The 110,791-nt window shown below is 60.8% G+C and carries 111 protein-coding genes, 1 tRNA gene and 2 pseudogenes (1 of these 114 cut by a window edge); 28 read left to right on the top strand and 86 right to left on the bottom strand.

Annotated elements, in window-relative coordinates; all coding sequences use genetic code 11:
* Positions 1-383, top strand: partial view of a prephenate-dependent tRNA uridine(34) hydroxylase TrhP gene (gene trhP / locus AC3WQN_RS00570; protein ID WP_103399311.1) — the end only. It extends 943 nt beyond the left edge of the window; the window shows 383 of its 1,326 coding nt (coding positions 944-1,326); its start codon lies beyond the left edge, outside the window; it ends in the stop codon at positions 381-383.
* Between the two features lie 87 nt (positions 384-470).
* Here the strand turns inward: trhP and AC3WQN_RS00565 are convergent, their stop codons facing one another.
* Complete coding sequence (locus tag AC3WQN_RS00565) at positions 471-1,787, bottom strand: Na+/H+ antiporter family protein (RefSeq protein WP_172736476.1); 1,317 nt, start codon at positions 1,785-1,787, stop codon at positions 471-473.
* A 257-nt stretch (positions 1,788-2,044) separates the two neighbouring features.
* Between AC3WQN_RS00565 and AC3WQN_RS00560 the strand changes: the two are divergent.
* Together AC3WQN_RS00560 and AC3WQN_RS00555 are read left to right on the top strand one after the other, a co-directional pair.
* A pseudogene (locus AC3WQN_RS00560) lies at positions 2,045-3,334 on the top strand (PDC sensor domain-containing protein); the annotation flags it as partial.
* Positions 3,335-3,436: 102 nt separating this feature from the next.
* Positions 3,437-4,192 (top strand): methyl-accepting chemotaxis protein, encoded by a 756-nt coding sequence (locus tag AC3WQN_RS00555; RefSeq protein ID WP_371918478.1) that lies wholly within the window; start codon positions 3,437-3,439, stop codon positions 4,190-4,192.
* Positions 4,193-4,543: 351 nt separating this feature from the next.
* On the opposite strand, the gene AC3WQN_RS00550 is transcribed toward AC3WQN_RS00555, so the two are convergent.
* From AC3WQN_RS00550 to AC3WQN_RS00535, 4 genes are read right to left on the bottom strand one after another with little or no spacing between them, the layout of a single operon-like run.
* Positions 4,544-5,857, bottom strand: coding sequence for a sensor histidine kinase (locus tag AC3WQN_RS00550; protein ID WP_103399313.1), 1,314 nt, complete (start codon positions 5,855-5,857; stop codon positions 4,544-4,546).
* Complete coding sequence (locus AC3WQN_RS00545) at positions 5,854-6,522, bottom strand: response regulator transcription factor (RefSeq protein WP_103399314.1); 669 nt, start codon at positions 6,520-6,522, stop codon at positions 5,854-5,856. Before AC3WQN_RS00545 ends, AC3WQN_RS00550 begins: the two co-directional genes overlap by 4 nt.
* 3 nt (positions 6,523-6,525) lie before the next feature.
* Positions 6,526-6,837, bottom strand: a complete 312-nt coding sequence (locus tag AC3WQN_RS00540) for a PepSY domain-containing protein (protein WP_095078869.1) — start codon at positions 6,835-6,837, stop codon at positions 6,526-6,528.
* A complete protein-coding gene (locus AC3WQN_RS00535; protein WP_103399315.1) occupies positions 6,837-7,145 on the bottom strand; it encodes a PepSY domain-containing protein in 309 nt (102 codons plus the stop codon). Before AC3WQN_RS00535 ends, AC3WQN_RS00540 begins: the two co-directional genes overlap by 1 nt.
* A 138-nt stretch (positions 7,146-7,283) precedes the next feature.
* Between AC3WQN_RS00535 and AC3WQN_RS00530 the strand changes: the two genes are divergently transcribed.
* The 3 genes from AC3WQN_RS00530 (at position 7,284) to codA (ending at position 10,331) form a co-directional block, all read left to right on the top strand.
* Positions 7,284-8,363 carry a hypothetical protein gene (locus AC3WQN_RS00530; RefSeq protein ID WP_103399316.1) on the top strand — a complete coding sequence of 360 codons (1,080 nt, stop codon included), beginning with the start codon at positions 7,284-7,286 and terminating at the stop codon, positions 8,361-8,363.
* 94 nt (positions 8,364-8,457) lie between these two features.
* Positions 8,458-8,814, top strand: coding sequence for a 6-carboxytetrahydropterin synthase QueD (queD, locus tag AC3WQN_RS00525; protein ID WP_081744008.1), 357 nt, complete (start codon positions 8,458-8,460; stop codon positions 8,812-8,814).
* Positions 8,815-9,083: 269 nt separating this feature from the next.
* Entirely contained in the window at positions 9,084-10,331 is a 1,248-nt protein-coding gene (codA, locus tag AC3WQN_RS00520; protein ID WP_103399317.1) for a cytosine deaminase, read from the top strand.
* Positions 10,332-10,351: 20 nt separating this feature from the next.
* Here the strand turns inward: codA and AC3WQN_RS00515 are convergent, their stop codons facing one another.
* From AC3WQN_RS00515 to AC3WQN_RS00495, 5 genes are all read right to left on the bottom strand, one after another.
* A complete protein-coding gene (locus AC3WQN_RS00515) occupies positions 10,352-11,350 on the bottom strand; it encodes a diaminopimelate epimerase (protein ID WP_103399318.1) in 999 nt (332 codons plus the stop codon).
* Complete coding sequence (locus tag AC3WQN_RS00510; RefSeq protein WP_256587226.1) at positions 11,334-11,546, bottom strand: hypothetical protein; 213 nt, start codon at positions 11,544-11,546, stop codon at positions 11,334-11,336. Before AC3WQN_RS00510 ends, AC3WQN_RS00515 begins: the two co-directional genes overlap by 17 nt.
* Positions 11,547-11,703: 157 nt before the next feature.
* A complete protein-coding gene (locus tag AC3WQN_RS00505; protein ID WP_103399319.1) occupies positions 11,704-14,160 on the bottom strand; it encodes a TonB-dependent siderophore receptor in 2,457 nt (818 codons plus the stop codon).
* A gap of 97 nt (positions 14,161-14,257) precedes the next feature.
* Positions 14,258-15,241, bottom strand: a complete 984-nt coding sequence (locus tag AC3WQN_RS00500; protein ID WP_103399320.1) for a FecR family protein — start codon at positions 15,239-15,241, stop codon at positions 14,258-14,260.
* 40 nt (positions 15,242-15,281) lie between these two features.
* Positions 15,282-15,782, bottom strand: a complete 501-nt coding sequence (locus tag AC3WQN_RS00495) for a sigma-70 family RNA polymerase sigma factor (protein ID WP_103399321.1) — start codon at positions 15,780-15,782, stop codon at positions 15,282-15,284.
* Positions 15,783-16,008: 226 nt separating this feature from the next.
* On the opposite strand from AC3WQN_RS00495, the gene AC3WQN_RS00490 reads away from it, so the two are divergent.
* The 4 genes from AC3WQN_RS00490 to AC3WQN_RS00475 all read left to right on the top strand — a co-directional run bounded on the left by AC3WQN_RS00490 (position 16,009) and on the right by AC3WQN_RS00475 (position 19,662).
* The gene (locus AC3WQN_RS00490) at positions 16,009-16,398 is read left to right on the top strand and encodes a VOC family protein (protein ID WP_103399322.1); all 390 of its coding nucleotides are present in this window, start codon (positions 16,009-16,011) and stop codon (positions 16,396-16,398) included.
* 27 nt (positions 16,399-16,425) lie between these two features.
* Complete coding sequence (locus AC3WQN_RS00485; RefSeq protein ID WP_103399323.1) at positions 16,426-16,812, top strand: GFA family protein; 387 nt, start codon at positions 16,426-16,428, stop codon at positions 16,810-16,812.
* 124 nt (positions 16,813-16,936) lie between these two features.
* Positions 16,937-18,073 (top strand): HlyD family secretion protein, encoded by a 1,137-nt coding sequence (locus tag AC3WQN_RS00480; RefSeq protein WP_103399324.1) that lies wholly within the window; start codon positions 16,937-16,939, stop codon positions 18,071-18,073.
* Positions 18,070-19,662, top strand: a complete 1,593-nt coding sequence (locus tag AC3WQN_RS00475; RefSeq protein ID WP_103399325.1) for a DHA2 family efflux MFS transporter permease subunit — start codon at positions 18,070-18,072, stop codon at positions 19,660-19,662. Before AC3WQN_RS00480 ends, AC3WQN_RS00475 begins: the two co-directional genes overlap by 4 nt.
* Here the strand turns inward: AC3WQN_RS00475 and AC3WQN_RS00470 are convergent, their stop codons facing one another.
* The 5 genes from AC3WQN_RS00470 to AC3WQN_RS00450 all read right to left on the bottom strand — a co-directional run bounded on the left by AC3WQN_RS00470 (position 19,663) and on the right by AC3WQN_RS00450 (position 24,424).
* Entirely contained in the window at positions 19,663-20,103 is a 441-nt protein-coding gene (locus tag AC3WQN_RS00470; protein WP_103399326.1) for a carboxymuconolactone decarboxylase family protein, read from the bottom strand.
* Positions 20,104-20,272: 169 nt separating this feature from the next.
* On the bottom strand, positions 20,273-21,715 hold the full coding sequence (locus AC3WQN_RS00465) for a mechanosensitive ion channel domain-containing protein (protein ID WP_103399327.1): 1,443 nt from the start codon (positions 21,713-21,715) through the stop codon (positions 20,273-20,275).
* 381 nt (positions 21,716-22,096) lie between these two features.
* Positions 22,097-22,723, bottom strand: coding sequence for an isochorismate family cysteine hydrolase YcaC (gene ycaC / locus AC3WQN_RS00460; protein WP_103399328.1), 627 nt, complete (start codon positions 22,721-22,723; stop codon positions 22,097-22,099).
* 57 nt (positions 22,724-22,780) lie between these two features.
* Positions 22,781-23,464 (bottom strand): isochorismatase family protein, encoded by a 684-nt coding sequence (locus AC3WQN_RS00455; protein ID WP_103399329.1) that lies wholly within the window; start codon positions 23,462-23,464, stop codon positions 22,781-22,783.
* 93 nt (positions 23,465-23,557) lie between these two features.
* Positions 23,558-24,424, bottom strand: coding sequence for a pirin family protein (locus AC3WQN_RS00450; protein WP_103399330.1), 867 nt, complete (start codon positions 24,422-24,424; stop codon positions 23,558-23,560).
* Between the two features lie 106 nt (positions 24,425-24,530).
* Here AC3WQN_RS00450 and AC3WQN_RS00445 point away from each other — a divergent pair, with 106 nt between their 5' ends.
* Positions 24,531-25,439: a LysR family transcriptional regulator gene (locus AC3WQN_RS00445; protein WP_103399331.1), complete on the top strand. Its 909-nt coding sequence runs from the start codon at positions 24,531-24,533 to the stop codon at positions 25,437-25,439.
* Positions 25,440-25,477: 38 nt separating this feature from the next.
* On the opposite strand, the gene AC3WQN_RS00440 is transcribed toward AC3WQN_RS00445, so the two are convergent.
* From AC3WQN_RS00440 to AC3WQN_RS00405, 8 genes are all read right to left on the bottom strand, one after another.
* Positions 25,478-28,663, bottom strand: coding sequence for a transporter substrate-binding domain-containing protein (locus AC3WQN_RS00440; protein ID WP_256587227.1), 3,186 nt, complete (start codon positions 28,661-28,663; stop codon positions 25,478-25,480).
* Positions 28,664-28,720: 57 nt separating this feature from the next.
* Positions 28,721-29,368 carry a response regulator transcription factor gene (locus tag AC3WQN_RS00435; RefSeq protein ID WP_103399333.1) on the bottom strand — a complete coding sequence of 216 codons (648 nt, stop codon included), beginning with the start codon at positions 29,366-29,368 and terminating at the stop codon, positions 28,721-28,723.
* Between the two features lie 146 nt (positions 29,369-29,514).
* On the bottom strand, positions 29,515-29,949 hold the full coding sequence (locus AC3WQN_RS00430) for an ANTAR domain-containing protein (protein ID WP_103399334.1): 435 nt from the start codon (positions 29,947-29,949) through the stop codon (positions 29,515-29,517).
* Between the two features lie 126 nt (positions 29,950-30,075).
* Positions 30,076-31,278: an EAL domain-containing response regulator gene (locus AC3WQN_RS00425; protein ID WP_103399335.1), complete on the bottom strand. Its 1,203-nt coding sequence runs from the start codon at positions 31,276-31,278 to the stop codon at positions 30,076-30,078.
* Positions 31,279-31,385: 107 nt separating this feature from the next.
* Entirely contained in the window at positions 31,386-32,102 is a 717-nt protein-coding gene (locus tag AC3WQN_RS00420; protein WP_103399336.1) for an MgtC/SapB family protein, read from the bottom strand.
* A 445-nt stretch (positions 32,103-32,547) separates the two neighbouring features.
* Positions 32,548-33,273 (bottom strand): amidotransferase, encoded by a 726-nt coding sequence (locus AC3WQN_RS00415; RefSeq protein WP_103399337.1) that lies wholly within the window; start codon positions 33,271-33,273, stop codon positions 32,548-32,550.
* Positions 33,274-33,368: 95 nt separating this feature from the next.
* Positions 33,369-35,513, bottom strand: a complete 2,145-nt coding sequence (locus AC3WQN_RS00410) for a 3-hydroxyacyl-CoA dehydrogenase NAD-binding domain-containing protein (RefSeq protein WP_103399338.1) — start codon at positions 35,511-35,513, stop codon at positions 33,369-33,371.
* A gap of 26 nt (positions 35,514-35,539) precedes the next feature.
* The gene (locus AC3WQN_RS00405; protein WP_095143716.1) at positions 35,540-36,745 is read right to left on the bottom strand and encodes an acetyl-CoA C-acetyltransferase; all 1,206 of its coding nucleotides are present in this window, start codon (positions 36,743-36,745) and stop codon (positions 35,540-35,542) included.
* Between the two features lie 608 nt (positions 36,746-37,353).
* Here AC3WQN_RS00405 and AC3WQN_RS00400 point away from each other — a divergent pair.
* The gene (locus AC3WQN_RS00400; protein WP_103399339.1) at positions 37,354-38,160 is read left to right on the top strand and encodes a c-type cytochrome; all 807 of its coding nucleotides are present in this window, start codon (positions 37,354-37,356) and stop codon (positions 38,158-38,160) included.
* A 63-nt stretch (positions 38,161-38,223) separates the two neighbouring features.
* On the opposite strand, the gene AC3WQN_RS00395 is transcribed toward AC3WQN_RS00400, so the two are convergent.
* From AC3WQN_RS00395 to AC3WQN_RS00345, 11 genes are all read right to left on the bottom strand, one after another.
* Complete coding sequence (locus tag AC3WQN_RS00395) at positions 38,224-38,565, bottom strand: ribonuclease E inhibitor RraB (RefSeq protein ID WP_095078845.1); 342 nt, start codon at positions 38,563-38,565, stop codon at positions 38,224-38,226.
* Positions 38,566-38,767: 202 nt separating this feature from the next.
* Entirely contained in the window at positions 38,768-39,004 is a 237-nt protein-coding gene (locus AC3WQN_RS00390; protein ID WP_103399340.1) for a hypothetical protein, read from the bottom strand.
* A 185-nt stretch (positions 39,005-39,189) separates the two neighbouring features.
* On the bottom strand, positions 39,190-39,795 hold the full coding sequence (locus AC3WQN_RS00385; RefSeq protein WP_103399341.1) for an START domain-containing protein: 606 nt from the start codon (positions 39,793-39,795) through the stop codon (positions 39,190-39,192).
* Between the two features lie 41 nt (positions 39,796-39,836).
* Positions 39,837-40,091: a YkgJ family cysteine cluster protein gene (locus tag AC3WQN_RS00380; RefSeq protein WP_095078843.1), complete on the bottom strand. Its 255-nt coding sequence runs from the start codon at positions 40,089-40,091 to the stop codon at positions 39,837-39,839.
* A gap of 157 nt (positions 40,092-40,248) precedes the next feature.
* Positions 40,249-40,722, bottom strand: coding sequence for a translation initiation factor 2 (locus AC3WQN_RS00375; protein ID WP_103399342.1), 474 nt, complete (start codon positions 40,720-40,722; stop codon positions 40,249-40,251).
* A gap of 89 nt (positions 40,723-40,811) precedes the next feature.
* Positions 40,812-42,251: an aminotransferase-like domain-containing protein gene (locus AC3WQN_RS00370; RefSeq protein WP_095078841.1), complete on the bottom strand. Its 1,440-nt coding sequence runs from the start codon at positions 42,249-42,251 to the stop codon at positions 40,812-40,814.
* Positions 42,252-42,452: 201 nt separating this feature from the next.
* Positions 42,453-43,256: an OmpA family protein gene (locus AC3WQN_RS00365; protein WP_103399343.1), complete on the bottom strand. Its 804-nt coding sequence runs from the start codon at positions 43,254-43,256 to the stop codon at positions 42,453-42,455.
* Positions 43,253-43,609 carry a DUF4398 domain-containing protein gene (locus AC3WQN_RS00360; RefSeq protein ID WP_103399344.1) on the bottom strand — a complete coding sequence of 119 codons (357 nt, stop codon included), beginning with the start codon at positions 43,607-43,609 and terminating at the stop codon, positions 43,253-43,255. The genes AC3WQN_RS00365 and AC3WQN_RS00360 overlap by 4 nt, the downstream gene beginning before the upstream one ends.
* 9 nt (positions 43,610-43,618) lie before the next feature.
* The gene (locus tag AC3WQN_RS00355; protein WP_103399345.1) at positions 43,619-44,443 is read right to left on the bottom strand and encodes a substrate-binding periplasmic protein; all 825 of its coding nucleotides are present in this window, start codon (positions 44,441-44,443) and stop codon (positions 43,619-43,621) included.
* 82 nt (positions 44,444-44,525) lie between these two features.
* The gene (locus AC3WQN_RS00350) at positions 44,526-45,455 is read right to left on the bottom strand and encodes an electron transfer flavoprotein subunit alpha/FixB family protein (protein ID WP_103399346.1); all 930 of its coding nucleotides are present in this window, start codon (positions 45,453-45,455) and stop codon (positions 44,526-44,528) included.
* A 2-nt stretch (positions 45,456-45,457) separates the two neighbouring features.
* A complete protein-coding gene (locus AC3WQN_RS00345) occupies positions 45,458-46,207 on the bottom strand; it encodes an electron transfer flavoprotein subunit beta/FixA family protein (RefSeq protein ID WP_095078836.1) in 750 nt (249 codons plus the stop codon).
* 545 nt (positions 46,208-46,752) lie between these two features.
* Between AC3WQN_RS00345 and AC3WQN_RS00340 the strand changes: the two genes are divergently transcribed.
* A complete protein-coding gene (locus tag AC3WQN_RS00340) occupies positions 46,753-48,417 on the top strand; it encodes an electron transfer flavoprotein-ubiquinone oxidoreductase (protein ID WP_103399347.1) in 1,665 nt (554 codons plus the stop codon).
* Between the two features lie 118 nt (positions 48,418-48,535).
* Here AC3WQN_RS00340 and AC3WQN_RS00335 read toward each other — a convergent pair whose 3' ends face one another.
* On the bottom strand, positions 48,536-49,018 hold the full coding sequence (locus AC3WQN_RS00335; protein ID WP_095078834.1) for a GNAT family N-acetyltransferase: 483 nt from the start codon (positions 49,016-49,018) through the stop codon (positions 48,536-48,538).
* 225 nt (positions 49,019-49,243) lie between these two features.
* Between AC3WQN_RS00335 and AC3WQN_RS00330 the strand changes: the two genes are divergently transcribed.
* Together AC3WQN_RS00330 and AC3WQN_RS00325 are read left to right on the top strand one after the other, a co-directional pair.
* A complete protein-coding gene (locus AC3WQN_RS00330; protein ID WP_103399348.1) occupies positions 49,244-49,909 on the top strand; it encodes an HD domain-containing protein in 666 nt (221 codons plus the stop codon).
* 112 nt (positions 49,910-50,021) lie between these two features.
* Positions 50,022-51,242 carry an MFS transporter gene (locus AC3WQN_RS00325; protein ID WP_103399349.1) on the top strand — a complete coding sequence of 407 codons (1,221 nt, stop codon included), beginning with the start codon at positions 50,022-50,024 and terminating at the stop codon, positions 51,240-51,242.
* Between the two features lie 6 nt (positions 51,243-51,248).
* On the opposite strand, the gene AC3WQN_RS00320 is transcribed toward AC3WQN_RS00325, so the two are convergent.
* The 4 genes from AC3WQN_RS00320 to AC3WQN_RS00305 form a co-directional block, all read right to left on the bottom strand.
* Complete coding sequence (locus tag AC3WQN_RS00320; protein ID WP_103399350.1) at positions 51,249-51,809, bottom strand: DUF1285 domain-containing protein; 561 nt, start codon at positions 51,807-51,809, stop codon at positions 51,249-51,251.
* 17 nt (positions 51,810-51,826) lie between these two features.
* The gene (locus AC3WQN_RS00315; protein WP_103399351.1) at positions 51,827-52,432 is read right to left on the bottom strand and encodes a DUF4823 domain-containing protein; all 606 of its coding nucleotides are present in this window, start codon (positions 52,430-52,432) and stop codon (positions 51,827-51,829) included.
* Between the two features lie 252 nt (positions 52,433-52,684).
* The gene (locus AC3WQN_RS00310; protein WP_103399352.1) at positions 52,685-53,653 is read right to left on the bottom strand and encodes a GTP 3',8-cyclase MoaA; all 969 of its coding nucleotides are present in this window, start codon (positions 53,651-53,653) and stop codon (positions 52,685-52,687) included.
* A 139-nt stretch (positions 53,654-53,792) separates the two neighbouring features.
* Complete coding sequence (locus AC3WQN_RS00305; RefSeq protein WP_095078828.1) at positions 53,793-54,431, bottom strand: TetR/AcrR family transcriptional regulator; 639 nt, start codon at positions 54,429-54,431, stop codon at positions 53,793-53,795.
* An 80-nt stretch (positions 54,432-54,511) separates the two neighbouring features.
* On the opposite strand from AC3WQN_RS00305, the gene AC3WQN_RS00300 reads away from it, so the two are divergent.
* Positions 54,512-55,645 carry an aminotransferase class V-fold PLP-dependent enzyme gene (locus AC3WQN_RS00300; RefSeq protein WP_103399353.1) on the top strand — a complete coding sequence of 378 codons (1,134 nt, stop codon included), beginning with the start codon at positions 54,512-54,514 and terminating at the stop codon, positions 55,643-55,645.
* A gap of 236 nt (positions 55,646-55,881) precedes the next feature.
* Here AC3WQN_RS00300 and AC3WQN_RS00295 read toward each other — a convergent pair whose 3' ends face one another.
* The 12 genes from AC3WQN_RS00295 to AC3WQN_RS00240 all read right to left on the bottom strand — a co-directional run bounded on the left by AC3WQN_RS00295 (position 55,882) and on the right by AC3WQN_RS00240 (position 65,720).
* Complete coding sequence (locus AC3WQN_RS00295; protein ID WP_103399354.1) at positions 55,882-56,673, bottom strand: TatD family hydrolase; 792 nt, start codon at positions 56,671-56,673, stop codon at positions 55,882-55,884.
* A gap of 86 nt (positions 56,674-56,759) precedes the next feature.
* Complete coding sequence (locus tag AC3WQN_RS00290; protein WP_103399355.1) at positions 56,760-57,746, bottom strand: DNA polymerase III subunit delta'; 987 nt, start codon at positions 57,744-57,746, stop codon at positions 56,760-56,762.
* Positions 57,739-58,371 carry a dTMP kinase gene (gene tmk / locus AC3WQN_RS00285; RefSeq protein WP_103399356.1) on the bottom strand — a complete coding sequence of 211 codons (633 nt, stop codon included), beginning with the start codon at positions 58,369-58,371 and terminating at the stop codon, positions 57,739-57,741. The genes AC3WQN_RS00290 and tmk overlap by 8 nt, the downstream gene beginning before the upstream one ends.
* Before the next feature lie 19 nt (positions 58,372-58,390).
* Complete coding sequence (gene mltG / locus AC3WQN_RS00280) at positions 58,391-59,557, bottom strand: endolytic transglycosylase MltG (RefSeq protein WP_103399357.1); 1,167 nt, start codon at positions 59,555-59,557, stop codon at positions 58,391-58,393.
* A gap of 3 nt (positions 59,558-59,560) precedes the next feature.
* The gene (pabC, locus tag AC3WQN_RS00275) at positions 59,561-60,376 is read right to left on the bottom strand and encodes an aminodeoxychorismate lyase (protein WP_103399358.1); all 816 of its coding nucleotides are present in this window, start codon (positions 60,374-60,376) and stop codon (positions 59,561-59,563) included.
* A complete protein-coding gene (gene fabF / locus AC3WQN_RS00270; protein ID WP_103399359.1) occupies positions 60,376-61,620 on the bottom strand; it encodes a beta-ketoacyl-ACP synthase II in 1,245 nt (414 codons plus the stop codon). The genes pabC and fabF overlap by 1 nt, the downstream gene beginning before the upstream one ends.
* A 109-nt stretch (positions 61,621-61,729) precedes the next feature.
* The gene (gene acpP, locus AC3WQN_RS00265; protein ID WP_003175607.1) at positions 61,730-61,966 is read right to left on the bottom strand and encodes an acyl carrier protein; all 237 of its coding nucleotides are present in this window, start codon (positions 61,964-61,966) and stop codon (positions 61,730-61,732) included.
* Positions 61,967-62,158: 192 nt separating this feature from the next.
* Entirely contained in the window at positions 62,159-62,902 is a 744-nt protein-coding gene (gene fabG / locus AC3WQN_RS00260; RefSeq protein WP_103399360.1) for a 3-oxoacyl-ACP reductase FabG, read from the bottom strand.
* Between the two features lie 16 nt (positions 62,903-62,918).
* Positions 62,919-63,857: an ACP S-malonyltransferase gene (fabD, locus tag AC3WQN_RS00255; RefSeq protein ID WP_103399361.1), complete on the bottom strand. Its 939-nt coding sequence runs from the start codon at positions 63,855-63,857 to the stop codon at positions 62,919-62,921.
* A 125-nt stretch (positions 63,858-63,982) separates the two neighbouring features.
* Positions 63,983-64,993, bottom strand: a complete 1,011-nt coding sequence (plsX, locus tag AC3WQN_RS00250) for a phosphate acyltransferase PlsX (RefSeq protein ID WP_103399362.1) — start codon at positions 64,991-64,993, stop codon at positions 63,983-63,985.
* 3 nt (positions 64,994-64,996) lie between these two features.
* Positions 64,997-65,179 carry a 50S ribosomal protein L32 gene (gene rpmF, locus AC3WQN_RS00245; RefSeq protein WP_003179396.1) on the bottom strand — a complete coding sequence of 61 codons (183 nt, stop codon included), beginning with the start codon at positions 65,177-65,179 and terminating at the stop codon, positions 64,997-64,999.
* A gap of 13 nt (positions 65,180-65,192) precedes the next feature.
* A complete protein-coding gene (locus tag AC3WQN_RS00240) occupies positions 65,193-65,720 on the bottom strand; it encodes a YceD family protein (RefSeq protein WP_008152342.1) in 528 nt (175 codons plus the stop codon).
* Between the two features lie 105 nt (positions 65,721-65,825).
* Here AC3WQN_RS00240 and AC3WQN_RS00235 point away from each other — a divergent pair, with 105 nt between their 5' ends.
* Positions 65,826-66,404 (top strand): Maf family protein, encoded by a 579-nt coding sequence (locus tag AC3WQN_RS00235; RefSeq protein ID WP_103399363.1) that lies wholly within the window; start codon positions 65,826-65,828, stop codon positions 66,402-66,404.
* 55 nt (positions 66,405-66,459) lie between these two features.
* On the opposite strand, the gene AC3WQN_RS00230 is transcribed toward AC3WQN_RS00235, so the two are convergent.
* Genes AC3WQN_RS00230 through rluC form a run of 3 tightly spaced genes read right to left on the bottom strand, consistent with a single transcriptional unit; the run spans position 66,460 to position 69,079 of the window.
* Positions 66,460-67,449, bottom strand: coding sequence for a S49 family peptidase (locus AC3WQN_RS00230; protein ID WP_103399364.1), 990 nt, complete (start codon positions 67,447-67,449; stop codon positions 66,460-66,462).
* 21 nt (positions 67,450-67,470) lie between these two features.
* Positions 67,471-68,133, bottom strand: a complete 663-nt coding sequence (locus tag AC3WQN_RS00225) for an HAD-IIIA family hydrolase (RefSeq protein WP_103399365.1) — start codon at positions 68,131-68,133, stop codon at positions 67,471-67,473.
* Positions 68,123-69,079 (bottom strand): 23S rRNA pseudouridine(955/2504/2580) synthase RluC, encoded by a 957-nt coding sequence (rluC, locus tag AC3WQN_RS00220; protein ID WP_095143742.1) that lies wholly within the window; start codon positions 69,077-69,079, stop codon positions 68,123-68,125. Before rluC ends, AC3WQN_RS00225 begins: the two co-directional genes overlap by 11 nt.
* A gap of 739 nt (positions 69,080-69,818) precedes the next feature.
* Here rluC and rne point away from each other — a divergent pair.
* Positions 69,819-72,959, top strand: a complete 3,141-nt coding sequence (rne, locus tag AC3WQN_RS00215) for a ribonuclease E (RefSeq protein ID WP_103399366.1) — start codon at positions 69,819-69,821, stop codon at positions 72,957-72,959.
* Between the two features lie 89 nt (positions 72,960-73,048).
* Here rne and AC3WQN_RS00210 read toward each other — a convergent pair whose 3' ends face one another.
* The 10 genes and pseudogenes from AC3WQN_RS00210 to AC3WQN_RS00165 all read right to left on the bottom strand — a co-directional run bounded on the left by AC3WQN_RS00210 (position 73,049) and on the right by AC3WQN_RS00165 (position 80,926).
* Positions 73,049-73,630, bottom strand: coding sequence for a nucleotidyltransferase family protein (locus tag AC3WQN_RS00210; RefSeq protein ID WP_103399367.1), 582 nt, complete (start codon positions 73,628-73,630; stop codon positions 73,049-73,051).
* A gap of 20 nt (positions 73,631-73,650) precedes the next feature.
* A pseudogene (locus tag AC3WQN_RS00205) lies at positions 73,651-73,761 on the bottom strand ((2Fe-2S)-binding protein); the annotation flags it as partial.
* A 310-nt stretch (positions 73,762-74,071) separates the two neighbouring features.
* Positions 74,072-75,091: a UDP-N-acetylmuramate dehydrogenase gene (gene murB / locus AC3WQN_RS00200; protein ID WP_103399368.1), complete on the bottom strand. Its 1,020-nt coding sequence runs from the start codon at positions 75,089-75,091 to the stop codon at positions 74,072-74,074.
* Positions 75,088-75,552 carry a low molecular weight protein-tyrosine-phosphatase gene (locus AC3WQN_RS00195; protein ID WP_103399369.1) on the bottom strand — a complete coding sequence of 155 codons (465 nt, stop codon included), beginning with the start codon at positions 75,550-75,552 and terminating at the stop codon, positions 75,088-75,090. The genes murB and AC3WQN_RS00195 overlap by 4 nt, the downstream gene beginning before the upstream one ends.
* The gene (kdsB, locus tag AC3WQN_RS00190) at positions 75,552-76,316 is read right to left on the bottom strand and encodes a 3-deoxy-manno-octulosonate cytidylyltransferase (RefSeq protein ID WP_103399370.1); all 765 of its coding nucleotides are present in this window, start codon (positions 76,314-76,316) and stop codon (positions 75,552-75,554) included. Before kdsB ends, AC3WQN_RS00195 begins: the two co-directional genes overlap by 1 nt.
* Positions 76,313-76,498, bottom strand: coding sequence for a Trm112 family protein (locus AC3WQN_RS00185; RefSeq protein WP_095078806.1), 186 nt, complete (start codon positions 76,496-76,498; stop codon positions 76,313-76,315). Before AC3WQN_RS00185 ends, kdsB begins: the two co-directional genes overlap by 4 nt.
* A gap of 23 nt (positions 76,499-76,521) precedes the next feature.
* Positions 76,522-77,532, bottom strand: a complete 1,011-nt coding sequence (lpxK, locus tag AC3WQN_RS00180; RefSeq protein ID WP_103399371.1) for a tetraacyldisaccharide 4'-kinase — start codon at positions 77,530-77,532, stop codon at positions 76,522-76,524.
* On the bottom strand, positions 77,532-77,960 hold the full coding sequence (locus tag AC3WQN_RS00175) for an ExbD/TolR family protein (RefSeq protein WP_095078804.1): 429 nt from the start codon (positions 77,958-77,960) through the stop codon (positions 77,532-77,534). Before AC3WQN_RS00175 ends, lpxK begins: the two co-directional genes overlap by 1 nt.
* On the bottom strand, positions 77,957-78,592 hold the full coding sequence (locus AC3WQN_RS00170) for a MotA/TolQ/ExbB proton channel family protein (protein ID WP_172736474.1): 636 nt from the start codon (positions 78,590-78,592) through the stop codon (positions 77,957-77,959). Before AC3WQN_RS00170 ends, AC3WQN_RS00175 begins: the two co-directional genes overlap by 4 nt.
* Before the next feature lie 93 nt (positions 78,593-78,685).
* Positions 78,686-80,926, bottom strand: coding sequence for a DNA internalization-related competence protein ComEC/Rec2 (locus tag AC3WQN_RS00165; protein ID WP_103399372.1), 2,241 nt, complete (start codon positions 80,924-80,926; stop codon positions 78,686-78,688).
* A gap of 135 nt (positions 80,927-81,061) precedes the next feature.
* Between AC3WQN_RS00165 and AC3WQN_RS00160 the strand changes: the two genes are divergently transcribed.
* On the top strand, positions 81,062-81,577 hold the full coding sequence (locus AC3WQN_RS00160) for a DUF2062 domain-containing protein (RefSeq protein ID WP_103399373.1): 516 nt from the start codon (positions 81,062-81,064) through the stop codon (positions 81,575-81,577).
* Positions 81,578-81,632: 55 nt separating this feature from the next.
* Here AC3WQN_RS00160 and AC3WQN_RS00155 read toward each other — a convergent pair whose 3' ends face one another.
* The 4 genes from AC3WQN_RS00155 to AC3WQN_RS00140 all read right to left on the bottom strand — a co-directional run bounded on the left by AC3WQN_RS00155 (position 81,633) and on the right by AC3WQN_RS00140 (position 84,801).
* The gene (locus AC3WQN_RS00155) at positions 81,633-82,412 is read right to left on the bottom strand and encodes an ABC transporter permease (RefSeq protein ID WP_095143751.1); all 780 of its coding nucleotides are present in this window, start codon (positions 82,410-82,412) and stop codon (positions 81,633-81,635) included.
* Complete coding sequence (locus AC3WQN_RS00150) at positions 82,409-83,341, bottom strand: ABC transporter ATP-binding protein (RefSeq protein ID WP_103399374.1); 933 nt, start codon at positions 83,339-83,341, stop codon at positions 82,409-82,411. The genes AC3WQN_RS00155 and AC3WQN_RS00150 overlap by 4 nt, the downstream gene beginning before the upstream one ends.
* 133 nt (positions 83,342-83,474) lie before the next feature.
* The gene (locus AC3WQN_RS00145) at positions 83,475-84,098 is read right to left on the bottom strand and encodes a glutathione S-transferase family protein (protein ID WP_103399375.1); all 624 of its coding nucleotides are present in this window, start codon (positions 84,096-84,098) and stop codon (positions 83,475-83,477) included.
* A gap of 43 nt (positions 84,099-84,141) precedes the next feature.
* On the bottom strand, positions 84,142-84,801 hold the full coding sequence (locus AC3WQN_RS00140) for a transglutaminase-like domain-containing protein (RefSeq protein WP_095143754.1): 660 nt from the start codon (positions 84,799-84,801) through the stop codon (positions 84,142-84,144).
* A gap of 445 nt (positions 84,802-85,246) precedes the next feature.
* Here AC3WQN_RS00140 and AC3WQN_RS00135 point away from each other — a divergent pair, with 445 nt between their 5' ends.
* Positions 85,247-87,694 carry an acyl-CoA dehydrogenase gene (locus tag AC3WQN_RS00135; protein ID WP_103399376.1) on the top strand — a complete coding sequence of 816 codons (2,448 nt, stop codon included), beginning with the start codon at positions 85,247-85,249 and terminating at the stop codon, positions 87,692-87,694.
* A 95-nt stretch (positions 87,695-87,789) separates the two neighbouring features.
* Positions 87,790-88,188, top strand: a complete 399-nt coding sequence (locus AC3WQN_RS00130; protein WP_103399377.1) for a PA2817 family protein — start codon at positions 87,790-87,792, stop codon at positions 88,186-88,188.
* 73 nt (positions 88,189-88,261) lie between these two features.
* Here the strand turns inward: AC3WQN_RS00130 and AC3WQN_RS00125 are convergent, their stop codons facing one another.
* Positions 88,262-89,260: a LysR family transcriptional regulator gene (locus AC3WQN_RS00125; RefSeq protein WP_103399378.1), complete on the bottom strand. Its 999-nt coding sequence runs from the start codon at positions 89,258-89,260 to the stop codon at positions 88,262-88,264.
* A 91-nt stretch (positions 89,261-89,351) separates the two neighbouring features.
* Between AC3WQN_RS00125 and AC3WQN_RS00120 the strand changes: the two genes are divergently transcribed.
* From AC3WQN_RS00120 to AC3WQN_RS00110, 3 genes are all read left to right on the top strand, one after another.
* Positions 89,352-89,978 (top strand): alanyl-tRNA editing protein, encoded by a 627-nt coding sequence (locus AC3WQN_RS00120; RefSeq protein WP_103399379.1) that lies wholly within the window; start codon positions 89,352-89,354, stop codon positions 89,976-89,978.
* Between the two features lie 101 nt (positions 89,979-90,079).
* A complete protein-coding gene (locus AC3WQN_RS00115; protein WP_103399380.1) occupies positions 90,080-90,850 on the top strand; it encodes a 2OG-Fe(II) oxygenase in 771 nt (256 codons plus the stop codon).
* A 1-nt stretch (position 90,851) separates the two neighbouring features.
* Entirely contained in the window at positions 90,852-91,490 is a 639-nt protein-coding gene (locus AC3WQN_RS00110) for a LysE family translocator (RefSeq protein ID WP_103399381.1), read from the top strand.
* A 55-nt stretch (positions 91,491-91,545) separates the two neighbouring features.
* On the opposite strand, the gene AC3WQN_RS00105 is transcribed toward AC3WQN_RS00110, so the two are convergent.
* Genes AC3WQN_RS00105 through AC3WQN_RS00090 form a run of 4 tightly spaced genes read right to left on the bottom strand, consistent with a single transcriptional unit; the run spans position 91,546 to position 94,610 of the window.
* Entirely contained in the window at positions 91,546-92,310 is a 765-nt protein-coding gene (locus AC3WQN_RS00105) for an ABC transporter ATP-binding protein (protein ID WP_103399382.1), read from the bottom strand.
* Between the two features lie 27 nt (positions 92,311-92,337).
* Positions 92,338-93,048: an ABC transporter permease gene (locus tag AC3WQN_RS00100; protein ID WP_103399383.1), complete on the bottom strand. Its 711-nt coding sequence runs from the start codon at positions 93,046-93,048 to the stop codon at positions 92,338-92,340.
* Positions 93,045-93,773, bottom strand: coding sequence for an ABC transporter permease (locus AC3WQN_RS00095; protein WP_095078789.1), 729 nt, complete (start codon positions 93,771-93,773; stop codon positions 93,045-93,047). The genes AC3WQN_RS00100 and AC3WQN_RS00095 overlap by 4 nt, the downstream gene beginning before the upstream one ends.
* Positions 93,774-93,827: 54 nt before the next feature.
* Complete coding sequence (locus tag AC3WQN_RS00090) at positions 93,828-94,610, bottom strand: transporter substrate-binding domain-containing protein (protein WP_103399384.1); 783 nt, start codon at positions 94,608-94,610, stop codon at positions 93,828-93,830.
* Between the two features lie 1,166 nt (positions 94,611-95,776).
* Between AC3WQN_RS00090 and AC3WQN_RS00085 the strand changes: the two genes are divergently transcribed.
* The 3 genes from AC3WQN_RS00085 to AC3WQN_RS00075 all read left to right on the top strand — a co-directional run bounded on the left by AC3WQN_RS00085 (position 95,777) and on the right by AC3WQN_RS00075 (position 98,115).
* On the top strand, positions 95,777-97,000 hold the full coding sequence (locus AC3WQN_RS00085; RefSeq protein ID WP_103399388.1) for a type II and III secretion system protein family protein: 1,224 nt from the start codon (positions 95,777-95,779) through the stop codon (positions 96,998-97,000).
* A gap of 122 nt (positions 97,001-97,122) precedes the next feature.
* Positions 97,123-97,830 (top strand): tetratricopeptide repeat protein, encoded by a 708-nt coding sequence (locus AC3WQN_RS00080; protein WP_103399389.1) that lies wholly within the window; start codon positions 97,123-97,125, stop codon positions 97,828-97,830.
* Between the two features lie 18 nt (positions 97,831-97,848).
* Positions 97,849-98,115, top strand: a complete 267-nt coding sequence (locus AC3WQN_RS00075; RefSeq protein ID WP_103399390.1) for a DUF3613 domain-containing protein — start codon at positions 97,849-97,851, stop codon at positions 98,113-98,115.
* Positions 98,116-98,833: 718 nt separating this feature from the next.
* On the opposite strand, the gene AC3WQN_RS00070 is transcribed toward AC3WQN_RS00075, so the two are convergent.
* The 12 genes from AC3WQN_RS00070 to AC3WQN_RS00015 form a co-directional block, all read right to left on the bottom strand.
* Positions 98,834-99,796 (bottom strand): type II secretion system F family protein, encoded by a 963-nt coding sequence (locus AC3WQN_RS00070; RefSeq protein ID WP_103399391.1) that lies wholly within the window; start codon positions 99,794-99,796, stop codon positions 98,834-98,836.
* Between the two features lie 29 nt (positions 99,797-99,825).
* Positions 99,826-100,812: a type II secretion system F family protein gene (locus tag AC3WQN_RS00065; RefSeq protein ID WP_103399392.1), complete on the bottom strand. Its 987-nt coding sequence runs from the start codon at positions 100,810-100,812 to the stop codon at positions 99,826-99,828.
* On the bottom strand, positions 100,809-102,251 hold the full coding sequence (locus AC3WQN_RS00060; RefSeq protein WP_103399393.1) for a TadA family conjugal transfer-associated ATPase: 1,443 nt from the start codon (positions 102,249-102,251) through the stop codon (positions 100,809-100,811). Before AC3WQN_RS00060 ends, AC3WQN_RS00065 begins: the two co-directional genes overlap by 4 nt.
* 3 nt (positions 102,252-102,254) lie before the next feature.
* The gene (locus tag AC3WQN_RS00055) at positions 102,255-103,475 is read right to left on the bottom strand and encodes an AAA family ATPase (RefSeq protein WP_103399394.1); all 1,221 of its coding nucleotides are present in this window, start codon (positions 103,473-103,475) and stop codon (positions 102,255-102,257) included.
* On the bottom strand, positions 103,469-103,963 hold the full coding sequence (locus tag AC3WQN_RS00050; RefSeq protein ID WP_103399395.1) for a TadE/TadG family type IV pilus assembly protein: 495 nt from the start codon (positions 103,961-103,963) through the stop codon (positions 103,469-103,471). Before AC3WQN_RS00050 ends, AC3WQN_RS00055 begins: the two co-directional genes overlap by 7 nt.
* Positions 103,963-104,442: a TadE/TadG family type IV pilus assembly protein gene (locus tag AC3WQN_RS00045; protein WP_103399396.1), complete on the bottom strand. Its 480-nt coding sequence runs from the start codon at positions 104,440-104,442 to the stop codon at positions 103,963-103,965. Before AC3WQN_RS00045 ends, AC3WQN_RS00050 begins: the two co-directional genes overlap by 1 nt.
* 8 nt (positions 104,443-104,450) lie before the next feature.
* Positions 104,451-105,791, bottom strand: a complete 1,341-nt coding sequence (locus tag AC3WQN_RS00040; RefSeq protein ID WP_103399397.1) for a TadE/TadG family type IV pilus assembly protein — start codon at positions 105,789-105,791, stop codon at positions 104,451-104,453.
* Between the two features lie 72 nt (positions 105,792-105,863).
* Positions 105,864-106,670, bottom strand: a complete 807-nt coding sequence (gene cpaB / locus AC3WQN_RS00035) for a Flp pilus assembly protein CpaB (protein WP_103399398.1) — start codon at positions 106,668-106,670, stop codon at positions 105,864-105,866.
* A gap of 15 nt (positions 106,671-106,685) precedes the next feature.
* Positions 106,686-108,005, bottom strand: a complete 1,320-nt coding sequence (locus AC3WQN_RS00030; RefSeq protein WP_103399399.1) for a DUF8689 domain-containing protein — start codon at positions 108,003-108,005, stop codon at positions 106,686-106,688.
* A 2-nt stretch (positions 108,006-108,007) separates the two neighbouring features.
* Positions 108,008-108,538 carry an A24 family peptidase gene (locus tag AC3WQN_RS00025; RefSeq protein ID WP_103399400.1) on the bottom strand — a complete coding sequence of 177 codons (531 nt, stop codon included), beginning with the start codon at positions 108,536-108,538 and terminating at the stop codon, positions 108,008-108,010.
* Between the two features lie 302 nt (positions 108,539-108,840).
* Complete coding sequence (locus tag AC3WQN_RS00020; RefSeq protein ID WP_095143778.1) at positions 108,841-109,035, bottom strand: Flp family type IVb pilin; 195 nt, start codon at positions 109,033-109,035, stop codon at positions 108,841-108,843.
* Between the two features lie 123 nt (positions 109,036-109,158).
* Positions 109,159-109,353 carry a Flp family type IVb pilin gene (locus AC3WQN_RS00015; protein WP_095143779.1) on the bottom strand — a complete coding sequence of 65 codons (195 nt, stop codon included), beginning with the start codon at positions 109,351-109,353 and terminating at the stop codon, positions 109,159-109,161.
* Positions 109,354-109,773: 420 nt separating this feature from the next.
* Here AC3WQN_RS00015 and AC3WQN_RS00010 point away from each other — a divergent pair, with 420 nt between their 5' ends.
* Positions 109,774-110,637 (top strand): AraC family transcriptional regulator, encoded by an 864-nt coding sequence (locus tag AC3WQN_RS00010; protein ID WP_103399401.1) that lies wholly within the window; start codon positions 109,774-109,776, stop codon positions 110,635-110,637.
* Between the two features lie 77 nt (positions 110,638-110,714).
* Here AC3WQN_RS00010 and AC3WQN_RS00005 read toward each other — a convergent pair.
* Positions 110,715-110,790: transfer RNA gene (locus tag AC3WQN_RS00005), tRNA-Gly, on the bottom strand.
* Position 110,791: the final 1 nt, after the last annotated feature.

Genomic DNA, 110,791 nt, shown 5'->3' with positions numbered 1-110,791 from the left:
ACCGCAACCTGATGACTGACCTGGAGTCGCTGGCCCAGCGTGGTTACACCGAAGGTTTCCTGCGCCGTCACGTGCACGACGAATACCAGAACTACCAGAGCGGCAGCTCCGTCTCGGAACGCCAGCAGTTCGTCGGCGAACTGACCGGCAAGCGCCACGAGCGCCTGGCCGAGGTCAAGGTGAAGAACCGCTTCGCCCTGGGCGATCACATGGAACTGATGACCCCCAAGGGCAACTTCCACTTCGACCTGCAGCAACTGCAGAACACCAAGGGTGAAGCCATTGATGTGGCGCCCGGCGACGGGCACACCGTCTACCTGCCGATTCCGGATGCAGTGGACTTGCAGTTCGGGTTATTGATGCGCGATGTGCGCGAGGGGTAAACCGGGGGTAGTTTCGTGAGCGTCGCCACCGCGCTTGATCGTCCCCACACGGGAACGATCAAGGCTAGCAAGGTCTGCGCTGTGCGCTTACAAGACCATCGCCGCCACCCAACCAAACGCCAGCAATGGCAGGTTGTAGTGGAGGAACGTCGGGACCACGGTGTCCCAGATATGGTGATGCTGGCCGTCGATGTTCAGGCCGGAGGTCGGGCCCAGGGTCGAATCGGAGGCCGGTGAGCCCGCATCACCCAACGCCCCCGCGGTACCGACGATGCAGACGATGGCCAACGGGCTGAACCCCAGTTGCACGCACAGCGGCACGAAGATCGCGGCGAGAATCGGCACCGTGGAAAACGATGAGCCGATACCCATGGTCACCAGCAGGCCGACCAGCAGCATCAACAACGCGCCAACCCCCTTGCTGTGGCCGATCCAGGCGGCCGAGGTTTGCACCAGGGTCTGCACTTCACCCGTGGCCTTCATGACCTCGGCGAACCCCGAGGCGGCGATCATGATGAAGCCGATCATCGCCATCATTTTCATGCCTTCGGTAAACAGGTCGTCCGTCTCGCGCCAGCGCACCACGCCCGACACCGAGAAGATCAGAAACCCGGCCAGCGCGCCGATAATCATCGAATCCAGCAGCAGCTGAATGATGAACGCCGCGGCGATGGCGAGCCCGGCAACCATCAGGGTCAACGGGTTGTATTGCACCGTGACCTGTTCGACCCGCTCGATTTTCTCCAGGTCATACACGCGCTTCTTGCGGTAACTGACAAACGCCATCAACAAGCCAAAGACCATGCCCAGGGCCGGAATGCCCATGGCGTGGGTGACGTTGATGCCGCTGATGTCGACACCGCTCTTGGCCACGTTGGCCAGCAGAATCTCGTTCAGGAAGATGTTGCCGAACCCTACTGGCAGAAACATGTACGGCGTGATCAGGCCAAAGGTCATGACACAGGCAATCAACCGGCGATCCAGTTGCAGCTTGGTCAGCACGTACAGCAACGGCGGTACCAGCAACGGGATGAAGGCGATATGGATCGGCAGGATGTTCTGCGAGGCGATCGCCACCACCCAGAGCAGGCCGATCAGCAGCCACTTGACCTGACCGCCGCCGTTGGCGTCCTGTCGGTCGACCAGCGCCAGGGCCTTGTCGGCCAGGGCGTGGGCCAGTCCCGACTTGGCAATCGCCACCGCGAACGCACCGAGCAAGGCGTAGGACAATGCCACGGTGGCACCGCCACCCAGACCGCCATTGAAGGCCTTGAGCGTCCCCTCCATCCCCAGGCCGCCGGTCAGACCACCCACCAGCGCCCCCACGATCAGCGCGATCACCACATGCACGCGGGACAGGCTGAGTACCAGCATGATGCCGACCGCGGCAATTACAGCATTAATCATCGTTACCTCAGAGCACAGTCGCAGGTAAAACCTGCGCAAACGGAATGAGTCCGGCCAGCCGGCTGCAGGCGCCGACGTCGGATTGAAGGAGGTTTTATTAGAGGGCGCGCACTGTGAAGCAAGCAGCGGCAAGCTGCAAGTGTTGAGCGGCAAGCTTTTTCGTCATCGGTCGCCTCACGCCGGTCGTTCAAGAAAGCTGCTTTGATGCCGTTACAGTGCAAAGTCGCAGATATTTATCGAATAAGGATGCGTCCATGTCGCTCAGACAACTTTCCATTCAATGGAAAATCACGCTGCTCGCCGGGCTGTGCCTGGCCGGCATCGTGACCCTGCTGGTGGGTCTTTCGCTGTACCGCATGGAGCACAGCTCGCAACTGGTCAAGGCGTCGAGCATGACCATGCTCACCGAAGCCGCCCAGGCACGCATCGAGGCCCAGGGTGAAGTCCAGGCGTTGGGGATTCGTCAGCAGTTCATGGACGCCTATCAATATGGTCACGGGTTCTCGCGTCAGGTGCTGTTCCTGCGCGAACAGGCCGAGAAGCGCTTCCTGGATGCCTTCGACCTGCGTGAGGACCTGACCCGGCAGGTCAAGTCGGCGTTGCAGGCCAATCCACAGTTGCTCGGCCTGTCGCTGGTGTTCGAAGCCAACGCCCTGGACGGCAAGGACGAGCTGTTCATCGGCCAGGATGAGCTGGGCAGCAACGACAAGGGGCGCTTTGCCCTGTACTGGTCGCAACCGACCGCCGGCAAGCTGAACTCGATGTCGCTGCCCGAAAGCGACATGGCCGACACCCGTACCGGCCCTAGCGGCGAGCCGGCCAATGCCTGGTTCACCTGCCCTCGCGCCACCCTCAAGCCCTGTGTGATCGAGCCGTACTTTTATGTGATCGATGGTCAGAACGTGCTGATGACCAGCATCGTCTTCCCGCTGATGGTGAACGGCAAGGTCATCGCCTCGCTGTCGGTCGACATCAACCTCAACAGCCTGCAGGCGATCAGCCAGCAAGCCAGCCATAAGCTCTACGATGGCCAGACCAGCGTCAGTATCTTGAGCCCGGTGGGCCTGCTCGCCGGCTACAGCCCCGACGCCAGCAAGCTCAGCCAGCGCCTGGACACGGTGGATAAGACCAGCGGTACTGAATTGCTGCGCATGCTCGGCGGCAGCCGCGAGACCCACAGCCTGCACAGCAACGGCCAACTCAAGGTGCTGTCGCCGTTCGAGCCGATTCCAGGCGGTAAAGCCTGGGGCGTATTGCTCGACGTGCCGGAGAAAGTGCTGGTAGGCCCGGCGGAAGCCCTCAAGCTCGAACTCGATGAGCGCACTACCACCGGCACCTTGATTGAACTGAGCCTGGGCCTGCTGGCGGCGGTCATCGGCCTGTTGCTGGTGTGGCTGATGGCGCGCAGCGTCACCCGGCCGATTCTCGGCGTGGCGCACATGCTCGAAGACATCGCCAGCGGCGAAGGCGACCTGACCCGCCGCCTGGCCTACGACAAGCACGACGAACTCGGCCAGTTGGCCGGCTGGTTCAACCGCTTCCTCGACAAACTGCAGCCGATCATCGCCGAGGTCAAACGCTCGGTGCAGGACGCGCGCAGCACCGCCGATCAATCATCGGCCATCGCCACCCAGACCAGTGCCGGCATGGAGCAGCAGTACCGTCAGGTCGACCAGGTGGCCACCGCCTCCCACGAGATGAGTGCGACCGCACAGGACGTTGCCCGCAGCGCCGCCCAGGCCGCACAAGCTGCACGGGAAGCCGATCTGGCCACCCGCCAGGGCCTGACCGTGATCGACCGCACCACCCACAGCATCGACAGCCTGGCGGCCGACATGAGCACCGCCATGACGCAGGTCGAAGGCCTGGCCGCCAACAGCGAGAAGATCGGCTCGGTACTGGAAGTGATTCGCGCCATCGCCGAACAGACCAACCTGCTGGCACTCAACGCCGCCATCGAAGCAGCCCGCGCCGGGGAAGCCGGTCGTGGTTTTGCCGTAGTGGCCGATGAAGTGCGCAACCTGGCCCGCCGTACCCAGGAGTCGGTGGAAGAAACCCGCCAGGTGATCGAGCAGCTGCAAAGCGGCACCCAGGAGGTGGTCGGCTCCATGAGCAACAGCCATCGCCAGGCACAAGGCAGTGTCGAGCAAGTCGGCCAGGCGGTCACCGCCCTGCGGCAGATCGGCGATGCGGTGACGGTGATCAGCGACATGAACCTGCAGATCGCCAGCGCTGCCGAAGAGCAGAGCGCCGTGGCCGAGGAAATCAACAACAACGTGGCGACCATCCGTGACGTGACGGAGTCGCTGTCGGGCCAGGCCAATGAATCGGCGCGGGTCAGCCAGTCGCTCAACACCCTGGCCAATCAGCAACAGAGCCTGATGGATCAGTTCCGCGTTTGAATGTTACTTGTGTGACGAGGGAGCTTGCCCCCGCTGGGCCGGGCTGGCGCTCCAGCACGCAGTGGCCCCTGACAGGGGCGATTGCGGTCCTTCAGAAAGGCATGGGTGACCTTCGGGGGGCTGCTGCGCAACCCAGCGCGAGCAAGCTCGCTCGCCACGGTTCGATGCCTGACTTTGTGGCGAGGGCGCTTGCTCCCGCTGGGCCGGGCTGGCGCTCCAGCACGCAGTGGCCCCTGACAGGGGCGATTGCAGTCTTTCAGAAAGGCATGGCTGACCTTTACGGGGCTGCTGCGCAACCCAGCGCGAGCAAGCTCGCTCGCCACGGAGACCGTTGCGCCCTTACTACCATGATCACTGCCCGGGCAACTCGATCGTCACCTTCAACCCGCCCCACTCGCTTTCCTCCAGCCGCAATTGCCCACCCCAGGCGTCGACGATATCGCGCACGATGCCCAACCCCAGGCCATGCCCATGGGTCTGCTCATCGAGGCGAGTACCGCGGCTGAACACTTGGTCGCGTTGTGCTTCGGGAATCCCCGGACCGTCGTCTTCCACGGCCAGCACAAAACCTTCGTCCGCTTGCACCACGCTCAAGCGCACCTCGGCGTCGGCCCATTTACAGGCGTTGTCCAGCAGGTTGCCGAGCAGTTCCAGCAAGTCTTCCCGGTCCCACGGCAGTTGCAGGCCCGGGGCAGCGGTGTAGCTCAGATGCAGGTGTTCGCCATGGATCATGTTCAGGGTGGCCAACAGCCCCGGCAGTTCCGCAGCGCAATCGAACTGTGCGCCGGGCAAGGCATCCCCGGCCAGCCGCGCACGGTTGAGTTCCCGGTGCAGGCGCTGCTGCACCTGCTCCAATTGCGTTTGCAGAATCCTGCGCAGGTCGGGGTGGGCGTCGAGTTTTTCGCTCGACGCCAGGCTCAATAGCACCGCCAGCGGGGTCTTCAACGCATGGCCGAGGTTGCCCAAGGCATTGCGCGAGCGCTTGAGGCTGTCTTCGGTATGCGCCAGCAAATGGTTGATCTGCGCCACCAAAGGCTCCAACTCCCGGGGTACGTGCGCGTCCAGTTGCGAACGCTGGCCTTGTTGCAGCTGGGCGATTTGCTCGCGGGCACTTTCCAGCGGACGCAAGGCTCGCCGCACCGTGACGCGCTGCAACAGCAGAATCACCAGCAAACCCGCCAACCCAAGCCCCAGACCAACCTGGCGCATGCGTTGGAAGCTCGCGCGCACTGGGGTGTAGTCCAGGGCCACACTAATGGAAATCGATTGCCCCAGGCGCCGGTAGTCCGAACGCAGTACCAGCAGTTGCTGACCATCGGGGCCCAGCTGCAGGTTATCGTGCAGCCCCGGTTTATCGAGCAGCGGTAATTCCTGATCCCACAGCGAGCGTGAACGCCAATGGGTATCGCCGAAGTCGATGCGGAAATACTGCCCGGAAAAGGGCCGCAGATAAGCCGGCGACAACCGTCGCTCATCCAGCTGAAACCCCTGCGGGCCACGGACCATGGCTACCAGCAGGTTTTCACTGTCATTGCGCAGGCCCGCTTCCAGATAACGTTGCATGCTCTCTTCAAACAACCACAGGCTGGTGTGCGCCAGCACCAGGCCGACGACCAGCATCACGCTGATCAACCCCAGGCTCAAACGCCGCTGGATCGATTTCACCGGGCTTGCCCGCCGAACAGGTAACCCTGGCCACGCCGGGTTTCAATCACGCTGCGCCCCAGCTTGCGCCGCAGGTGATTGACGTGAACTTCCAGGACGTTGGAGTCGCGCTCGGTTTCACCGTCGTAGAGGTGTTCGGCGAGGTGACTCTTGGACAGGATCTGCTCGGGGTGCAGCATGAAGTAGCGCAGCAGGCGGAACTCGGCGGCGGTCAGCTGAATGTCGGCACCGTCACGCATCACGCACTGGCGGCCCTCATCGAGCTGCAACCCGGCGGCGTTGAGCGTCGGCTGGTTGGCCTGGCCGTGGGAGCGGCGCAGCAGTGCCTGAATCCGCAAGTGCAGTTCTTCCGGGTGAAAGGGTTTGGTCAGGTAGTCATCGGCCCCGGCCTTGAGGCCTTCGATGCGTTCGGCCCAGGAGTCGCGCGCGGTCAGCACCAGCACCGGCGTGGCCAGGCCCGTGGCGCGCCAGCGGCTGAGCACTTCAAGCCCCGGCAGTCCCGGCAGGCCCAGATCGAGGATGATCAGATCATAGGGTTCGGTGCTGCCCTGATGCACCGCATCGCGGCCATCGGCCAACCAGTCCACGGCATAACCCTGGCGATTGAGGCCGGCCAGCAACTCGTCGGCCAGCGGCACGTGGTCTTCCACCAGAAGCAAACGCATTGATCAATCTTCCTTGTCTTCGAGTAAACGGCCGGTAGTGGCATCAAGGTCCAGCTCACGCACCACGCCTTCGGGGGTGAGCAGTTCAACTTCATAGATGTAGAGGCCGCGTTTCTCCTCAAGCTCCGCTTCCAGCAGCTTGGCGCCGGGATAGCGGTCCAGCGCCTGCTGCAACAGCTGCTCCAGCGGCAGGATCACGCCTTGCTGACGCAGGCTCAAGGCTTCGTCCTGATCCAGGTCACGGGCCACGCCCACGGAGCAAAAAAACACCAGCGCCAGGGCCGTCAGGCCATAAGCGCGCAGATTAACCTTCATTACGTATCCTGATGATCCTTGAGTACTTGCCCACTGACGGCGTCCAATTCCAGGTCCCATTCGATGCCTTGCCGGTCGCGCAACTCGATCTGGTAGATGTATTTGCCATAGGCCTCTTCCAGCTCGGTTTCCTGCACGCTTGACCCCGGATGCAAGGCCAGGGCCGTGGCGTTGAGTGTTTCGAAAGATTGAATGGTACCAGCGTCGCGCAGTCTCAGGGCTTCATCAGGCCCCAGGTCGCGGGCGTGTGCAAGGTTGGCGGTCAGGCTGACGAGGGCGGCGGCGAACGCGGCGGTCAGGGTTTTCATGGAGGGTCTCCGAGTCAGTATGGGCATCAGCCTAACCCTGTGAACTTAATTGAACCTGAATCGCCATCGTCGATGGTCGTAACGCGTGGTCCCGTCACACAGGCATATAATCCCCCACTCACCAGTACAGAGGCCGGCATGACCGCTATCCACATCAAATTCCCGGCACTGACCCTCAAGGCAGGCCCACGGGCCTTCGCCCGGATTCGCCTGGACGGTTTGAAGGCGCACGATGTCGGCACCCTGCCCGGTGCCGCCGGAGGGCCCAAGGCCCTGGGCATTCAAGGCCTGGACCTGGCGTTGTTCGGCGAATGGCTGCCGGCCGCGCCCCGCGAGCGCTCGTTGATCGGCGCGTCCGTAGGCTCCTGGCGCTTCGCCAGTGCCTGCCTGCCGGACGCCGCCGAAGGCATCAGGCGCCTGGGCGAGCTGTACAACGCCCAGCGTTTCGCCAAGGGCGTGAGCATGGCGCAGATCAGCCAGAGCTCCCAGCGCATGCTCGATGACCTGCTCGACGGGCGCGATGCCTTGCTGCTGGACAACCCCTTCTATCGGCTGAACATCATGGTGGTGAAAAGTCATGGCCTGCTGGCCGATGACCATCGCGGCCGGCTCGGGCTGGGCCTGTCCTCGGTGATCGCCGACAACCTGCGCGGCCGCTCGCGCCTGTCTCGACACTTCGAACGACTGATCGTCCATGACCCACGCCTGGCTCCACCGCTCAACGCGCTCGACGACTTCCCCTCGCGCTTTGTGCCGCTGAACGCCGGCAACCTGCGCCAGGCACTGCTCGCCTCGGGCTCGATCCCGATGGTCATGGAAGGTGTGCGCGACCTGCCAGGCGCCGGTGCCGGCACCTTCCGTGACGGCGGCTTGCTCGATTACCACCTCGACCTGCCCTACAGCGGCACCGACATCGTGCTCTACCCGCACTTCACCGACCGGGTTATTCCCGGCTGGTTCGATAAAACGCTGCCCTGGCGTCGGGCCTGCCCTGCGCGCTTGCAGGATGTCCTGTTGCTGGCACCGTCCAGGCAATACCTGTCGCGCCTGCCCTACGGCAAGCTGCCCGACAGGAACGATTTCAAGCGCTTCATGGGCGATCCGGCCGGCCGCCAGCACTACTGGAAGACCGCCATGGACGAGAGCCAGCGCCTGGGCGACGAATTCCTCGAACTGTGCGCCAGTGGACGCCTGGGCGACCGTCTGTTGACCCTTTAGTCAGTGTTTTCCCGCAAGCATTATTTCAAGCTGTTAAACTCGCGGCCTGCCCCATCGCCGCGGGCGATAGCCACCTGACAGAGCTCAAACCACCGTGGAAATTTTCAAAGAGTTTACGTTCGAATCCGCCCACCGCCTGCCCCATGTGCCGGAAGGCCACAAATGCGGGCGCCTGCACGGTCACTCGTTCAAGGTGGCGATTCACCTGAGTGGCGACCTCGACCCGCACACCGGCTGGATCCGTGATTTCTCCGAGATCAAGGCGATCTTCAAGCCGCTCTACGAGCGTCTGGACCACAACTACCTGAACGACATTCCCGGCCTGGAAAACCCGACCAGCGAAGTCCTGGCCAAATTCATCTGGAATGAATTGAAGCCCCTGCTGCCGGAACTCAGCGCGATCCGCATCCACGAGACCTGCACCAGTGGTTGCATCTACCACGGCGAGTAAGCCGGTACGATCAAGAAAACCACCGGGCCCGGTGGTTTTTTTATGCCCGAGACCTGGACAGCAACAGCGCGCCAGCGCATCGAAACCATCACCCCCGGCGATCCATGAACGACCCGGTGGTTGTGTCGAAATGGTTGTCATATTGTTCGTCGAGGGTCGCGCAACTGGCAGGAATGGCTACTGTCGAGCTAACGTATGAGTTCTTGACCTGCGTACCGGACGCCCGTAACGCCGACGCAGCACGACACGATCAATAAAGGGATTGCCTGATGCACATCATCAACGCCCGCCTGCGCAACCGTGAAGGCTTGCATGAACTGCACCTGGAAAACGGCCTGATCACCAGCATTGCCCGCCAGACCGAGGCGCCGACCCTCGGCCCTGACGACCTCGATGCAGGCGCAAACCTGGTGGTGCCCCCCTTTGTCGAGCCGCACATCCACCTCGATGCCACGCTGACGGCCGGAGAGCCGCGCTGGAACATGAGCGGCACGCTATTCGAGGGCATCGAGCGCTGGGGTGAGCGCAAAGCGACCATCACTCTGGAGGACACCAAGAGCCGGGCGAAAAAAACCATCAACGCCCTCGCCGCCCACGGCATCCAGCATGTGCGCACCCACGTCGACGTTACCGATCCGCAACTGACCGCGCTCAAGGCGATGCTGGAAGTGCGCGAGGAAAGCCGGCACCTGATCGACCTGCAAATCGTCGCCTTCCCGCAGGAAGGCATCGAGTCCTTTCGCAAGGGTCGTGAGCTGATGGAGGAAGCGATTGGCCTGGGCGCCGATGTGGTCGGCGGGATTCCCCACTTCGAGTACACCCGCGACCAGGGTGTCAGCTCGGTGAAGTTCCTGATGGACCTGGCTGAGCGCACCGGCTGCCTGGTGGACGTGCATTGCGACGAAACCGACGACCCCCATTCGCGGTTTCTGGAAGTGCTCGCCGAAGAAGCTCGCAGCCGCGACATGGGCTCACGGGTCACCGCCAGCCACACCACGGCCATGGGCTCCTACGACAACGCCTACTGCGCCAAGCTGTTTCGCCTGCTCGGGCACTCGGGGATCAGTTTTGTCTCCTGCCCGACCGAAAGCATTCACTTGCAAGGGCGTTTCGACACCTTCCCGAAACGCCGGGGCGTGACCCGGGTCAACGAATTGCTGGAGGCCGGCATGAACGTGTGCTTCGGTCAGGACTCCATCGTCGACCCCTGGTACCCATTGGGCAACGGCAACATCCTGCGGGTGCTCGAAGCCGGCCTGCACATCTGCCATATGCTCGGCTACCGTAACCTGCAAAGCGCCCTGGACCTGGTGACCGACAACAGCGCCAAGGCCATGGCCCTGGGTGAACGCTACGGGCTGGAGCCGGGACGCCCGGCGAACCTGCTGATCCTGTCGGCCGACAGCGATTACGAGGTGATTCGCAGCCAGGGCTTGCCCCTGTACTCCGTTCGCGCAGGCAAGGTGCTGATGAAGCGGCAGATGCCGGTGGTTGACCTGTTCGGAGCGGCCCTATAGCGGCAGTGACCTGGCAGGCCTCAAGCGCACGCCATCGATCGCGCGGTCCCGAACAATCGGACCCGCTGCAACTCACCGCCTTGTTCTTCGAGCAACACCGGGGCCGTGCCGCCCGGCATGACCACCGCCACCGCGCCTGCCGTTACCCAACCCACGCTCCATGCCGCGCAAGCGACTGCGCTGGCGCTGGTGCCGGACGATGCGGTCGGCCCTTCGCCCCGTTCGAACACCCGCGCGGCAATCCGGTTGACCGATTCCAGTGTTGCCCATTGCAGGTTGACGCCCGCCCCACAGGGCTCGCCCGCACCAACGGGTTGAGCAAAGGCGATTCGGGTCAGCCCGGCCAACAGCACCGGTTCGACCATCTGCCGATGACTCGGCAACCCGCTGCCATCCGCCACCAGCGTGACGCAATGAGGATTGCCGATGCGCACGAAGCGGCTATGGGCCCATTGTGGATTCAGCCCGGCGAGCCCCGGCACATGGCTCAGTTCATGCTGATCGAGCATCCGGGTCTGCACCGCCCTGGCCCCCACCGCGTCCGCTCCGAACGCTGGCTTGCCCAGGTCCAGCCAGAAACCCTGCACACCCTCGACCTGTGCCGGCTCGACCGAGGTGGCGACAGGCGACGACGTATCGCGCTGGTCGTGATGAACCTTGAGCACGCAATCCCCGTGCGTCGGCATCAAGCCCTGCTCGGTCAACGCCTGGGCAAAAATCGTCAGGCCGTTACCACTGCGTTCCGCCAGTGTGCCGTCGGTATTGACGATCAGCAGGTCATACGGCGGCGCGGCCTGAAACGGGCCGACCAACAACCCGTCCGAACGGTGCGGCTTGCCCCCGGCCGGTTGGGTACCGGGGGCCCACTGGCAGCACGCCTCGATCGCGGCCACGGCCCAGAGCGCACGCTGCTGCGCCGCCTGGTGCGGGTCCGCAGGCAATTCGATCCCTCGCCGGCGCAGCTCAACCGGGCTGACAACCCCATAGATATTGCCGCGAGCATCAAAAAAACACGTCATCGATGGGCTCCTGTCCGGGGGCGTGCGGCGAGTGGATCGGCAACGCCACCGGGCGAATCGGCGCGGCGTCGGCACCACGAAACTTAAGCGATGCGCCGATAAATGCAAACAGGCACACCTTGTCGCGGGACAGGCCTTCCAGTTTGACCCGCTCGATAATCGACGCCCCTTGCATCGCCAGCAAGCAGGAGTACATCGGTAAGTGGCTGTCCTCGACTTGCGCAGGGAAACGAAGCAGCCCCGACAAAGCCATTGTGGTCTTTCAGAAAAAAACCGACGACGCTCCTTGGGGCTGCCATGCAGCCCAGCGGGGTGTACCCCCGTTTGACTGAACAGCTTGAACGCAGGGCCTGTCAGAAGCCGACGCTGGCCTGCACGAAGAACGTGCGCGGGGCGCCGACGTAGATCCCCGAGTTGTTGTCGCTGGAACGGGTGAAGTACTGCTTGTCGAAGATGTTCTTGACCCCGGCACCGAGCTTGAGGTTCGACAGTTGCGCGCCAAAGTCATAACCGGCACGCGCATTCCAGAGCACATAACCCGGGATGTCGCCGTACTGACCATCGGCCGTGCCTTCGGTGATGTAGTCGCCGTTGAAGCTGCCATCGGCATTGATCCCGGTGCCCGGTGAATGCTGCTTGGACTGGGCGAACGCATCGAGGTTGTAGGTCCAGCGGTTGATGTCGTAGCGCAGCCCGGCCGTGGCGACCTGGCGGGAGTAGAACGGCAGGTCTTGTCCCTTGAACCCTGGAATATCGCCTTCGTACACCGCGCGGGTGTAGGTGAAGCCGGCATTGGCGGTCAGGCCGTCGAGCCGTGGATCAAGCGCGGCCATGTTGTAGTGCACCGACGCTTCCACCCCACGGTGCGTGGTCGCGCCCATGTTGGTCCAGCCCACATCGTTGCTGATGTATTGCAGTTCATCGTCGAAGTCGATGTAGAACAACGTCACTTCACCGCCCCACGCGTCATCGTTGTAGCGGGTACCGATTTCGTAGGTCTTGGCTTTTTCCGGGTTCAGCCCGCTGGCGGTCTGGTCACCCGAGCCGCCCTGCCCCAGTTGGAAGTACTGCAAGGCGCCAAAGGAGGTTTCGTAGTTGGCGAATAGCTTCCAGGCATCGGACATGTGGTACATCACGCTCAGGGCCGGCAACGGCTCGTGGCTGTCGATGCTGCGGCGCTTTTCCTGGACCGGCTTGCCCGACGTATCGAGGACCGGGCGGTCATGCCACTCGGTGCTGATGTCCTCGAAGCGGATGCCCGGCGTGAGGGTCCAGTTACCGACATCGATCTTGTTGTCCACGTAGAACGCATTGGCTTCGGTGCCACCGGTGCGGTCCTGATACACGTGACCGTCCGAGCTCGGGATCTGCACCGGCTGGTTGTTCACCAGCGCCACGCGACTGGCCTGCTCGTGCATGCCTTCTTTCAGGTAGCGGTAACCCACGCTGACTTCCTGGGTCGTGGGGCCGGCGTCGAACACATGGGACACCCGCGGCTCGATGCCGAAGGTGTAGTAGGTGCGCGGATAGGAACTGAGGGTTTTCTGATCGCGTGCGGCAATGGTGCTGCCACGGAAGCTGTCGGAGTAGTAGGTCAGCACCTCGGCCTGGGTGCGCTCGTCGATCTCGCGGATCCACTTGAAGGACACATCCTTGCGCCGGCCACTGAATTTGTCATAGTCGCGCACCGACTGGAACGGGTCTTCATCGTACTGTTTCTGGGTCAGGCCGCCGGGCATGTCGGCCTCGGCATCGTAGTAGTGGAAGTTCAGCGAGAAGTCGTCGAAGTCGGTCGGCGCCCAGTGCGTCTTGAGGAGCACGTCATCGATGTCGTTGTCGTTGTTGCTCTCACGGTAGCCGTTGCCGTTGACCCCCGAATACAACAGCGCCATGCCGATGCCGTTGTCGGCGGTGCCGCCCAGAAACGCCGTGTCGATATGCTTCCAGCCACCGTACTGGGAGGTTTCCAGGGTCGTGCCGATTTCACCCGTGGCTTTTTCCGGGATCGCCCGGGTCACAAAGTTGATCACCCCGCCAACGTTCTGCGGTCCGTAACGCACGGAGCCGGCCCCTCGCACCACATCAATGCTGTCCAGGTTGCCGGAAGAAATCGGCGCCATGGACAGTTGCGGCTGGCCGTACGGCGCAAACGCAGCCGGTACGCCATCAATCAGTACGGTGGAACGTGGCGACAGGCGCGAGGTCAGGCCACGCACGCCAACGTTCAGGGAAATGTCGCTGCCGCCGGTGCCGTTGGCATCCTGCACCTGTACACCAGGCACGCGCTTGAGCACATCGCCGACGTTCATCGCGCCCTGCTCTACCATGGCCTCGCGACGGATCACCGTACGCGCACCCGGGTGGTTCTGCACCACTGCGGCGTCGGCATCGCCGAGCCAGTCACCCACCACCTTGATGTCGGTCACGCCCAACTCCAGCGGACCATCGGTTGCGCCTGTCGCGGATGACGCGGCAGGACTCAAGGTCACCGAACCTTCATCGATCCGGTAGTCCAGGCCGCTACCCTGCAACAGCTGACGCAGGGCTTGCTCCAGCGACAGGTTGCCGTCCACCGCGGGCGCCTGTTTACCGGCCACCAACTCCGGGTTGAAAAATACCTGCAGGGACGTCTGCTGCCCCAGTTGCGTCAGGGCCTCGCCCAACGGTTGCGCCTGAATGTGGATGTTGCCGCCGGCCTGCTCGGCGTACGCCGAAGGCATGGCGGCGTTGACGGCCATGGCAAAGGCCAGTGGCAGCCAACGGCAGGAAAACGTGGCGGATTTGTTGTTTTTAGCGCGGGTATTTTTCACGTCGAACGTTGTCCTGTTGATCGCAAAGAAGTGCGTCCGTTAATGAAAACCAGTTGCAGTTGGACAAGAAGACGAAGAACTCGAAAAAAACCTGAATCTATCGCGCAATTATTTCCTGGCTGCCGTCATCGAGCGTACGGATGGACACTGGCAGGATGCTCGGCAGGGTCTTGAGCAAGGCCTCTGTGTTGTCGGACTTGAACACGCTGGTCAGGCGCAGATTACCCACCGTCGCGTCGCTCACCCTCAGCGGCGTGTCCCGATAGCGCGACACTTCCTCGGCCACTTCGCTGAGACGGGCATCGTTGAACACCAGCTTGCCGCTGCGCCACGCCGTCAAGGACTGGGTATCGACCGCCCGGACCTGGGCGACCTGCCCTTTGGCATCAATCCGAGTCCCCAAACCGGCAGTGAGGTTGACGAATTCGTTGTCGGGCGCCTCGCGGCCCTGCACCCTGACCGTGCCCTGCTCCACTGCTACCCGGGTTTCAGTGTTGTCGCGGCGCACATCAAAGCGCGTGCCGGTGACCGTGACCTTGCCGGCACCCGCCTCGACCACAAAGGGTCGATGGCTGTCGTGTTCGACACTGAACAGAGCCTCACCCTGGATCAGTTCGATACCACGACGGTTGTTTTCATAATGCACCTGGACCCGACTGCGGCTGTTCAAATCGATCAGCGAGCCATCCGGCAAGCTCACCTGGCGGCGCTCGCCGGGGGCAGTGGAAAACTCCGCGGTGTAACGGCCCGGCTGATTCAGGCCACTGAACAGGCCAATGCCAACCGCCAGTGCCAGCACACTGGCGGCCACGGCATAACGCACCAGCGGGCGGTGCTTGGCCCGCGTGGACGGGGCCTCGCACAATGCTTGCAACCGTGCCTTGGGCAGCAGGTCAGCGGCGCTCCACAGGGTTTGCAGCAACTGGAATTCGTCGCGGTGCTGAGGGTGTTCATCCAGCCAGGCGTCAAAGCAATGCTGATCATCATCGCCAAGCGGCGCGTCTTGCAGGCGCGTAAACCACAGCGCCGCCTCGTCGCGAACCGTCGTTCGCCCGCACGCGCAATCACGAGTATCCATCATGGAAGGTCCTGTCTGGCTGTGGCTGGAACAAGGCGGCCGATCATTGGGCGGCACCGTCCAGGCGGTCACGTAAATGCCGCAGGGTGCGGATCATATACTTTTCCACCATGTTTTTAGACAGGCCCAGGCGTTCGGCGATTTCGGCCTGGGTCAGCCCTTCGAGCTTCTGCCAGACGAACACCTTGCGACAGTTGGCAGGCAGTTCTGTGAGCGCCCGCTCGATGGAGTCAGCCAGCTGGATCGCGTGCATGTATTGCTCCGGGTCATCTACCGACGACACACTGAGATCAACCGCCTCGGATTCCATGGCACCCCGCCGGTCCTCGCGCCGATAACCGTCCACCGCGATATTGCGAGCGGTCTGATGCAAATAGGCCCGCGGCTGCTGCACCGTCACCGAGTCGGATTCAAGCACCCGCACGAAGGTGTCGTGGGCCAGGTCCTCGGCTTGCTGGCGATTTCTCAACCGACGCGTCCAGGTTCCGACCAACTCTTCGTAATGCTCGAAAAATCCGCTTGTGCGGGGCAGCTTGGGGGTCATCGCGGCGTGCTGTGGTGGCGAGGGTGCGAATAGTAATGCTTCCTATTAATACCGGCAATGGAATCCCGTGACCGCTCATCCTGCTCATTCAGAACCAGGATCCTTGCCGGCTACACCGGTTACCAGGGAACGCCACGTCACCTGATGACCGGTTTCAAGCACATCTTTTGACGGTGACAACGTGCTAGATTCACGCTTCTATCGGCACGACAAGGAGTGTTCACTGATGAAGTTCGGCTACCTGATCATCTACGTCCCCGACGTTAACGCGTCACTCGATTTTTTCTCCGCAGCCTTCGGATTAGCCGTGCGCTTTGTCCATGAGTCGGGCACCTATGGCGAACTGGAAACCGGCGAGACCGCCCTGGCCTTCGCCGCCGATGAACTGGCCGCCATGAATTTCAGTACCGGCCACGTATCAGCCCACGCCAGCGCCAAACCACTGGGCATGGAAGTCGCCCTGGTCACCGACGACGTTCACGCGGCTCACGCCAGAGCGCTGGCCGCCGGCGCCCGCGAAATCGCCGAGCCTGCCAGCAAACCCTGGGGCCAGATCGTTTCCTACGTGCGCTGCCCGGATGGGACACTGGTGGAACTCTGTTCACCGATCGCCTGACGAACACCCCAGCCACGGAGACTGGCAATGAGCGAGACGACTTATAATGGCGGCTGCCTGTGCGGCAGGATTCGCTATGCGGCCCAGGGCCCGGCCGAAAATCCCCATACCTGTTCCTGCCGCCACTGCCAGCAGCACACGGGTGCACCGACGGCTGTGTGGGTTGAATTTCCCCGCGACAAGGTCACCTGGACCGGAACCGGCGGCCTGCCTGCCACCTTCAGGTCATCGGACTTTTCCAGCCGTGCGTTCTGTCCTCGGTGCGGGAGCTCGATCGGCGCCATCGATGACGCGCCCACCATCGCCCTGCTGCTTGGTGGTTTCGATCACGTTGAAGACCCGGCGCTCACACCGACGCATCACGCCTTCGCGGACGGCCAACCCGACTGGTGGAAAATCGTCGACCCGCAGTAACCATCAAGACACCGATCACCTGCCCAGCGGCAACTGACGAGCGGTCAGAAAAATCGGTTGCGAGAAAATATTACAGACATCATATTATTATCGTAATAATACCTGTACCCCATAGGTTATTGCCATGACCAACCTGTCTGCCGCAGACCCCGCCCTCGCCCCGCAAGCGATGCAGTCGAAACGCCCTCCGTTGCTCAAACGCGCATTGCTCATCACCGCCGCGTTCATCGCCGTGCTACTGATCGCGCTGTACGCCGTGCACTGGTGGACCAGCGGGCGGTACCTCGAGGAAACCGACGATGCCTACATCGGAGGCGACGTCACGGTGATCGGACCGAAGGTGGCCGGTTACATCGAACACGTGCTCGTCAGCGACAACCAACGGGTCAAGGCCGGTGATGTACTGATACGCCTCGATTCGCGGGACTATCGCGCCAGCCTGGCCAAAGCCGAGGGGGCTGTGGCGGCTGAAGAGGCATTGCTGGCCAACCTCGACGCAACCGAACAATTGCAGCACGCAATGATCGCCCAGGCGCGCGCCGGAATTGATGCCGCAGGCGCTGAAACCATTCGTTCGCGGGACGACAACGGACGCTACCAACGCCTGGCTGGCAGTGCTGCCGTGTCGCTGGAAAGCGTGCAACGCGCCGCGGCCACCTTCAAAACCGCCCAAGCCTTGAGCGCCCGGGCGCAGGCCGAATTGCTCGCGACCCAGCGGCAACTGGACGTCATCGCCACCCAGAAACAACAGGCCAGGGCTGCACTGGTACAGGCGCGTGCCGAACGTGATCTGGCGCAGTTGAACCTTGACTACACCGAACTGCGCGCACCGGTGGACGGTGTGATCGGCAATCGCCGGGCACGGGTCGGCGCCTACGCCCAGGCGGGCGCGCAACTGCTCTCGGTGGTACCGGCCAGCGGACTGTGGGTGGATGCCAACTTCAAGGAGGATCAACTGGCGCATATGGTGCCCGGCCAACGGGTCAGCATTCACGCCGACGTGCTCGCCGGACAGCAATTCCATGGCCGACTCGACAGCCTGGCTCCGGCCACCGGTTCGCAGTTCAGCGTGCTGCCGCCGGAAAACGCTACTGGCAACTTCACCAAGATCGTGCAGCGGGTGCCGGTACGCATCCTGCTGGACCCCGCTGACGGTGTGCTCGGTCAACTACGTCCTGGCTTGTCGGTAACCGCCTCGGTGGACACCAAAGCCGCGCCTACAGAACAGTCCGTTGCAGTGACAACGGCCAACGCACGATGAGCCGCGCCCTCACCGCACCGGCGTTACCCTTCAATGCCGCGGACATGAGCACCGCGACCAAGGTGTTTGCCTTTGCCACGATGTGCATCGGCATGTTTATCGCGTTGCTGGATATCCAGATTGTCTCGGCCTCGTTGCGCGATATCGGCGGTGGACTCTCGGCCGGCACCGACGAAACCGCTTGGGTACAGACCAGCTACCTGATCGCCGAGATCATCGTGATTCCGTTGTCCGGTTGGTTGTCACGCGTGTTTTCCACCCGCTGGCTGTTCTGCGCATCCGCCGTCGGTTTCACCCTGGCCAGCTTGCTCTGTGGTGCCGCCTGGAACATTCAGAGCATGATTGCCTTCCGCGCCCTGCAAGGTTTTCTCGGTGGCTCGATGATCCCGCTGGTGTTCACCACCGCATTCTTTTTCTTCACCGGCAAACAACGGGTAATCGCCGCCGCGACCATCGGCGCCGTCGCCTCGCTGGCACCCACGTTGGGGCCAGTGATTGGCGGCTGGATAACGGACGTGTCGTCCTGGCACTGGCTGTTCTACATCAACCTGGTGCCGGGCATCTTCGTCGCCGTGGCGGTGCCGATGCTGGTAAAAATCGACCAGCCGGACCTGACCCTGATCAAGGGCGCGGACTATCTGGGCATGATCTTCCTGGCGCTGTTTCTCGGTTGCCTGGAGTACACCCTGGAAGAAGGGCCGCGCTGGAACTGGTTCAGCGACCGGACCATTCTCACCACCGCGTGGATTTCCGGGCTGGCAGGACTGGCGTTCATCGGCCGCACCTTGCATGTGGCCAATCCGCTTGTCGATTTGCGTGCACTGAAAGATCGAAACTTTGCCCTGGGCTGCTTCTTTTCGTTCGTCACCGGCATCGGCCTGTTCGCCACCATTTACCTGACGCCGTTGTTTCTCGGCAGGGTCCGTGGCTACGGCGCGCTGGACATTGGTCTGGCGGTATTTTCCACCGGGGTGTTCCAGATCCTGGCCATTCCCTTGTATGCCTTTCTGGCCAACCGCATCGACCTGCGCTGGATCATGATGACCGGGCTTGGCCTGTTCGCCCTGTCGATGTGGGATTTCAGCCCGATCACCCACGACTGGGGGGCCAAGGAATTGATGTTGCCACAAGCACTGCGCGGGATTGCCCAGCAACTGGCAGTGCCACCCGCCGTCACGTTGACCCTGGGCGGGCTGGCCCCGGCGCGACTCAAGCACGCCTCGGGGTTGTTCAATCTGATGCGCAATCTGGGTGGCGCGATCGGCATTGCCGCATGTGCGACCATCCTCAACGACCGCACCAATCTGCATTTCACCCGGTTGGCAGAGCATTTGAACAGCAGCAATGAAGCCCTGAACCAGTGGCTGGCCCAGGTCGGCAACCACTTCGCGGCGCTGGGTCAAAGCGGCGATGCGGGTGTCACCGCCAGCCTGCGCCAACTGTGGCTGCTGACGTACCGTGAAGCCCAGACGCAGACTTACGGCGACGCCTTCCTGATGATCATGGTCTGCTTCACCGTGGCGACGCTGATGGTGCCCCTGATGCGCAAGGTGCAACCACCGGCGGCCCCTTCAGCAGACGCTCACTGATCAGGCCTGGGGCATTTTGCGAAAGCCCACGGCCAGGCGGTTCCAGGCATTGATGGTGGTGATCGCGACGGTCAGGTCGACCATTTCCCGTGCATCGAACTCGGCGCTCAGTTGTTCGTAGTCTTCATCCGGCGCATGGGTCTGGCTCAGCAGGGTCAAGGACTCGGTCCAGGCCAAAGCCGCGCGTTCACGGGGGGTGAAAAACGGCGTCTCACGCCAGGCGCTCACGCCGAACAGACGACGAGGTGTTTCACCACCCTTGATGGCATCCGCTGTGTGCATGTCGATGCAAAAGGCGCAGCCGTTGATTTGCGAAGCGCGCAACTTGACCAGTTCGATGATGGTCTTTTCCAGCGGCAACCTGGAGACCGCGGTTTCCAGGGCGATCATGGCTTTGAGGGCCTCCGGGGAAGCGGTGTAGAAGTCGATACGAGGTTGCATGGTCAGCTCCATAACAAGTGGGTGAGGCATACGTTAGCCCCGCTTGGGCCGACCACCAATGACCAATAGTTGCGAAGTTGAGGAAGCCAATTCGGCGCTTGCCGACGGCCCCGTTTTCCGGACTCCGGGAAACACAGGGCTTGTATGATCCCGTAGCGCCCGTCGCTCGCTAGCTACGGCGACGCAGCCACTGCAAGAAGCCCTTTTTCACCGCAACCGTCGGCACTTCCCGGGTCAGGGTCTGCGCCGTTTGCAGGCGGAAGTCGAGCAAGGCCTTCATCGCCTCATTGATGTCGTGGCGGGCGTCGAGGCAGGGTTTGAGGTATTCCTTCTCGATGCGGTACAGGGTGCAGTAGGTCTTGGCGTAGAAGTCCGCCGGCACCGAGTCGTCGGACAGAATCCCGGCTTCGCCGATCACCTCCCCCGGCCCCATGCGCCCGGCCTCGAACTGGTTGCCCGCCCGGCTCAGGGTCACCGAGACCACGCCCGACTCGATGATGAACAAATGATCGCTGACCTGGCCCGCGGGCAGGATCATCTCGCCCGCGCGGAAGGTGATCAGTTCCATGTTCTGGCTGAAGGTGTCCTTTTCGTCCTGGCGCAGGGTCGAGAAGATTGTCGAGCTTTCCAGCAACGCCCGGGGCCGCGACAGGCTCACCGGGGCATCACTCTCGGCCGTCGACAACAGGCTGACGCCCGACGCCTGCAAATGGCGGAATGCCAGGTCGAACAGCGCATTGCGCGCTTCACGCTTTTGCGCCATCGAACTGACGAAACCGCTGATCTCGTACTCCACGCCGCTGCTGCTGGCGCTTTTCAAGGCGACGCTCGGCGCCGGCTGGCCGAGCAATGACCGGCAACCCTGCATCGCCCGCTCCAATGCCTCGATCACGGTTTGCGGCCGCGCATGGGGGCTCAACTGCAAGCTGATGGCAATGCCGAAAATGTCACTGGGCCGACTGAAATTGATGATCTTGGCCTTGGCCGCCAGCGAGTTGGGAATCACCGCCATGCTGCCTTGGGCGGTTTGCAGGCGCGTGGCGCGCCAGTCGATGTCGATGACCCGGCCTTCGGTGCCGTCGATGGAAATCCAGTCATCGAGTTGATAGGGTTTGGTGGTGTTGAGCACGATGCCGGAAAAAACGTCGCTGAGGGTGCTTTGCAAGGCCAGGCCGACGATGATTGCCACCGCACCGGACGTCGCCAGCACGCCCTTGACCGGCAGATCGAGGACATAGGCTAGCGCGGCAATGATCGCGATCAGGAAAATCACCGCCCCCAGCAAGTCCTGCAACAGCCGGCCGGTGTGCCCTACCCGCTGCATCATCACCGCACCGATCAGCACGGTCAGGGTGCGCGCCGCGAACAGCCACCAGGCGATCTGCAAACCGGTCGCTGCCAGGTGCAGCGGCACGTTCTCCGGCCAGGGCGCCGCCTGCATCGGGTTCAGCCCCTCATTGAACAGCACTGCGCTGAACAACGAGAACATCAGCAGCCGCACCAACAGCTTCCATTGACTGCCGCTGCTGCTGATCACCCGCCACAGCAACAGGTCGAGCAGCATCAACGCCAAGGCGGTGTACAGGGGATGGTCGGTGAGCAGTGACTGCATCAAGCAACTCCAGCGAAGGCCGATGAACGGAAGATCGCACAGATTGGCCACAGTGTAGGAGCAATTGTTTTTGCGGGATAAACGCCGTCTACAAAACGCTGGAAAACCGATGTGGGAGATACCGTCTTGATCACATGGCTTGCTCTCGCCACCCAGAGAAACACGAGCGTCTCCCCCCGTGGCGAGCGAGCTTGCTCGCGCTGGGCTGCACAGCAGCCCCGGGCCAGTCACCGAGTTTTATCCGAAAGCCTGCAATAGTCATGTTGGGGGCGCTTCGCTCCCCAGCGCGAGCAAGCTCGCTCGCCACGGGGCAGCGGGGGTAGCCATTCCATTAGTTGATGGGTGGTGTACACAGAGACTGTGTACACCGCCGGACCCGGCTTACTTGCCGCCGGTCAAGGTGTTGTAGCTGGTGATCAGGTTGCGGTAGTCCGGAATGTGGTTGGAGAACAAGGTCCCCAAGCCTTCGATGTCGTTGCGCCAGTCGCGGTGCAGCTCACAGGCCAGGCCGAACCAGGTCATCAGCTGGGCGCCGGAGGACGACATGCGATCCCAGGCCGACTGACGAGTCAGTTCGTTGAAGGTCCCGGACGCATCCGTCACCACGAACACCTCAAACCCTTCGGCCAGGGCCGAGAGTGCCGGGAAGGCCACGCACACTTCAGTCACCACACCGGCAATGATCAGTTGCTTCTTGCCGGTGGCCTTGATGGCCTTGACGAAGTCTTCGTTGTCCCAGGCATTGATCTGGCCAGGGCGAGCGATGTACGGCGCCTCGGGGAACATTGCCTTGAGCTCGGGCACCAGTGGACCGTTGGGGCCGGTTTCAAAGCTGGTGGTCAGGATAGTCGGCAGCTTGAAGTACTTGGCCAGGTCGGCCAGCGCCAGCACGTTGTTCTTGAAACGATCCGGTTCGATGTCGCGTACCAGCGACAGCAGGCCCGCCTGATGATCAACCAACAGAACGGCAGCGTTATCCTTGTCCAGACGCTTGTAAGAAGTAGTCATTGCAGTAGTCCTCGCGTGTTATCGATGCCGAGTGAATGTCGGCGTGGGGGTACCCGGTTAGCGCTGGGAGTCCAGCACTTCGTGTTCGTTCGCCACTTGTTGAGCCTTGATGTAGCTCTCGATCAGCAATTGATAATGCGGCATGGCCTGGGCGTAGACAGCGGCCCACTGCTCGGCATCTGGACGGTTCCATGAGCCTTGCAGCTCAGATAGCGTAGCCATGATGTCGATCGGCACCACCCCGGCTTGTGCCAAACGGGCAATGGTCAGATCAGTGGCCAGTTTCGAGTGGTTACCGGAAGCGTCGACCACCGCAAACACCTTGTAGCCCTCATGCACCGCCGCAATCGACGGGAACGCCAGGCAAACGCTGGTCAAGGTGCCGGCGATCACCAGGGTTTTCTTGCCGGTGGCTTCGACCGCCGCGCGGAACTCAGGATTGTCCCAGGCGTTGATTTCACCTTTGCGCGCCACGTACCGGGCGTGCGGTGCCTCTTGATGAATTTCCGGAATCAGCGGCCCGTTCGGCCCCTGAGGTACCGAGGCGGTGGTGATCACCGGCATGTTCAACAAGGTCGCGGCCTTGGCCAGGGCAATGGCGTTGGCGCGCAGTTGCGGCACGTCCATGTCCTTGACGATCTGGAACAGGCCGCTCTGGTGGTCGATTAACAGCATCGCGCTGTCGTTGGGATCGATGGTCGGTTTCAGGCCGTTGAAGTTGGCCGCGTTGTGGGTGCTCATGTGCGTTTCCTCTTTCGTTTAGGCAACAGCCATCCCTGGCCCGGGAACCGACCTACGCATCCTGTGTAGAGCGGGTGGTTGAACGGGTACGGCTTAACCGTGCATCTGGCCGAAGCGACCGGACTGGAAGTCGGCGAACGCCTGGTGAATCTCCTGCTCGGTGTTCATCACGAATGGGCCGTGACCGACGATCGGCTCGTCGATCGGCTCACCGCTGAGCAACAGCACCACGGCATCGTTGCTGGCTTCCAGGCTCAACTGGTCGCCATTGCGTTCGAACAGCGCCAGTTGCCCTTCGCGCACCAACTCCAGGCCATTGACCTGAACCGTGCCACGCAGCACCACCAGGGCGGTGTTGCGACCTTCGTGCAGGTCCAGGTTGAGCACCTTGCCGGCATTCAGGCGGATGTCCCAGACATCGATCGGGGTGAAGGTGCGCGCCGGCCCCTTGTGACCGTCGAACTCACCGGCAATCAGACGCAGGCTGCCGGCCTTGTTCTTAAGGGCGATGCTCGGGATATCGCCATCGAGGATAGTCTGGTAGCCGGCCTCGGCCATTTTGTCCTTGGCGGGCAGGTTGACCCACAGCTGGACCATTTCCAGGGTGCCGCCCGTCTTGGCGAATGCCTCGGAGTGGTACTCCTCGTGCAGGATCCCGGACGCCGCGGTCATCCATTGCACATCGCCAGGGCCGATCTTGCCGCCGCTGCCGGTGGAATCGCGGTGCTCCAGTTCGCCCTTGTAGACGATCGTCACGGTTTCAAACCCGCGGTGCGGATGCTGACCCACGCCGCGTCGCGCGGTAGTCGGGGTGAATTCAGCGGGGCCGGCATGGTCGAGCAACAGGAACGGGCTGATGTGTTTGCCCAGGCTGTCGTAGGAAAACAGCGTGCGAACCGGAAAACCGTCGCCCACCCAGTGCGCCCTTGGGCTGGTGTAGATACCAATGATGTTTTTCATGGTGCCTCCGAATGTGGGGTGAGTCAGAACATGGACAAAGCTTAAATCCGACACCTTTGATCCGGTAGACTGCAAAAATCACCCTTAGCGTTCTATTTGGAGAACGATAGTGGAAGACCTGAACACCCTGTACTACTTCACCCAAGTGGTCGAACACGGCGGTTTCGCCGCAGCAGGACGGGCGCTGGACATGCCCAAGTCGAAACTCAGCCGACGCATCGCCCAGCTCGAGGAACGCCTCGGGGTGCGTTTGATCCACCGTACCAGCCGGCATTGTTCGCTCACTGAAATCGGTCAGGCCTACTACCAGCGCTGCCTGGCGATGCGTGTGGAAGCCGAAAGCGCCGCCGAACTGATCGAACGCAATCGCTCCGAACCCCAGGGACTGGTGCGCATCAGTTGCCCGACGGCGCTGCTCAACTCCTGGGTCGGGCCGATGCTGACGCGCTACATGCTCAAGTACCCGTTGGTGGAGCTGTTCATCGAGAGCACCAACCGCCGCGTGGACTTGATCCACGAAGGCTTCGACATTGCTCTGCGGGTGCGTTTCCCGCCGCTGGAAAACACCGACCTGGTGATGAAAGTACTGGGTAACAGCACCCAAAGCCTGGTGGGCGCCCCGGCCTTTGTCGAACGCTTGTCGACCCCCGCCTCACCCGCGGACTTGAGCGGATTGCCGAGCCTGCATTGGGGCGCCGCGCAACGGGAGTACCAATGGGAGCTGTTCGGCCCGGACGCCGCCAGCGCGGTGATCCGCCATCATCCACGGCTGGTGACCGACGACTTGATTGCCTTGCGCACCGCCGTGCTGGCGGGGTTGGGCGTCGCCCACCTGCCGGCCGTCGTGGTGCGTGACGATCTTGCTGCGGGGCGTCTGGTGGAGTTGGTGCCGGGATGGGCCCCCAAGTGCGGGATCGTCCACGCCATCTTCCCTTCGCGCCGCGGCCTGTTGCCGTCGGTGCGCGCGCTGATCGACTTTCTGGGTGAGGAGTTCAGCCAGAGCGATATTGCTTAGGGGCAGACTCAAGCTGCAAGCCGCAAGCCGCAAGAAGCTCAGCGCTTGAGATACCGATCCAGCCGCTGCATGGCGTCGTGCAACCCTTGCACGGCCTGGTTCAGGGAGTGGCTGTCGTGTTCGCCGCATGCGGTCTCCAGTTGTTCGCACCAGAGGATCAGGCGCTGTGCCTTGATCATTCGCGCCCCCCCCTTGATCCGATGGGCCAGGTCCCGCAAACCGATGCGATCGCTGTCGGCATGAAGCGCCTGCAGACGCACCCTGTCCTCGGCATTGCTGGCCGTCAGGTCGGCCAGCAGATTATCGATCAGGTGGCGATCATCCCCTGCCAGTTGTTCAAGGCCACCGAGGTCGAACTCGACGCCGGGATCCGCGGGTGTTTCGACCGGCACCGGTGCATTCGCCCTGATCGGTGCTCCTGTCAGTCCGGCATTCAGGTCCTTGAGGTTGATGGGTTTGAACAGGCAATCGTCCATCCCGGCTTCCCGGCAGCGGATCTTTTCTTCGTGCTGGGCGTTAGCGGTGAAACCGAGGATCAGGCAAGGTTTCAAACCGTGGAATCGCTCCTCCTCACGGATCGCCCTCGCCAGTTCATAGCCGCTGAGCACCGGCATGTTGCAATCGGTGATGACCACGTCGTACACATGCTCACGCCAGTAACCGAGCCCCTCCTCCCCGTCTCTTGCGTCCTGTACCCGATGCCCCAGATGGCTCAATTGCTGCGCCAGCAGCAGACGGTTGGCCGCGTAGTCATCCACCACCAACACCTGCAACGAACGCCCCGGCTCGAGCGCAGCAGCCGCTGCTGGCGGCACCTCGGCCAACGGTTGCAAGGCCGGTACATCAAGCTGGATTTCGACCCGGGTACCCGCGCCCAGCACACTGTTGAGCTGCAGCTGCCCCCCCATCATCTCGCACAGCGAGCGACTGATGACCAGGCCCAGTCCCGAACCGCTGCGACCATCCTGAGGGCTATTGGCCGCCTGGACAAAAGGACTGAACAAGCGCTGCTGATCAGCGGTGCTGATACCGATCCCGGTGTCCTCGATCAGCAACCTGACGGCCACATGCCCCTGAACCGTACCGGGCTCGACCTGCAACGTCAGGCGAATGTGTCCAGCGCGAGTGAACTTGATGGCGTTGCTCAGCAGATTGGAGAGGATCTGTTTGAAGCGCATCGGGTCGATCAGCACGTCGCGCTGGCTGCGAGCGTCCAGTTCAACCCACCACTGCAGGTTCTTTTCCCGCGCCAGGCCTTCGAACACCTTGCTCACCGACTCGACCAATCCCCCCAGGTTGGCCCGTTCCGGGGCCAGGGACAAATGCCCGGACTCGATCCGCGAGATGTCCAGAATATCGCCGATCAGCTCCAGCAGTTGTTGCGCCGCACTGGACGCGACTTCAATCGCGAAACGGTCGGTCACGCCCTGCTGCGCCCGGGTCATCGCCAATTCCAGCATGCCGATCAGCGCATTCATGGGGGTGCGAATTTCATGGCTCATGGTGGCCAGAAACGTGGTCTTGGCCCGGTTGGCATCGTCGGCGGCATCCTTGGCCTGTTGCACTTGTTGCAGCAGTTGCTGGCGATTGCGAATCAGATTGCGCTGGTAAGCGATCCAGGCCAGCGCCAGCAACAACAGCAGGCCTGCCGCGACGAATCCCTGAATGATGGTGCTGCGGTGGCGTGACCAGTAGCTGCCGTCGACAGGCACTTCGTTGCGCCAGCGACTGGCCAGTTCGTCCAGTTCCTGCGGGGAAATGCTCAACAGGGCTTTGTTCAGGATGGAGTAGAGTTCAAGCGCGCCACGCTGGGTGGCAAAGCCGATATGCGCGGGTTCAACGCCGACAGTGCTGGCCACCTGGAGCTTGCCCTGGTACTGCCGGGCGATGATGTAGCGCGCACTGATCAACGAGTTCAATGCCCCATCAGCCGCCCCGCTTGCGACCAGTGCCATCGCCTGAGCCGGGTTTTCGACGTCGATGAAGCGCACATTCGGGGCATGGGAGCGGATGAGCTCACGCATTGCATTACCGCGAATAATTGCCACGCGCCTGCCCGCCAGATCATCGAGTGTAATCGGGGACCGGCTGCCGATAGCACACACCAGCACGAACGGGTTGATCAGATAAGGTCTTGTGAAGCGCAACGCTGCCTGACGTTCAATGCTCGGGGTCAAAACGGTCATCAGGTCGATCTCGCCACGCTTTAGCTGATCGATCTGCTCATTCAGCGACTCACTGCGTATGGCTTCGAATTTCAATCCCGTCAGCAAGCTGATCCTGTCCAGGACCTGAGCACTGAGCCCGCTGAACTGTGTGTTTTCGTCCTCAAACGACAGCGGTACAAAGTGACTCATAAAGCCGACTTTGATCCGAGGATGCTGATCCAGCCAGCGCTGCTCGCGGGTGCTCAGTTGCACCCGCTGGGTGTTACTGAAACTGCTGCCGGAGCTCCAGCGGCGCAGGATAGTCGTGCGCTCCTGCTCTGGAATCGCCGCCAGCGCTGCATCGATGATGCCCCGCAAGCGGAGGTTGTCGGCACTGACCGCAAAGCCGAACGAGTTGACTTCCATCCGGGCGAACTGGGCCAACTGCACATTGCTCAGGTAGTTGTTATTGATCAGGTAGCTGGCACTGATGGAGTCGCCCAGATAAGCATCCGCGCCACCGAAGGCCACGGCTCCCATGGCGCTCAGGGTCGAACGGTACAGCTCCAGCCGGACATCGGGGTAAGCCGCCTGGACGGTCTCCGGCCGCAAGTAGTGATCCAGCATCGCCACCCGCAGGTTGCCCAGATCAGGTGACAAACGCGCACTGTCGCCCACCCGCGTGACCAGGATGGGCGCGTCTTCGGCATAGGCACGTGACATCAACAATTGCGAATCGGCGGCTTCGAATCCGTTGGCCGCCCCCAACAGATCAATCTCCCCCTGCTTTAACGCATCAATCACTGCCTCGCGAGAGTCATAACGCGCCACTTCCACCTTGATGTGCAGCAATTGGGCGATCAGCCCGGCAAAGTCAGCGGTGATACCCTCAAAGTACTGATCATTGATGGTGTTTTCGAACGGTGGGTAGTCCGGTGCCGAGGCGCCGAGGCGCAAGCGGCCTTTCTCCCTCAGCCAGCGCCAATCCGCTTCATCCAGGTTGACCCGGTAACTCTCGACACTCGATCGCCCCTGCAGCCGCAGGGGGTCCGGCGTGGCGCCAAGGCAGCTCAGCACCCAACACAGGCTGACTCCTGTCAACACGACCCGCCAGGCGCGCGTGCTCACGGGTATTCAGAGCAGATGGTTGCGTTGGGCGAAATCCCGTAGATGAACCAGGGACTGCACGTTGAGCTTTTCGATCAAGCGGGTTTTGTAGGTGCTGACAGTCTTGTGGCTCAGGTGCATGCGTTCGGCAATCTCCTTGTTGCTGGAGCCACGTGCCAGGTCCTGGAAAATGGTCAACTCACGGTCGGAGAGCCTGTCGATCATTTTCTGCTCATCCATCTGTAGCAGGCTCTGGTTCACCGAGCTGGTGTCCAGCCGGGGGAAATAGGTGTAGCCAGACATCAGCGCCTTGACGGCTTTACACAGTTCATCCAGGTCATTGGACTTTTCGACAAACCCCATGGCCCCGCCCCGCATGCAACGCTCGACATAAAACCTGGGCTCATGGGAGGTGAAGACCACGACGCGCGAGGGCAAGCGCTCGCGCTGCAGACGAGCAAGAAACTCCAGTCCGCTGAGCCCGGGCATCTGCAGGTCCAGCACCACCAGGTTGGGCGAATGCTCGCGAATCGCTTGCAGGGCATCGATCGCAGTGGATGACTGCCTGATGGTCTGGAACAGCGGCTTGTTATTCGCGTCCTTGAGTGCCCCAAGCACCATTTTCAGAGCCGCCCGAACTACCGGATGATCGTCTGCGATCAACAGTGAACTCATGGCAACTCCTGTAAAAGTATCGCCCACGGCAAAACCATGGGCCGAATAGACACGGCCGCGCAACGACTATTGCACGGGAGAAGAGGGACGACTACCTGTCAGATATGACAGTTCAGACGAACGGCACTACGTCACCAGGAGGTTTTTCAGGCGCGCAAACCACCCTGATGCCAGGGATGAGAGCGTTCGGAAAGGGGGATGGGTAGATCCACGCGGCTCATCAGGCTCTCTAGGGTTTCCTGATCTGGAACCCGGTCCTGGCTGATCCGCACGTTACCTGGCTGCGCGACAAACAACGCAGGTAGCCCGGCCTGCTGGGCATCGTAGATCAGCGCATGACGAATCTGCTGGTTGTCCTGGCAGAACGCCAGGGGATCCAGCCCGGTGCCTGTCGTCAGGGCGGCATTGATGATCACCAGGTCAAAGGGCTCACACCCGTACTCCACGACACTGAGCAGTTCGTCGAGTGACTGCACGGGAGCAATCCGGTAGTAACCGAGCTGATTCAGGCGGCGCTCGATTTTCATACGATGAAAATGCTGTTCATCGGCAATCAGGATACGTAAGGCTTTATTCGGCATAGTTGATCAACTCTGCAATAACAATGCGGCCAGTCTGCACTCAGCCATTTCAAGATCGTGTGAGACTAAGGGCAACAGCGCAGGGTTTATGTAGGACTATTCTGAAAGGAACAGTTCCATTTCCATTTAACTTTTTTTCTGCGGGACCGATGAGACCTGCAGCCAGCGCAGCAGGTCGGGGCCGCTCATGGGGCGGGAAAACAGATAGCCCTGCCCTTGGCGGCAGCTCAGTGCCAGCAGTTGCTGGCGCTGTGCTTCGGTTTCAATGCCTTCGATCACCACCGACATGCCCAACGCCTCACCCAGCGCCAGGGTGCTGCCAATCACGGCGCGGCAACGTGGCTCGTCGTCCAGTGTGCGGACGAACTCACCGTCCAACTTGATTTCGTTGAATGGCAACTGGCACAGGCGCTGTAACGATGAAAAGCCGGCACCGAAGTCATCGATGGACAAGCGGCTGCCCATCATGCGCAGGCGTACCAGGCTTTCAAGACTGGCGGCCGGCGCCTCCAGCAAGCCGCTCTCTGTCAGTTCGAATGTCAGGCAACTGCCGGGAGTACCGTGCAACGCAAGAATGCCCCTGATGGTAGAAACCAGTTCGGGGTTGGCCAACTGCATGGCGTGCAGGTTGAAGGCAATATTGAGCGTAGAGCCCTGCTCATGCATTGGCCGCAGCAAGGTCAGGGTCTGCTCCATTTGGGTAAACAGCAACTCATCCAACAGCCCGGAGCGCTCCAGCACGGGCATGAACACGGCCGGCGACAGGGTCCCGCGAAAGGGGTGAAGCCAGCGAGTCAGTACTTCCACGCCGCAGACTTCGCCGGTCAGCAGATTGAACTTGGGCTGGTAGAACGGTTGCAATTGCCCTTCCCGCAAGGCACTACGTACCTCGCTTTCACTGGCAGGCTCAGGCGCGGGCAGTGCAATCACATCGTCTCGAATCCCCGTGAGGTGTTTTTCCAGCAACAGTCCTAATGCTTGCGCTTGCAAGGGCTTACCGACATCTCCCAACAGCCTGAGCCCCGACAGCGAAACAATCTGGCGGACGGCACGACGCACATCAGCTGACAACGAACTGCTGATGATGATCGACCCGACCAGCCCCGAGCGTCCTGCGCGCTGAAAGAACTCCACGCCGTCGATACCCTCCATGCACAGGTCGCACAGCGCAATGTCGACCGCACCGACCGTTTGCAGCACGGCCAGCGCCTGAGCCCCGTCACTGGCCTGGAACACTTCCTCACACCCCAGTTGCTGGAGCGTCTTGACCGCCACAGCTCGTACAAAGGCATGATCCTCAAGCACCAGCACCCTGATCGGCAGTATCATTTTGGCGGCCCGCGTCGTAGAAAGATGACTCAATTATCTCGGCATGGCTGCCAAACTTATCTAGGAAACGTCCTAAAGCTAGTAGGAAATTTCCCAAGAAATATACATCAGTCCGTGGTACTCGGGCTCCAGAACGCTTGTTGCACCAACGGCGAGAGGCTCAACCGCGCCACCAGAGCATCCAGCTCATCGCCATCCACCGATGTCGTGGCAAGGGTGGCTTCGATTTCCACTTCATCGCTGCCAAAGGCATGTACGTCGACATCGCTGGCCGGATAATTGCTGCGCTCAAGCTCGGCCTCGAGCAAGGCAAATACCGCCTTTTGCCGGGAACGCTGGGCAATCACATAGACAATGTTGGTCACCTCGGCCGAAATGACGTCCAGCGGCTGGCGGTTGATGTTGTTGACGATTGGTCGCAGCAAGGTGTTTGCCGCCAACACAAACAAGGTGCCGAGCAAGGCTTCCAGCACCAGGTCGGCACCGGCGCAGGCGCCGACGGCGGCCGAAGCCCAGAGGGTGGCGGCGGTATTCAGGCCGCGAACGTTGCCTTCCTCGCGCATGATCACCCCCGCGCCAAGGAATCCGATACCGGACACCACGTAGGCGATCACCCTGACCGCCCCGTCGGCGCCACCGAGTCGGTTGGCCGTGTCGACGAAAATCGCCGCGCCCACGGCGACCAGCACATTGGTGCGCAGGCCGGCGGTACGCTGGCGGTACTGGCGTTCGAAACCGATCAGCCCGCCGAGAATGAACGCGGCACTGAGGCTGACGAGGGTGTCGACCATCGAGGTCATGTTGATGTTATTGATGGCTTGCATGGGGTATTCCCTTCTCGTTCCGCGTCATGCCCGGAAGCAGACGCTGAGCGCCCACGACGGTTCCATCCGTAGTCTGGGGAACGGTCATGAACAACTGGTGTGTCGACAGGTTTGACTGTCGATGAGAGGGGCATCGGCGACGGCCGGTACGGGCCGTGAGCGGGATGCCGCTGCTCGCTTGGGGGGGCGAGACAACGGCACAGAACATTGCGCGTTATCTTGCCTGGGAGTGGCCGGCTATCGAAACCGGCCGACAACTGTCACTGGAACACGTGGCCATTGTGGGCCTCCAAACAGGATGAAAACGCGCGCAGCTTACGTCGCAGGGACACCAAGAGCAAACGCGGATACAACACCCCGAGTATCAATATCGGTGGTGTTCAGCACGGGTTCAGATTCAGGCCGTAGAACTCCCTCGCGGGCAAGCCCGCGAGGAGTTGATACCTCAGGAAGCGGCGTCAGGCTTGTGTGCGACAAAGCGCATCATCCACTCCGCAACGGTCGTGCCGTGATGGTCATGGGCCAGACTGGCCACGCCCTGCTGGTAGATCTGCTCGCCAAGGTTCTGCTGGCGGATGTCCAGCAACGCCCGCGAGTAGTCATGAATGAACTCCGGATGCCCCTGGAAGCACAGCACCTGGTCGTTGATGTGGTACGCCGCGTACGGGCAGAAATCGCTGGAGGCGATCACCGTAGCGTTTTCCGGTAGCGCGGTGACCTGGTCCTGGTGGCTGATCAACAGCGTCAGCTCTTCCCTCACCGGGTTCATCCAGGGCGCCTTGGCCGCCAGTTTGTAGTTGTGGGTGCCAACGCCCCAGCCCTGGGTAGCCCGCTCACTCTTGCCGCCCAGCAACAGGGCCAGCAGTTGATGACCGAAGCACACGCCCAGCAGTTTGTCGCCGCGCTCATAGCGCGTCAGCAGGTAAGTCTTGAGGGTCTGGATCCAGGGATCGGTGCCAAACGAATCGGCCTTGCTGCCGGTGACCAGATAAGCGTCGAAACTCAGCTCGTCACTTGGGTATTGGCCCTGCATCACGTTGTAGACCGTGAACTCGGCAGCGATGGGTTGCTGCGAAAACAGACGCTGGAACATCTGCCCGTAACCCTGATATTGATCGACCAGTTCCGGACGCAGGATGTCGGTTTCCAGAATGCAGATGCGTAACGACATAGAAAGTACCTGACACGATAAAGGCAATAGCGCACACACCAGAGCCTGCCTTGAAACCCGGGGTCAAGGCAAGCCCGGCGCATGCCGCTAACCGGTCAGAACCGTTCGCCGCTGGCCGCTTTTTCCAGCAACAGGGCCGGCGGTGTGAAGCGCTCGCCATATTGTTGTGCCAGATACCGGGCGCGGGCGACGAAGTCTTGCACACCGTACTGGTTGATGAACTGCAGCGCGCCACCCGTCCAGGCGGCGAAGCCGATGCCGAAGATCGAGCCGATGTTCGCGTCGGCGGTCGACAGCAGCACGCCCTCCTCCACGCAGCGCACGGTTTCGATGGCCTGTACGAACAGCAGGCGATCACGCACGTCCTGTGGCGAAATCTGCCCGTCAGCCTGCTCGAAACGCGCTTTGAGTCCCGGCCACAAGTGCTTCTGGGCACCCGCCGGGTACTCGTAGAAACCGCCACCCGCCGCCTTGCCCGGACGCTTGTACTCGTTGAGCAGCAGATCGATCACGGCAAACGCCGGATGCTCCGTCAACGGTTTGCCTTCGGCTTGCAAGTCCTTGGCGGTCTGCTGCCGGATGTGGCTCATCAGGCTGAGGGAAACTTCGTCGGAAATCGCCAATGGACCAATGGGCATCCCTGCCTTGCGCGCTTCGGTTTCGATCATCGGTGCCGCGATGCCCTCGCCGAGCATGGCGATCCCTTCGTTGGTAAACGTGCCGAACACCCGCGAAGTGAAGAAACCCCGGCTGTCGTTGACCACAATCGGGGTTTTCTTGATTTGCAGGACGAAATCGAAACCACGGGCCAGGGTTTCGTCGCTGGTGTTGGCGCCCTTGATGATCTCCACCAGTGGCATTTTTTCCACCGGACTGAAGAAGTGCAGGCCGATGAATTTCGACTGGTCCGGGACCGCGGTCGCCAGGCCGCTGATGGGCAAGGTCGAGGTGTTCGAGGCGATCACCGCGTCCGTACCGACGACGCTTTGCGCGGCCGACGACACGCGGGCCTTGAGTTCACGGTCTTCGAATACCGCTTCGATGACCAGGTCGCAACCGGCCAGGTCGGTATCCTGCTCGGTGGCCTGGATCCGCGCCAGGGTGGCGTCTCGTTGCTCGGAGCTCAGTTGACCACGGGCAACTTTCTTGTCCAGCAACGCCGCCGAATGGGCCTTGCCCTTCTCGGCCGCCGCCAGGCTGATGTCCTTGAGCACCACGTCTATCCCGGCCACCGCGCTGACATAGGCAATCCCGGCGCCCATCATGCCGGCACCCAAAACCCCGAGTTTTTTCGTCACGTGCGGCGCAAACCCTGCGGGGCGCGAACCACCGGCGTTGATTTCGTTGAGCTGGAACCAGAAGGTGCCGATCATGTTTTTCGCCACCTGGCCGGTGGTCAGTTCGGTGAAATAACGGGCTTCAATCAACTGCGCGGTGTCGAAATCAACCTGGGCGCCCTCAACCGCCGCGCAGAGGATTTTCTCTGGCGCCGGCATGCAACCCTGGGTCTTGCTGCGCAAGATCGACGGTGCGATGGCCAGCATTTGCGCGACTTTAGGGTGCGATGGCGGGCCGCCCGGGATCTGGTAGCCCTTCACATCCCAACACTGCACCGCCGCCGGGTTGGCAAGAATCCAGGCCCGGGACTTGGCCAGCAATTCAGCGTGATCCGCCGCCAGCTCGTCGACCAACCCGGCTTGCAGGGCTTGCGGCGGTCGGACTTTCTTGCCTTCGAGCAGGTAAGGCAGCGCCTTTTCCAGGCCCAGCATGCGCACCATGCGCACCACCCCGCCACCGCCCGGCAGCAGGCCTAGGGTCACTTCCGGCAACCCTATCTGCACCGAGCCGTGGTCCAGGGCCACACGGTGATGGCAGGCCAGGCAGATCTCCCAACCACCGCCCAGCGCAGCACCATTGATCGCTGCCACCACCGGCTTGCCGAGGGTTTCCAGGGCGCGCAACTGGCCTTTAAGCTGCAGCACACTGTCGTAGAAAGCCTTGGCTTCAGGCTTGCCAACCTTGATCAGTTCGTTGAGATCGCCGCCGGCAAAGAAGGTTTTTTTCCCGGAGGTGATGATCACCCCGGCGATGGAATCCTTGTCGGCCAGCAAACGCTGGACGCAGTCGGCCATGGCATCGCGGTACACCGCGTTCATGGTGTTGGCGCTCTGGCCCGGCATGTCGATGGTCAGGACCACAATCCGGTCCGGGCCCTTTTCGTAACGAATGGCATCAGTCATGAACAGGTTTCCTTGAAGTCGGGGGCTCAGTAGCGTTCGATGATGGTGGCAATGCCCATGCCGCCGCCCACACAGAGGGTTGCCAGGCCGTAGCGTTGCTGACGCACTTCCAGCTCATCGAGCAAGGTGCCGAGAATCGCGCAGCCGGTGGCGCCCAGCGGGTGGCCCATGGCGATAGAGCCGCCGTTGACGTTGACCCTGGCCGGATCGATGGCCATGTCCTTGATGAACTTGAGCACCACCGAGGCGAAGGCTTCATTAACCTCGAACAGGTCAATGTCCTCGACCCGCAGCCCGGCCTTGGCCAACGCCTTGCGGGTGGCCGGCGCGGGGCCGGTGAGCATGATGGTCGGGTCGGTGCTGGTGACGGCCGTGGCGACGATTCGCGCCCGCGGCTGCAGCCCCAGCGCCCGACCACAGGCTTCGGAGCCGATCAGCATCAGTGCCGCACCGTCGACAATTCCGGAACTGTTGCCCGGTGTATGCACGTGATGGATGCGCTCCACGTGGCTGTAGACCCGCAACGCCGTGGCATCGAAGCCCATCTGCCCGATCATCTCGAAACTCGGCTTGAGCTTGCCCAGGCCTTCGAGGGTCGAGTCGGCACGGATGAACTCATCGTGATCGAGCAAGACAATGCCATTCTGATCCTGTACGGGCACCAGAGACTTGCTGAACGAGCCGTCTGCCCGCGCCCGGGCCGCCTTCTGCTGGGAATGCAGGGCAAAGGTGTCGACGTCATGCCGGCTGAAGCCCTCGAGCGTGGCGATCAGGTCGGCGCCCACGCCTTGCGGGGTGAAATGGGTGTGCAGGTTGGTCTGCGGGTCCAGCGCCCAGGCACCGCCATCACTGCCCATCGGCACGCGGGACATGGATTCGACGCCACCGACCACCACCAGGTCCTCGAATCCGGAGCGCACTTTCATCGCGCCGAGGTTCACCGCCTCGAGGCCCGATGCGCAGAACCGGTTGATCTGCACCCCGGCGACGCTGACATCCCAGTCCGCCACCAGCGCCGCGGTCTTGGCGATGTCGGCGCCCTGGTCGCCCACCGGCGTGACGCAGCCCAGCACGATGTCATCGACCTGGCTGGTGTCGAGTTGTGTACGCTGCTGCAGGGCCCCCAGCAGACCGGCTACCAGGTTCACCGGCTTGACACCGTGCAGGGCGCCATCCGCCTTGCCACGGCCACGGGGCGTGCGTATTGCATCGAAAATCAAAGCTTGGGTCATGACATCCTCGTACTGCCGGGCAGGTGAAAGATCAGCGAGTCCTCACCTTAGGCCCAGCAGCGGCGGATTCAATGACCGAAGCGCTCAACGGCCTTGACGGTCACGCTCAGACGGACGGTAGTCTGCTATCGGATTAACCGTTTCAGGTCAGCGAACTGTCTAGCAAAAGGGCGGCAAAGCAGCTGGCAATAGGCCTCATGCTTTTTTAGTAGCGATTTTCGCTTGTTTGATACGAAATGGATCTAAACCACAGTCGGCGGGGCCCCTAAGGTGAAACGTACGAGGTTGTCGTCGGGTTTTGCCGAGGCACCCGTGATGAAGGGAATTACAGCGCTTTGCCGTCATGGAGAAATGCAGGCAAGCATTCGACGCTCAGGAAATAACAAAAAAAGGCGGTCAGCCATGTTCAAACAATCGAAAGTGCGTCAAGCCGGGCTCATTCTATTCGCCACCACGCTGCTCCTCATTTTGCCGAACCTGACCAAGGTCATCGGATAATCGGGCAGGATTGTTTGCGGTACCTTTCTGAAAAAACCGAAGTGCTCGCTTTCCGGCTCCGTGTGCGTGTGCCAACCTTGGTGACATGACCACAACCGGATGGCGATCACTTGAGAGCGCTTCTTTTGCTTGGGGCCTTGCTGCTCAGCACGCCCTTGTATGCCGCGCAACTGGTGCTCGACCTGGGCTCCGGCAGTCGCACCTGGAAAACCGAGGAACTGCTCAAGCATCCTCGGGTGCAAACCATCACCATCGTTGACGACGTCTCCTACAAGCGCACCATGAGTTATCGCGCGGTGCCGTTGGCGGCGTTGTTGACCGGCGTACAGGCCAACGACCATGTGCAGGTGGTGGCCCTGGACGGTTTCGCCGCCGAACTGTCGGCAGCGCCCCTGCTCGGCACCACCGGCGCGCGGGCGTGGCTGGCGATCGAAGACCCGGCCGAGCCGTGGCCGGCATTGTCGGAGGGCAAACCGGGCGCCGGTCCGTTCTACCTGGTGTGGACCGACCCTGAGGCTGGGCATATCAGCCCCGAGCAGTGGCCTTTCCAGGTGGCTCGCATCCAGCGCCTGGCGCCAGTCGCACAACGCTTCCCTGCCCTGCTGCCGGATCCCGCGCTGGCTACCAGTAACCCGGTGAACCGGGGCTTCGCGCTGTTCCAGAAGAACTGCCTGGCCTGCCATCGCCTCAATGGCGCCGGTGATGCGCAGTTCGGCCCGGACCTGAACATTCCCTACAGCCCGACCGAGTACTTTGGCACGGACTTCCTCAAGCGCTATATCCGCGACCCGCAAAGTCTGCGTCAATGGCCACAGGCGAAAATGCCGGGGTTTTCGGCCAGCGTGTTGACGGACGAGGAACTGACGATGCTGGTGGACTATCTGAAGCATATGGCGAGACGGAAGGTGACACCGTAACGGCAAATGAAAACGGCCGACCCTGAGGTCAGCCGTCGCTGAGTGTTGTCGCTGTTCATAGTGTTATGCGAGTAGCCCTCGTACCTCCTGCTTGACGCCCCAACCCTCGATAATGCCGCCCAATGGCCCGACCACCGCCTCGAAGTCCTGTTCGAAATCACCGATGCCGCCATAGGTGGCGTACATCACCTTGCTCAGCTCCAGATGCCAGGCGCCGTCGTCGCGCACACTGATCTGTGCATTCAAGGATTCACCGCGAAAATGTCCTGCCGCCCTGCGCGCCCGCTCCTCGTCCGGGAAAATGGCGTAGAACTCGATGGGATGGAACCGGGAAAAATCAAAACCGCCTTCTTTCATGCGGCGCAGCACGCTGCTGCTGATGTCTTCTTGATAGGCTGTGCTCATGAAACGTCCTCCTTAAACCATGGATAGACTTTCCGTACTCCCTGCGCCCGCAACCGAATGGTGAGAGCGATACGGCAAGAAAATGCCGCCGGGAAACAAGCATGTAGCTGACAAGACCAGACCTTAGCGATCCATTCGCTGATCTCGATTGCAGAGTAGCCTCAAGTCAGAGCGCCTGCCAAGGCCTGGTTGCGGGAAGGGTTCAAGAAATCAGGGAGATGCTGAGGATTTGGATGCTGTTCTGCTCTTTCAGGCTTTTGAGCGTCGGGTCCTCGATACGCCCCTCCAGATCATTGAGGTCCAGTTCGGCCGGGACCGGGAGGAGTCTGGTGCGGATCAATTGCGCAGCCTTTTCCATATCAGGCTTTTGCTCGCAGTCAAAATGCTCGACGGTTTGCACACCATGATTATCAACAAAGGTGATTGCCCACTTTTGCATCGGTACCTCCTCGATAAACCCCTCATATGGGCTTACTACCATCTCGACACCGAATCGCCAGTAATCGTTCCCGCTGTCGACGGCTGTAGGAGCAAGTATGCTCGCGATAAACCTGATAGAGACGCGTTTATTCAGTCAGTACGCGTTATCGTTCACTTCCATCGCTCGCTCCTACCGCCCAGTCCTTACTTCTCGGCACGCTCTTTCAGGGACTTCAAGGTATTGAACGGTGCATCGACCACGAACTTGTTGGCCACCATCGCCGGCACGCTGCCGCCCGGCTCGGTATGCACCTGATAGGTCACTTCGACTTGATCGCCTTTCGGGACAAACTTCCAGAACCCCTTGACCTGGGCGACCCGGACAAAGCCTTTTTCTTCCGGAATGTACTTCGGCATACCTTCGAGGTTACGGGTCAGGCTGCCATCGGCGCTCTCGACGGTAGTGACATGCAGTACCGAGTCACGCGGGGTGACCGGCCAAGGTGTATTGAACTGGGTGTAGGTCCAGCTCTGATCGCCTTCGTGCTTGAGCAGTTTCTGGGTCTTGCATTCATGAATCCAGGCACAGGCGCCTGACACATCATCCTGCAGCGCGCGCAGCTTGGCGACGGTGGTCTTCATCAGGGTGACGCCCTGATAGGACTTGTAGTCGGAGCCGGGCATTTCACTCAGGGAGATCTTGATGCCATCTTCATTCTTGGCGACCGTCCAGCTTTCAGCCTGAGCGACGGTCGAGGCCAGTACGGCGGTCAAACCACACAACACAGCGATACGATGCAGCGAACCCATAGTCTTATTCCTTATTGTTGAAAGTCCGTTCGTTGAACACACTACGCCGCGGTCATTTGCTCCCACCAACCGAGCAACCTGATCGCCTCTTCACTGCTGGTACCACAGACTTCGACATCCGCCTGAAACGAACCGCACACCGCGGGTCGTTCGGGCTGGCCGAAAATGCTGCATAGATTATCGACAGACAGTTGCACGCAACGTTCTCCCGCGGCCTTGCCATTTGGCATGCCGGGAATCGGGGTGCTGATGGAAGGGGCAATGCAACAGGCGCCACAGCCTTCTCGGCATTTCATGACGTCAAGTTCCTCGCGACGGCTAATGTGTTGAATGACATGGGCTAGAGTAACCGCTAAAACAGTCGTTTGAAATTGGCTCGATCGCGGTTTTTCACGCAAATGCGCGTGACCGGTCAGTCGTGCGACAAAGCGTCGGGGCGTTGGGTCACACCGCTCACTGATTGAACTGAAATTCCAGCGCCGCGCCCTCGACTTCCCGCCGATCCTCATTGCGCATCTGCAATTGCAGTTCGTTGGTAATCAGCCGGCCATTGAGCTGAAATTTGCTTTCTTCCTTGGGTTTTTCACCAAACAGCGGCGGCAGCAAGGGGGCTCGCCTGACCAGGGGCAGGCTGCCAATCGGCTGCAATTGCCTGACCATATCGGATGGCAGACTCAAATCCACATTGGTCGATGGCAGCTCAGTGGTCCTGACCACCTCACTGGCGGCCCTGGATTTGGAGGCAATAGGCGGGCGCTCTTTTTGCGGTGCCGGCTTCTTCGCCGCTTGCGCCTGGTTCACCGGCTCAACTGTCGTTGCAGCAGTGCTCACGGTACTTTGCTCAGCGGATGCCGCCAGCGCCTCATCCGGGTTCAAGACACTCAACAGGCAAGCCAACACCAGACCAGCAGGAAAAATCGCGTTCATGACCCTACAGCACTAACGGCAGAGGGCCATATGCTCGCTTGTTGCAAGGTCGCTGACAAGCGCCCATCGCGATTGACCCGGTCCGCCCCTCAAAAGCCGCTGGCGGTTTCCTGGCAAAGCTGGGTGGCAAGCATGCCGAGCGTCATCAGCGCGCGCTCGGCCTCACGGTTCCAAGGCGTCCCGCAATTGAGGCGGATGCAGTGGTTGAACTGCTCGGTGTTGCTGAAAATCAGCCCTGGCGCGATGCTGATGCCCTGCTGCAACGCCCGCACATGCAGCTCCTGGGTATTGACCCGCCCCGGCAGGCTGACCCACAGGATGAATCCGCCCGTGGGCCGGGTCATCTGCGTGCCTTCCGGAAAATACTGCTGCACGGCCAACTGGAAGGCGCTGAGGTTCTTGCGGTATTCCTGGCGAATGTAACGCAGGTGCCGATCGTAACCGCCGTTCTCCAGATAAGCCGCGATCCCCATCTGCGTCACGCTGCACGCCGAGTGCGTGCTGAAGGTCTGCAAGCGCTGGATTTCCTGCTGATACTTGCCGGCAATCATCCAGCCGATGCGCACGCCCGGCGACAAAGTCTTGGAAAAACTCGAGCAGTAGATCACCCGATCCAGCCGGTCATAGGCCTTCAGGGACTTGGTGCGCCCCTGCTCGAACATCAATTCGCCGTAGATATCGTCTTCGACCACCTGGATATCGAAATCCGACGCCAGGCGCAGCAGTTGTTTCTGCCGCTCTTCGGGCATGGTGCCGCCCAATGGGTTGCTCAGGCGCGTGGTCAGCACCAACGCCTTGATCGACCATTGGTTGGCGGCCAGCTGAAGCGCTTCCAGGCTCATGCCCGTGGCGGGGTCGCTGGGGATCTCGATCACCTTGAGCCCGAGCAGGTCGGCCAGTTGCAACAAACCGTAGTAGGTCGGCGACTCCGCGGCGATCAAGTCGCCGGGACGGGTCAATACCCGCAGGGACATCTGCAAGGCATCGACACAGCCGTGGGTAATTACCACTTCGCTAGGATCGACCACTACCCCGGCATCACGCATGCGGATCGCCACCTGGCGCCGCAAGGGCTCGAAGCCCGGGCTGAACATGTAACTGAACGCCCGCGGACTGTGAAAGCGCGTGACCTTGGCCAATTGCTGGTGCAGTGCCCGTACCGGCAGGTAGTCGACACTGGGCACCGCGGCCCCCAGCGGGAACACCCCTTCGCGGCGCGATTCCACCAACACTTGCTGAATGATGCTGCTGCGGGTCACCAGGCCAGGACGCTCGACACGGGCGATATCCGGGGTCGGCGCTGTCAGTGCCGGAGTCTGGTGCACGTAATAGCCCGATTGCGGACGCGCGCGGATCAGACCCTGATCTTCGAGATTGGCATACGCCTGAAGCACGGTCGCATGGCTGACATTGAGCTGCGAACTCATCTTGCGTACCGAGGGAACGCGTTCGCCGGGCTGATAGACCCCGCGCCGGATATCCTCAGCGAGCTGCTGAGCGATACGTTGATAGAGCAAAAGATTGGTCATGACGCAGCACTCGATTTCACGGGCATTTTATTCTTGTGTGAAACACTACCGGAACAGTTTGGAAGTGTACTGGGACAGTTACTACAATAGTCGACCATACAGTGCAGTGTCAGCAAAAACTGTACTGTTTTGTGGAGCCTTTCGCAGGCATAAAAAAACCCGGCACCTCTGAGGGGGCCGGGTTTTCCAGTGACGCCGACCTTAGCGGGCGGCGCCTAGCTGGCCTTTTTCATCGGAGAAGACAATTTCAACCCGACGGTTCTGCGCGCGGCCGCGCTCGGACGCGTTGGCCTCTACCGGGTATTCATCGCCGTAGCCTTCGACTTGAATGCGTTTATCGTCAATCCCCAGGTCCATCAGCATGTTCGCCACTGCCTGGGCACGATCGCGGGACAGTTTACGGTTCTCCTGCTTGCCCCCCGTGCTGTCGGCGTAGCCCTCGATGCGGACCACGCGCTTGGGATTGAGCTGCAGGAACTGGACAATCTTCAATACGGTCCGGTTGGCCGAACTTTTCAGCTCCGCCTCACCGGTGTCGAACAACACATCCCCGAGCGTCATCACCAGGCCACGATCGGTCTGGGTGGTCGCCAGGCTGATGATTTGCTCTTCCAGCCATTTGCCCTGTTGCTGCACGCTGAGCAACTTGGCTTCGCGCAACGCCAGTTGCAGGCGCTGACGCTCCAACTCAAGCTTGGCCGCCCGCTCCTCATTGAGCACTTTCTCGCTGTGCTGGCGGGCAATTTCGCTGTAGCGCTGACTCAGGTAGGCGTAGTGCTGTACATCGGCACCACTGCCCCAGTAGCTGGACAGGCGATCGGCCCGCGCCAGGGACTCACCGGCACGAATCACGTCCTTGGGGGCAATGCGCAATACGTTCGAGTCTTCCTTGACCTTCTGGAAGTCGGCGCTGGCCTGTTGCAACGCAACGTCACTGTGCTGGCCCGCACAACCGTAAAGGCCGAACAGCAACACCCCACCCAGTACCCCGCTCTTCAGGTTCATTGGGCGTCTCCCAGCTGCTTGCGCAGACGAGCAATGCGGGTATTGAGCACGTTGAGTTGTTCCTGGCTTTTCAGGGTCAAAACCTTGGCCTCTGCCAGGCGCGCATCCAGCTCGGCCTGTTCGGCCTGCATGCGGGCATCCTTGAACGACTGATCGGCCATATCGGCCTTGGCCCGGCTGTACTTGCCTTCAGCCAGTTTCAGCTCGGGCACTTCCCCGGCGGTTGCCCCGACGGCGGCGGCCTGTTCCAGGGCCTGCCCGGTCAGACGCATTTGTTCATTCGGCGCCGGATCGGCTGCACAACCCGCCAGAGCCGTAACGGCCAGGGCAGCGAAAAGAGGTCGAATAGTCACTAAAAATCCCTACTGTTTTGGGGTGCTGACGGGCTGTTTCAAATGTGCTTTCCAGCGCTCCAGATTGCGCTGTAGCACAGCCTCCGTCAGACCGGACGCGGGCAATTCTGTCATCTTTTTGGCCAACTGTCCGCGCAACCATGGATCGTTGCAGGCCGAGTTGTGAGAAATGGCCAGGAACAGCCCGGGTTTGTCGATCGGTTGCGGGTCAGCCTGCACATCGTTGGCGATGCTCAATGTCTGTGCCATGGCCATCCCGGCATAGCGTCCGGCCAGGACGTACTCCACTTCACCCAACACCAGCTTCTGAAAGGCCTGGGTCAGGTTTGGCGTACTCACCAGGGTCAATTGCGACCGTGCGAACGCCTCGAAGGCCTGGGTCAACCGCGCCTGTTGCGAAACCGCGCCCGTGTGCCCGCTCAAGTCCTTCGCCTCGGTGTAGTCCAGGGTCGAGCCAATGCGAGTCCACACCAGGTAGTCGTTGCCTGCCAGCGCCGGATGAATGTAATCCAGCGACTCCAGCTGCTGGGTCATCAATGACGCGTCCGCCAGCATGTCGATGCGTCCGCTGCGCACCTCCTCGATTGCCTGTGAGCGCTTGCCGGCGTAGCGCAGCTCGACGATGAGCCCCAACTCCCCCGCCACCTGCCGCAGCAGGTCGGCGTTGCTGCCGATCAAGTGCGCGGGATCCTGCGGGTCCTGCCACAGATACGGTGGCGCATCCGGGCTGCCGGTCACCACCAGGCGTTCGCACTTGCCGGCTGCGACCGACAGCGCCGGCCATAACAACAGGCTCACCAGCATCGACCAACCGCTCAAGCGATGCATCTCCATGGCATGTTTCCCCACTCTGTAAATCGCAGACAATAAAAAACCCGGCCAGAAGGCCGGGCTCTTTATAAGTCAAGCCGCTGGATTAGACCAGTTTCTCGAACTCAGGGATGGCTTCGAACAAGTCCGCCACCAGGCCGTAATCGGCCACCTGGAAGATCGGCGCTTCTTCGTCCTTGTTGATCGCAACGATCACTTTGGAGTCTTTCATGCCGGCCAGGTGCTGGATCGCGCCGGAGATACCGACGGCAATGTACAGCTGTGGAGCAACGATCTTGCCGGTCTGGCCGACCTGCATGTCGTTGGGTACGAAACCTGCGTCGACCGCGGCGCGGGAAGCACCGACAGCAGCGCCCAGCTTGTCAGCCAAGGCGTACAGGTGTTTGAAGTTGTCGCCGTTCTGCATGCCGCGGCCGCCGGAAACGACGATCTTGGCAGCGGTCAGTTCCGGACGATCGGACTTGGCCAGCTCTTCGCCAACGAAGCTGGAGATACCCGCGTCGTGGGCAGCGGCAACGGCTTCAACAGCCGCCGAACCACCTTCAGCCGCTACCGGGTCGAAACCGGTGGCACGCACGGTGATCACTTTGACTGCAGCGTTGGACTGCACGGTAGCAATGGCGTTACCGGCATAGATCGGGCGCTTGAAGGTATCGGCGCTTTCAACCGAGATGATCTCGGAGATCTGGTCAACGTCCAGTGCCGCAGCAACGCGCGGCAGGATGTTTTTGCCGTTGGAAGTCGCGGCGGCCAGGATGTGGCTGTAGCCTTTACCCAGCTCGGCGACCAGCGGTGCCACGTTTTCCGGCAGCTGGTGAGCGTAGGCTGCGTTGTCGGCGACCAGTACTTTGGCCACGCCAGCGATTTTTGCAGCGGCTTCAGCCACGGCACCAACGCCTGCGCCTGCAACCAGGACATGGACGTCGCCACCGATTTTAGCGGCGGCCGCCACGGTGTTCAGCGTGGCCGGGGCCACTGCTTTGTTGTCGTGTTCAGCGATTACCAAGATAGTCATGATTAGATTACCTTCGCTTCGTTTTTCAGTTTCTCGACCAGTTCAGCCACCGACTTGACCTTGATACCCGCGCTGCGTGCAGCCGGCGCTTCGACTTTCAGGGTCTTGTTGGTAGAGGCGGTGGAAACGCCCAAAGCTTCAGGAGTCAGCACTTCAAGCGGCTTCTTCTTGGCTTTCATGATGTTTGGCAGGGACGCGTAGCGCGGCTCGTTCAAACGCAGGTCGGTGGTGACAATGGCCGGCAGTTTCAGGGAAACCGTCTGTGCACCGCCGTCGACTTCACGCGTCACGGCAACGGAGTCGCCAGCGACTTCGACTTTCGAGGCGAAAGTGCCCTGACCATAGCCGCTCAAGGCAGCCAGCATCTGGCCGGTCTGGTTGTTGTCGCTGTCGATGGCTTGTTTGCCAAGGATCACCAGCGAAGGCTGTTCCTTGTCGACAACGGCCTTCAACAGCTTGGCAACGGCCAGGGAAGTCAGGTCTTCGGCGGATTCGACGAGGATGGCGCGGTCGGCACCCAGAGCCAGCGCGGTGCGCAGTTGCTCTTGAGCGGTGGACGGGCCGATGGAGACGACGACGATTTCAGTCGCAACACCCTTCTCTTTCAGGCGTACGGCTTCTTCCACTGCGATTTCGCAGAAAGGGTTCATCGACATCTTGACGTTAGCGAGATCGACGCCGGAGTTGTCCGCTTTGACGCGAACCTTGACGTTATAGTCGACCACTCGTTTGACAGCTACAAGAACCTTCATGGATTCCTCGTTACTCTCCGGTGAAAAGAAAGTCGCCTAGGCGAACCTGGCGGTTGATGCTCAACGGCGCAAGGGCACCTCTAAAAACGCCGGCATGTGAATGGGTGACCCTGCTCACGAGAGGGATGACCGTTCGTCAGCGACGACTGATCGGCCAGGTCTTTTCGCAGCGTGTAAACTTCGCACCGAACCCTCGTTGCGCGTCACCTTGTACAGCCTTCGCCCTGTCTTTAGAGGTGCTCTTGAAACCAACAGTCAGCCTACGGCGAGCGCAAAACCGCCCGTATCTTGACCGGAACGCCTATTCTGGTCAATACGGCAAAATGGTCAGTTATAAGCCGCGCTTCTTTGATTTATCTGGCTTTCAGCAAATTCAAACAAACGTTTGTATTGGACGCTGGGAGTGGTGTAGATATAATGCGCCACCTAGAGAGAAAGGTGGTGGATCGATTGTCCCCTGCCCCGCAATGCGGAGCAATTCATCGATGCGACGCCAAACCTCCAATTAGAAAAAAAACTGTTGAGCCTTGAGTAGGAGATAACCTGTGGAACGCGAATACATGGAATTCGACGTGGTCATCGTCGGTGCCGGCCCCGCTGGTCTTTCCGCCGCCTGCCGATTGAAGCAGAAGGCCGCCGAAGCCGGTAAGGAAATTAGCGTCTGCGTGGTCGAAAAAGGCTCCGAAGTCGGCGCTCACATTCTTTCCGGCGCGGTGTTCGAGCCTCGGGCCCTGAATGAATTGTTCCCTGATTGGAAAGCGCTCGGCGCACCGCTGAACACTCCGGTCACCCGCGATGACATCTTCGTCCTGAAGAATGAAGATGGCGCGATCAAGGTTCCAGACCTCCTTGTGCCCAAGACCATGCACAACGAAGGCAACTACATCATCTCCCTGGGCAACCTGTGCCGCTGGCTGGCCCAGCAGGCCGAGAACCTCGGTGTAGAGATCTACCCGGGCTTCGCCGCCCAGGAAGCCCTGTTCGACGAAAACGGCGTGGTTCGCGGGATCATCACCGGCGACCTGGGCGTTGACCGTGAAGGCAATCCCAAAGAAGGCCTGTACACCCCGGGCATGGAACTGCGCGGCAAGTACACGCTGTTCGCCGAAGGCTGCCGTGGCCACATCGGCAAGCAACTGATCAAGCGCTTCAACCTCGACAGCGACGCCGACGCCCAGCACTACGGCATTGGCCTGAAGGAAATCTGGGAAATCGACCCGGCCAAGCATCAACCAGGCCTGGTGGTGCACACTGCCGGCTGGCCGCTGGACATCATGGGCACCGAAAACACTGGCGGCTCCTTCCTCTATCACCTGGAAAACAACCAGGTGGTGGTCGGCCTGATCGTCGACCTGTCCTACAGCAACACCTACCTGTCGCCGTTCGACGAGTTCCAGCGCCTTAAGCACCACCCGGTACTCAAGCAATACCTGGAAGGCGGCAAGCGCATCAGCTACGGCGCACGCGCCATCTGCAAAGGCGGCCTGAACTCGCTGCCGAAAATGGTCTTCAAGGGCGGCGCGCTGATCGGTTGCGACCTGGGCACCCTGAACTTCGCCAAGATCAAAGGCAGCCACACCGCCATGAAATCCGGCATGCTCGCCGCCGATTCGGTGGCCGATGCCCTGTTCGCAGGCTCTGAAGGCGCGGACGAACTGACCAGCTACGTGGAGTCGTTCAAGTCCAGCTGGCTCTACGAAGAACTGTTCGCCAGCCGTAACTTCGGCCCGGCGATCCACAAGTACGGCGCCATCGTCGGTGGCGGCTTCAACTGGATCGACCAGAACATCTTCGGCGGCAAACTGCCGTTCACCCTGCACGACACCAAGCCGGATTACGCTTGCCTGAAGCTGGCGGCCGACAGCAAGAAGATCGACTATCCGAAACCGGACGGCAAACTCAGCTTCGACAAGCTCAGCTCGGTATTCATCTCGGGGACCAACCACGAAGAAGAACAGCCTTGCCACCTGAAGCTGGCCGACGCGAGCATCCCGATCAGCAAGAACCTGCCGCTGTACGACGAGCCGGCGCAGCGCTACTGCCCGGCGGGCGTGTATGAAGTGATCACCCAGGAAGACGGCGAAAAACGCTTCCAGATCAACGCCCAGAACTGTGTGCACTGCAAGACCTGCGACATCAAGGACCCTGCGCAGAACATCACCTGGGTGGCACCGGAAGGTGCCGGCGGCCCGACTTACCCGAACATGTAAGTCGTACGCTTGAACAAGAAGGGCTCCCGAACGGGGGCCCTTTTTCGTTGGACGGCCTTGGATTGACCGGGCTTGCCGGGTTTCACGCCGCCTGATGCGCGACCTGCGCCGCCGATAATCAACGACCCTCGGCGAAGTCGCGTAACACGTTGCCATCCATGCGATAGCGCACCCACTCTTCCTGTGGTTGCGCGCCGAGGGATTCGTAGAACTCGATCGCCGGTTTGTTCCACTCCAGCACACTCCACTCGAAACGGCCGCAGTCGTTAGCGCAGGCGATTTTCGCCAAGTGGCGCAGCAACAGTTTGCCGGCGCCACCACCGCGCTGCTCGGGGGTGATGTACAGGTCTTCGAGGTACAGGCAGTTACTGCCCAGCCAGGTCGAGTAGCTGAAGAAAAACACCGCGAAGCCGATCGGCAATCCGTCGCGCAGGCAGATCAGGCCATGGGCGGTGGCCCCCTCACTGAACAGGCTGCGCTCGATGTCGGCCACACTGGCGATGACTTCATGACGGGCCCGCTCGAAATCGGCAAGCTCGGTGATGAAGGCCAGGATTTGGGGGGCATCGCTGGGTGTGGCCGGGCGGATCTCGATCGACATGAACGTCCCTTGAGAACGATTGAAAACGCCATACTATGTCGGTAATCAACGTTCGTCACATACCGCCTCAAAACTTGATACAGACATCAATGAACAGCCGTGGCGAGGGAGCTTGCTCCCGCTGGGTTGCGTAGCGACCCCAAAGCCAGTCACCGCGGTGTTTCAGCGAAGCCGGGCGAGAGCCCGCTCCCTCGCCACACATGTGTTCTGCACAAAAGGATTTTCATGAACCTCGCCATCTTCGCGCCACTGCAAAGCCTCGCCTCAGCCTTGCTGCCCCACGCCCTTGAGCCGTCCGAAGACGGTGCTCACGATCTCTCGCACTTACAGCGGGTGTGGCATAACGCTCAGCGGCTTCAAGCCGAAGAAGGCGGCGATCTTGAGGTGCTGTTGGCCGGTGTACTGCTGCACGACTGCGTCGCGGTAGAGAAGAACTCGCCGCTGCGCTCACAAGCCTCGCGACTGGCGGCAGAAAAAGCCATGCCCCTCCTGCGCCAACTGGACTGGCCAGAACCCAGGGTACGAGCCGTTGCCCACGCTATCGAGGCCCACAGTTTCTCGGCGAACATCACTCCCGTCACCCTGGAAGCGAAAATCCTTCAGGACGCCGACCGCCTCGATTCCCTCGGCATGCTCGGCGTGGCGCGCACGTTTTACATCGCCGGGCGCATGGGCAGCACGCTTTACGATGCCACGGACCCCTTGGCCCGCACACGGGACTACGACGACAAGCGTTATTGCCTCGATCACTTCCAGACCAAGCTGCTGCACCTTGCCGACGGCTTTCAGACGCCGTCCGGCCAGCGTCTGGCGCGCCTGCGTCACGAACGCCTGCAACGTTTTCGCGACGACCTGCTCGAAGAAATCGGCTTGACCGCAAGTAACACCTGAACGCATTACTCCGCATTCTGCTAATCCTGAAACCGCCAACCGCAGAACATACGCCAGCGTCGCACGTGGTATCCAAGCCTCCGATAACACCCACCGTTCACGAGACTTGCCCATGCCCACTCGCACCACCCCGGATCCTGTCGTATCAGGAAAGCTGTTTGGCCTGTTCTGCGTTGCCAGCTACCTGCTGTCGTTGTCTTACGGTTCGACCTTTCTGCTCTCGCTGCTGATCAGCTCACGGGGCGGTAACGAGCACGATGCCGGCAGTGTGATTTCAGCTGCAATGCTCAGCACCTTCGCCGCCGTGATCCTTTCCGGACACTTATCGGACCTGCTCGGCGCGGCGCGCTCGATTGCGCTCTTCGGCGGGCTGCTGATACTGGCTAGCCTGGGCTTTGCCCTGACACCGGGATTTGGCGATACCCTGCTGTTTTTCGGGCTGACGCTCGGGCTGGGCTGGGGCGTTTTCTACACCCTGGGGCCGATCATCGTGGCGATGCTGGTCGCGCCAGCACAACGCACCAGATACTTCGCACTGCTGTCAGGCAGCATGATGACCGGTATCGGTTCCGGGCCACTACTGGGGCGCGCAGCCAGCGCACTGGGTTATCCGGTCACCAGCGCGTTTTACCTCGCGGCGCTGGCCAGCCTGATTGGCGCCGTGCTGTTCTGGCGCCTGGGTGCCGCGCTGAAACAGCGCCCGAACCAGTTGGGCACGACGGCGATTTCACGGATTGGTTGGACATCCGCCATACGCGTGCTGTCCTCCAGGGCACTGTTCCCCATCATCATGGTCGGCCTCGGCGGTTGTGTGTTTGGTGGGTTATCGAGCTTCCAGACCAGCTACGCCGCCTCCCGCTCGCTGGACTATTCGCTGTTCTTCCTTGGCTTCACGGGCGCCGCCATCACCAGCCGCTTGCTGATCGCCGGCTGGGTGGTCAAGCGTGATCCATACTGGGCGTCCTGCCTGTTGTCGGGGCTGATGGTGGTGTCGCTGCTGATGTTCTGTTTCGTCGTCGACGATGCCTTCACGTACTGGATGGCAGCCGTGGTGCTGGGAATCGGCTACGGCCTGACCTACTCGGTGATCAATGGGCTGGCCGCCAACGAAGCACCGGCGGGCGGCACGTCGCAAGCCTTGCTGTTGTTCAGCCTTGGCTACTTCGTGGGAGTATTCGGTTTTCCGTTGCTGGCAGGCAGGATCATCGTCGAACAGGGCTTGCCAAGCCTGCTGCTGAGCGTGTTGGCGCTGGCCTTGCTGAATTGGTCGATTACCCTGGGCCGCTTGCTATGGCGTCGGGCAACCGCCAGCAAGGCGCTGCAAACGGTGTAGTCCGGATCAGGGTTCCAGGCCGATACGGAAGAACTCGCCGCCGCTCCACACACCCAACCAGCGCTGGCCGTCGATCTCGCGGGTCACGGCCAGCTCGACCAACTGATAGAACACGTTGCGATGGATCAGGGCTTGCAGATTGGTGCGCACATGCACATAGGGCGCAGGCTCCTGAGTGACCGGGTCGATCACGACATGCAACGGGTGCTCAGGGCCGGCCTCTGTCAACTCGTCGACGTTGGTGGTGAAGCGCAGCACCTGGGTCTGGCCCTCACCTTCGACGTCCAGCGTCACCGCCACAAAGGGGGCGTCGTCGACCTTGATCCCGACCTTCTCCACCGGAGTAATCAGGAAGTAATCATCGCCGTCACGGCGAATGATGGTGGAGAACAACTTGACCATCGGCTTACGCCCGATCGGCGTGCCCAGGTAAAACCAGGTGCCGTCGCGGGCGATGCGCATGTCTATGTCGCCACAGAAGTCGGGGTTCCACAAATGAACGGGCGGCAAGCCTTTGGACTTGGGGATTTGCCCCAGCAGATCGTTAGCTTTTTGCGAACCACTCATGTTGCTCTCCCGGTGAACTACTGATCGCTCAGGCCCAGCAGGCTGCGAGCGTATTGCGCAAGCGGCGGGCCCAGCAGATCTTCTGGCCTGTTGTCATGGAACGTCAGTAAACCGCCACGACTCTTGATCCGTGCAGTATCAATCAAATAGCGGGTGCTGGTCTCGATCAACATGATCTGAATCACCCCGCTGTCGATCCCCAGGCGGTCCACGGCCTCCTGGTCAAGCCACTCGTCCGAGTTGCCGATGCGGTCATCGGCATTGGCGAAGCGGGTGTACAGCAGGTAATGGGCTCCGAGGTCGCGGGCCTCGCCCATGGCGGCATCCAGGCCTTCAGGGCCTGCGGCGCGGCGCACCATCGGGAAATATTCGATAAAGCCCTTGAAGGCCTCTTCGGCGACCACATTCTGTCGCGGCTCGGCACTGCCCGGCGGCGCGAACGGGCCTTGGGCAATGTAGATGAACGAGTCTGGCTGAATACGCAGGTTATTCACGCGACGGCTGTCGCTGTGATCGAGCAGACCCGCATCGCTCATGTGGTAGCGAGCCTCTTCGCCCATGTCGCTGACATTCATGCAGCCGCCAAGCGCCAAAACGGCCAGCAGCAAAACCAGGCTACGCATCCTACCCTCCAGAAGCCGGTGACGGAAAACCGGCGAATCTTTGCAGGATGCAGCTTCCGCGCCAGTCCTTGAGTCCATGGAAAATTCCGGTTTGATAATACGAACTTGTGGCGAGGGAGCTTGCTCCCGCTCGGCGGCGCAGCCGTCGTAAACCGGGGGAATGCGGTATCTCTGACAACACGCGGGAGAATGGCTTTATTGGGGCCGTTTCACGACCCAACGGGAGCAAGCTCCCTCGCCACAAAAGCCCGGTCAGCCGCCGATGATCTTCATCACCGTGGCCCCACCGGAAAACGCCACTTCCTGCTTGTCGCCCAAGGCTTTTACCAGCAGGCGCTGGAGCGCGGGCAATGCCTGGTGGCGCGGTTTGTCCAGCAAGTCGCCAACGTAGTGGCGGTTGCTCGATGACAGGCAGCCATGCAGCCAGCCCGTGGACGACAGGCGCAAACGCGAACAGGTGCGGCAGAACGGCACGCTTTCGTTGGCGATCACGCCGAAATGGCCATGACCGGGGATTTCATAACGCACCGCCGTGGCATCCACGGGGGCGTCGGCCTGCAGGTACTCGTACCGCTCGCCAATCAGGCTGAGCAACTGCTGAAGGCTGACGAACTGTTGCAGGAACGCGTTTGAATCACTGGCCAAATGGCCCATGCGCATCAGCTCGATGAAACGCAACTCATAGCCACGCTCCAGGCAGTAATCGAGCAATGGCAACACTTGATCGAGGTTCTGCCCACGCAACGGCACCATGTTGACTTTGATCTTGATGCCGGCCGCACGGGCCTGCTCCATGCCATCGAGCACGGTTGCCAGATCGCCGCCACGGGCAATACCGCGAAACGCGGCAGCGTCCAGGGTATCAAGGGAAACGTTGATCCGCCGAATGCCGGCATCCACCAGCAGGGGCAGCTTCCTGGCCAGCAGTTGGCCATTGGTGGTCAGGCTGATGTCTTCAAGCCCCATCTGCCCCACCGCCGTCATGAAGGCTTCCAGCTTGGGGCTCACCAACGGCTCGCCACCGGTGATGCGCAGACGCTCGATGCCGGCGGCTTCGATCAGATAGGCAACGCCGCGGGCCATGGCTTCGGCCGACAGTTCATCCTGCGCAGCCACCAACCGCTTGCCATTAGGCACGCAGTAGGTACAGGCGTAGTTGCAGGCGGAAGTCAGACTGACCCGCAAATTGCGGAAGCGCCTGCCTTGTCGGTCAACAATCATGGATCACTCCGGCGGAAGTCGATGCGGAAAAGCTAAAACTTGACTCACAAATCAAGTTTTAGCAATACCTAAGCCTGAGTATATTCCCGGGGCACTGCGCCATACAGGGAAACATGGCGCAATAAGGCTGCTGAATGGATCAGCTGCCTGGCGTGTCGGTATCGCGCTTGCGCTTGTTACCCATGCGCACGCCGATATCCATCAGGAACTGGAAGAAACCTTCCTGATCTTCCAGCACATTGCTCCAGAACGGCGAGTGATACAGCGCCACGGCGCCGTGCACCAGCGCCCAGGATGCGCAGAAGTGGAAATACGGCGGCACGTCTTCGAGCTTGCCTTCGCTGATGCGGCCCTTGATCAACAAGGTCAGGCGATCAAAATTGGAGGCGCGAATCTTGTGCAGCTCCTCGACCATCTCCGGCACCTGGTTGCCCTTGACCACCTTCTCTTCCAGGCGATCGAACAACCGGTAGCGCTGCGGATCGCGCATGCGGAATTCGAAGTAGGCCCGGGACAGGGCTTCCTTATCCTTGTCGACATCGGCAGAGTGCAGCAGCTCGTTCAGGTCACGCTCGTAGTCGAGCATCAGGCGCAGATAGATCTCCGCCTTGGACTTGAAGTGCTTGTAGATGGTGCCTTTGCCGATACCCACGGCATCAGCGATCATCTCGACGGTGACACTGTCTTCACCTTGTTCGAGGAACAGCTTGAGCGCGGTGTCGAGAATTTCTTGCTCGCGGCGACGAAACTCACGGACCTTACGAGGTTCTTTATGCATAAGAAAAAGGTCTGTAGGGGTCAAAATTCGAAGCCGCGTATTATGCCTAAATTGCGCCAAATTGCACGGATCATCCGACCATGACTACGTTTCTTGATGAATTTGTACAGGCTCCGGGCCTGCGTTATTTGAATCATGCGGCCGTTGCCCCCTGGCCAAACCGCGCCGCGACAGCCGTGTCGCGCTTCGCCCAGGAGAACGTTTTACTGGGTGCACGTGACTATCCGGACTGGATGGCATTGGAGCAACGCCTGCGCGAACGCCTGAAACGACTGCTAAACGCGCCGTCGACAGATGATATCGCATTGGTCAAAAATACTTCAGAGGCATTGTCTTTTGTCGCCTTCGGACTGACCTGGGCCAGTGGTGACCAGATCGTCATCAGCGATGAAGAATTCCCGTCCAACCGTATCGTCTGGGAGGCCTTGACCGCCCAAGGCGTGGAAGTGGTCCAGGTCAGCCTCAAGGGCGACGACCCGGAGGGTGCCTTGTTGACTGCCTGCGGTCCACGGACCCGCCTGATGTCGGTCAGCGCGGTGCAGTTCGCCAGCGGCCTGCGCCTGGACCTGCAGCGCCTGGGCGCCGGTTGCAAGCAGCAGGATGTGCTGTTCTGCATCGACGCCATCCAGCAACTGGGCGCCCTGCCCTTCGATGTCCAGAGTTATCAGTGCGACTTCGCCATGGCCGACGGCCACAAATGGATGCTGGGGCCAGAAGGCCTTGGGGTGTTCTATGTGCGCAGCGACCTGCGCGAGCAGTTGAAGCTGCACGAATTCGGCTGGCACATGCTCGAACACATGGGCGATTACAACCGCACCACCTGGGAACCGGCCAAAAGTGCCCGACGTTTTGAGTGCGGCAGCCCGAACATGCTGGGGGTCATGGCCCTGGAAGCCAGCCTGTCGTTACTGGAAGAAGTCGGCATGGAACAGGTTGCCGCCCTGATTGCCGAGCGGGTGCAATGGCTACAGGAGGGGCTCAGCACCATTGCCGGGGTGAAACTGCACAGCCCGTTGAATCCGGCCCGGCGCGGCGGGATTTTCTCGTTCAGTATCGACGGCATCGATAATCAGGTGCTTTACGAGACCCTGAAAGCCCAGCAAGTGGTATGTATTCCACGCGGCCCCGGCATTCGTTTCTCTCCGCACTTCTACACAGAAAAGCGCGTGATCGACGAAACTATCGCCATTATTGCCTCCATCGCCAGGCAGTGAGAACTCAAGCGAAGCGGCGGTATTCCAAATTTGTTTAAGAAACGCGGGGGGCAAACTGGACGAGGCGCAATACTGATCAATACTTGAAATGTCGACGCGTCATCTCCCCCAAGTGGCGTGTCGATATAGGTACCAATGGACTGCGTGCCTTTGTTTTACTCCTAATGGTCTTAACCCGGATTCACCCCCCAGAACCCGGGTTTTTTTTGCCTGCGATTTGAGCGCCAGACCGTCTTTTAGCCAACCGACCTGACGTGCGCCAACGGAAACAGCCGCTTGAAGTTCTCGGTGGTCTGTTCGGCGAAACGCTCATAAGACTCTCCGCGCAGCATCGCCAGGAACTCTGCCACTTCCCGCACGTATTGCGGCAGGTTTGGCTTGCCGCGATACGGAATCGGCGCCAGGTACGGCGAATCGGTCTCGACCAGCAGCCGGTCTGCGGGCACCTTGCTGGCCACATCGCGCAGGGCATCGGCATTGCGGAAGGTCACGATCCCCGACAGCGAAATGTAGAAGCCCAGGTCCAGCGCGGCCTTGGCCATGTCCCAGTCTTCAGTGAAGCAATGCAGTACGCCGGCCTGGGGCAGCGCGGCTTCACGCAACAACGCCAACGTATCGGCACGTGCGCCGCGGGTGTGGACGATCACCGGCTTGCCCGTCTGTTGCGCGGCGTGCAGGTGCAGCCGGAAGGACGCCTGCTGCAAATGGGCCGCCTCAGGCTCGTAGTGGTAGTCCAGGCCGGTTTCGCCGATGGCCACTACCCGCGGGTGGTTGAGCTCCTGCAGCAGCCAGTCCAGCGCGGGAGCTGCGTCCGGCTGCACATCCAGGGGATGAACCCCCACCGAACAGTCGACGTCGTCATAGCGCTCAGCGAGCGCCTTGACGTCGGCGGCGTTATCGACACTGACGCCGATGCACAGGAAATGCCCGACCCCACGCTGGCGTGCCGCTTCAAGTGCGGCATCCAGGGAGCCGTCATGTGCGGCGAGATCGAGACGGTCGAGATGGCAATGGGAATCTACGAGCATAAAAGGCTGAAACTACATCCTGTGAGAGGGGACGGTCGACCTGGGTTCGGCGACCGGACGGTGTTCATTCATGCAGGCGGCCGGGATCATCGCTGGCCCGGCAAACCTGTCCACTGCACCAGCAAGGCTTCAAGCAGCAGCACACGATTGAGATTAGCCTTGCTCAGCACCTTCTGTCGCTGGGCAAGGATCCAGTCCTGAATAGTCAGGACCTTGTCCTTCGAGGACTTCTGCGCCAGGTACTGCACCACCTTGCGCATGTCCGCCAGGCCAAGCCCGGCCTCGTCCTGGGTCAATTGATAACGCAGAATCAGGTTCGACCAATCACAGAACCAGTCGAACAGCAGTAACAGCGGGATCGCATTCCAGCCTTCAGCCAGTTGCGTGGGCGACTGCTGCTGCTTGAGCAACTTCTTGACGCCGTCGACCACCAGCGCACGCTGCTCGCGCACACCCTGGGCCTGCAAGGTGACCGCCGCCAGGGGTGAACCCGCCGCCAGGGTCAGCAGTTCGACGCGCTCGTCTTCGCTGCAGTCGGGCAAGGCCGTGGCCAGCCACGCAAGGCTCATGGCCTCGCTTGGCAGCGGACAGGCTTGCTGCACACAACGACTCTTGATCGTCGGCAGCAACCGGCTGGTCTGGTGACTGACCAACAACAACACGGTATCGCCCGAAGGCTCTTCGAGGCTTTTGAGCAAGGCGTTGGCCGCGTTGATGTTCATCGACTCCGCCGGCTCGATCAGCACCACCTTGCGCCCGCCCAGCTGTGCGGTCTGCACCACGAAACCCACCAGTTCGCGGACCTGGTCGACCTTGATCGCCTTGTCCGCCTCTTCCGGCTCCAGGATGTAGTTATCCGGGTGGCTACCCGCCTTGAGCAACAGGCAGGATTTACACTGCCCGCACGCGTCCAGACCTTCAGGCCGCTGGCACAGCAAACGCGCCATCAGGCGTTCGGCCAAGGCTCGCTTGCCAATGCCCGCAGGACCGTGGAGCAGATAGGCATGAGCATGCTGCGCACGTCCAGCCAGTTGCTGCCAGAGGCTGTCTTGCCACGGATAGGCTTCAGCCACGATGACGCTCCAGCAGTTGCGGCATCAGCGCGTCCAGCGCTCGCTGAACCTGGGCCAATGGCTGTGAAGCATCCACCAACAGGTAACGCGCGGGATCGACTGCCGCGCGCTTGAGAAACGCATTGCGCACGGCGTCGAAAAACACCCGGCCTTCCAGCTCGAAACGGTCGAGCCGACCACGGGCACTGGCGCGTGCCATACCGATTTCAATCGGCAAGTCGAACACCAGCGTCAGGTCTGGACGCAGGTCACCCTGGACAAAGGTTTCCAGGGTAGCAATTCGCTCCAGGGACAACCCACGGCCGCCACCCTGATAGGCGTACGTGGAGTCGGTAAAGCGATCGCACAGCACCACGGCCCCGCGCGCCAGCGCCGGGCGAATCACCTCGGCCAGGTGCTGCGCACGCGCGGCAAACACCAGCAACAGCTCGGTATCCGGGTTCATGACTTCGTCGACGGGTGCCAGCAAGACATCGCGGATGCGCTCGGCCAGCGGTGTACCGCCAGGCTCGCGAGTCAGCACGACCTCGATGCCCTCGGCACGCAGGCGTTCGGCCAGGTACTCACGATTGGTGCTTTTGCCAGCGCCTTCCGGGCCTTCCAGAGTTATAAACAAGCCAGTCACAGGCAGTCCTTAGTCAGAGTCATTGCGGGCTTTGCGGTGCTTGTGCATCTGGCGCCGGCAGCGCTGATGGCACTTCGGGCTCCATCTCAGGAGCAGTATCAGGCGCGCCCGAGTTCATCGGCACCCCCTCAGCGGGTGCTGCCGCACCATTGTCCGGCGCAGGACTGGAGCGATAGTCCGCGCGACGCTTGATCTGATACTCGCGCACGGCATTGTTGTGGGCATCCAGGTCATCGGAGAACACATGACTGCCATCGCCCCGTGCCACGAAGTACAAACTGCTGCCAGGTACCGGGTTCAATGCCGCATGAATCGCTTCACGGCCGACCATCGCAATCGGCGTCGGCGGCAATCCGGAAATCACGTAGGTATTGTACGGCGTCGGCTCCCGGAGATACGCCCGCGTCAGCTTGCCGTTGTAACGCTCACCCATCCCGTAGATCACGGTCGGGTCGGTTTGCAACAGCATGCCCAGCTGCAGGCGACGTACAAACACGCCGGCAATCTGCCCGCGCTCCTGGGGCACACCGGTCTCCTTCTCCACCAGCGAGGCCATGATCAGCGCCTGATAGGGTTCGGTGTACGGTGCATCAGGAGAACGCTTGCCCCACTCCGCGGCCAGGACTTCATCCAGCCGGTCATAGGCTTTTGCCAGTACCTGCGCGTCGGTCATGCCACGCACGAAGCGGTAAGTGTCCGGAAAAAACCGCCCCTCCGGGAACACGCCGGCATGGCCGAGCTTTTCCATCAGTTCGCCGTCGCTCAAGCCATCGAGGGTCTGTTCCAGCTTGTCGGTTTTCGCCAACGCCGCCCGAACCTGGCGGAAGTTCCAGCCCTCCACCAGGGTCAGGCTGTACTGAACCACTTCGCCGCGCTGCCAAAGGCCGATCAGGCCTTGCGCAGTCATGCCGGGCAGCATGCGGTATTCACCGCTGTGCAGGGGTTGGGTGGCGAGGTTGAGGCGCCAGTAAAGGCGCAGCCAGAAGGCATCCTCGAGGATACCGTCTGCCTCCATGCGCTTGAACGTCCCGGACGGTGTGGTTCCATTGGGTACGTCCAGCAACTCTTCCTGAGTAATATTGAGCGGCTGCTCCAGTGCCGAATTGATTTTCCAGGCCGAAGCGCCCAGCAGCAGCCCCGCCAGAACCAGTCCGGTTTCCAGCAGCAGCAAGAGTTTACGTCTCACGAATCAAGCATCCAGTAGCGCGCGGGCAATGCCTTGCAGTTTACGGGTGAGCGGCCCAACCGGCCAGCTCAGCGCAGCACAAGCGCATACCGGCCAAATGCCGTATACGCTGTTGCAGACGAAGACTTCATCAGCCTGTTGCAGGTGTTCGAGGCTGATATCGGTGATTTCAGTGGGGATTCCCAAAGACTTGGCTTGAAACAATAATTCGGCACGCATCACGCCGGCGACGCCACAGCGACTCAAATCGGCCGTGACCAACACGCCATTGCGCACCAGGAACAGATTACTGAACACCCCCTCGATGACTCGCCCCTCAAGGTCCAGCATCAAGCCCTCGGCACAATCAGCTCCCTGCCATTCGGCACGGGCAATGACCTGCTCAAGGCGATTGAGATGTTTGAGACCGGCCAGGGCCGGCTGGATCGAAAGGCGCGTCGCACAAGGAAACAGCCGTACACCTTGCTGCCCATGGGCAGGCGGGTAAACCACCGGGGGATTGCCTTGCAGGATTCGCCGGGGCGCAGCCGCGGGGTCGGCGGCATAACCGCGCAGACTGTCACCACGCGTGAGGATCAGCTTGAGTACACCCTCGCCCAGGGCGGCGGCGTATGCCAGCAGTTCGCTGCGGATCAACCCGTGATCCGCAGCCATTGCCAGGCGCGAACACCCTTCAGCCAGGCGTTGCAGGTGCCGATCCAGCAACAGTGGCTGCCCGCCCTTGACCGCTATGGTCTCGAACAGGCCGTCACCATAAGCCAGGCCGCGGTCTTTCAGCGACAGTGCGTCACCCGGCCGACCGTCGACCCAGCTGTCCATCAACCGACGAACCGGCGGAACACCAGGGAGCCGTTGGTACCGCCAAAGCCAAACGAGTTGGACAGCACCACATCGATGTCCATGTTACGCGCCGTGTGCGGCACGAAATCGAGATCGCAACCTTCGTCCGGCTCATCAAGGTTGATGGTCGGTGGCGCCACCTGGCCATTGATCGCCAGCACACTGAAGATCGCCTCGACAGCGCCCGCCGCACCCAGCAGGTGACCGGTCATGGACTTGGTCGAACTGACCGCCAGTTTATAGGCGTGATCGCCAAACACGGTCTTGATCGCCTGGGCTTCGGCGAGGTCGCCAGCAGAGGTCGACGTACCGTGGGCGTTGATGTACTGCACCTGGTCGCCGTTGATCTGCGCATCGCGCAAGGCGTTGGTGATGCAGCGCGCAGCCCCCGCACCGTCAGCTGGCGGCGAGGTCATGTGGTAGGCGTCACCGCTCATGCCAAAACCGATCAGCTCGGCATAGATGGTCGCACCACGGGCCTTGGCGTGCTCAAGTTCCTCGAGCACCAATGCACCGGCACCGTCGGACAAGACGAAGCCATCACGGCCCTTGTCCCATGGACGACTGGCGCGGGTCGGCTCGTCGTTGCGGGTCGACAGTGCACGCGCGGCACCGAAGCCGCCCATGCCCAGGCCGCACGCCGCCATTTCGGAACCGCCGGCAATCATCACATCGGCTTCGCCGTAAGCGATGTTGCGCGCCGCCATGCCGATGCAGTGCGTACCGGTGGTACACGCTGTCGAGATGGCGTAGTTCGGCCCCTGTGTCCCCAGATGGATGGACAGGAAGCCGGAAATCATATTGATGATCGAGCCCGGCACGAAAAACGGAGAAATCCGTCGCGGCCCCGAATCATGCAAGGTGCGGCTGGTTTCTTCGATATTGGTCAAACCGCCAATACCCGAACCCATGGCCACGCCAATGCGTTCACGGTTGGCATCGGTCACTTCCAGGCCGGCATTGCGCATTGCCTGAAACCCGGCCGCCAGACCGTATTGAATGAACAGGTCGAGCTTGCGAGCTTCCTTGACCGACAGGTATTCCTCGACATTGAAGCCCTTTACCGAGCCGCCAAAACGGGTGGAATAGGCAGAAAGGTCGGTGTGTTCGATCAGACCAATGCCACTACGGCCAGCCAGAATGCCCTGCCAGCTGCTCGGCACATCCGTGCCCAGTGGCGACAACATACCCATACCGGTGACTACGACGCGTCTACGCGACACAGCACTCTCCTTTTTTCAAATGACGACTTTGCATCGGACCTAAAGAAAAAACCGCACGCCATGATGGCAGTGCGGTTTTTCCATGACAGCTAACAACGATTACAAACTATTACGCCTGATGGCTAGTAACGTAGTCGATGGCAGCTTGTACAGTAGTGATCTTCTCAGCTTCTTCGTCAGGGATTTCGGTCTCGAATTCCTCTTCCAGAGCCATCACCAGCTCAACGGTGTCAAGGGAGTCGGCACCCAGGTCTTCTACGAAGGAAGCAGTGTTCACAACTTCTTCTTCTTTAACGCCCAGTTGCTCAGCAACGATTTTCTTGACGCGCTCTTCGATGGTGCTCATACCTTGTTTTCACTCCTAATGGACAAATTCAGGCAGCTGGCCAGTGGGTAAGTGTATAGAAAGGCTTTTCGGTTTTTCAACTGAAAGCTTCACTCCTCTAACCCCGATGACCCGCTGCCTATAAATAAAGTGCAGCTTTATAACGGATTTTAGACAGCTCGTATGACATTTTTTTGAAGCAATCCGTCACATTTAACTCATGTACATCCCGCCGTTCACCGGGATTGTAGCCCCAGTAACGTAAGCCGCACCGTCCGACGCAAGAAAAGCGACCACGGACGCGATCTCTTGAGCTTGCCCCAGTCGGCCCAGCGGAATTTGCGTCTGCAAGGCTTCACGCTGCGCTTCAGGCAGTTCACGGGTCATATCGGTATCGATGAACCCCGGAGCCACCGAGTTGACCGTGATCGAGCGCGAGCCCACTTCACGCGCCAACGCGCGGCTGAAACCTTCCAGACCCGCCTTGGCGGCTGCATAGTTTACTTGGCCTGCGTTGCCCATGGCACCCACAACCGAACCAATACTGATAATTCGACCCCAACGCGCCTTGGTCATGCCGCGCAAAACACCCTTGGACAGGCGAAACAGACTGTTCAGGTTGGTATCGACAACATCATGCCATTCGTCATCTTTCATGCGCATCATCAGGTTATCGCGGGTGATGCCGGCGTTATTGACCAGAATCGCCGGCGCACCGAACTGCTCCTGAATGCTCGCCAGCACGGCCGCCACGGACTCGTCGCTGGTGACATTGAGCTCAAGGCCGGTGCCTTGGATGCCGTTTTCCTTCAGGGTTGCCGCGATGCGCTCGGCACCGGCAGCGGACGTCGCGGTACCAACCACGATAGCGCCCTGACGACCCAGTTCCAGGGCGATGGCCTGGCCAATACCACGGCTGGCACCGGTCACCAGTGCAACTTTACCTTGCAGACTCATGCAAGCTTCTCCTAATTCAGGCCAGCGCTGCACGGGCGGCAGCGAAGGCATCTGGGGTATTGAGGTTAGAGGTCGACACGCCTTCGGCGCAACGCTTGTTCAGGCCAGCCAGGACTTTACCCGGACCGCACTCGACCAGCTGGGTCGCACCCTTGGCAGCCAGTGCCTGGACGGACTCGACCCAGCGAACCGGCTTGTAGAGTTGCTCGAGCAGGTCGCGCTTGAGGGTTTCCAGGTCAACTGGCACCGCAGCACTGACGTTTTGCACCACGGGAATCTGCGGAGCCTGCCAGTCGATCGCGGCAATGGACTCGGCGAAGCGCTCGGCAGCCGGACGCATCAGTTCGCAGTGCGACGGCACGCTGACCGGCAACGGCATGGCACGCTTGGCGCCACGCGCCTTGCAGCCTTCAATGGCGCGCTCGACAGCCGCCTTGGCACCGGCGATCACCACCTGGCCCGGCGAGTTGAAGTTGACCGCACTGACCACGTCGCCTTGCGCCGCTTCAGCACAGGCTGCCAGCACGTCGGCATCATCCAGGCCGAGAATGGCGGCCATGCCGCCCTGCCCGGCCGGTACGGCCTCCTGCATCAACTGGCCGCGACGCTCTACCAGTTTGACGGCTGCACCCAGGCTCAGGCTGCCAGCGGCAACCAGCGCGCTGTACTCGCCCAGGCTGTGACCGGCAACGTAGGCCGGACGCGCACCGCCTTCAGCCAGCCACAGGCGCCACAGGGCGATCGAAGCGGTCAGAATGACCGGCTGTGTCTTGTCGGTTTGATTGAGCTGCTCTTCCGGCCCCTGCTGGGTCAGTGCCCACAGGTCGTAACCCAGAGCATCGGAAGCTTCTTTGAAGGTTTCGAGGATCAATGGATGTTGCGCGCCCAACTCGGCCAGCATGCCGAGGGACTGCGAACCCTGTCCTGGAAAGACGAATGCGAGGGAAGCAGACATGTAACAAGCCCCTAATGATCTTGTCGTCGGAGAGTTGACGCCCCATTTGAGGGACGCAAGAAACTGACAGTTGGATGGCCAATTGAACCGAGCGGTCACATTTAAGCATTGTCCGACGAAAATGCCTAAGGCAACAAATCCTCGAGACGACCATGAAGGCGCTCAGGCAGGTTTTCCTGAATCTCGATCACCGCGCGCTGAATGGCACTCTGGAACCCCTGCACACCCGCCGAGCCGTGACTCTTGACGACAATCCCCTGCAAACCAAGGAAGCTCGCACCATTGTGCGTGGCCGGCGCGAGCTCGGCCCGCAAGCGCTTCATCAACGGTAACGCCAGGGCACCGACCGCCCTGGAGGCCAGGTTTCTCCTGAACAGCGCCTCGATGCGCCCGGCAATCATGGTCGCCAGACCTTCGCTGGACTTGAGCAGGATGTTGCCGACAAAGCCGTCACACACCACCACATCCGCCTCACCACGATACAAGCCATCGCCTTCGATGAATCCGATGTAGTTCAGGCCCCGGGCGTTTTGCAGCAGCGTGGCGGCGAGCTTGACCTGTTGATTGCCCTTGATGTCTTCGGTACCGATGTTGAGCAACGCCACCTTCGGACGAGCGATCCCCAGGATCTGCGCCGCCACCGACCCCATCACCGCGAACTGGAGCAGGTGCTCGGCACTGCAATCGACGTTGGCGCCCAGGTCGAGCAACTGGCAAAAACCTCGCTGGGTCGGAATCGCCGCGACCATGGCCGGACGATCAATACCTGGCAACGTCTTGAGTACATAACGCGACAGCGCCATCAGCGCACCGGTATTGCCGGCACTGACACACGCCTGGACCTTGCCATCACGCAACAGCTCGAGAGCCACGCGCATCGAGGAGTCCGGCTTGCCACGCAGGGCCTGGGAAGGTTTTTCATCCATGCCGATGACGTCGAGGGCCGGCACAATCGTCAGGCGTGCGCGATCCACTGCCGACTGGCTGGCGATCAATTCTTCAAGGAGGGAGGGTTGACCGACAAGGGTCAGGTGCAGCGAGGGCGTAGCAGACAGACAAGCAAGGCTGGCCTGAACAATGCTGCGGGGACCGAAGTCCCCGCCCATTGCGTCAATCGCGATAACTTGAGCGGACAAGGATTACTCGTCAGCGCCCTTGTCGATCACTTTACGGCCACGGTATACGCCTTCTGGCGATACGTGGTGACGCAGGTGAACTTCACCAGTGGTCTTTTCTACGGACAGGGTGCTTGCCTCGAGAGCATCGTGCGAACGACGCATGTCACGGGCGGAGCGGGATTTTTTGTTCTGCTGAACAGCCATAATTGATTAACTCCTAAACGTTTGGGTCACGCTTTAACTGCGCCAATACACTGAACGGGTTGGACCGCGTTACCTCGTCCTCGCTCGGTTCGGGCTCATCGAGACCCGCCGGCTGCTGGCATTCTTCCGGATGATGAGCAGGCACAATGGGCAAGGCGAGCAAAAGCTCCTCCTCGATCAGTGACTGCAGATCCAAAGGATCTTCGCCCAGTTCCAGCACGTCATAACCTTTCGGCAACGACTGGGTATTCGCACCCTCCTTTACCACAGCATAACTGCATTCGCTGTGAATCGGCAGGGTGACCAGCTCAAGACAACGCTGGCAAACCATTTTGACCTCGGTGTCGATAAAGCTGTGGATCACCACAGATTTACGTTCATCTCGTTCAAAAACGAATTTAGCCTGCACCGTACCGACAGTGTCGGAAAGCGGGTCGCAGAGTCTCTCCAAATCGGCTAGCAGCATTTCACCCTGGAGGGTGGTGCCACGATCAGCCAATTTGCGCGGGTCAACGTGAGGTGGAATCGGGTCATTCAACATAGGCGCAGCATTATAGGGATGCCCCCGCCCATGTCAAAGGAAATTCAGCCCTGTCCGTCACTTGGAAGCCCCGCTAGAATTATCGACTGACTTCTGGAGAGCCGCATGCTGCCTTTATTACTCGCTTCAAGCTCGGTTTATCGCCGTGAATTACTGGCTCGCCTGCAGCTGCCATTCACCTGCCAGTCGCCGGATATCGACGAAAGCCACCAGCCTGGCGAGCCCGCCATCGAACTGGTAAAACGCCTGGCCGAGGAAAAAGCCCGCGCACTGGCCGACAGCCACCCCGCGCACCTGATTATCGGTTCGGACCAGGTCGCCGTACTGAATGGACGCATCATCGGCAAGCCCCACACCTTCGAGAAGGCCCGTGAGCAGCTACTGGCCGCCAGCGGCACCAGCGTGACCTTCCTCACCGGCCTGGCCCTCTTCAACAGCCAGACAGGCCTGTGCCAGCTCGACTGCATCCCCTTCACCGTACACATGCGCACCCTCGACCCACAACGCATTGAGCGCTACCTGCACGCCGAGCAACCCTATGACTGCGCAGGCAGCTTCAAGGCCGAAGGACTGGGTGTCAGCCTGTTTCAAAGCACCGAGGGCCCGGACGCCACCAGCCTGGTGGGCCTGCCACTGATACGCCTTGTGGACATGCTGCTGGCAGAGGGCGTGCAAACCCCCTGAGCCCAAGGCAAAAAAAAACCGGCCATCAAGGCCGGTTTCCCTTACAAAACAGCGATCAGCGCAATGCAGGGCCCTGAAAGCCCATCCACATGGCCAGTTGCGCAGCCATGCTCGCTCCCAGCTTTTTCGAGAAGCGATCAAACGGCGACTCCTCGATCGTGAAGTCGACCAGCTCTTTTTCGCCGATCACGTCCCGCGCCACCGAACTGGCACTGCCCAGGCCATCGATCAGCCCCAGCGGCAACGCCTGCTCGCCCGACCAGACCAGACCGGAAAACAACTCTGGATGCTCTTTGTCCTTCAGGCGATCACCACGCCCCTTTTTCACGCTGGCAATGAACTGCTGGTGCGTCGTGTCCAGCACGCCCTGCCAGAACTGCGTCTCTGCGGGCTTTTGCGGCTGGAACGGATCCAGGAACGATTTGTGCTCACCCGAATTGTAAGTCCGGCGTTCGACACCCAGCTTTTCCATGGTACCGACAAACCCATAACCGGCCGCCGTCACCCCAATGGAACCCACCAGACTAGCCTTGTCGGCATAAATCGCATCCGCAGCGCTGGCGATGTAATAAGCGCCCGAGGCCCCGATATCGGAAATCACCGCATACACCTTGGTATCCGGGTGCAAGCCACGCAGGCGGCGAATCTCGTCATACACGTAACCCGACTGCACCGGACTGCCGCCCGGGCTGTTGATGCGCAACACAACACCCTTGACCTTCGTGTCCTCGAACGCCGCCCGCAGACTGCTGACAATGTTGTCGGCACTGGCCGGCTCCTTGTCGGCAATCACGCCGGCAATATCGATCAACGCGGTATAGCCCGGACCACGCGCCGCGGACTTTTCCATATCCATCAGCGGCGTGAACAGAATCAGTGCGACAAACAGATAAACAAAGGTCAACAACTTGAAGAAAATCCCCCAGCGCCGCGAACGACGCTGCTCCTGCACACCCGCAAGCAGGGTCTTCTCCAGCAGCTTCCAGCTCTTGTCTTCGCCGCCTTCAGACTTGGCCTTGTCGGGCGCTTTCCATTCGTCAGTCATTGCATCCACCCCAACACAAACTTAATTGGCCCGCTGACCCAGCCAGGCGCGCAATTGCGAAAAATGATCTATGGCCAGTCGCGGCTCGAACACGCGCAACGCCTCGATGGATTGAGCCCCATAACTGACCGCCACGGACGCCATGCCAGCATTACGCGCCATCTGCAGGTCGAATGACGAATCCCCGACCATCAACGCCCGCCCGGCATCAACACCACAATGCGCCAGAATCTGCTCAAGCATCAATGGGTGCGGCTTGCTGGCCGTCTCATCGGCGGCGCGGGTGATATCGAAATACGCCTCCCAGCCATGAGACTTGAGCACTCGATCAAGTCCGCGCCGCGCCTTGCCGGTGGCGACCGCCAATTGATAGCCCTCGGCCCGAAACGCCTCAAGCGACTCGGCGACGCCTTCAAACAGCGGCGAAGGCTCGGACTCCAGGGCGACATAGTGATCAGCATAGTGCTGACGAAAGGCCACCAGCTCCGCATCGCCGATCTCCGGATACAAGGTACGAATCGCCTCCGGCAAACCCAGACCGATAATTCCCTTGACCGCCAGGTCATCACACAATGCAAAACCCGACCGCTCGGAGGCGACATGCATCGCCTCGACAATCCGCCCGATGGAGTCGGCCAGCGTGCCGTCCCAGTCGAAGATCAGCAGCGAGTAGTCAGGGTGCACTCAGGCGCTCCACGGTCTTGGCCCACATCTCATCCACAGGCGCCTGGAGCTTGAGCTCACCACCATCGGGCAACGGCACGGTCAGCATGTAGGCATGGAGAAACAGGCGCTTGCCGCCCAGGTCGCGAATTTCCTTGGAAAAATCCTCGTCGCCGTACTTGCTGTCCCCGGCGATCGAGTGGCCAGCGTGCAGGGTATGGACGCGAATCTGATGGGTACGCCCGGTAACCGGCTTGGCCTCGACCAGGGTGGCGAAATCACCGAAGCGGCGCAGCACCTTGAACAAGGTCAGCGCTTCCTTGCCCTCCTCGTCCACTTCCACCATGCGCTCGCCGGAGCGCAGGTTGCTCTTTTGCAACGGCGCACGAACGCTCTTGATGGAGGACGCCCAATTGCCGCGCACCAGCGCCATGTAGCGCTTGTCCACGCCGTCGCCGCGCAGGGCGGTATGCAGATGGCGCAACATGCTGCGCTTCTTGGCAATCATCAGCAGGCCGGAGGTGTCGCGGTCCAGCCGGTGGACCAGTTCCAGCTCCTTGGCATCCGGACGCAACTGGCGAAAGGCTTCAATCACTCCGAAACTCAGGCCGCTGCCACCGTGCACAGCAATACCGCAAGGCTTGTTGATCACAATCAGCGCCTTGTCTTCGAAGACAATCGAGGCTTCCAGGCGCTGCAACAGGCCTTGTGCCAGCGGCACCGGCTCGTCGCGCTCAGGCACACGAACCGGCGGCACGCGCACGATGTCGCCTGCCTGCAGCTTGTACTCGGGCTTGATCCGCCCCTTGTTCACTCGCACTTCGCCTTTACGCAAAATGCGGTAAATCAAGGTCTTGGGCACGCCTTTGAGCCGGGCAAGAAGGAAGTTATCAATACGTTGGCCGGCATATTCCGGCGAGACCTCAAGCAGTTGTACGGCTGGGGTCGAGGGGGCTGTAGTCGTCATGTCGGGAATGATAACAATTTTTTATGGAATTGAAGCACTTAATCATTGCTGCTATAGTCGCGAACGCCGCCAAAAGCGGCCTGGACAGAGGACAAACGGCAAGTTGCCGGCCCTGACCAACGCAATTCATCAGGACGCGAGGCCGTCCTACGGGGCTTTCGCATCAATCGGAAGGTTCGTGATTGTAACAAGCGCAGGTGACATGAGGCCTGAAGCGAGCGCAACCAGACGATACCATTCGTCAGTTGCGCCGATATTTACGGCCAGTTCACAAAGTGCAGTCAGTCTCGAATCAGACCTTGAGCGAATGCTTCGGAAACAACGCCTGTTACAGCCGGGAGCTGGCGAAAACGCCCTCACCCGGTCTTGAGTAGCCATGAGCGTGGACTCCCCTTTGGAGAACACGGTAAATGCCAACCCGCTGCGGATTCTGCGCGCGGCAGCACCCGAATTATCAGGGATACGTGTAGGGTGGAGATGCACAACCGTCGGACCGTGTAGCACTAGGCTTATATTTAGACGCTTCATCTCGTCCACAGTCGCCGGTTGATTCCTCCTCCTGACTGAGTGCTTAAGTAGCCACAGCAAGCAGGACGCGTACGTCGCGACGAAGGCCCACATTGGCCGGACATCGCTGGACACGGGAATGGCCAACCACTCCCGACGCACCTGACACCGACCGTGAGAAGTCGTGTGTGCCGAACGCCGTTTCCGGCAGCCCGGAAACCGACGGTACTACATGAAAAGAATGCTGATTAACGCAACTCAACCCGAAGAGTTGCGTGTTGCACTGGTAGACGGCCAGCGCCTCTACGACCTGGACATCGAATCCGGTGCGCGCGAGCAGAAGAAGGCCAACATCTATAAAGGCCGGATTACTCGCATCGAACCAAGCCTTGAGGCTGCCTTTGTCGATTTCGGCTCTGAGCGCCATGGCTTCCTGCCCCTCAAAGAAATCTCCCGCGAATACTTCAAGAAGACCCCTGAAGGCCGCGTCAACATCAAGGACGTCCTGAGCGAAGGCCAGGAAGTCATCGTTCAGGTGGAAAAAGAAGAACGTGGCAACAAGGGCGCCGCCCTGACCACCTTCATCAGCCTGGCCGGTCGCTATCTGGTACTGATGCCGAACAACCCGCGTGCCGGCGGTATCTCCCGTCGCATCGAAGGTGAAGAACGCAATGAGCTGCGCGAAGCCCTGAACGGCCTGGTTGCCCCGGCCGACATGGGCCTGATCGTGCGCACTGCCGGCCTTGGCCGCAGCAGCGAAGAAATGCAGTGGGACCTCGATTACCTGCTGCAACTGTGGACCGCCATCAAGGAAGCGTCCCTGGATCGCTCCGCGCCGTTCCTGATCTATCAGGAAAGCAACGTGATCATCCGCGCGATCCGCGACTACCTGCGCCAGGACATCGGCGAAGTGCTGATCGACAGCGTTGAAGCCCAGGACGAAGCCCTGACCTTCATCCGCCAGGTGATGCCGCAGTACGCCAGCAAGATCAAGCTGTACGAAGACAGCGTTCCGCTGTTCAACCGTTTCCAGATCGAAAGCCAGATCGAGACCGCCTTCCAGCGCGTCGTTGAACTGCCTTCCGGCGGCTCCATCGTGATCGATCCGACCGAAGCCCTGGTGTCCATCGACATCAACTCGGCGCGCGCCACCAAAGGCAGCGACATCGAAGAAACCGCCCTGCAGACCAACCTTGAAGCTGCCGAAGAAATCGCCCGTCAGTTGCGCCTGCGCGACATCGGCGGCCTGATCGTCATCGACTTCATCGACATGACCCCTGCCAAGAACCAGCGCGCCGTGGAAGAAAAAGTCCGCGAATGCCTGGAAGCCGACCGCGCACGCGTGCAGATCGGTCGTATCTCGCGCTTCGGCCTGCTGGAAATGTCCCGTCAGCGCCTGCGTCCATCCCTGGGCGAAAGCAGTGGCATCGTCTGCCCGCGCTGCAGCGGCACCGGCATCATCCGTGACGTCGAATCGCTGTCGCTGGCAATCCTGCGCCTGATCGAAGAAGAAGCCCTGAAAGACCGCACCGCCGAAGTTCGCGCCCAGGTGCCGATCCCGGTGGCTGCGTTCCTGCTCAACGAAAAACGCAACTCGATCACCAAGATCGAACTGCGCACCCGTGCCCGCATCGTCATTCTGCCGAACGATCACCTCGAAACGCCGCACTTCGAAGTTCAGCGCCTGCGCGATGACAGCCCGGAAGCCGCTACCGGCCAGTCGAGCTATGAAATCGCCGCTGCTGCCGCCGAAGTCGAAGACGTCCAGCCGGCCGCTGCAACCCGCACCCTGGTTCGCCAGGAAGCGGCAGTGAAAACTGCTCCGGCCCGCGCCAATGCTCCGGTTCCAACCGAAGTAGCTGCTCCGGCCCCAGCCCCTGCGCCGGTTGCCGTCCCTGAACCAAGCCTGTTCAAAGGCCTGGTGAAGTCGCTGGTCAGCCTGTTCGCCACCAAGGAAGAGCCAGTAGCTCCGGCTGTGGTTGAAAAGCCTGCTGCCGAGCGTCCGGCACGCAACGAAGAACGTCGCACCGGTCGCCAGCAGAGTCGCAGCCGTAACGGCCGCCGCGATGAAGAGCGCAAGCCTCGTGAAGAACGTGCACCGCGCGAAGAGCGCGCACCACGTGAGCCACGCGAAGAACGCCAGCCACGCGAAGCCCGCGAGGATACCCCGGTGGTTGCTCGCGAAGAACGCGCACCTCGCCCACCTCGCGAAGAGCGTGCACCACGCGCTCCACGCGAAGATCGCAAGCCACGTGGCGAGCGCGAAGAGCGCCCGGTGCGTGAACTGCGCGAACCGCTGGATACCGTGCCAGCCGCGCCAGCCGCTGCTGCCGTCGCTGAAGAGCGTCCGGCTCGTCCGCCACGCGAAGAACGCGCGCCACGCCCACCGCGTGAAGAGCGTCAACCACGTGCTGAACAGGCTGTCGCCGCCGCTGCCGAAGAAGAGCTGCCGACCAACGAAGAACAACTGCAGGAAGATGGCCAGGAAAACGCCGAAGGCGATCGTCCACGCCGCCGCTCCCGCGGTCAGCGTCGTCGCAGCAACCGTCGCGAGCGTCAGCGTGATGCCAACGGCAACGTGATCGAAGGCTCGGAAGAGATCGAAGGCAGCGAAGAGCCAACAGGCACTGAACTGGCTGCCGGCCTGGCCGTGACCGCCGCCGTTGCCAGCACTGTAATCAGCGCACCTGCTGAAGCCCAGGCTCACCAGCAAGCTGAACGTGCGACTGCCGCCGCAGCTGAAGCACCCGCCCAGGAAGAAACGGCCCAGGTTGAAGCGCCAGTCGTGGAAGCCACCACTCCAGTCGAAGCGCCAGCCGCTCCTGCTGTAGAAGTTGCTCCAGTGGTTGAAGCCCAGCCTGAAGTGCAAGCCGTGGTTGAAGCACCCGTCGCGATTGCAGAGCCTGCGGTTGAAGCTCCGGTCGCCGTTGAAACGCCAGTCGCCGAACAGGCACCGGAAGTTCGCGAAGAGCAAACCGCATTCAACTGGGTTGCCGAGCCTGTTGCCGTCGAAGCACCGGCACCGGTTGCTGAAGTGGTTGCCGAGCCAGTGGCCGTTGCTGCCGAACCTGCGCCAGTAGAGGCACCAGTGGTTGCCGAAGTGGCCGCACCGGTTGTCGAAGCTGCCCCTGCCAGCGCCCTGACCGAAAATGGTCGTGCGCCGAACGATCCACGTGAAGTGCGTCGTCGCAAGCGTGAAGCCGAGCGCCTGCAGAAGGAAGCCGAACTGGCTGCCGCTGCTGCACCGGCCGCCGAAGTCACTGCCGAACCCGCTGCCCCGACCATCGACGAAAACCTGCGTTCCGTCGAAGAAGCGGCAGAGCAACACCCTGAGGCCCTGGAAAAAGAGCACGAGCCTAAACCGCTCGCCTGATTCCATCCGCCACTGAAAAACCCCGCCTGGTGACCCAGGCGGGTTTTTTTTATGCGTCACCGCCAGCCTTCATTGAAACAGCACCGGGGCTACTTGAAGAGCAGCGCCCCAGGCACATCAACATCCCAAAGCACTCCCGGATCCTCCACCTCCACCTCCACCACCTTCGCCGAAGCAAACAACGGCTTGGCTCCACGATCCCCGGACAACGCCATCAACGCCTTGCCGAACGACCGCCCGAATCCCACGGGATGCCCAAACTCGCCCCTCTGCACCGGCACACTGATGGTGTCGACTGCAACACCGTCAACAACCCGCTCGATGCTCGATGGCAAGATAAACGGCATATCCCCCAACACCACCAGCCAGCCCTCAAGCGCCGGGCACACCGCCACGGCTGCCGCCAGGCTGTCCCCCATTCCGGTCGACGCCAGCAGCAGCACTTCACAGCCATACGCTCGCGCCAGTCGTGCCACCTCAGGGCGATCCGGCGTGGTCACCAGCACCCGCCTTCCGACACGTGCAGGCACATTGCGCAGCGTTTGCTCGATCACCGGCCGGACAACACCGTCGCGCCCCTGGCACGGCGCCAACAGCTTGTCCTGGTCGGCACCCGCCACCTGACGGTAACGACTGCCCTGCCCGGCCGCGAGAATGATTGCGCCCACCATCAGGCTTCAGCCTGCCGTCGGCCAAACCAGGGACCACTGCATCCGGACGCGTCACGGACTGTCCAGAGCAACGACACCTCCTCGGTGACATCCAGTTGATGATCTTGACCATTGAGCTTCTGGGTAATCATGGGCACGCCTGCCTATCGGAAGGGTTATGGGATAGAGCAATCCACCGCGGCACTGCAACGGTTCGGTACGCGCAGATTGACTCAGGCTAACGGGCACTCTTGCGAAGCCGTGGCTTCGCCAGCAGGCCAGATTAGCCCGACATCAGCCAAAAAAGCCCCGCGCTGGGCATGCGTATGTAGGAGCGAGCGCGCTCGCGATGGACGCTAACGATAACGCGTACCTTCTGATTGAACGCGTTGCTCTTGAATACATCGCGAGCGTGCTCGCTCCTACATAGGTCGGCGTTCGGCTTGAAGCTTGAAGCCTGCCTCAATACTGATTGGGTTCCATTTCCAGCTCGACGTTGAAGCGCTCGGTAATGTCTTTCTGAATGCGTCGGGCCAGGCTGAGCAATTCAAGCCCGGTGGCGGTGCCATAGTTGACCAGCACCAGCGACTGCAAGCGATGCACGCCCGCATCCCCGTCGCGAAAGCCCTTCCAGCCCGCTTGCTCGATCAGCCAGCCGGCCGCCAGCTTGACCCGACCGTCGGCTTGCGGATAACCGATCAGGCCCGGATGGGCGAGTCGAAGCTCGGCGGCAAGCGCGGCCGAGACCAACGGATTCTTGAAGAAGCTGCCGGCATTGCCCAGTACCGCGGGATCAGGCAGCTTTTCGTTGCGAATGCTGCAGATCGCCTGGCTGACATCCGTCGCGGTCGGGTGGTCGATCCCTTGCTCGGTCAGCCACTGACGCACCGGACCGTATTCCAGGTGTAAATGCTCGACGCGATCCAGGGCAAAGCGCACCCGCAAGATCAGCCAGCGGCCAACCTGCTGCTTGAACAGGCTGTCACGGTAGGCAAAGTTGCAGTCGGCCAGGGTGAAATCCCGCAACTCGCCGGTCTGGCGATCCAGTGCGGTCAAACCGGCAAACACGTCCTTGATCTCCACGCCGTAGGCGCCAATGTTCTGCATCGGCGCCGCCCCGACCGTCCCGGGAATCAGGCTGAGATTCTCAAGGCCCGACAACCCCTGCGCCAGGGTCCACTGCACGAATGGGTGCCAGGTTTCACCTGCCTCGGCCTCGATCACTACCCGACGGCCATCGTCGCTCACTTGGCGAATGCCCCGGGTGGCCATGCGCAGCACCAACGCCGGGATGTCTGCCGTCAGCAGCAGGTTACTGCCACCGCCGATGACCAGCAGCGGTATCGCCTGCGCGTGCGAATACGCCAGCGCTTCGCGCACATCGGCATCGCTGTGCGCTTGCGCGAACAACTGCGCACGAACATCCACGCCAAAGCTGTTGAACGGCTTGAGCGAAACCTGCGGCTGCAGGTGCAAAGTCATAAGCGTCCCTTCAATTCAATCACCAGCAAATCGCAGGCTTGCTCGATCAGGTCCAGCACCTGCTCGAAGCCTTGTTCGCCGTCGTAATAAGGATCCGGCACGTCGTCCACGCTCGACTCATAACGGCGCAGGAACAGATCCAGCTCCGCCCTGCCCTTGGCCGGCTGCAAGGCCTTGAGGTTGCGCAGGTTGCTGCTGTCCATGGCCAGGATCAGGTCGTAGCTGGAGAAATCCGCGCGCGTCACCAGCCGGGCGCGCTGCGCGGACAGGTCATAGCCACGGCGCAAGGCTGCTGCCTGGCTACGCTTGTCCGGCGCCTTGCCGACATGCCAGTCACCCGTGCCCGCGGAAGCGACTTCGACCTGATCGGCCAGCCCCGTTGCACGCAGTTTGTGCCGCAGCACACCCTCGGCCGTGGGCGAACGACAGATGTTGCCCAGGCAGACAAACAGAACCCGCATCAGGCCTCCAGCAGGCGACGAACGCGTTCGAGGTCTTCAGGCGTGTCGACCCCCGGCGGTGGGGCAATCAATGCATCGGCGACATGGATCCGCACGCCGTGCCACAGGGCGCGCAACTGTTCCAGGCACTCGGTGTCTTCCAGCCAGCACGGCCCCCAGCTGACGAAGTCATGCAGGAAGCCGGCGCGGTAGGCATAGATGCCGATGTGACGGCGGTACGGCACACCGGCCGGCAACTGTTCCTGGCTCTTGGCAAAGGCGTCACGCGCCCAGGGCAAGGTTGCACGACTGAACGTCAGCGCCAGGCCGTCCAGGTCGCTGACGACCTTGACCACGTTAGGGTTGAACAGGGTTTCGGCGTCTTCAATCGGTTCGGCGAGGGTGGCCATGCGGGCCTCGCTATGAGCCGCCAGATTGGCGGCGACCTGATCGATCACACTCGGCGGAATCAGCGGCTCGTCACCCTGCACGTTGACCACAATGGCGTCCGGCGCAAGCCCCAACAGGGTGGCGACTTCGGCCAGGCGATCGGTGCCGGAGTTGTGATCGACCCGAGTCATCACCACCTCGGCGCCAAAGGCCTTGCAGGCCTCTTCGATGCGCACATCATCAGTGGCCACCACGACACGCTCGGCGCCGCTTTTGCTGGCCTGTTCCCAGACATGCTGGACCATCGGCTTGCCGGCGATCATTTGCAGCGGCTTGCCTGGCAAGCGGGTGGACGCAAAACGCGACGGAATCACCACCGTGAAAGCCGTACTCATTTGTCCAGGCGCTCTTCGGTCGTCAGGGTACGGGCTTCGCTTTCGAGCATCACCGGGATGCCATCACGGATCGGGAACGCCAGGCCGGCACCTTTGCTGATCAGCTCGGTTTTGTCGGCGCTGAGCTTGAGCGGGCCTTTGCAGACTGGGCAAGCGAGGATATCGAGCAGTTTGGTGTCCATGAAAACTCCCTGGATAAAGCGTGTTAAGGCAAAAGACGTGCGGGCAATAGCCGCATCAGCTGCGTATCGAACCAGGCCACGAAAGCCGGTGATGGCACCGCATCCACCGCCAGGTACCACCAGTCTTGCGCCGCGAAGGACCGGCATTTCACCGCATCCTTTTCAGTCATGACCAATGGCAGCGACGGCATGAAATTCAACGCCGCCGCGCTGTACTCGGCGTGGTCGGCAAAAGCATGTGCTACAGGCTGCCAGTGTAGCGTTTCAAGGGTGTTGAAGAAACGTTGCGGATTACCGATACCCGCCACGGCGTGCAAAGCCTGCCCCGCCGGAAAATACTCAAGACCGCGACGTTCGCCCGTGAGCAGATTGACCAGCGCAGTCGGTTGCAGGCGGAAGGCAAACCCCTCGTCGCGATCCGTCTCGGCACCATTGAACAGCACCGCATCGACGCTTTGCAGGCGCTCGATCGGCTCGCGCAGTGGCCCTGCCGGCAGGCAACGCTTGTTGCCCAGCCCGCGCGCTGCATCAATCAGCACCAGCTCAAGGTCGCGCGCCAGACGGTAATGCTGCATGCCGTCATCCGACAGGATCAGGTCCAACGGCTCGGCCGCCAGCAACGCCTGAACCGCGCGACTGCGATCGGGGTCGATCATCAAGGGAACGCCGGTGCGCTGGACGATCAACAGGGGTTCATCACCCGCCACCGCCGCGCTCTGCTCTGGTTCGACCCGCCACGGCAGTTGCGGCGGCGTGGCCCCGTAACCGCGACTGACCACGCCCACCCGCAGGCCGGCCCGTTGGCAGTGCTCGATCATCCACAGAATCAACGGCGTCTTGCCGGTGCCACCCACGGTGATGTTGCCGACCACGATCAAGGGCACCGGCGGCTGGTAAATCTCGCCCTCACCCGCCAGGAACCGTTCACGCTTGGCCGTGACCACACGCCGGTACAGCCACTCCAGTGGCTGCAAGAGCTTGAGTGCCGGATGGCCGGCGTACCACGCAGCGAGCAATCGATCGGAGATGGCCATCAGGGCGTCGGCGCCGCCTCAACGGTGGTCATGCGCAAATGCGTGAACCCCAGCTTGCCGGCGGCGTCCATGGCGGTGATGACCGCCTGGTGCTGCGCCTTGCCATCGGCGCTGATGGACAGCGGCAGCGTGGTGTCGCCATTGGACTCTTTCTTCAAGGCGTCGATCAGACTGGCCAGGTCATTCTTGGGCAACAACTGATTGTTGACCGAGAACGCACCTTCGGCGCTGATGGCGACATCCAGCTGCTTGGCCTGCTGGTCTTCGGCGGGGGAACCACTGACCGCTTCCGGCAAGTCGACACGCAACTGGGTTTCCCGGGTAAAGGTGGTGGTCACGACGAAAAACAGCAGCAGGATAAACACCACATCGATCAGCGACGCGAGGTTGATGTCGACATTTTCCCGTGGCTTGCGACGGAATTTCACGCTTTGCCCTCGGCCAGGTCGACATCCCGATCACCCTGCAGCACTTCCACCAGTTTGATGGCTTCCTGCTCCATGCCGACGACGAGTTCATCGATGCGCCGCTGCAGGAAGCGGTGGAAGAACACCGCCGGGATACCCACCATCAGGCCCGCGGCCGTGGTGATCAAGGCCTTGGAAATACCACCGGCCAGCACCGAGGCATTGGCAGTCATGCCCCCGCCCATGAATGAGCTGAAAATATCGATCATGCCCAGCACCGTACCCAGCAACCCCAGCAACGGCGCCATGGCGGCGATGGTGCCCAAGGCGTTGATGTAGCGCTCCAGCTCGTGGATCACCCGGGCAGCGGCTTCCTCGATGCATTCCTTCATGATCTCGCGACCATGCCGGGAGTTGGCCAGGCCCGCCGCAAGGATTTCACCCAGCGGCGAATTGGCGCGCAGCTCCTTGAGTTTGTCCTTGTTGAGTTTCTTGTCCTTGATCCAGACCCAGACCTGCCCGAGCAGATGCTCCGGGGTCACACGGCTGGCACGCAGGGTCCACAGGCGCTCGGCGACGATGCCCAATGCCGCGATGGAGCTCAAAATGATCGGCAGCATCATCCAGCCGCCGGATTTGACCAATTCCCACACAGTGACAGTCCCCTCGAAAAAGTGCGCCACTTTACCATACACACTCGACATAGAGGCTCGGCTCACCGACGACCGTCATATCCCCGGCCTGCCTCAAGGCGAATGGCTGACGGGCGGCGCCGCGCGCCAGAAGCGCGGTTGCTGGCGCACGGATTCAGCCGGCCCGAATGCCCCCAGGCGCACACGCACGGCCCCTTGCTCCACACTGTCGAGGACCTGCACCCCCAACCCGCGGTAACGCGCCACTACTTGGGGATGGGGATGACCAAAGTTGTTGTTGTGACCACGGGAAATCAGCGCGGCCTTGGGTGCCAGTGCCTCCACAAAGGCTTGCGAAGACGAACTGCGGCTGCCGTGATGGGGGGCCAGAAGCCAATCGGTGGCGACGGCCAGCGGACTCTCGAGCAAGGCCCGTTCGGCATGGGCGTCAATGTCGCCCGTCAGCAGAAAACGCTCGCCACCGGCCTCGACCTGCAAGACGCAGGAGCGTTGATTGCTATCACCGGCCCGGTTCCATTGCCACAGCACAAAGCGCACGCCATCCCACTCCCAGTGCTCGCCACTGACGCAGGCCCTGGCCCGCAGCACTTTCGCCAAGCCCTGGCGCTCTCCGCCGATAACCTGCGTCACCGGCAGCCCCCTGTAGACCGAACGCGCGCCCCCGGCGTGATCGGCATGGGCGTGGCTGATCAGCATCAGGTCCAGCCTGCGAACCCCTAGCTTGCGCAAGGCCGGCAGGACCACCTGCTCACCCAGGTCGAGGTCGCCGAAACCTGGACCTGCGTCATAGAGCAATGTGTGATGACGGGTGCGCACCACCATGGCCAAACCCTGACCGACATCCAGTTGCCAGATTTCAGCCATGCCTTCCGGCACCGTGCTTCGCGGCGGGAACACCAGCACCAGCAGCATCGGCCAGCCCAGCCACCGCAGCGGCACGCCACTGGGCAACAACAGCAAAAAGGCGCCAAGGGCCCCCACACCCCAGGCCCAGAGCGAAATGGCCGGGGCCTGCCATGCCGGCACCTTCCCCGCCGCCAGCGCCAGGCCCTTGAACAATACGTCCAGCAAGCCACCCGCCAGCCATAACAAGCCTTCGCCAACATAAGGCAACGGCAACAGCAGCGTTCCCAGCAACGCCGGGGGCAACACCAGCAGACTGATCCAGGGCACGGCCAGCAGATTGGTCAGCGGCCCGGTCAGGCTGATGGGAAGCCCCAGCAACAACAACGCCGGGCACAGGCCGATGGCTATCAACCACTGCGCTCGCGTCCAGGTCTGCCACCAACGCCACGCACCCAGTCGACCGCCAAAGGTGAAGATCAACACCGCCACGGCCACAAACGACAGCCAGAATCCCGGCCGCAAGCTCGCCAGCGGGTCCAGCACCAGCACCGCGTTCAGTGCCAGCAGCAACGGCCACCAGGCCCCCAGATGACGAAAGCGCAGGCGCCACAACAACACCAGCCCGATCATCACGCACGCCCTGCGCACCGGTACCTGGAACCCGGCCAGCAGCCCGTAACCCAGCGCCGCCGCAAACGCCAGGCCGCACGCCCACGGCAGCCACGCCAAGCGTCGGGGCCACAGCCCGTAACGCGCCAACCCCGCCACCAGCAGGTACACCATGCCCGCCAACAAGCCGATATGCTGCCCGGAGATCACCAGCAAATGCACGGTGCCGGTGTCCTGCAGTACGCGCCAGTCATCGCGGCTTAATCCGGATCCATCGCCCAGCACCAACGCCGCCAGCGCCGCCGCGCGCCCCTGGGCGTCCACCGCCAGCAGGCGCTGGCGAATGGCATCACGCCAGGCCCCTTGCGCCGGCCTGAGCAATTGCCCGTCCTTGACCGTTCCCGTGGCACCGATGCGTTGCGCCAACAACCAGGCCTCGTAATCAAAGGCATGGGGATTGAGCAGACCTGCCGGGCGCTTCAACTTCACCGCCAGGCGCCAGCGCTCGCCACTGTTGACCGGCGGGCCGCCGTACCAGGCCAGTCGCATCAGGCTCGGTAGCTGCGTAGCTCGCGCCTGGCCATCGGCCAACTCAAAGCGCACCGCACCTGGGGTGTTTTTCGACAAGCCAACCACCCGCCCCTCGACCCAGCGGGTTTGGCCGTCGAGCTCAGGTGCCAGGCGGTCAGTCAGTGCCCAATGGGCGCTGGCGCATGCCCAGGTAAAACCCAGCAGAAAAAACGCCAGTGCATAGGTGCGAAACGGCAGCAGCATCAAGGCCAGCACCGCTAACAGCAGCAACAGCCCGACCGACGGTAGCACCGGTAAAAAAACCAGGGTCAACAGACCCAACGCGAGCGCCAACATCCCTGTGCGCATAAGCCCGTCCTTGAGAGTTCCCTCTCTTGGATTAGCCGAGTCACAGAGGCCCGCGTTTATTAATTGTCACAAAGTCTGAATTGGCGCTCAGTAGAATCCGGGCATACTTGCCGCTTGATCTGACCGAGAAGCCCTATGCCCCGGCGCTTATTCAAACGCTACATGCCAGACCCGACCAGCATCAGGGAACACAAATCCTTACGCTTTCTCGGCACACTGCTGCATGATCCCAACCTCTGGCACCTCAATCGGCATTCGGTTGCCCGGGCCATGGCCGTGGGTCTGTTCGCCGCCTTTTTGCCGATTCCCATGCAGATGCTGGTGGCGGCCGCCCTTGCGATCTCGGTGCGCGGCAATATTCCGATTGCGGTGAGCCTGGTCTGGCTGACCAATCCGATCACCATGCCCGTGGTGTTTTTCTGCACCTATCAGACCGGCGCCTGGCTGATGAATGTACCGGCGCGCAGCCTGCCGGACGAACTGACCTGGGAATGGATCAGCGGCGAACTGACGAGCCTTTGGCAGCCATTCCTGCTGGGATCGGTGGTGGCGGGCCTGGTACTGGGTGCCCTGGCCTACTGCATGACCATGACCTACTGGCGCTGGTGGGTCGGCCGGCAATGGACGCGGCGTAAGAAAAGCCGGATGTAGAACGCAAAAACGGCACCTCTTGAGGTGCCGTTTTTTCATTACCCGGTGCAAGCGGTTACGTCCGCATCCCCCGCCCGCTGACCAGCAGCCGTGCACAGCCGACGTACAGCACCACGGTGGCAACCAGCATGAAGGTGATGGCGATGCTGATCCTGATGTCCGAGACACCCAGGATGCCGTAGCGGAAGGCATTGACCATGTGCAGCACCGGGTTGGCCAACGACACCGTCTGCCAGAACGGCGGCAACAGGCTGATCGAGTAGAACACCCCGCCCAGGTAAGTCAGCGGCGTCAGCACGAAGGTCGGGATAATCGAGATATCGTCGAAATTGCGCGCAAAGACCGCGTTGATAAACCCCAGTAACGAGAAGATCGTCGCCGTCAGCACCACCACCAGGATAGTCACCCCCAGGTGATGCACCTGCAGGTCAGTGAAGAACAGCGACAGCAAGGTCACGATGATCCCGACCATCAACCCGCGCAGCACACCGCCCAGAGTGTAGCCGATCAGGATGGTGTGGGGCGAAACCGGTGACACCATCAGTTCCTCGATGGAGCGCTGGAACTTGCTGCCGAAGAAACTCGACACCACGTTGCCGTAGGAGTTGGTGATCACCGACATCATGATCAGGCCCGGCACGATGTACTCCATATAGGTGAAGCCACCCATATCGCCGATCTGCCGACCAATCAGATTACCGAAGATCACGAAGTACAAGACCATGGTAATGGCCGGCGGCAGCAGGGTCTGCGGCCAGATCCGCGTAAAACGCCGGACCTCGCGGTAAACAATGGTGTTGAGTGCGACGAGGTTGGGTTGCAGTTCGGAACTCATACGGCCACCTTCGCCAGGTTTTTCTCCACCAGGGACACGAACAGCTCCTCAAGGCGATTGGTTTTGTTGCGCAGGCTCAGCACTTCGATGTGCTGCGCGGCCAGTTGACCGAACAGCGACGTGATGCCAACGGCCTTATCGACCTGGACTTCCAGGGTATGGCTGTCCAGCAGGCGGCTCGGGTAGCCGATCAACTGCGGTGCGACCTTCATATCGTGCTTGAGGTCCAGCAGGAAGGTTTCGACATGCAACTGGCCGAGCAGGTTACGCATGCTGGTGTTTTCGACGATCGTGCCGTGGTCGATGATGCCGATGTTGCGGCACAGTTGTTCAGCCTCCTCCAGATAATGGGTGGTGAGGATGATGGTGATGCCTTTCTTGTTCAGCTCGGTCAGGAAGCTCCACATCGAGCGCCGCAGTTCGATGTCCACGCCGGCGGTCGGTTCGTCGAGGATCAGCAGGCGTGGCTCGTGTACCAGCGCCCGGGCAATCATCAGGCGACGCTTCATGCCGCCCGACAGCGAGCGCGACGGCACATCGCGCTTGTCCCACAGACCGAGTTGGGTCAGGTATTGCTCGGCACGTTCCTTGGCAACCCTGGACGGGATGCCGTAGTAACCCGCCTGGGTCACCACGATATCGAAGGTCTTTTCGAACTGGTTGAAGTTGAATTCCTGTGGCACCACCCCGATGCTGCGCTTGAGCGCGGCCGGGTTGCGGTCCAGGTCGTGGCCAAAGATATTCACCGTGCCGCTGGTCTTGTTCACCAGGGTCGACAGAATACCGATGGTCGTTGATTTGCCGGCGCCATTGGGGCCGAGCAAGGCGAAAAAGTCACCTTCGGCGACATCCAGATCGATACCACTCAGGGCCTGGAAACCGTTGCCGTAGGTTTTGGTTAGCTGCCGGATGGACAGAGCAGAACTCATAGCGGATTTACGCACCAAGAAGGAGAAGTAAGAAACAAACAAGGGCGGCGGCGAGCAAGACAACCGCGACGCATGAGCGCAATGGTGCTTGGCGGCGCCGCACAAGTACAGTCACCTGTGTTGATAGTCAGTATTAAGTCAACGCAGTCATGACCGCCTTGCGGTAGGCCGGGCGCTGCTTCAGGCGCTGGTACCAGGCATGCAGGTGCGGCTGCGGCGCACGCTCGATCGGCATTTCGAACCAGGCATAAATGAAGCTGCCCAGGGGAATATCGCCCATGCCAATGTCATCACCGGACAAGTAAGGCTTGTCGGCCAGCGCCTGGTCGGCCATCGACAGCAAACCCTCGCAGGTAGCGATGGCGGCCTTGATCGCCCCCCAATCCTGTTGTTCGGCCGGCGTGCGCAACACGCCCCAGAACACCGTGCGAAACGGGTCGGCAAAGCTGGACGTGGTCCAGTCCATCCACTTTTCCGCTGTCGCGCGGGCCTGCAGGTCGGCCGGATACCAGAACGAATCACCGGCATGACGGGCCATGAGGTAGCGCACTATGGTATTCGACTCCCACAACACGAAGCCGTCATCCTCAATGACCGGTATGCGACCGTTGGGGTTCATCGCCCGATACTCCGGGGTATCGACCACACCGAAGGCGCCGCCTGCGTCCAGAGCCTGATAATTCAGGCCAAGCTCCTCGGCCGCCCACAACGCCTTCCTGACATTCGATGAATTCTTCCGTCCCCAGATCTTCAGCATGACCGCCCCTCAATGGATGAATGCCGAGGGAGTCTACGCCGGATCAGGCCCGGCTCAAATCGCTCTGCATATCACCCAGCAAGGCTGGCGACTGATCGCCGAACAAATGCGGATAGCACTGCTCAAGGTGCTTGAAAAAGAAATCCTCGGGCACATCGACAAACTGGCCATGGTCGACCAGGTACTCCATCGACTGCAGCCCCTGGCGATTGAAGGGGTGAAACACGCTGTCGTTGCGCCCATCGAACTCCAGCGGTGGCACATCGAACAATTCGCAGAGCCTGGCATTGAACGCCGGCGTAGCCTTGACCCAGCGCCCCTGCAGATACAGCTCGGTATAACCGTGCATGGCGAACACATCGCTCCTGAGTAGCTCGATCAGGCGCGGCGTCGACAAGTGATTGCGTACGTCCGCCAGGCCGATGCGTGCGGGGATGCCGCAATGCCGGGCACAGCCTGCCAGCAACGTGGCCTTGGGCACGCAGTAGCTTTCGCCGGTCGCCAGCGCATAGCTGCCGCGCAAGGTCGCCGGATCCCGGCTGAAGGTATAGGGGTTGTAGCGCACCGCCTCGCGCACCGCGCCATACAGGTTGATTGCCTGCTCGATCGGGTCACGGCTGCTGCCACGGTGTTTTTCGGCGAACTCCACCACCGCAGGGTGGTCACTATCGATGAAGCGGCCGGGACTCAGATACTCATGCATGAGAACAATCTCCTGGAGAAGCCCCGAGTCTAGCGACACCTTCAGCACAGAGATAACGACATTTCGGCCAAACATCAGCGTTTGTTGCGTGCTCTTCCAAGGTTTTCGTCGGCCCCGACAACGCTGCCACCCACCCTGATGCGGGCCAGTCAAAAATGTCTTGAAGCGAGGGAACTGGCTCCCGCTCAGGAAGCGAAGCCCCCCCAGACAATGCTACAGCGGTCTTTCAGAATGAACTCGGCGATCGTTTTGGGGCTGCTGCGCAACCCAGCGGGAGCAAGCTCCCTCGCCACGGGGATGTATTGAGCAACCCTCGCCTTAACTGACTGACATTAGCCACTCATCCTGTCTCTCACGGATTCAAACACGCCGGACTGCCCCCCCTTTACAGATGCCGTCTACGCTCTGGAAGTGGTTTTGCCCTTGGTTTCACGGAGGATTGACTATGTTGCTGTTGTGGATACTGGTACTGGCGATCGGGATCGCCTGGCTGGCTCACCGCCGCACCGCGCCGCTGCCCGCCCTGGGCATCGTTGCGGTCTACCTGGTGGCGATGGGCGTCGTGAGTCGCGCACCCGGCTGGTTGCTATTGATATTCTGGATCATGCTCGCGGCCGTGGCCGCTCCCCTGCTGCTGCCGGACCTGCGCCGCAAGTTGTTAAGTGCGCCGCTGTTCAGTTGGTTCCAGAAAACCCTGCCGCCGATGTCACAAACCGAACGCGACGCGATCGATGCCGGCACGGTCTGGTGGGATGGCGAGCTGTTCAGCGGTCGCCCGGACTGGAACAAACTGCTGGCCTACCCCAAGGCGCAGTTAAGCGAAGAAGAGCAGGCCTTCATCGATGGCCCGACTGAAGCCTTGTGCGCGATGGTCAGCGACTGGCAAATCGGCCAGACCATGGACCTGCCGGCCGAGGCCTGGGCGCACATCAAGCAGAACGGGTTTTTTGCCCTGATCATTCCCAAAGAGTATGGCGGCAAGGGGTTTTCGGCCTTCGCCAACTCGCAAGTGGCGATGAAGCTGGCCACCCGCAGTGGCGACCTGGCGTCCACCGTGATGGTCCCCAACTCCCTTGGCCCGGCCGAACTGCTCCTGCACTACGGCACCGAAGCACAACGAAACCACTACCTGCCCCGCCTGGCTCGCGGCGATGACATCCCCTGCTTTGCGCTGACCGGCCCCCTGGCCGGCTCCGATGCAGGCTCGATGCCCGATACCGGGGTGATCTGCAAGGGCCAATGGGAAGGCCAGGAAACCCTGGGCCTGCGGTTGAACTGGGAAAAGCGCTACATCACCCTGGGACCGGTCGCCACCCTGCTCGGCCTGGCATTCAAGGCCTATGACCCGGACCATCTGCTGGGCGACCAGGAAGACCTGGGCATCAGCCTCGCGCTGGTCCCCACCGATATCGCCGGCGTGGAAATCGGCCGTCGTCACCTGCCCCTCGGCGCCTCGTTCATGAACGGCCCGAACTCAGGCAAGGACGTGTTCGTACCACTGGATTTCATTATCGGCGGCCAGGAAATGCTCGGCAAAGGCTGGATGATGCTGATGAACTGCCTGTCGGTCGGGCGCTCGATTTCGCTGCCGGCCGTCGGCACCGGTGCCGCCAAGTTCACCAGCCTGGTGACGGGCCAGTACGCGCAGGTCCGCGAGCAGTTCAACGTCCCGCTCGCGGCCTTCGAAGGTATTCAGGAAGCCATGGCGCGTATCGCTGGCAACGCCTGGATGATGGACGCGGCGCGCATGCTGACGGCCACCGCGCTGGACCTTGGAGAAAAGCCGTCGGTGTTGTCGGCGGTCCTCAAGTACCACCTCACCGAGCGCGGGCGCGAATGCATCAGCCATGCGATGGATGTCCACGGTGGCAAGGCGATCATCATGGGCCCCAACAACTACCTGGGTCGCAGCTGGAACGGCGCGCCGATCTTCATCACCGTCGAAGGCGCGAACATTCTGTCGCGCAACCTGATGATCTTCGGCCAGGGCGCGATCCGCAGCCATCCATTCGTACTCCAGGAAATGGCCCTCGCCAGCCGCGAAGACAAGGACCAGGCACTCAAGGAGTTCGATGGCCTGTTGCTCAAGCACATCGGATTTGCCTTGGGTAACGCTGCCAGCACCCTGATGCTCAATCTCGGTGCTGGCCACTTCGAACGCGCCCCGGGAGACAGGCTCAGCCAGCGCTACTGCCGTGCCCTCAACCGTCAGGCCGCGGCCTTCGCCCTGCTGGCCGACCTGAGCATGATGCTGCTGGGGGGTGAACTGAAACGTCGCGAACGCCTGTCGGCCCGCCTGGGCGATGTACTGAGCAACCTGTACCTGGCCTCCGCCGCGCTCAAGCGTTATCACGACCTCGATTCGCCGCAGCACATGACGCCCCTGTTTACCTGGGCCATGGAGGAAAGCCTGGGACAGTCCGAGCGCGCGCTCGATGAATTGCTGAGCAACTTCCCGAGCAAGGTATTGGGCTGCCTGCTACGGGTCATCGTGTTTCCGTTCGGTCGGCGCCACAAGGGCCCATCGGACGCACTCGCGGCCGAGGTCGCGGCGGTGATCGGTCGCGCCAAAGGCGATCCAACCCTCGAAGAACTGCTGGGCGGTTGTTACCGTCCACAATCGCTCGAGGACCCGGTTGGCGTCCTGCAACAGGCCTGCGACCTGTTGAGCGCTGTACAGCCGCTGCAGAAAAAGCTGCACAACGCACTCAGGAGCGGGCAGTTCAAACCGGCTGCCGGAGAGCCCCTCATCGATGCCGCGCTGGAAGCCGGCGTGCTGCAACTGATAGAGGCGCAAAGCCTGCGCGAGGCCGAAGTGGCGCGGCGTAAAGTGATCGATGTCGATGACTTTTCCAAGGAGCAACTGGAGCTGGCAGAGGGCAAGATCCGATAAAGCAACGGCACGCCCAGCGGTTCAATGATGAAATGCGGGCGTCGGAGCTATATACTCCGGCGCCCGTTTTGCTTTAGTTCTAGAGGACTCCCGTTATGCTCGACCAAACTCTCGTCCAGCTCGACCTCCTGCGCAGTATTCTGGTCGCTGTCGGTGAAGCCGAGCAGGTTCCGGAAGAAAGCCACGCGCTGTTTCTGGAGCGCTTCGACGAACTGCGCGCCTCGTTGCCGATCGATCCGATCGAAAGCCAGTACCTGGGCCAGGACCTGCTGTGCCAGGTGATCCAACGCTACCCGCAAATTGCCCACCTGGTACCACGGGACCTGCTGTGGTTCTTCGCCGGTGACTGCCTGCACTACATGCCGGACGATGAAATCGATCTGTACCAGGCCCTCGAAGAACGTCGTTATGAGGCCGAGCAGAACGATGAGCCGTTTGACTGGAACCAGGAAAAGCAACTACTGGCGCTGTCGAACCAGGACAGCAAGCACTGATCTGCGCTCAGTGACGCAACAGGCCCGCACGGTTCGACCGGCGGGCCTTTTTTGTGGCCATGAATCCTGGCTGTCAGTACAACCCGTCACTCTCGGGCAACTCGTACTGCGCCGAGAGCTTGCCTGAACCACCGGACTTGCCCGGGTTGCTCAGGGTCGGCTCCTTCTCCAGGCACTCCACCAGATAGTCGATCAGTACCCGCAGCTTGGGCGGCAGGTAGCGTGTTGGCGAATGCAGCAACCAGGCCCCGCCATGATAGGAGGCCAGAAAGGTCCAGTCCGGCAGTACCTGTACGATCAGGCCTTGTTCCAGGGCATGGCGCGCCGTGAAGTACGGCAGGCTGCCAATGCCGATGTGCTGCAACACGGCCCCCAGGCGCACGCCAGTGTGATTGGCCGCATATCGGCCACGCACGCCGACGGTGACGGCTTTGCTGCCCTTCTTGAACTTCCAGCGCGCATCGCTTGGGGTTTCGCCCAGGTAAACACAACTGTGGTTGAGCAAGTCATGGGGATGGGTGGGCGTGCCGTGCTCGGCCAGGTACTGGGGTGTCGCGCACAGCATGTGGTCGATGGTCAGCAGTTGCCGCCCCACCAATCCCGCGGGCGGGCGATCGGTAATGCGAATGGCCAGGTCGACATGATCGTCGATCAGGTCAACCTGGCGATCCTCCAGCAGCAGTTCTACATCGACCTTGGGATAACGGCGAAGAAATTCCGGCATGTGGGGATGAATCACGAACCGTCCCACCGCCTTCGGTACGCTGACCCGCACCAGCCCTTCGGCCTCCTGGGTGAACTGACCACTGATTTCCATCACCGAGCGGGCGGCGCTGACCATCTCCTGGCACCGCTTGAACACCTCCTCTCCGCCGTCACTCAAGCGCAATTTACGCGTGGTGCGCTGAAGCAAGCGGGTGGCCAGGGCTTTCTCCAGGCGCGAAATGCTGCGGCTCACCGCTGAGGGTGACGAACCCATCTGCCGGGCGGCTTCGGAGAAGCTGCCGGTCTCGACGACCTTGACGAAAATCGCCATTTCACCCAGCAACGGTAGCGGTAGATTTATGCTCACAGCACAACAGTCCTTTGATGTTTAAACGGATTATCACGTAATTCGGCGGTACATATAATAAAAAATAGAAATTTTAGTAAGGCCGTGGAATATGACGCTTCGCCTCTTTTTCCATAGTGATGACCTCAAGGCCAACGTGGAAGTCCTGGAATGTACGCCCTGCGAAAACGAGTTTGCCGTCGTGCTGCGAGCGACGCTGTTCCATCCCCAGGGTGGCGGTCAACCCTGTGACACCGGGTGGATAGGTGACAGCCAGGTCCTGCGCGTCACCCAGGAAGCGGACCGGATCGTGCACTATGTCGACCAGCCGGTTGCCCCGGGAATGACCCGGATACAGGTCGACGAGCCGCGTCGACAACTCAATACCCGCCTGCATTCGGCCGGGCATCTGATTGGTCACTGTGCCGAATCCCTGGGCTGGATTCCCGTCAAGGCCCATCACTGGCCTGGCGAGGGTCGCGTGACGTTCATGCCGGGCCAGGCGCCACAGGAGCTCAACGTCGAGACGCTCCAGAACACCCTGGCCCAGTGGATTGCCAATGACCTGCCGCGCTTGACCTCGCTGCGCGAAGGCGCGCGGGAAATCGGTTTCGGCGAGCTGCCCGCCTATGGCTGTGGCGGCACCCATGTACGGCGCCTGCAGGAATTAGGCACGGTCACTATTGCTTCCCTTTCGCAAAAGAAAGGCGCCCTTTCAGTTCGCTACGACGTGAACTGAGTCATTCGGCGATGACGCTACGCTTGGGCCCGCGTCATTGCCTGAAGCCGGTGGGCCTGCACTCGCAGGCTTGATGACTCTCTGCTAGATGGACCTAAGACATGATGCTTGACGTCGGATGTCTCGATGAGACCTGCCTACAAAAACTGGCCAACGAAGAAGTGCTCGCCATCCGGCTCAAGCACTTTCTCCCCGGACCGCTCGCCCTCCAGATCGGCAACAAGATTCTCGCGCCCGGTTTCGAGGGCTACATCAACGCTCCCAGTATCGGACGCATCGGCATGGCGTTCTACGAAGCGCAAAACCAGCCACCGCTGATCGAAGACTATTTCGAGCGCGCCAGTGCCAACACTGCCGAACTGCGTGCCCGTTGCGCGCCCTACTCCTCCCCCGTCGACACCCTGCGCTGCCTGCTCGACGAGGCATGGCCAGCCGGCGCGCACCTGGAAACCCTGTACGGTCGCAAGATGTACGCAGGCCTGTCCCGAGTGGTCAAGCCCGGGGTGTGCTTCCTGGCTCACCACGACATTTTCGCCAAGGACGCACCCGACAGTTTTCAGGCCCGCAGCCTGGAGGCGCAATTTGCCTGCAACCTCTACCTGAACATGCCCACCGCAGGAGGCGCCCTGCAGATCTGGGACCACGACATCTCACCCGAACGGTTCGATGAAATGCGCGGCGACAGCTACGGCATCGACCCGGCCCTGCTCGGCCCGCCCACCCTGGAGATCGTTCCGCGGCCCGGCGATTTCATCATGTTCAATTCACGCCGCATGCACGCGGTGACACCGGGACTGGCCGATCCACGATTGAGCCTGTCGTTCTTTGTCGGCTATCGCGGCAATGCCTCCCCCCTGACCTTTTGGAGTTGAAATGCTTTCGAATTACCTAGGCGAATTCCTGGCGCTGGCGACCATTCATTTTCTGGCCGTCGTCGCACCGGGACCTGATTTTGCGGTAACCATCCGCCAGAGCGTGCGGTTCGGGCGCGTGGTCGGGATCTGCACGGCGTTGGGTATTGGCGCCGGCATTTCGGTGCATGTGCTCTATACCTTGCTGGGAGTGGGCGCATTGATGCACACCACGCCCTGGCTGCTGACAGTGGCCAAGGTGGTGGGGGGCGCCTACATTCTGTACCTCGGCGTGAGCCTGCTGCGCAGCAAACCCAAGTCGACGGTCGAAGGCGAGAACGTGGTGGAGCAATCCCTGGAACAGCAAACCCTGTTCAAGGCATTCACCACGGGTTTTCTGACCAACGCCACCAACCCCAAGGCAACGCTGTTCTTCCTGGCGATATTCACCACCCTCATCAGCGCCACGACCCCCTTGCAGGTGCAGGCGCTGTACGGGCTGTGGATGTGCTTCGTCAACGCCCTGTGGTTCGTGATTGTGGCGTTGTTCTTTTCAAGCAGCCGGGTGCGGGTGTTGTTCATGCGCATGGGCCACTGGTTCGAAAGGACCATGGGCGTGATCCTGATCCTGTTTGCCGGGCGCTTGATGCTCTCGCTGTGAATCCGCAGGCCGGAGAGCAACGGGCAGTTGCTCTCCGGCCTGACAGCGCGGCCTGTTACTTGAGGTTACCGCTGAGGAACTGCTGCAGACGCTCGCTCTTCGGATTGCCCAGCACCGCTTCTGGTGCGCCCTGTTCCTCGACCCGCCCCTGATGCAGGAACAGCACCTGGTTGGACACTTTGCGCGCGAAGCTCATTTCGTGGGTAACCATGATCATCGTCCGGCCTTCTTCGGCCAGCCCCTGGATCACCTTGAGCACTTCGCCCACCAGTTCCGGGTCCAGGGCCGAGGTCGGCTCGTCGAACAGCATGATTTCCGGCTCCATGGCCAATGCCCGGGCAATAGCCACGCGCTGCTGCTGGCCACCGGAGAGAAATGCCGGGTATTGGTCCGCGACCCGGGCGGGCAGGCCGACCTTGTCCAGATAACGGCGAGCACGCTCTTCAGCGTCCTTTTTACTCACGCCCAGCACCCGGCGCGGGGCCATGGTGATGTTTTCCAGCACGGTCATGTGGCCCCACAGGTTGAAATGCTGGAACACCATCGCCAGGCGCGTGCGCAGTCGTTGCAGTTCGGCATCGTCCGCCACGCGCATGCCGTGGTGATCCTTGACCATGCGAATCGGCTTGCCGTCCATGCTCATGGCGCCGTCGTTGGGGGTCTCGAGAAAATTGATGCAGCGCAGGAAGGTACTCTTGCCCGAACCGCTGGCGCCGATCAGGCTGATCACATCACCGGTATTGGCCTTCAGCGAAACGCCCTTGAGTACTTCGTGGTTGCCGTAACTCTTGTGCAGGTCTTCAATCGTCAATTTGTACATGTGCGCAAGCATCCTCAACGGGAAGTCTTAGTGAGCCGGGCCGAGAAAGGCCAGCCAGCGGCGTTCAGCCAGTCGGAACAGGCCGACGAGCGCAAAGGTGACCGCCAGGTAAATCAACGCGGCAATACCGAACGACTGGAAGGTCAGGAAGGTCGCGGAGTTGGCGTCGCGGGCGACTTTCAGAATGTCCGGGATGGTCGCGGTAAAGGCCACGGTGGTCGAGTGCAGCATCAGGATCACTTCGTTGCTGTAGTACGGCAGCGAACGACGCAATGCCGAGGGCATGATCACGTAGGCATACAGCTTCCAGCCGGTCAGACCATAGGCCTTGGCCGCTTCGACTTCGCCGTGGGCCATGCTGCGAATCGCCCCGGCAAAAATCTCCGTGGTGTAGGCACAGGTGTTCAGGGCAAACGCCAGGATGGTGCAGTTCATCGCATCGCGAAAGAACGCATCCAGCACCGGCTGCGCGCGGATCGCCGCCAGGCTGTAGATCCCGGTGTAGCAGATCAGAAGCTGGATGTAGAGCGGCGTCCCGCGGAACAGGTAGGTGTAGAACTGCACCGGCAGACGCACGTAGAACCTGTCGGAAACCCGGGCGATGGACAGCGGGATCGACACCAGGAAACCGATGAGGATCGAGGCACTGAGCAACCACAGGGTCATGGCCAGGCCGGTGATGTGGTAACCGTCGCTATAGAAAAACGGTTTCCAGTATTCCTGCATGAGTTCAATCATCGTACAGCCTCCCGGGTGCCTGCCGCGTAGTGCCGTTCAAGCCAGCGCAGGACAACGTTCGACGCGCTGGTGATCACCAGGTAGATCAGCGCCGCCAACACCAGGAAAAAGAACAGTTGATAGGTGCTTTTGCCAGCGTCCTGGGCCGCCTTGACCAGATCGGCCAGACCGATGATCGACACCAGCGCGGTGGCCTTGAGAATCACCATCCAGTTGTTGCCGATACCCGGCAGGGCAAAGCGCATCATTTGCGGGAAGACCACGAAGCGAAAACGCTGGGCGCGGCTCAAGCCATAGGCGGTGGCCGCCTCCATCTGCCCACGGGGCACGGCGAGGATCGCGCCACGAAAGGTCTCGGTGAAATAGGCACCATAGATGAAGCCCAGGGTGATGATCCCCGCACCAAAGGGATTGATCTCGATGTATTCCCAGTCCATGACCACCGTGAAACTGGTGAGCCAGGTTTGCAGGCTGTAGAAAATCAGCAGCATCAGCACCAGGTCCGGCACGCCGCGAATCAGCGTGGTGTAGAGCTGGGCCGGAATGCGCAACAGCTTGACGCTGGAGAGCTTGGCGCTGGCACCGATCAGGCCGAGCACAACGCTCAGCAACAGCGACAGTATCGATAACTTGACGGTCATCCAGGTGCCTTCCAGCAGCAGAGGGCCAAAACCCTGCAAACTGAATGCGGAAAGCCCGAGTGTCTGTAGCACAGCTTCGAACATAATTGAGGACCTATAGCGATAAAAAAGCGCCCATCCGGGGACGGGCGCGGGGCGTTATTTGCCGCTGTAGAGATTCAGATCACCGAAGTGCATCTTCTGGATCGAGGCGTAGGTGCCGTCATCGTGCAGCGCCTTGATGCCTTTATCGATAAGGGCCTTGAGCTCGGTATTGCCCTTGGCGATACCCACTGCGGTCTTGGCGGGTAACAGCTCGCTGTCGACCGGTGGGCTGACCTCGAAGCCCACGCCTTGCGGCGACTTCAGAAAACCCAGTTCGGCTTGCAGCATGTCCTGGATCGAGGCGTCGAGGCGACCGGAAATCAGGTCCGCGTAGACCTGGTCCTGGTTGGCGTAGGCCTGGGTCTGCACCCCTGCCTTGTCCAGTATTTTCTTGGCGTAGGCCTCTTGAATAGTTCCCTGCTCGTAACCGACTTTCTTGCCCTTCAGGGAATCCGGGTCGGTGCTGAGGCTGGCGCCTTTCTTGAACACCAGCGCGGTCGGGCCGGAGAACAGCTCACTGGAGAAGTCGATGACCTTCTCACGGGCCGGTGTCACGGTCATCGAAGAGATCACACCGTCGAACTTGTTGGCTTTCAGACCCGGAATCGTGCCGTCGAAATCGCTTTCGACCCATTTGCACTTGACCTTCAGTTCGGCGCAAATCGCGTTACCCAGATCGATATCGAAGCCTACCAGGCTGCCATCGGCCGCTTTGGATTCAAACGGCGCGTAGGACGGATCGACACCAAAACGCAGTTCCTTGTATTCCTTGGCCGTTGCCAGGCCTGTAGCCATGCACAACGTCAGCGCAGAGAGGGTCAGCAATGTTTTTTTCATTATTATTCAACTCCTGAAAACCACTAGGGCGCTTGTGCGCGCGGGTACTACTCCCGGAATGCACGCAACGCCTCCGACCCCGAACCCATCTCAAGCACATGCTTTAAGCAGTCCTGTACGTCGGTGCCTGCCGGCAACTCCCACGCACATACACTTACTTGTACGTACAAGCATATGCAATCAGTCAGCCAACTCATCAACCACTGGCTGATTCACTCCGCACAAAACAAGATCAGAGGCTCTGGAATAAGGGTATCAAGCATCGAGAAGCGATTTTCGAGGAGCACTGCAGCGCGCTCGCGACTGTTACCTCCATCGCGTTTTGCACCGAGTCAGTGCATTCGGTAACAACCTGAAGAACGGCACGGCGTGTAGAAATACCCCGCAATGGGGCAATGCTGTTCAGTTAAGAAAGGCTTGAAGCGGGTGAGAGACCCGTGGCGAGCGAGCTTGCTCGCGCTGGTGCGCGAAGCGCACCCAACAAAGCGACTACGGTCTTTCAGAACGAGCTCGACGATAGTTTTCGGGGCTGCTCTGCAGCCCAGCGCGAGCAAGCTCGCTCGCCACGGGGATGCATTGAGCAACCCTATCCTTAACTGAACAGCATTACCGCAATGGGGGGGCTGTTGCGCTGTAGAAAAAGGATCACCGCGCGTCAACCAATGCCGCTCGATGTACGAATTTTTTGAGCGGTGGAATAAAAAAAAGCGTGCCCGAAAATCCCTGAACTAAGCTGTCCACTTTGCGTAGAAGACCCAGAAACCGTGGCAACACCTCTCCCCAAGTCCCTGCTTTCAGAAGTGTTCCTGATTTTTTAACGAAAGCTTTTCTTTGCAATATGGCGGTTTGCCTTGTTTGAACTACTTTCAAACAAGGAGAACGTCTTGCTGGTGCAAGTCGCATACGTTTCGTTCAGTGATCAATTAGCGGATTGGCATAAGGAACTACCACACTATGATCCTGGCCCGTTTGTTCCTGGCTTGCCCCCTGACTGCCGTCGGCTTGACCGGGCGTGTGAACCAGGCCTCACGGCTCCCGTCCCCAGGAATATTTCTCACTCTCATCCCGTTTACCGAGATCACTTCACCGGTCGGCCCGACCCGTGTCCGGGGCTCGGCTATGCACAGCACCCAGGAAAATCTACGTATTCAGCGAGGATGCACTTAATGAACTATCGTACCCTGCCCGCTTTCAAGCGAGTTTTCCATGGCCTGCTGTGGGTGGGCCTTAGTGTGGATACCGCCCAGGCTGCGCCGAGCAATTGCGCGCAACTGGCCAATTTACCCGCCGTGTATGAAGTCGGCCAAGGGCTGCAGAGCGAGCTGCGCATGCCCGTTCCGGTGACGCAACTGGCGGTGGGCGACCCGAAAGTCGCCGACGTGCAAACCAGCAGCGGTAGTGCTTTCATCCTCACGGGTATCGCCCCGGGTGCCACCAGCCTGATGGTCTGGACCGCCTGCTCCCCCACACCACGCCAAAGCATGATATTCGTCAAGGGCAAGGCGACCGCCGCACTGACCAGTGTGGCGACGGGACCTACCGACGACTCAATGTTGCCCAGCCAGGTGCAGACCGACATCCGCTTCGTTGAAGTCAGCCGTACCAAACTCAAGGAAGCCTCGGCCTCGATTTTCGGAGAACGCGGCAACTTCCTGTTCGGCTCGCCAAGAACCGTGCCCACCATCAACGGCATCGTCCAGCCCAGGCTGCCATTCAACAACGATTCGTTCAACCTCTCCTATCTCGGTGGCAAAACCCTGGTGATGATCAACGCCCTGGAAGGCAGCGGTTTCGCCTACACCCTGGCGCGGCCCAGCCTGGTCGCCTTGAGCGGACAGAGCGCAAGCTTTCTCGCCGGTGGTGAAGTGCCGATCCCGGTGCCCAGTTCGGGCAGCGACAACGTGTCCATCGAGTACAAGGAGTTCGGTATCCGCCTGACCCTGACCCCCACCATCATCGGGCGTGATCGCATCTCCCTGAAAGTGGCGCCGGAAGTCAGTGAACTGGACTTCAGCAACGCCGTGCAAATCGCCGGGACCGCCGTGCCGGCGCTCACCATACGACGCACCGATACCAGCATCTCGCTGGCCGATGGCGAAAGCTTCGTCATCAGCGGCTTGATCAGCAGTCGCAACTCCTCTCAAGTGAACAAGTTTCCTGGACTGGGCGACATTCCGGTGCTCGGCGCGTTCTTCCGTGACAACGCCATCAACCGCGAAGAGCGCGAGCTGCTGATGATCGTTACGCCACACCTGGTCCAGCCGCTGGCCGCCAACGCGAAGCTGCCTTCGTTGCCGGGCGAACAACTGCGCAACTACGACCCGAATTTCTACCGCATGTTCTTCCTGGAAAACGGCGACTTCGACAAACGCACCGGGTTATCGCAATGAGCCGGTGCCTGAATCGGTCTTTTCTCACCCTCCCCCGTCAAGACGTTGACCTTGAGCGCCTGGCCGACGAGCCGTGTTACCGCTGGCCGAGCACTCAAGGGGGCATCACCAGAGGACACTCGATGAAAGCAGTCATTGCACTAACGGCGAGCTTGATGCTCGCTGGGTGCGCCTCGAACGGCTTCTCTTCGAAACCTGCCAGTTGCGCCAAGCCCACCTCGGACCAGGAGTTGTCGCTGAATCTGGCCGAAGAGATGGCCAAGGATGGCCGCCTGTATGCCAGCCTGGCGAACCTGGACGGGTTGCCGGATGACCTGGTCCAGGTTCGCCTGCGCAAGGCGCGGGTACTGCGCATGCTCGGCCGTAGCGAGGCCGGGCCGCTGTATCAGAGCCTGATCGGCACCTGCCTGACCGCTGAAGGGGAACATGGCTTGGGGCAGTTGGCGGCTGCCCGCGGTGATTACGCGGTCGCCACAGCGCACCTTGAGCGCGCGGCGAAAATGAACCCCACCGATGAGAAGATCCGCAATGACCTGGGGGTCGTCTACCTCAATCAACGGCGGATAGAGGAAGCACGCTTCGAGTTCATGACCGCCCTGGAGCTCAAGCAGGAAGATTCACCGGCAGCCCTGAACATGGTCACGCTGCTGATCTATCAGGATAAATGGAAGCAGGCCGCGGAACTCGCGACCCGCGCCAGCCTGACCTCCAGCCAGGTCTCGGAGGCTCACGCTCGCGCGGAAAAGCTCAAGGCCTCGGGTAAATCGACGGAACCCGCGCCCAATCGCGTAGCAGAGGCGGTCGGCGCCTCTACGGCGGCGATCAAGTAGACCCTACGAGGAACTGACATGAAGACCAAACAGTTGGCTCTGATGTGCATCACCTGCCTGTCCACGAGCGCCTGGGCGATTGATCCGGGCCCCTCGTCCGTCCCACAGCAAGGCACGGAACAATGGTTGCAACTGCAGATTCGCGGCGTACTGGCGTCGCCTAAACTGCAAACCGCCTCGGCCACCGAACGTGACCTGGCCATGCAGCGCTGGCTCGATAGCTACACCTATAAGATTCCGGAGTTTTATGACCAGGATATGGCGGGAGACATTACCAGCGACTGAGTCACGCCAGAGGCACATCAGCCTCTGACGTCATTCAATACAAGCGTATTCCAATGTTGTCCGGCCAACAGGCCGGGGCAACTTTTTTGCGCTGGCTGAGTTTTCAGCTTGAGGCTTCCTTCTCAGAAAAGTGCAATGGGAAGGGATACAAAGCTCGGCCAACGAGATGACTCGCTGACGTTTAAATTGTCGGTCGTTGATCAGGTCGGAAAAGGCGAGAAGCTCATAACGATCGCGGGTGAAATCCGAGGACACAAAGCCTCAATCGGCACTCGCAAGCTGCTCTCACTGATGCACGAGCAGCGCTAAAGACAAGAGTGCCCAGACCTGGATCCTTTGTTCGAGGTCTTGCGTGAGCACCGTGGCGAGTTCGCAGGAAGCGGGCCTGCCACCCGTGCTTGCGCCAGCCATCATCGCTTTCGCTGTCACCCCAACCAGCTGAAGACAAGCCTGCCGCAAGTGATCGCGACAGGCTCGGAGAATGCTGCGAGAGGCAATCACCCTTTACAGCCTGGAGCGACCGCACTCGCCCTCAACATACAAAACGCCCGATGCTGTGCATCGGGCGTCAGGGTGCAATGGCTGTAAGTCTGTTTCAGGACTGGACAGGGTAATGCGGGGCAGCCGCAGGGCCGCAACGGTGACAGGATTGAATGTTCCGCTCCCCTATTCCACCCCATGTTCCGATAGCAAACCCCTCAAACAGCCAACGCCTGCCTCACATTTTCCCGAACGCCCTGAACACTCCGATCATGGCCGGCCCGATGGCGACCAGGAAGAAGCTCGGCCATAAACAGAAGATCAGTGGGAAGATCAGCTTGGTACCGATTTTCGCGCCCATCTCTTCGGCCGCCTGTGTACGCCGGTCACGGAACTCGTCGGCATAGATGCGCAGAGTGTCAGCCACACTGGTACCAAAGCGAATACTCTGCGCCAACAAACTGACCAGGCCCTGGACATCCTCGAGCCCGGTACGCTCGGCCAGTTGTTTCAGAGCCTCGGTACTGGTCACCCCGGCACGGATTTGCGCGTTGACCAACGCCAGTTCCTCCGCCAGCTCAATCTGACTGACCGCCATCTCCTCGGCCACCCGTTCAATGGTTGTGGGCAGGGCCAAGCCCGATTCCACACACACCACCATCAGGTCCAGGGCATCCGGAAACGCAGCACGCAAGCGGGCTTGTCGCATCTGTTTACGCTTGTTGACATAGAATGCCGGCACCAGCCATCCAATACCCGCCACCAAGAGCACCAGCAGCATACCCAACGCCAGGGAGAGCCCACTGATCAGCGGTAACACCAGCAGCGCAACACCGATCAGCACCAACGGCAGCAGCAAGCGCGCCGCCCAGTACATCTGCACCGCCGAAGTCGAGCGGTAGCCGGCATGTATCAACAGCATCTGGGTCGCGGAGGCCTTGGTCGATTCGGCCGAGCCAAAGCGTTGCCCCACCCGCTCCAGCAACAGTTGCAGGTTGCCCGGTGCCTCCTGCCCGGACACCGCACCACCACGCTTGATCAGCGCCAGGCGACGCTGCACCGGGTCTTGCAAACCGAGCAACAACAACGCCACGGTGACCACCGCCAGAATCGTACTGGTACCGATGGCAGCGACGAACAACAGCCGCGCCAACTCCTCGTTACCCGTCACCCGACTGAACAACCCGAGCAAATAATCCATGATCTGTACCTCCCGGTAGCGACCGGCGCCTAAACCTGAATCCGGATAATTTTGCGTATCCAGAAAATCCCGATCAACATGGCGCAGAAGGCGCCCATGATCAGCTTGTGGCCTATGGGGTCATTGAACAGCACGGGCATGTAGCTCGGACTGGTGAGCACAATCGCGATCGCCAGCACGAAGGGAATGGCCACCAGCACCCAAGCCGACATGCGTCCTTCGGCCGACAGGGTCTTGACCTTGCGCTGGAAGCGGAATCGTCCGCGGATCAACCGGCTCAAACGCTCCAGCACCTCCGTCAGGTTGCCGCCGGTTTCGCGATGGATGAGTATCGAGGTCACCAGCATCATCACCGTCATGCTCGGCATACGCTCCAGCAGGCCGAGCATGGCCCGGCGCACATCATTGCCATAGTTGATGTCGGCAAAGGTCAGGCCGAACTCATGCGCCACCGGCCCCTTGTGCTCCTCACCCACCAGGCGCAAGGTTTCGTTGAACGGGTGCCCGGCGCGCAAGGCCCGGCACATGGCATCCAGGGCATCGGGCAGGCCCTCCTCGAACGCCGCGAAACGCTTGCCACGGTCACGGGAAATCTTCAGCAGGGGCAGCCAGAACACCCCGAAGCAGACTGCCAGTGCCATCCACCAGACCGAAGAGATCATCCACACCAGAATACCTGCGCCCCCCCCCAGCAACAGCCCGAACAGCAGCACCCGATAGGCCCGGTACTCGTGCCCGGACTGCTCGATCATCTGGGTGATGGACTCCATGAAGGGCAACTGCTCGAGCCAGGCCTCCATGGGAGACAATCGCGTGAGGTACTTCTGCCGTAGCACCGTCTGCATGTTCGGCAGCTGGTTGACCTTCTCCAGTTCATGCAAACGCCCACGGATGCGCTTGCGCATCTTGCCGGCCTCGCCGAACACTGGCACCACCACCCCTTGGGACAGGAGGAACACGGCAATAAACACCATGCCGAGAAAGACCAGAATGAATTCACTGGGAATCTGGTTCATGACTGCCGCTCCTCCATCCACTCAGGCCTGAACATCGTCAGCGGCAGTTCGATACCGCGCTTGGCCAAGACATCGCGAAATGACGGGATCATGCCGCTGGGCCGGTACTCGCCAAGCACTTCGCCGTTTTCGCCCATGCCCTGGCGGGCAAAGGAGAATATTTCGGTCATGGTAATGATCTCGCCTTCCATGCCGTTGATCTCTTGCACGCTGACCAGTCGCCGCTTGCCGTCTTCCTGGCGCTCCAACTGGATCACCACATCAATCGCCGACGCAATCTGCTGACGCATGGCCTTGATCGGGAACGTGGCGCCGGTCATCGACACCATGTTTTCGATACGCCCCAATGCATCGCGTGCGGTATTGGCGTGGATCGTGGTCAACGAACCGTCGTGACCGGTGTTCATTGCCGTCAGCATGTCCAGCGCCTCGGCGCCCCGCACTTCGCCGATAACGATGCGGTCCGGGCGCATCCGCAGACTGTTGCGCACCAGCTCCCGCTGGCTCACCTCGCCCCGCCCTTCTATATTCGAAGGACGGGTTTCCAGGCGTACCACATGGGGTTGTTGCAGTTGCAGCTCGGCCGAGTCCTCGATCGTGACAATGCGCTCGTTCAGTGGAATGAAGCTGGAGAGCACGTTAAGCATCGTGGTCTTGCCGCTGCCGGTCCCTCCGGAGATCAGCACGTTCAAGCGCCCACGGACAATCGCCTTGAGCAGCAGGGCAATGGCCGGGGTCAAGGTCCCGACCTGGATCAAGCTGTCGGTATTGAGCAGGTCCACGGCAAAGCGGCGAATCGACATGCTCGGTCCGTCGATGGCCAGCGGCGGGATGATTGCGTTGACCCGCGAACCGTCCTTGAGCCGGGCGTCCACCAACGGCGAGGATTCATCGATACGCCGGCCCAGACTGGAAACGATCCGGTCGATGATATTCAGCAAATGCTGATCGTCGCGAAAACGCACGTCAGTGCGCTGCAGCTTGCCGAAGCGTTCGACATAGACCGAGGCATGGCCATTGACCAGGATGTCGGACACGCTGTGATCGGCCAGCAACGGCTCCAGTGGGCCAAGCCCCAGCACCTCGTCGGTGATCTGCTTGATGATCAACTGGCGGCTGGCAGAGCTTACCGGCGCAGAATGTTCATCGAGCAGGCGCTGGCAAATCTCGCGGATCTGTCGTGCGGCATCGGCCTGTTCAAGGGTATCCAGTAACGACAGGTCCATGACCTTGAGTAGCTGCTGATAGATCTTTTCCCGCCACTCGGCCTCCACCACGGTGACCTGGCTTCGGGTCTCATAAACAATGTCCGGAGCTGCACGCTCCCACGCCATCAGTTCTGCAGCCGGGTCTTCCAGGTTTTCGTCCTGTTGCCCATGCAGCGAGGTGACCGGTTTTCCGGACTGTTTGCGCAAGCGATTACGAATGTCGTTGAGCATGATTCATCCCCTGAAAAGACGGTGGAAGGCGCGATTGAGTAAGCCCCGTTTGTTGCTTATCTGGACACCGACCAACTCGTCTGTCATCTGATTCAGCGCAACAGTGATCGGTGACCGTGGCGCACACAAACCCAACGGGACGCCGGTGTTCTGACTCTGGCTGACCGCGTTGAAATCGTTAGGCAGTTTCAACAGATTCGCGCAGCGCAGCGCCTCGCCAATGTCCTTGACGCTGACGGCGGCGGACTTGTCAAAGCGATTGACCACCACCTGCAGGTTTTCGCCCCGTACCCCCAGGTCATCGCGCAGTATCCGCACCAGGGAACTGGCATCGCGCAAGTGGCTGACACTCTGCTGTGCCACCACAAACACACGATCCGCCTGCTCCAGTACAGAGCTGGTGAGGTGATCGATTTGCCGTGGCAGGTCGACCACCACCCAGTCATAACTGGTTCGAGCCAACTGCAGCAGCGCATCGAGCTGGTCGGTATGGGCATCCTGCGGCAGGCATAGCTCGCCCGCCCGGCCACCCAGCACATGCAGGGTCGGGCTGAAGTGACTGCAGAACCCGCGAAGCGCCACCGCATCCAGGCCCTTGATCTGCTGCAACACCTCCAGGTGACTGTGCGACTGCTGCACATCCAGGTAATGGGTCACGCTGCCAAATTGCAGGTCCAGGTCCAGCAGCAAGGTAGTGCCACCTCTGGTGCTGAGTTGCTGGGCCAGGTTGCAGGCCAGCAAGGTAGTGCCGGACCCGCCTTTGGCGCCCATTATCGCGACCAGTTTGCCCTCACCCTCGCTACCGGCCCGGATCTCTGTCACCAGGCGGTTCAGGGCCGCGACCAGTTCAGTCTCGACCAGCGGTTCCGGCAACACGTCACGGGCGCCGGCCTGCATCGCCAGGCGCATGCCGTCCTGCTCACTCAATGAGCCACACACCAGCATCGGCGGACGCTCACTGGCCGGACGCTGGAGCAGCGCCGACAATTCTTCACGCCATAAATGGCTGACACGCACCAGCAGCAGGTCGGGTAGGCGCTCCAGGCCATAGAGCGGGTCGACGTGGCCGTTGCTCACCAGCCGCGTACTCACCTCAAGGCCAGGCAGCCGCTGGCAGACGCTTTGCAAGTCACGCAACGACACGGCATCACGACTGCTGATCAGCAGGCGCAGCCCGGATTTGCCGGTTGCAGTAGATAGCGGGATATCCTTTGTACTCAGCATTGTGTTTTCTCCGTCGAATCGGAGCGACGCCCGAGGCTTTCGCGCGGCAAGGTCGCCCTGAACACAGGCAAGGTAATCGGCACACCGAACCCTGGAATGAACAGATTGAAAACGAAATTCTGCAAGCTCACCTGGACATAGCGAATGGCGCGGAAGCCATTGACGCCGCTGGTATCGGAGGGGTTGGCCACCTGCGCACCGCCCTCAGTCAGATAAGTCAGCGTCAGGTTGTCGGTGCCCAGATTGCCAATCAACTGGCTCGTCCCCGCGTCCTCCGCCGCATTGAAGATCGCCCGCCGCAATACCACCGGATCGCTGATATCGCATACCGCCGCCAGGCGCGCCCCACGTCGCACGGCTTCATCGAGCGCACTGACCGTAAAGTACAGGCGTCCCATTTCCACCACCGCGAATAACAGCGTGAATACCAGCAGGCCAACGAAAGCGAACTCCACGACATAGGTGCCGCGCATCTGTTTGCGGTTCATCACAGTGCCCTCATGACAGTCGTGGCGACCAGCGGGATACCCAGTGAAAACGCGTTGCCAAAGAAACCCGGCATCGTTCCGGTACAATTGCCGGCGCCGATCACCGGGCAAAAGTTGTAGGTGATGGTGACCCGCACATGGTCGGTCCCCACGGCCTCGACTACCACATCGTTTATTTCCAGGTCTGACAAGACCTCGTCCCCGGCCTGACTGGGCACACCATACACTGCAACATTTCTCGTCTGGGCCTTCAGCGGGTCGCTTAGCACCACCGCACCCAGCGTCGAGTTCCAGGCCTGGCTGGCAACAAAACGGTCAGCATCACGGCTGGCCTGCAGCAGTACGTTGTACTGGTAGAGCATGCGACCGAACTCGCCGAGGGCCAGCAACAGCAACAGCAACAAGGGCAGGACCAGGGTGAACTCCACCAAGGCCAGGCCTTGCTGGTTCTGCGCTCGCTTGAAAGCGTGAAGTGCCATGACGCCTCCTAGGAATCAGTGCTCGGAATAACGCTATTGGGGTCATCCGGGTCGTCGATGTAGGTTTTATACAGCTGGATGATCTGCGGACCGGAATTGGTCGACGGCTCAGGACCGGCAACACTGTCACCTTCGCACTCTTGCACGAACTGTCCGAAGATCTCCGAATCCTTCCCACCGTCGTCGACTGGCTGCACCACGAAATAACAGCCAAAGCCCAGGACGGGAATCGAGCTGGATCCGCCATCCTTCCCGGTGCAGTTGCCAATCACGACTTTCAGCATCCGGCGCTCGAACACCCCACCGCTCTGACAACTGCCGACACCGGCCACACAGTCGGCCGTACTTGCACGCCAGTCGTTGTAGTCCAGTATCCCGATGCCGCCGGCCGAGAGGCTACCATCGCTTGAGGTGACAGTTTGTCCCAGGTACTCCGGTACCAAGCCGTTGGCTTTCAACCCGGGCTGGCTGGAAGTGGTCACCAGGTCCGGCGGATAATCCGAAGCATTAACCGGGCCTTTGTAAATACCAAAGCGGGTGTTCAAGCCATGGGAGGTGGGGCCGACCTTGTTGCCCGGTTCAGTCTTCACAGTGTCCCCTGGGCACACCTTGATTCCTCCGGCCAGGCCATCCTCGACACTCTTGCCACCGGAACCAAAATCGAGCAACTGGAAGTTGCCCGGGCCAATGGGCGATTTATCGCCCGCTGCCGTTTTCAAAACTACCGGGTCTCCAAAGTGGTAACCCCAGAACATCCCCGCGTCCGGGTCGTATGCAGCCGAGTTGCCACACACCATCAGCGGTGCGAGATCACAGGGGCTGGTAGGGCTGGGGCCGGCGGTGGCAATCGCCGCCACCGCTTTGTCCCCCAGGCCGCCAGCGCCCAATGCCTGGACAGCGCCCCAGAAAAAGCCTGTCAGTTGATAACTAGGTACCGAGACCCGAACGAACTTGGCATCGGTCGGCCCGGGGTAGTCAAACGGTCCGTCGACTTTGGTGGCCAATTCCACTACCGCAAAGTCCTCCGGACTGCCGCCTACCTTCGCCTCCAACTCGTCGTTACCCTCGGCACCGGCATTTAGTGTCAGCGTTCTGAGCGCGGCAGTTCGCGTGGTGCTGGCGACATTGCTCCCGCCCGCCACTTGACTCAGGGTTTTGGCGCCACTCAGGGCCGCCGCATCCACGGCGTTCTGCAGGCGGGTCTTGTTCAGCAGCATGTGACCACCATCCAGCGCCAGGGCGGCCATCATGGTAATTGCCACCAGCGAAATCGCCATCAAGACGCTCACCGCGCCTTTCTGGCGCCTTGCCGTCGCCATGAGCGACCACTGAGTCTGGAGATTCATCATCAAGCCCTCGTTTACCGGTAATGATCCGCCTCGGTGCGCCCTTAGCCAGATGCCCGGGCGCCCTGCGCCGTATCAACGTACGATGACGACCTTGGATTCAATTCCGCGGATAATGGTGACGTCTGCTGGACCACTACGGCGCGTCACGGCTTTTGGCGCCGCCGCAACAGGAGGGGTGACCTGGGCCACGGCCGGCAACGGCGGAGTTGTAGCGGCGACTTTTTTATCGAGGTTCAGCGGGTTGCGCAGTGCCAGTTGCAACTTCCCTCCGGACTGCGCCGTGACCAGAGTCTCGGCCTCGGTAGCCGACATCTCGAGCGTCACCGCACGCACCACGACCGGTTGCGTCTTGTCGGTCCCCGCAGTCTGGTCCACCGCCAGCACCCGCAGGTTTTCGAGGATGGTTTTGGCAGGTGTGGTGCCGCCCGCATTCGCGTTTTTGGTCGCCAGCACATCGACCCGGTTACCCGGCAACAGGAACCCGCCCACCCCCACCACATCGTCCACCCGTACCGACACGGCACGCTTGTCAGGGGCAATCAGCGACGCCAGGGTGCTGCCGCCCAAGTGCTCACTGACCCGTGCACCGCGCACGATATCGCCGCGCAGGATGTCGAACGTGGCAATCTTGCCCAGCACCTTGTCGGTGGAGTCGAAGGCATCATCCGGCACTGTATCCATCGGCATGCGCACCGTCGAAATGTGCTGGGCCTCGACCAACTGCCCAAATGGAATCTCCACCGTGGCGACTACCACGCTTTGCAGATGATCATCCGGGCTGGCATTGAGTCGTTTGCTCAGCCAACTGTCGGCCATCCACGCGGCCCCCAGACCCAAGACCAGGGAAACGCCAATCAGGCTAAGAGTACGAGAGCTCATGTCTGTATCTCCTTATCAAAGAAAGTCGAGCTGGACGAAGTAGTTGTGCCAGGCCCACTCCAACTCTTGCGGGGACAGTGCTCCGGAACCGCCCATGTAGCGCTGGCGATCGAGCGCCATGTTCAGGAGGTCGCGGGGATGGCAAGGCACCAGGGGCATGCCTTCGCTTGCATACAGCCGCTGCAGCACATAGCGCAGCAGCAAGGGATCATGACGAATGCCCAAACGCTCGCTTTCCTGCTGCCAGATCCGTTCGTACTCTTCAGGTTTCAGGTAACCGAATTGCAGCTTGTAGCCAATGCGCCGCAGGAACGCCTCGTCGGCCAGCTCCAGGGGATTGAGGTTGGTGGAAAACACCAGGATCAGGTCAAAGGGCAGCTCGCAATGGCGCCCGCCGCCGAGGTTGAGGAAGTCACGCTTTTCCTCCATCGGTACGATCCAGCGATTGAGCAGTTCGGCCGGCGCCATGCGCTGGCGCCCCATGTCGTCGATGATGAACAGGCCGTTGCTGGCCTTGAGTTGCAAGGCGGCCTGATACTGACGCGTGAAGGGGTCATAGCGCACATCCAGCTGCTCCATGCTCAACTCACCGCCGGTGATGACGATCGGTCGCTTGCAGCACAGCAGTCGACGGTCGATGCCTTCGTTGAGCATCAGGTTGCCCTGCTGGCCTTTGTCATCCAGGCGTTGATGCACCTGGGGGTCATAGATCTCGATCACCGCCTCATTGATCGCAATGGCGTGAGGCACCCAGATCGCCTCGGCGAACAGACGGATCAAGCGACTGCTGACATAGGTCTTGCCGGTACCCGCGGGACCATAAATCATGATCGCCCGCCCGGAGTTCATGGCCACGCCCAACTGATCGAGCATGCGCTCCGTGAGCACCACCCCCGCGAGGGCGGCGCGCATATCGTCGGCATTGATGCGTCCGTGGTGAATGGTCTGCAATTTCAGCAGCGAGCGGTAGGAACTGACCGGGAAAGGAGCGGCACCGATGTAACCGCTACGGGACAAGGCATCGCGAGCGGCACTGCGACCACGCTCGGTCAAGCCATAACGCAGCGATTGTCCACCCGTCTGACCCAACACTTCGACACGACCGTCCTTGCGCAGAAAGCCCAGGATCTCTTCCATCACGGCGCCGGTCAGCGCCAGGCGATCCACCAACCGGGACATGTCCAGCACACCGGCGTCATACAAGTGCTTGCACACCAGTTCACCGAGAAAACTCTCTGCCAGGCCCGTGTCGCGGATCGTGCAAGGCTGAGGCGCCAGGCGCTGTACTGCATCCCGTTCGCTGGGGTAGGCATCGCTATCGACGATGACGTGCATGACTAAACTCCCAGTCCGCTGGCAAAGAGTTGCCAGTGAACGCTGTTCAAGGTTCCGAGCAAAATGGCGACGGAATAAGGAAAAGGTCTGCCCGCCACTTCATTCGAGGCCGGCGCCATATAGGCCTGTGCCCTGAGCATCAGCCAGTAGCGTCCCAGGGTCTGCACCAACTGACCACGCACCAGCACGATCAGGAAGCCACAGATTCCACCGGCTATCAGGCTGAACAAGGCAGCCCACAAGGCGTAGTGGACCGGTAAAAAGCTGCCGACCATGGCCATCAGCTTGACGTCGCCGGCGGCCATGCCGCCCAGGGCGTACATGGGTAGAAACAGTGCAAAACAGATCAGCACACTCAACAGGCTGTCGCCCAATCCGCTTACACCGCCTGAATAGGTCTGACCGGCCAACCCGAGGGCAAGGCCCACCAGAATCAGCAGGTTGGGAATACGGTGGCGACGCAGGTCGCTCACCACCGCGATGCCCAGCAGCCCGATCAGTAAAACAGTAGAAACCAGCAGTTCTGTGGACATCTCGTCTCTCCCGACCGGGAAGTTTCGTTAGCACGCTAAGTTGCTATTCATGACCTGCATACTGCCCGCTGCCGCTTACTCCATAGATCGGGCCATCCGCATCTTTGGTGAACTTCAGCAATAAAGCTCTAACGGTTTGCGGCATCATTTTGCATTCCTCGGACTCCTGGCTATACCGAACAGAAAGTCCGCTGAAAGAGAAAGTGCGAAGTCCATTGGGTTATCCGGTGGTGCTATTAGCGAAACGTTACACCGGTTACTCCATGGACTTCGTCTTGCAGCCCCAACGTGCAAGATAGTTATTAGCACGCAACGTTGCCATTAGCGGCTTGACACAGCTCCGTGATCTGGGTTTCAACCGCTTCACCCAAAAGAACGAACGCCGCGGCAACCAATACCGTAATCAACCCACCCGCCACCGCGTATTCCACAATGGTCAGGCCGTCCTCGTCCTTGGCAAACTTCAGAGCTGACATTTTCATTGTTTGCAGAGTCATGTTGTATTCCTCGGATTCGTAACTACATCGCTCAGAAAATCCATGGGCAGAGGTCGCGCGAAGTCCAGTGAGTTATTCAGTTGTGGACTTCGCAGCGCCTTCCCCCAACATGCGTGGTTGTTATTAGCACGCAACGTTACCGTTAACAGCCTGGCACAGCGCCGTGATCTGTGTTTCCACCGCTTCGCCTAAAAGAACGAATGCCGCGGCGACCAATACCGTAATCAACCCACCCGCCACCGCGTATTCCACAATGGTCAGACCATCTTCGTCTTTGGCGAATTTCAGTACCGAAGCCTTGATTGTTTGCAGAGTCATTTTGCCCACCTCATTTTCTCGAATGTTGTTCTTCCGGGGGACAGCACGTTTTGCACTGCCTGTTGCTACCCTAGTCAGGTCCCAGCCAAGCCGTTAGGAGTCTTTTGCACTTCGTTAGGACTTTTTTGCAGGCACTGCAAAATGCCATGCACGCCGCTTGCGAACGGACAGGGAGAATGAAAGGAGGAAAAGAATGGTTCGCGAATGTCACTGTCACTGATTCGCAAGCGACCAGCGGCGGATGCCGGGTGCAGCCAAAGTACGTAGCATCCGCCACCCGGCACCGGCGTTGCGCCGACACACCGACACATAGCACCCATAGAACTAAATACCGATTCTCTTATCAGGATTTAGTCTGCGAAGTGATAACACATTGTCAATACTACTGAGCGTAGGGAGACGAACCTCAGAGCGAGAAATATGACGTCCAACGCGAGCAAGCGACCATCTCTGTTATGGTTCGATCTGACCCATGATCGCTCCACCCATGAACTCATCAACCAGTTCGTGGGGACTTGCGATTGCAGACCCGCCAAAGACTCGATGTTTTCCATCGGGGAACAGGCCGACATGATCTGCATGCACTTCGATCGCCCCGATACAGCTGGCCTGCGGCTGTTGCTGGAAATCAAGCACACCCAGCCCAAGATTCCGATCACCATGTTCACCGTGCAGCACTCCGAAGAGCTGGCCGTATGGGCCATGCGCTCCAGTGTCTGGGAATACATGGTGCTGCCCCTCACCAGTGCCGAGAAGAACCGTTACCTGACGGCCCTGCTGCAACTCTGCGAACTGCGTCGCAACGGCCAGGGCAAGACGTCGCAGATCGACCACGCTCCGACCTTGCCTGGCAGCATCCGCCTGACCTCAGAACACCAGAAACACCAGGCGCTGAACAACATACTGCTGTACATCGACCAGCACTTTACGGAGAACATCGACCAGAGGGACCTGGCAAAGCGCTTCGGCATGACCGCATTCCGCTTCAGCCGCCTGTTCAAGGAGGCCAACGGGCTTGGCTTCATGGATTATGTCTTGAACAAGCGCATGAACTACGCCAAGGATTTGCTCGACAACAGCCAGATGCCCATCACCACCATCGGCTATGAAGCCGGGTTCAAGGACCCGTCCTACTTCGCGCGCGCCTTCAAGCAGTTCGCCAACTGCACACCCAGCGAATACCGCCAGGCACACCAGCTCAAGGTGCCGTGTGCAATAGAACCGATACTCGACGCTGAAACCGCTCAAATACTCGACCAACTGATACACAGCCTGGGCAGCTGAACCGCCGCCAGCCTTCTGGGCATACAAAAACCGCGCACACAAAAACGCCGCTCAATGAGCGGCGTTTTTGTTGAATATGGAGCGGGAAACGAGACTCGAACTCGCGACCCCGACCTTGGCAAGGTCGTGCTCTACCAACTGAGCTATTCCCGCA

The sequence above is a fragment of the Pseudomonas sp. FW300-N1A1 genome (genome assembly GCF_058789115.1).
The sequence above is the reverse complement of the archived record's forward strand: the minus strand, read 5'-3'. Positions and strand labels throughout refer to the sequence as shown.

What these genes read in the sequence shown, in the direction of transcription:
- AC3WQN_RS00160 (WP_103399373.1), top strand. Translation starts at nt 81,062, where the DNA reads ATGCCCCGGCGCTTATTCAAACGCTACATGCCAGACCCGACCAGCATC.
- acpP (WP_003175607.1), bottom strand. Translation starts at nt 61,966, where the DNA reads ATGAGCACCATCGAAGAGCGCGTCAAGAAAATCGTTGCTGAGCAACTG.
- AC3WQN_RS00100 (WP_103399383.1), bottom strand. Translation starts at nt 93,048, where the DNA reads ATGATTGAACTCATGCAGGAATACTGGAAACCGTTTTTCTATAGCGAC.
- AC3WQN_RS00540 (WP_095078869.1), bottom strand. Translation starts at nt 6,837, where the DNA reads ATGAAGGTTAATCTGCGCGCTTATGGCCTGACGGCCCTGGCGCTGGTG.
- AC3WQN_RS00055 (WP_103399394.1), bottom strand. Translation starts at nt 103,475, where the DNA reads ATGCTGAGTACAAAGGATATCCCGCTATCTACTGCAACCGGCAAATCC.
- AC3WQN_RS00145 (WP_103399375.1), bottom strand. Translation starts at nt 84,098, where the DNA reads ATGCTGAAGATCTGGGGACGGAAGAATTCATCGAATGTCAGGAAGGCG.
- AC3WQN_RS00345 (WP_095078836.1), bottom strand. Translation starts at nt 46,207, where the DNA reads ATGAAGGTTCTTGTAGCTGTCAAACGAGTGGTCGACTATAACGTCAAG.
- AC3WQN_RS00495 (WP_103399321.1), bottom strand. Translation starts at nt 15,782, where the DNA reads ATGACCCCCAAGCTGCCCCGCACAAGCGGATTTTTCGAGCATTACGAA.
- lpxK (WP_103399371.1), bottom strand. Translation starts at nt 77,532, where the DNA reads ATGGCCATCTCCGATCGATTGCTCGCTGCGTGGTACGCCGGCCATCCG.
- AC3WQN_RS00515 (WP_103399318.1), bottom strand. Translation starts at nt 11,350, where the DNA reads ATGACGTGTTTTTTTGATGCTCGCGGCAATATCTATGGGGTTGTCAGC.
- AC3WQN_RS00510 (WP_256587226.1), bottom strand. Translation starts at nt 11,546, where the DNA reads ATGTACTCCTGCTTGCTGGCGATGCAAGGGGCGTCGATTATCGAGCGG.
- AC3WQN_RS00030 (WP_103399399.1), bottom strand. Translation starts at nt 108,005, where the DNA reads ATGCACGTCATCGTCGATAGCGATGCCTACCCCAGCGAACGGGATGCA.
- cpaB (WP_103399398.1), bottom strand. Translation starts at nt 106,670, where the DNA reads ATGAGCTCTCGTACTCTTAGCCTGATTGGCGTTTCCCTGGTCTTGGGT.
- AC3WQN_RS00365 (WP_103399343.1), bottom strand. Translation starts at nt 43,256, where the DNA reads ATGAACCTGAAGAGCGGGGTACTGGGTGGGGTGTTGCTGTTCGGCCTT.
- fabD (WP_103399361.1), bottom strand. Translation starts at nt 63,857, where the DNA reads ATGTCTGCTTCCCTCGCATTCGTCTTTCCAGGACAGGGTTCGCAGTCC.
- AC3WQN_RS00450 (WP_103399330.1), bottom strand. Translation starts at nt 24,424, where the DNA reads ATGAAAAACATCATTGGTATCTACACCAGCCCAAGGGCGCACTGGGTG.
- AC3WQN_RS00405 (WP_095143716.1), bottom strand. Translation starts at nt 36,745, where the DNA reads ATGACCCAAGCTTTGATTTTCGATGCAATACGCACGCCCCGTGGCCGT.
- AC3WQN_RS00235 (WP_103399363.1), top strand. Translation starts at nt 65,826, where the DNA reads ATGCTGCCTTTATTACTCGCTTCAAGCTCGGTTTATCGCCGTGAATTA.
- AC3WQN_RS00315 (WP_103399351.1), bottom strand. Translation starts at nt 52,432, where the DNA reads ATGCGTAGCCTGGTTTTGCTGCTGGCCGTTTTGGCGCTTGGCGGCTGC.
- AC3WQN_RS00210 (WP_103399367.1), bottom strand. Translation starts at nt 73,630, where the DNA reads ATGGTGGGCGCAATCATTCTCGCGGCCGGGCAGGGCAGTCGTTACCGT.
- AC3WQN_RS00165 (WP_103399372.1), bottom strand. Translation starts at nt 80,926, where the DNA reads ATGCGCACAGGGATGTTGGCGCTCGCGTTGGGTCTGTTGACCCTGGTT.
- AC3WQN_RS00040 (WP_103399397.1), bottom strand. Translation starts at nt 105,791, where the DNA reads ATGATGAATCTCCAGACTCAGTGGTCGCTCATGGCGACGGCAAGGCGC.
- kdsB (WP_103399370.1), bottom strand. Translation starts at nt 76,316, where the DNA reads ATGAGTACGGCTTTCACGGTGGTGATTCCGTCGCGTTTTGCGTCCACC.
- rne (WP_103399366.1), top strand. Translation starts at nt 69,819, where the DNA reads ATGAAAAGAATGCTGATTAACGCAACTCAACCCGAAGAGTTGCGTGTT.
- AC3WQN_RS00390 (WP_103399340.1), bottom strand. Translation starts at nt 39,004, where the DNA reads ATGCAAAAGTGGGCAATCACCTTTGTTGATAATCATGGTGTGCAAACC.
- AC3WQN_RS00085 (WP_103399388.1), top strand. Translation starts at nt 95,777, where the DNA reads ATGAACTATCGTACCCTGCCCGCTTTCAAGCGAGTTTTCCATGGCCTG.
- AC3WQN_RS00045 (WP_103399396.1), bottom strand. Translation starts at nt 104,442, where the DNA reads ATGGCACTTCACGCTTTCAAGCGAGCGCAGAACCAGCAAGGCCTGGCC.
- AC3WQN_RS00455 (WP_103399329.1), bottom strand. Translation starts at nt 23,464, where the DNA reads ATGAGCACCCACAACGCGGCCAACTTCAACGGCCTGAAACCGACCATC.
- AC3WQN_RS00335 (WP_095078834.1), bottom strand. Translation starts at nt 49,018, where the DNA reads ATGTCGATCGAGATCCGCCCGGCCACACCCAGCGATGCCCCCCAAATC.
- AC3WQN_RS00410 (WP_103399338.1), bottom strand. Translation starts at nt 35,513, where the DNA reads ATGACTGATGCCATTCGTTACGAAAAGGGCCCGGACCGGATTGTGGTC.
- AC3WQN_RS00240 (WP_008152342.1), bottom strand. Translation starts at nt 65,720, where the DNA reads ATGTTGAATGACCCGATTCCACCTCACGTTGACCCGCGCAAATTGGCT.
- AC3WQN_RS00120 (WP_103399379.1), top strand. Translation starts at nt 89,352, where the DNA reads ATGACGCTTCGCCTCTTTTTCCATAGTGATGACCTCAAGGCCAACGTG.
- AC3WQN_RS00050 (WP_103399395.1), bottom strand. Translation starts at nt 103,963, where the DNA reads ATGAACCGCAAACAGATGCGCGGCACCTATGTCGTGGAGTTCGCTTTC.
- AC3WQN_RS00435 (WP_103399333.1), bottom strand. Translation starts at nt 29,368, where the DNA reads ATGAGTTCACTGTTGATCGCAGACGATCATCCGGTAGTTCGGGCGGCT.
- AC3WQN_RS00090 (WP_103399384.1), bottom strand. Translation starts at nt 94,610, where the DNA reads ATGAAAAAAACATTGCTGACCCTCTCTGCGCTGACGTTGTGCATGGCT.
- AC3WQN_RS00385 (WP_103399341.1), bottom strand. Translation starts at nt 39,795, where the DNA reads ATGGGTTCGCTGCATCGTATCGCTGTGTTGTGTGGTTTGACCGCCGTA.
- fabG (WP_103399360.1), bottom strand. Translation starts at nt 62,902, where the DNA reads ATGAGTCTGCAAGGTAAAGTTGCACTGGTGACCGGTGCCAGCCGTGGT.
- AC3WQN_RS00375 (WP_103399342.1), bottom strand. Translation starts at nt 40,722, where the DNA reads ATGAACGCGATTTTTCCTGCTGGTCTGGTGTTGGCTTGCCTGTTGAGT.
- AC3WQN_RS00465 (WP_103399327.1), bottom strand. Translation starts at nt 21,715, where the DNA reads ATGCAGTCACTGCTCACCGACCATCCCCTGTACACCGCCTTGGCGTTG.
- AC3WQN_RS00475 (WP_103399325.1), top strand. Translation starts at nt 18,070, where the DNA reads ATGAGCCGCGCCCTCACCGCACCGGCGTTACCCTTCAATGCCGCGGAC.
- AC3WQN_RS00480 (WP_103399324.1), top strand. Translation starts at nt 16,937, where the DNA reads ATGACCAACCTGTCTGCCGCAGACCCCGCCCTCGCCCCGCAAGCGATG.
- AC3WQN_RS00305 (WP_095078828.1), bottom strand. Translation starts at nt 54,431, where the DNA reads ATGCATAAAGAACCTCGTAAGGTCCGTGAGTTTCGTCGCCGCGAGCAA.
- AC3WQN_RS00135 (WP_103399376.1), top strand. Translation starts at nt 85,247, where the DNA reads ATGTTGCTGTTGTGGATACTGGTACTGGCGATCGGGATCGCCTGGCTG.
- AC3WQN_RS00325 (WP_103399349.1), top strand. Translation starts at nt 50,022, where the DNA reads ATGCCCACTCGCACCACCCCGGATCCTGTCGTATCAGGAAAGCTGTTT.
- AC3WQN_RS00395 (WP_095078845.1), bottom strand. Translation starts at nt 38,565, where the DNA reads ATGAGCACAGCCTATCAAGAAGACATCAGCAGCAGCGTGCTGCGCCGC.
- AC3WQN_RS00310 (WP_103399352.1), bottom strand. Translation starts at nt 53,653, where the DNA reads ATGATTGTTGACCGACAAGGCAGGCGCTTCCGCAATTTGCGGGTCAGT.
- AC3WQN_RS00095 (WP_095078789.1), bottom strand. Translation starts at nt 93,773, where the DNA reads ATGTTCGAAGCTGTGCTACAGACACTCGGGCTTTCCGCATTCAGTTTG.
- AC3WQN_RS00485 (WP_103399323.1), top strand. Translation starts at nt 16,426, where the DNA reads ATGAGCGAGACGACTTATAATGGCGGCTGCCTGTGCGGCAGGATTCGC.
- pabC (WP_103399358.1), bottom strand. Translation starts at nt 60,376, where the DNA reads ATGGACAGCTGGGTCGACGGTCGGCCGGGTGACGCACTGTCGCTGAAA.
- AC3WQN_RS00015 (WP_095143779.1), bottom strand. Translation starts at nt 109,353, where the DNA reads ATGACTCTGCAAACAATCAAGGCTTCGGTACTGAAATTCGCCAAAGAC.
- codA (WP_103399317.1), top strand. Translation starts at nt 9,084, where the DNA reads ATGCACATCATCAACGCCCGCCTGCGCAACCGTGAAGGCTTGCATGAA.
- murB (WP_103399368.1), bottom strand. Translation starts at nt 75,091, where the DNA reads ATGACTTTGCACCTGCAGCCGCAGGTTTCGCTCAAGCCGTTCAACAGC.
- AC3WQN_RS00130 (WP_103399377.1), top strand. Translation starts at nt 87,790, where the DNA reads ATGCTCGACCAAACTCTCGTCCAGCTCGACCTCCTGCGCAGTATTCTG.
- ycaC (WP_103399328.1), bottom strand. Translation starts at nt 22,723, where the DNA reads ATGACTACTTCTTACAAGCGTCTGGACAAGGATAACGCTGCCGTTCTG.
- AC3WQN_RS00025 (WP_103399400.1), bottom strand. Translation starts at nt 108,538, where the DNA reads ATGTCCACAGAACTGCTGGTTTCTACTGTTTTACTGATCGGGCTGCTG.
- AC3WQN_RS00370 (WP_095078841.1), bottom strand. Translation starts at nt 42,251, where the DNA reads ATGACCAATCTTTTGCTCTATCAACGTATCGCTCAGCAGCTCGCTGAG.
- AC3WQN_RS00075 (WP_103399390.1), top strand. Translation starts at nt 97,849, where the DNA reads ATGAAGACCAAACAGTTGGCTCTGATGTGCATCACCTGCCTGTCCACG.
- AC3WQN_RS00320 (WP_103399350.1), bottom strand. Translation starts at nt 51,809, where the DNA reads ATGAGTGGTTCGCAAAAAGCTAACGATCTGCTGGGGCAAATCCCCAAG.
- AC3WQN_RS00060 (WP_103399393.1), bottom strand. Translation starts at nt 102,251, where the DNA reads ATGCTCAACGACATTCGTAATCGCTTGCGCAAACAGTCCGGAAAACCG.
- AC3WQN_RS00020 (WP_095143778.1), bottom strand. Translation starts at nt 109,035, where the DNA reads ATGACTCTGCAAACAATGAAAATGTCAGCTCTGAAGTTTGCCAAGGAC.
- AC3WQN_RS00080 (WP_103399389.1), top strand. Translation starts at nt 97,123, where the DNA reads ATGAAAGCAGTCATTGCACTAACGGCGAGCTTGATGCTCGCTGGGTGC.
- AC3WQN_RS00330 (WP_103399348.1), top strand. Translation starts at nt 49,244, where the DNA reads ATGAACCTCGCCATCTTCGCGCCACTGCAAAGCCTCGCCTCAGCCTTG.
- AC3WQN_RS00530 (WP_103399316.1), top strand. Translation starts at nt 7,284, where the DNA reads ATGACCGCTATCCACATCAAATTCCCGGCACTGACCCTCAAGGCAGGC.
- AC3WQN_RS00420 (WP_103399336.1), bottom strand. Translation starts at nt 32,102, where the DNA reads ATGCAAGCCATCAATAACATCAACATGACCTCGATGGTCGACACCCTC.
- AC3WQN_RS00500 (WP_103399320.1), bottom strand. Translation starts at nt 15,241, where the DNA reads ATGATGGATACTCGTGATTGCGCGTGCGGGCGAACGACGGTTCGCGAC.
- AC3WQN_RS00070 (WP_103399391.1), bottom strand. Translation starts at nt 99,796, where the DNA reads ATGGATTATTTGCTCGGGTTGTTCAGTCGGGTGACGGGTAACGAGGAG.
- AC3WQN_RS00490 (WP_103399322.1), top strand. Translation starts at nt 16,009, where the DNA reads ATGAAGTTCGGCTACCTGATCATCTACGTCCCCGACGTTAACGCGTCA.
- AC3WQN_RS00115 (WP_103399380.1), top strand. Translation starts at nt 90,080, where the DNA reads ATGATGCTTGACGTCGGATGTCTCGATGAGACCTGCCTACAAAAACTG.
- AC3WQN_RS00010 (WP_103399401.1), top strand. Translation starts at nt 109,774, where the DNA reads ATGACGTCCAACGCGAGCAAGCGACCATCTCTGTTATGGTTCGATCTG.
- rluC (WP_095143742.1), bottom strand. Translation starts at nt 69,079, where the DNA reads ATGACGACTACAGCCCCCTCGACCCCAGCCGTACAACTGCTTGAGGTC.
- AC3WQN_RS00110 (WP_103399381.1), top strand. Translation starts at nt 90,852, where the DNA reads ATGCTTTCGAATTACCTAGGCGAATTCCTGGCGCTGGCGACCATTCAT.
- AC3WQN_RS00350 (WP_103399346.1), bottom strand. Translation starts at nt 45,455, where the DNA reads ATGACTATCTTGGTAATCGCTGAACACGACAACAAAGCAGTGGCCCCG.
- AC3WQN_RS00300 (WP_103399353.1), top strand. Translation starts at nt 54,512, where the DNA reads ATGACTACGTTTCTTGATGAATTTGTACAGGCTCCGGGCCTGCGTTAT.
- AC3WQN_RS00415 (WP_103399337.1), bottom strand. Translation starts at nt 33,273, where the DNA reads ATGTCGTTACGCATCTGCATTCTGGAAACCGACATCCTGCGTCCGGAA.
- AC3WQN_RS00230 (WP_103399364.1), bottom strand. Translation starts at nt 67,449, where the DNA reads ATGACTGACGAATGGAAAGCGCCCGACAAGGCCAAGTCTGAAGGCGGC.
- AC3WQN_RS00295 (WP_103399354.1), bottom strand. Translation starts at nt 56,673, where the DNA reads ATGCTCGTAGATTCCCATTGCCATCTCGACCGTCTCGATCTCGCCGCA.
- AC3WQN_RS00185 (WP_095078806.1), bottom strand. Translation starts at nt 76,498, where the DNA reads ATGGACACCAAACTGCTCGATATCCTCGCTTGCCCAGTCTGCAAAGGC.
- AC3WQN_RS00155 (WP_095143751.1), bottom strand. Translation starts at nt 82,412, where the DNA reads ATGAGTTCCGAACTGCAACCCAACCTCGTCGCACTCAACACCATTGTT.
- AC3WQN_RS00105 (WP_103399382.1), bottom strand. Translation starts at nt 92,310, where the DNA reads ATGTACAAATTGACGATTGAAGACCTGCACAAGAGTTACGGCAACCAC.
- AC3WQN_RS00150 (WP_103399374.1), bottom strand. Translation starts at nt 83,341, where the DNA reads ATGAGTTCTGCTCTGTCCATCCGGCAGCTAACCAAAACCTACGGCAAC.
- AC3WQN_RS00430 (WP_103399334.1), bottom strand. Translation starts at nt 29,949, where the DNA reads ATGCCGAATAAAGCCTTACGTATCCTGATTGCCGATGAACAGCATTTT.
- AC3WQN_RS00535 (WP_103399315.1), bottom strand. Translation starts at nt 7,145, where the DNA reads ATGAAAACCCTGACCGCCGCGTTCGCCGCCGCCCTCGTCAGCCTGACC.
- AC3WQN_RS00425 (WP_103399335.1), bottom strand. Translation starts at nt 31,278, where the DNA reads ATGATACTGCCGATCAGGGTGCTGGTGCTTGAGGATCATGCCTTTGTA.
- AC3WQN_RS00380 (WP_095078843.1), bottom strand. Translation starts at nt 40,091, where the DNA reads ATGAAATGCCGAGAAGGCTGTGGCGCCTGTTGCATTGCCCCTTCCATC.
- AC3WQN_RS00195 (WP_103399369.1), bottom strand. Translation starts at nt 75,552, where the DNA reads ATGCGGGTTCTGTTTGTCTGCCTGGGCAACATCTGTCGTTCGCCCACG.
- AC3WQN_RS00140 (WP_095143754.1), bottom strand. Translation starts at nt 84,801, where the DNA reads ATGCATGAGTATCTGAGTCCCGGCCGCTTCATCGATAGTGACCACCCT.
- AC3WQN_RS00065 (WP_103399392.1), bottom strand. Translation starts at nt 100,812, where the DNA reads ATGAACCAGATTCCCAGTGAATTCATTCTGGTCTTTCTCGGCATGGTG.
- AC3WQN_RS00545 (WP_103399314.1), bottom strand. Translation starts at nt 6,522, where the DNA reads ATGCGTTTGCTTCTGGTGGAAGACCACGTGCCGCTGGCCGACGAGTTG.
- AC3WQN_RS00555 (WP_371918478.1), top strand. Translation starts at nt 3,437, where the DNA reads ATGGAGCAGCAGTACCGTCAGGTCGACCAGGTGGCCACCGCCTCCCAC.
- rpmF (WP_003179396.1), bottom strand. Translation starts at nt 65,179, where the DNA reads ATGGCTGTTCAGCAGAACAAAAAATCCCGCTCCGCCCGTGACATGCGT.
- AC3WQN_RS00355 (WP_103399345.1), bottom strand. Translation starts at nt 44,443, where the DNA reads ATGGAGATGCATCGCTTGAGCGGTTGGTCGATGCTGGTGAGCCTGTTG.
- AC3WQN_RS00470 (WP_103399326.1), bottom strand. Translation starts at nt 20,103, where the DNA reads ATGCAACCTCGTATCGACTTCTACACCGCTTCCCCGGAGGCCCTCAAA.